This is a genomic window from Streptomyces zhihengii (assembly GCF_016919245.1).
GTDB classification, from domain to species: domain Bacteria; phylum Actinomycetota; class Actinomycetes; order Streptomycetales; family Streptomycetaceae; genus Streptomyces; species Streptomyces zhihengii.
Map to the genome: position 1 here is coordinate 1,426,483 of NZ_JAFEJA010000001.1, position 113,746 is coordinate 1,540,228.

A 113,746-nucleotide genomic window follows, 5' to 3' on the forward strand; every position below is an offset into this window, starting at 1 on the left:
GGTCTCGACGTCGAGCCGGGTGCGCTGCTCGCCGTCGACTGGGTCCCGGGGGTGGGCCGTCCGCCGATCGCCGCGTACGTGTACGACGGGGGCGTGCTCACCGGGGAGCAGCTCGCCCGGATCAGGATCCAGGAGGCGGAGCTGCTGTCCTGGCGGCTTGTGGAGCGCGAGGAGCTGCCCGGTCATCTGCTGGGGCAGCTCGGCGACCGGGTGCTGTCGGCGCTGGCCGCGCTGGACGCCGGCACGGGGGCGGTCGAGCTGGAGAACGGTCTGCCGCCCCGCTGACGGGCCTCCCGCCCGTGCCGCGGCCCGGTCGGGGCCCCGCCTGTCGCGGCCCGGGAGAAACCCGCTCGCCCGCCGCTGGGGCGCTGCGTAGGCTCCCGCCATGACCCTCGTCGCCATCCTCAGCGGGGCCGGTGTGTCCACCGACTCCGGCATCCCCGACTACCGCGGCCCCCAGGGGCTGTGGCGGCGGGACCCCGAGGCCGAGAAACTCGTCACCTACGACTGCTACATGGCCGATCCGGACATCCGGCGCCGGTCCTGGCTGATGCGCCGCGACGCCGAGACCCTGAACGCCGAGCCCAACGCCGCCCACCGGGCCGTCGCCGCCCTGGACCGCCGGCCGGGCGTCGCCGTCCGCGTCATCACCCAGAACGTGGACGGTCTCCACCAGCTCGGCGGCATGCCCGCCCGCAAGGTGCTCGAACTGCACGGGACCGCCCGCGCCGTGACCTGCACCCGCTGCCACGCCCGCTCCACGATGGAGGAGGCGCTGGCCCGTGTCGCGGCGGGCGAGGACGACCCGGCGTGCCGGGTGTGCGGCGGCATCCTCAAGTCGGCGACGGTGATGTTCGGGGAGCGCCTCGACCCGGCGGTGCTCGGCGAGGCGATGGCCGTGGCCAAGGCCTGCGAGGTGTTCGTGGCCGTCGGCACCACGCTCCAGGTGCAGCCGGCGGCCTCGCTGGCGGGCATGGCCGCCGACCACGGTGCCCGGCTGATCGTGGTGAACGCCGAGCCCACGCCGTACGACGAGCTCGCCGACGAGGTGGTGCGGGAGCCGATCGGCGACTCGCTGCCGCCGCTGCTGGAACGGCTGGCCCGGGAGTCCCGGGCCGCGTGACCGGCAGCCGGGCGGCGCTCAGAAGAGGGTCTCCTCCGGAGCGCCGCTCTCGAAGGCCAGCAGCCGCTGCTTGCGGCCGAGGCCGCCGCCGTACCCGACCAGGGAGCCGGACGAACCGATCACCCGGTGGCACGGGACGATGATGCCGATCGGGTTCCGGCCGTTGGCGAGGCCGACCGCCCGTGAGGCGTTCGGGTTGCCGAGGGCCTCCGCGAGCTCCCCGTAGGTGCGGGTCCGACCGTACGGGATGCGGCGGAGCTGCTCCCACACCCGGAGCTGGAACGGTGTGCCGTCGAAGCGCATCGGCAGGTCGAAGTCGGTCAGCTCGCGCGCGAAGTACGCGTCGAGCTGGCGGGCGGCCTCGGTGAACGGGGACGCGTCCCGATCGCCGAAGGTCTCCTCGGCGGGGCGGTGGCGCTGGCCGCTCATGTAGAGGCCGCTGAGGACCCCCTCGGTGGCGACGAGGGTCAGCGGCCCGTAGGGGCTGTCGACGACGGTGTGCCGCCGGTCCCGGCTCCCGGGCGTCCGCGCCGCGCGCGCCGCCGTCCCGTGTGCTGTGCTCACATGCGCTCCGGTCTCGTGCGGTGCCCTCACGCGGGCAGATGGTTGATCGGGTGGTCGTCGGTGGCCCACAGGTACTGGACGGCGTAGGCGCGCCAGGGCCGCCAGGCCGCGGCGTGCGCGGTGAGCGCGCCGGGTGTGGCGGGCAGGTCCAGGGCCGCCGCGGCACGCCGGATGCCGAGGTCGGTGGGGAGGAAGGCGTCCGGGTCGCCCAGGGCGCGCATCGCGATCACCTCGACCGTCCACGGCCCGAAGCCGGGCATCGCGCCGAGCCGCTCGCGGGCCCGGTCCCAGTCGCTGCCCGGGTCGAGGGCGAGCCCGCCGCCGGCCAGCGCGGCCACCAGTCCGGTGAGGGTGGCCCGGCGGCTGCGGGGCAGCGCCAGCTTCTCCGGATCGAGGGCGGCCAGCGCCTCCGGGGTGGGGAACAGATGGGTGAGCCCGCCCTCGGGGTCCTCCACGGGCACACCGTGGGCGGTCACCAGCCGGGCGGCGTGGGTGCGGGCGGCCGCGGTGGACACCTGCTGGCCCAGCACGGCGCGCACCGCGAACTCGGCGGCGTCGACGGTACGGGGGACGCGGCGGCCGGGCGCCTTGCCGACCAGCGGGGCGAGACCGGGGTCGGCGCGCAGCCGTTCGTCGACGGCCTCCGGGTCGGCGTCGAGGTCGAGCAGCCACCGGCAGCGGCTGATGGCGATCGTGAGGTCCCGCGGATCGGTCAGGGACAGCCGGCAGGCGATGTGGTCGGGCCGCGGGGCGAGGGAGACGATGCCGTGGCCGTACGGGAGGGCGAGGGTGCGCCGGTAGGCGCCGTCGCGCCACTCCTCGACGCCGGGGACGCCGGTCGCCGCGAGGTGGCCGAAGAGGTTGCCCGGTTCGAGCGGGGCCCGGTACGGGAGCCGCAGCGAGATCGCCCCGGGGGCCGGCCGGGGCCGGCCGCGCGCGCCGGCCGCCCGGGTGCGCAGCTCGCCGGGGGCGAGGGCGAACACCTCGCGCACGGTGTCGTTGAAGGTGCGCACGGACGAGAAGCCCGCCGCGAAGGCGACGTCGGCCATGGGCAGCGGCGTGGTCTCGATGAGCAGGCGTGCGGTCTGCGCCCGTTGGGCGCGGGCGAGGGCGAGGGGGCCCGCGCCGAGTTCGGCGAGGAGCTGGCGTTCGATCTGGCGGGTCGAGTAGCCGAGGCGCGCGGCGAGCCCGGGCACGCCCTCGCGGTCGACGACCCCGTCGCCGATGAGGCGCATGGCGCGGGCGACGACGTCCGCACGGACGTTCCAGGCGGGCGACCCGGGGCTGCTGTCGGGCCGGCAGCGCTTGCAGGCCCGGAAGCCGGCCTGCTGGCAGGCGGCGGCGCTCGGGTAGAAGGTCATGTTCGCGACCTTCGGCGGCACGGCGGGGCAGCTCGGCCGGCAGTAGATCCCGGTGGTCAGCACAGCGGTGAAGAACCATCCGTCGAAACGGGCGTCCTTGGACCGGACGGCCCGCACGCAGCGCTCGGTGTCGGTGTGCATGGGTCAAGGATGGGCCACCCGGCGTCACCGTCGCTGGCGAGAATCCGACATGGACGTCGCGCTGCCTGCGGACGCCGTGGGCCCCCAGGTCAGTCGAGGTGGGTGGCGAAGGCCGCGTACGCCTGTTCGTCGAAGAGGACGAAGCTCACCCGGGTGACGGAGGTGTCCGCCGCCCGTACGGTGCCGATCGCGATGCGCGCCGCGTCGTCCATCGGCCAGCCGTAGATCCCGGCGGAGACGGCGGGGAAGGCGACCGTGCGGGCGCCGACCTCGTCGGCGACGCGCAGCGATTCGCGGTAGCAGGAGGCGAGCAGCTCCGAGCGGTCCTCCTCGCGGGAGAAGACCGGGCCCACGGTGTGGATGACGTGCTCCGCGTGCAGCCGGCCCGCCGTGGTGGCGACGGCCCGGCCGGTCGCCAGGCCCTTGCCGTAGTGGGAGGCGCGCAGCGCGCGGCAGGCGGCGAGGATCTCGGGCCCGCCCCTGCGGTGGATGGCCCCGTCGACCCCGCCGCCGCCCAGCAGCGAGGAGTTGGCCGCGTTGACGATCGCGTCGGCGTGCTGGTCGGTGATGTCACCGCGGACGAGGACGATGTCGGGGGTGCCCATGGCATCCATGATGCCGCCTGCCGCCCGGTCACGGGCGGGGAATTGCCCGGCCGGAGCTTCCGGGCCGACCCGGCCGGCCGGGTCGGCCACCGGCGTGCCGTCCGAGGGCGGCGGCCGGTGGCAGCAGGCCGGGCCCCTCCGGCACGGCGGCAGCAGGCCGGGCGTCGCCCGACCACAGCGGCAGCAGGCCGGGCCTCGCCCGACCCCAGCGGCCCGCTGCGGCCAGTCGACGGCCGCAACCGGTGGGCGGACCCGGCCGCCAGTAGGCGGCTGGCGGCCCGGATTCCCGGCACGGCGGCAGCAGGCCGACGTCGCCCGACCACAGCGGCCCGCTGCGGGCAGTCGACGGCCGCAACCGGTGGGCGGACCCGGCCGCCAGTAGGCGGCTGGCGGCCCGGATTCCCGGCACGGCGGCAGCAGGCCGGGCCTCGCCCGACCACAGCGGCCCGCTGCGGGCAGTCGACGGCCGCAACCGGTGGGCGGACCCGGCCGCCAGTAGGCGGCTGGCGGCCCGGATTCCCGGCACGGCGGCAGCAGGCCGACGTCGCCCGGGCGGTCGGCCCGCCTGAGCGGCCCCCGCCCCGGCACCGGCAGGCGCCGCTCAGGCGGCGCGCAGGGCGCGCCAGACGGCCTTCGCCGCGTGGTGGCCGGACATGCCGTGCACGCCCGGGCCGGGCGGGGTCGCCGAGGAGCAGATGAAGACGGCGGGGTGGGAGGTCGCGTAGGGCACCCGGGCGAGGCGGGGGCGGATCACGGTCTGGAGCCCGGCGAAGGCGCCGCAGGCGATGTCGCCGGCGACGTAGTTGGCGTTCCGGGCCGCCAGTTGGGGCGGTCCGGCGACGGCGCGCGCGAGGACCAGGTCGCGGAAGCCGGGCGCGAAGCGCTCGATCTGCCGTTCGACGACATCGGTCGCGTCGCCCTCCCAGCCCGCGGGCACGTGCCCGTAGGCCCACAGGACGTGCCGGCCCTCGGGGGCCCTGCCCGGGTCGACGATGCTGGGCTGGGCGGTGATCAGGAACGGGACGCTCGGCTCGCGCCCCTCGGCTGCGGCCCGCAGCGCCGCGTCGATCTCGCCCGCGGTCGGGCCGATGTGCACCGTGCCGGCCGTCCTCGCCTGGGGCGACGTCCAGGGGACCGGTCCCGACAGCGCGTAGTCGATCTTGAAGGCGGCGGCCCCGTAGCGGTAGCGCCAGTACGCGTTGCCGAGTCCGGCGATCCGGGCGAGCGCGGTCGGCGAGGTGTCGAAGACGTACGCGCGGGCCGGCGGGAGTTCGTCCAGCCGCTTGACCTCGGTGCCGGTGTGGATGGTCCCGCCGAGTTCGCGCAGGTAGGAGGCGAGCGCGTCGGAGATGGCCTGGGAGCCGCCGCGCGGCACGGGCCAGCCCACCTCGTGCGCGGCGAGCGCGAACATCAGGGCGATCCCGCCGGTGGCGATGCCGCTGGTCGGCGCGATGGCATGGGCGGCGAGCCCGGCGAGCAGGGCCCTGCCCTTGTCCCCCTCGAAGCGGCGGGCCAGCCAGGAGGCGGGCCGGATCGCGTCCAGGCCGAAGCGGGCGAAGCGCAGCGGATCGCGCGGCAGACCGTCCCAGGGGGTGCGCAGGAAGTCCGCGGCGATGGTGTCCCAGCGGCCCAGATAGGGCGCGAGCAGCCGCCGGTAGGCGCCGGCGTCGGACGCGCCGAGCGACAGCGCGGTCTCGGCGACGGACCGGCTGAGCACGGCGGCGGTGCCGTCCGGGAAGGGGTGGGCGAGCGGCAGTTCGGGGTGCAGCCAGGTGAGCCCGTGGCGCTCCAGCGGCATCCGCCCGAAGGCGGGCGACCCGATGCCGAGCGGGTGGACCGCGGAGCAGGGATCGTGCCGGAAGCCGGGAAGCGTCAGCTCCTCGGTCCTGGCGCCCCCGCCCACGGTGTCCAGGGCTTCGAACACGGCGACCGAGAAGCCGCGGCGGGCCAGTTCGGCCGCGGCCGTCAGCCCGTTGGGGCCCGCTCCCACGACGACGGCATCGAGCATCGACGGCACCTTCGGACTCCTTTGTCAGCCGACGGCCATGAACACCCAGGATATTCACAGGCGTCGGCGGCCAGGGGCCGGGTACCGTCCCGTCGCGATGAACGAGATGGACGAAACGATCCGGCGCATGGCCGGACGGCTGCTGACCGTGCCCGGTGTGCGCGCCGTCGCCCTCGGCGGGAGCCGGGCGCGCGGCGCCCACCGGCCGGATTCCGACTGGGACCTGGGCGTGTACTACCGGGGCGGCGTCGACACCCGGGCGCTGGCACGCCTCGCCTCGGAGGTCACGGGCGAGGAGGTCGACGTGGCCGGCCCGGGCGGCTGGGGCCCCTGGGTCGACGGCGGCGCCTGGCTGCGGGTGGACGGGGTGCCCGTCGACTGGATCCTGCGGGACCTGGACCGCGTCCGGCGGGTGTGGTCCGACTGCCGCGAGGGGCGCTACGAGGTGGGGGTGCAGCCCGGCCACCCGCTGGGCTTCTGGTCCCCCGCCTACCCGGGCGAGGTGTCCCTGTGCCGCGTACTCGCCGACAGTGAAGGGGAGTTGGGCGCGCTGCGGGAGGAGACCCGGCACTATCCGGAGCCGCTGCGCGCGGCGCTGGCCGGGGCGTCCTGGGAGGCGGAGTTCTCGGTCGCGGCGGCGCGCAAGTCGGTGGGTGCCGGGGACACGCTCCATGTGGCACTGTGCCTGTCCCGGGCGTTCGGTGTGCTGGCCCAGTCGCTGCACGCCTGGCACCGGGTCTGGTGCCTGAACGAGAAGGGCGCGCTGGCGGCGGCCGCCGCCCTGCCGGGGGCGCCCCGCGATCTGGTGGCGCGCGTGTCGGACATCCTCACCGCGCTGGACGCGCCCGCGGTGGACGCCGCGGACGCCCTCGTCCGCGAGACCCGCGCCCTGCTGACCTGACCACGAGCGACACCCGGGCGCGGGCGGGGAGTCCCGGCGCGGGCGGGGAGTCCCGGCGCGGGCGGGGAGTCCCGGCGCGGGCGCGGAGTCCCGGCGCGGAGTCCCGGCGCGGGCGGGGAGTCCCGGCGCGGGCGGGGAGTCCCGGCCGGGCTTCCCGCCACAAGGTCCACGTCACCCGCCCGTGCCCGTGCCGGGCTTCCCGCCGGGGGTCCACCTCACGCGCCCGTGCCCGGCCGGCTCGGGGCCGGTCCGGGCACGGCGCGGTGGGCACCGGCCCCGGCGTCAGCTCAGCAGGGCGAGCAGGCCGCGGGCCGTCGGCTCGTCGCGGGCCGCGGTGAACGGCAGGGTGTTGCCGCCCGCCACGCTGAACGGCCGCCCGGCGACGGTGAGCTGGCAGCCGCCCGCCTCGGTCACGAGCAGCAGCCCCGCCGCGTGGTCCCAGGCGTACTCCCAGCTGAACACCGTCGCGTCCAGCTCGCCGCGGGCCACCCGGAGGTACTCCAGGCCGGCCGAGCCGCACGGCTTCGGCAGCACGCCCGGCACGGAGAGGCCGAGCAGCAGGCGCTTCTCCTCGGGCGAGGAGTAGTCCGGGTTGGAGATGGCGACGCGCAGGGCGGCCCCGGGCTCGGGCGAACCGGCGAGCAGGGGCCGGCCGTCCAGCCGGGCTCCCCCGCCGCGGACGGCGAAGGCGAGCTCGTCGGGCACCGGCGCGTACGTCCAGGAGGCGAGGAGCTCGCCGCGGTGGGCGAGGGCGACCAGGGTGCAGAAGCCGGGGTCGCCCTCCACGAACTGGCGCGTGCCGTCGACCGGGTCGACGATCCACACCGGCGTGTCGCCGCGCAGCGCGTCGTAGACGGCCGGGTCGGCGTGCACCGATTCCTCGCCGACGACCACCGACCCCGGCAGCAGGGCGGTCAGGGAGGCGGTCAGGTGCTCCTCCGCCAGCCGGTCCGCCGCGGTGACGAGGTCGTGCGGCCCGCGCTTCTGGTCGATCTCGTGGTCGGCCAGCCGGCGGAACCGGGGTGTGATCTCGGTGGCGACCGCCTTGCGTATCGCCTCCTCGACGTCGGACAGGTCACCGCTGAGGAAGTCATCGATCATGCCCCCAGCCAATCATGGGCGGCCGACATCCCGGGAGCCGGTCAGCGCCCCACCGCGTAACCCTGCATTCCCCTCGGGTTCGCCGCCGCCGACAGCACCCCGGTGCGCGGGTCGCGGGCCACCGCGCACAGCCGCCCCTCGGACCAGGCGCCGCCGACGGTGACGTCGTGGCCGCGTCCGCGCAGGTCGGCGACGGTCTCCGGGGCCGTGCGGGATTCGACGGTGAGGCTGCCCGGGCGCATCCCGCGCGGATGGAAGGAGCCGGGGAAGGACTCGTTGTGCCAGTTCGGCGCGTCGACGGCGCCCTGGAGGTCCCAGCCGCCGCGGACGTGCGGGAGCTGCTCCAGGGCGAGCAGGAAGTGGAGCTGCCACTGGTCCTGCTGGTCGCCGCCGGGGGTGCCGAAGGCGAGCACCGGCTCGCCGTCGCGGAGCGCGATCGAGGGGGTGAGGGTGGTGCGGGGGCGGCGGCCGGGGGTGAGGGTGTTCGGCAGGCCCGGCTCCAGCCAGGTCATCTGGAGCCGGGTGCCCAGCGGGAAGCCCAGCTCGGGGACGACCGGGTTGGACTGGAGCCAGCCGCCGCTCGGGGTGGCGGCGACCATGTTGCCCCAGCGGTCGACGACGTCGACGTGGCAGGTGTCCCCCCGGGTGGCGCCGTCGCGGGACACGGTCGGCTCGCCGGCGCCCGGGGCCCCGGCGGTGTCGCCGAGGACGGTGAGGGCGTGCGGGCTGAGCAGCGGCGGACGGCCGCCGGGCGCACCGGGCCGCAGCTCGTAGGAGGCCTTCTCGCCGATCAGGGCCCGGCGGGCGGCGTTGTACGGCTCGGAGAGGAGTTCGGCCAGGGGCACCGGAGCGGCGTCGCCGTACCAGGCCTCCCGGTCGGCCATCGCCAGCTTGCAGCCCTCCACGAGCAGATGGACGTACTCCCCCGAGCCGTGGGCGGGCAGTTCCGGCGGCAGCAGGGCGAGCTGCTGGAGCAGGACCGGCCCCTGGCTCCAGGGTCCCGCCTTGCACACGGTCCAGCCCCGCCACTCGTGGCTCACGGGCGCCTCGCAGGAGGCAGACCAGGAGGCCAGGTCGGCGGCGGCGAGGGTGCCGGCGTGCCGTTCGCCGCTGGTGTCCAGGGTGGGGCGGGCGGCCTGGCGGACGAGGGCGTCGGCGACGAATCCGGTGCGCCACACCTCGCGGGCGGCGTCGATCCGGCCCTCCCGGTCCGGGGCCGCCGCCTCGGCCTCGGCGACGAGGCGGCGCCAGGTGGCGGCGAGGGCGGGGTTGCGGAACAGCTCGCCGGGGCGGGGCGGCCTGCCGCCCGGGAGGTACACCTCCGCTGAGGTGGTCCACTCCGTCTCGAAGAGGCGGCGGACGCTCTCCACCGTCTCGCCGACCCGCTCGACCGGGGCGTGGCCGTGCTCGGCGTAGCCGATCGCGTAGCCCAGCACGTCGGCGAGGGACAGGGTGCCCCAGTCGCGCAGCAGCAGCATCCAGGCGTCGAAGGCGCCCGGGACGGCGGCGGCCAGCGGTCCGGTGCCGGGGACGACGTCGAGCCCGAGGCCGCGGTAGTGCGCGGGGGTCGCGCCGGCCGGGGCGACGCCCTGGCCGCACAGCACCCGCACCTCGCCCCCGGCGGGTGCGAGCAGCACCGGCACCTCGCCCGCCGGGCCGCACAGGTGCGGTTCGACGACATGGAGCACGAACCCGGCGGCGACGGCCGCGTCGTAGGCGTTGCCGCCGCGTTCCAGCACGGCCATGGCGGACTGCGAGGCGAGCCAGTGCGTGGACGACACCATGCCGAAGGTGCCCTGGAGGGTGGGGCGGGTGGTGAACGGCATCCGGCGACCTCGTTCCTCGGGTGCGCCGTCCGGCGGGCCGGTGCCCGGTCCGCCGGGCGGGCCGGAGGTCCCGTCCGGACTCCGCGCGTGCCTCGCCGGCCCGCGGCAGCGGGGCCGGCCGGATGCCCCAGGCTACGGACTTTCCGCTCCCCGTCCAGCCCCCTCCGGCGCCGCGTGCGCGGGGAGTTCGCCGCCGTCGCCCCTGAGGGCGGCCCCGGCGGCCAGGGGCGGGGCCGCCCCCGCAAGAGATCGAGCGCGGTGCCGACCCGGCGGGGTCGCCGCAGGCGGTGCGCCGGCGGAGACCCCGCCGGGTCGGCACCGCCGGCGGATCGCGGGCGGCGCCCACCGGGCGGGTTGCCCCGCCGCAGGCTCCCCCGGGCGGTGGGCGCACGGCGCGTCCCCGGGTGCCGGCGGTGGGGCCGGCACCCGGGGACGGAGTCCTCCGGGGCCCGGTGCGGCGCCGTCCGGCCCCCGCCGGACGGCGGCGCCTCAGGCCAGGTCCTCCTTCTTCGTGACGCACAGCGCCCAGATGACGAACCCGGAGATGGCGATCATCACGACCGACCACACCGGGTAGTACGGCAGCGAGAGGAAGTTGGCGATGATCACGAACCCGGCGATGACGACGCCGGCGATGCGTGCCCAGAGCGACGCCGAGAAGAGGCCGACGCCGACGAGGACGGCCGCGATCCCCAGGAAGAGGTGGACCCAGCCCCAGCCGGTGAGGTCGAACTGGAAGACGTAGTTCGGCGTGGTGACGAAGACGTCGTCCTCGGCGATCGCCATGATGCCCCGGAAGATGTCGAGGACACCGACGAGCATCAGCATCACGGCGCCGAAGACCGTCAGGCCTGATGCCCATTCCTGCTTGGCGGAGTGTGCGTGGCCCTGCTCGGCCGAGTGCATGCGGGGGGTGTGTGCCGTGGTCATGGTGCTGCCTGCCTTTCTGCCCTGTGGTCAGCCGCGGGCGGCACCGTCGCCGGTGCCGGTGGCCGTGGACGCGGTCTTCGGGGCCTGGCCGCCGAGGACCAGTTCCTTGGCCCGGCGGTACTCGTCCTCCGAGATGTCCCCGCGGGCGCGGATCTCGGAGAGCCGGGCGAGTTCGTCGACGCTGCTGCGGGCCGGACCGCCGCCCGCCGTCTCCTTGATGTAGTCGTCGAACGCCCGCTGCCGCGCCCGGGCGTGCGCCGTCTCGCGCGCGCCCATGGTCCGGCCGCGGGCGATGACGTAGACGAACACGCCGACGAACGGCAGCAGGACCACGAAGACGAGCCAGCCCGTCTTCCCCCAGCCGCCCAGGCTGTCGTCACGGAAGATGTCGCCGATGATCCGGATCAGCAGGATGAACCACATGATCCACAGGAAGAACCACAGCATGGTCCAGAACATGCTCAGCAGGGGGAAGTCGTAGGCGAGGTGGGTGCTCATCGTGCTCCTCCGTTCCGGCGGGAGCCGGACGTCCGGTGTCTCCTGTTCTCAGCGTGCGCACGCCAGGCGGGCCGGGCCTCACCCGGGAGGGGTGAGGCCCGGGGCACGCCCGGGGCGTCGCCGTACGCACCCGGCCGCTGCCCCGCCGTCACGGACCCGCCCGCCCCGGTCCGCCCGCCGGCACGGCGGGCGACGGGCCCCGGGCCGCCGCGAACACGGCCAGCAGCGCGAGGACAGCCAGCATCAGGCAGAGGACCAGCGCGACGGCGCCGACGGTGGGGTGGTTCCACAGCAGCAGGACGAGCACGCCGGCCGCGACGACGGCCCCGGTGGTCCACGACCGGTGGGCGTCCAGCCACCGCCCGGCCGTGCCGGTGCGCAGCCCGCCGCGCTCCAGGGCGCGTCCGGCGGCGCCGGTGGCGCGGGCCGCCGCCCGCCGCACCGCGCGCGCGGCCCGCCCGGGCCCGTACAGGCAGGCGGCGAGGGCGGTGACCGCGGCGACGACCAGCAGGGTGCGGGTGCTGTCCCGCAGGAAGCGGACGAAGGTGTCGTAGATCGCCGCGGCGGCGTCCGGCGGCAGCGTCGACGCGGGCACGGCGTCCAGGTAGACCCGGCGCACCACGGCCAGCGCGATCAGCAGGACCACCATCGCCAGGCCGACGCCGACGGCCGTGACGAGCAGCATCGTGCGGTGGGCCGGGGCCGTCCACACGGCGAGGGCCGCGAGCGCGACGGTGATCACGGGGAGCCAGGTGCCGACGACGTCGAGCACCCGCATGACGCCCTGCGCCTCGGAGAGCTTGTCGGTCTGGAAGAGGGTGATCTGCCGGTCGGCGGCCGGAATGGCGTCGGCCTTCTCGAATCCGGCGTCGACCAGCCGCTGCTTGACCACGTCGACCACGGTGCCGAGGTCCAGTGTCACCGTGTCGCCCTGGGCGCGCAGGGCGCCGCTGTCACCACCGGTGAGCATGTCGACGACGGCCGCGTGGGCGCGGCGGTTGGCCGTCTCCCAGGCCTGCTCGAAGGCGTCACCGGTGACGACGCGGTTCACGACGCCGTGCACCACGTTCGTCACCGCGGCGTTCAGCGGTCCGGCGAGCGCCTCGGACCGGTCGACGACGGCCGGGGGCGCCCCGGCGTCGGCGAGCGCCGCGCTCAGTGACGCGGTCACCGCCGTGATGTCCATGTTGTCCACGACGCGGTGGGTCAGCCGGTCGGTGACGACCTGCTGCACCGCGGGGTCGCCGGCGAGCGGCGCGACGGTCGCCACGTAGCGGTCGGTGTCGGAGACCTGGCTGTCCACCCAGGCGGCGACGACGGCGAGCGGCGCCAGCAGCAGGGCGACGAGCAGCAGCACACTGGCGCCGGTCCAGCGGGCCCTGCGGTGGCGTACGGCGGCGGCCCGGCGGAGCCTGCGGTACTCGGCGTGCTCCTCGGAGGTGAGCGCGGTGCGCTCGCCGCCGCCGTCGGGGGCGGCGGGGCCGGGGTGCCGGTTCGGGAGCATGGCGTCTCCTCGGTCGTTCCCGTGCTTCGGCCGGTGTCACCCGGCGCGCGGTGCCGCCCGGCCCGTCCTGCGTTCCGCCGCGCGCCAGGCGAAGGCGAGGCCCAGCTCCACCAGGCCGAGGAGCACCAGCCACAGCCCCAGCAGCCGGATGAGGAAGAGCGCCGACTCGGCGGGCAGCACCAGCACCACGACTCCGGCGACGATGCCGAGCGCGCCGGCGCCGACGACGAAGCCCCGGTGGGGAAGCCGGGTCGCGGCGAGGGCCGTGTAGAGGGTGAGCATGCCGGTGGCCAGCCAGACGAGTCCGACGATCAGCGAGAGCGCGGTGACCGTCTGGAGCGGGTGCCGCAGGCACAGGACGCCGGCCAGTACGTACAGCACGGCCACCAGCAGTCCCGGTGTCCGCTGGCCGCGTTCCTGGGCGAAGGCGGCGACGAAGCGGAAGCCGCCGGCCACCAGCAGGTAGAGGCCGGTCACGACACCGAGGACGTGCAGGGTGCCGTCCGGCCAGGCGAGGATCATGACGCCGGGGATCAGCGAGGCGAGCGCCGAGCCCAGCAGCCATGTCCAGGACGCGCCGACCCTGCCCAGCAGTTCGCCGGGCGGGATGTCCGCGACCGTCCCGCCGGCCCGGGTCCCGTGCCCGGCCGGCGGCTCGTGATCACGCGATACGGTCATGGCTCCTCCTCGCGCGATGTTCGCCCGGGTCCCGGTGGGACCGCCGGCGGGACGGTGCGGGGACCACCCGCTCCGAGCGTGCCCCGGGCCGGACGGGACCGGATCACCCCCGGCGGGTGACCTCCGCCCGCGGGTTTCCCGGCGGGGCGGAGGCACGGTTCACGACGGCACCCCGGCGGACGCGGGATCGGTCGGCGGCCGGGGTCCGGCGGGCTCCCGGCGGGTGACCCCCGCCCCGCGGGCTCCCCCGGCGGGGCGGAGGCGCGGTTCACGACGGCTCCCCGGCGGGCGCGGGCCCGGTGCGCGGGGGCGCCCCCGCGCACCGGGCCCGCGTACGGCGGCTCCCCCGCGGGTGGCGGCGGGGGCCGTTCACTCCGGCAGCCTGCGCATCTCGGCGAGACGCAGCCCCAGCGCCTGGAAGCGGGCGAGCAGCCCGTAGACATGGGCCTCGTCGACGACGTGCCCGTAGAGGACGGTCTGTCCGGACATGACGACGTGCTCCAGTTCCGGAAAGCCTTTGGCCAGGGTCTCCGAGATGTCCCCGTCGATGCGGAACTCGTAGCGCATGGGGCCGTTCCCTCTCCCCGCGGCCCTCCCGCCGGGCCGGCAGTGTCCACCCCCCGATCGTCCGCCCCGGTCACGCCCGCCGCCTCACCCCGCACAGGTGAGCCGCCGCACGGGCCGCGCGGCGGCTCACGGCTTCTCCGCCGCGCTCCCGCCCCGCGCGGACCGGCCGGCCGGGAGGTTGCCGGTGACCAGGAAACTCGCCAGCGTGATGCCGCCGGCCGCCAGGATGCCCGCGCGCAGCCCCGCGAGCTGGGCGGACGCGTAGGAGTCGGCGACGGCCTCGACCTCGGCGGGCGGCAGTCCGGCGCGTTCGGCCGCCGCGCGCACCTGGTCGGTGGGCACGAAGGAGATCCCGGCCTCCAGGGCGATGCCGGTCTCCTGCCGGGCCTGGTCCGAGATCCTCGGGTCGTCCTCGACCCGTGCGGCGAACGCGGTGGCCAGCGCGCCGACGAGGAGGGAGCCGATGAAGGCCGTGCCGAGGGCGGAGCCCAGGTTCTGCGCGGTGAACTGCAGCCCGCCGACCTCGCTCCGCTCGTCCTCCCCCGCGCCCGACTGCACCACGTCGCCGAGCTGCGAGGCCAGCAGCCCCATCCCGACCCCGAGCAGGGCCATGGCGCCGAGGAAGGGGCCGTCGTCGATCACCGGGTCGATGGCGGCCAGCAGCCACACCACGGACGCGAGCAGCGTCAGGAGGGCGACGCGGACCACCCGGCGGGGCCCGGCCCGCCGCCCGAGCCGGGCGCCGGCCAGGGAGGCCGCGAGCATGGTGACGGAGACGGGCAGCAGGCGCAGCCCGGTCTCGAAGGCGTCGAACCCCTGCACGACCTGGAGGTAGAGGGGTATGGCGAAGAACAGCCCCAGCAGGATGAGGTTCTGGCTCAGCAGCGCCAGCAGCCCCGAGCGCAGCGGCGGCCTGCCCAGCAGGGAGAGGTGCACCAGGGGGTCCTCGTCGCGGGTCTCGCGGCGGCGCTCCCAGGCCCGGAAGAGGGCCAGGACGACGCCTCCGGAGGCGATCACGAAGAGCGTGGGGGCGAAGCCCAGCACGGTGAACGGGGCGTTCCTGGGCTCGACCCAGCCCCAGGTGCCGCTCTGGAGCACACCGAGCACGCCCAGTCCGAGCCCGGCCGCCGACAGCACGGCCCCCACCCCGTCCAGCCGGGGAAGGCGGCCGGCCGGCGGCCGTTCGGGGATCGCCCGGCGGCACAGGAGCACGGCCAGCACGACGACGACCTCGCCGGCGAAGACCAGCCGCCAGGTCAGGTAGGTCGTCGTCCAGCCGCCGAGCAGGGGGCCCACCGCGATGCCGGCGCCGGCCAGCCCGCCGATGACCCCGTAGGCCACCGTGCGGTCCCGGCCCCGGTAGGACTCGGCCACCAGCGCGGCCATGTTCGGCAGCACCAGGGCCGCGCCGATGCCCTCGACGACGGACCAGCCCAGGGCCAGGACCCCGAGGGTGGGGGCGACGGCCGTGACCGCGGAACCCGTGCCGTAGACGGCCATGCCGACGAGGAAGACACGGCGGCGGCCGTAGATGTCCCCGAGCCTGCCGCCGGTGATCATGAACGCGGCCATGACCAGGGCGTACAGGGTGATGACCGCCTGGATGGCGGTGACCTCGGTGTCGAAGTCCTCGACCAGCCGGCTGATGGACACGTTCATCACGGAGGTGTCCAGCACCATCAGGAACTGGGCCGTCCCGAGGACGATCAGCGCGCGCCACTGCCTCACCGTGTCCACCTCACCGTGCCGGACGGTGTCCGCGCCGCCGCACCTGCGGCGACGCCCTGCTGCCGATGTCAGCAGCTCCCGCGTCCGGCCGCCTCACCCGCCGGGGGCGAGAAGTGTGGCGGCGCCCCTCGCGGCGGGGAGACGTGCGCCTGCCTCCCGGGGCGGGTGCCTCACGTCGCGGCGGGAGTGCCTCACGTCGCGGCGGGTCGGGTCGGGTCGGGTCGGGTCGGGTCACAGCAGGCCGAGTTCGCGGGCCCGGCGGACCGCCTCGGTGCGGCGGCCCACGCCCAGCTTGCGGTAGAGGCTCTTGAGGTGGGTCTTCACCGTGTTCACCGAGACATGGAGGTCGGCGGCGATCTCCTGGGTGGACATCATCCGGGCCAGCCTGCCCAGCACCTCGCGTTCGCGGCCGCTGAGCTTCTCCGGGACGAGCGGTACGGGCTCCCGGGCCGCGGGGCGGGTCACCGCCTTCCCGCCGGTGCCGGGGGCGGTGGTCAGCCAGCCCTCGGCGAGCCGGTGGAGCCGGGGGCTGTTCCTGAGCAGCGGGCGGATCCAGGGGCCGGCCTCCAGGAAGGGCCGCCGGAGCTGCTCGCGCCGGGCGTCGAGGAGTGCCTGGGCCACCAGCCGCCGGGCGGTGGCGTCCTCTCCGGCCCGGTGGGCGGCCTGCGCGCGCACCAGGGTCACCCGCACGGTCACCGCCGGGCCCTGGCGGTCCGGGCGGGGCAGGTGCCCGATCAGCTCCCGCGCCTCCTCGGCACGGCCCGCCGCGAGCAGGGCCCGCGCCGTCTCGACCGCGCAGGCCGTCCGCTCGCGCGGGGCGCCCCGGAGCACCTCGACGGCCTCCGCGGCCCTGCCCCGGGCGAGGTGGGCGGCGGAGGCGACGACGGCGGCGTGCTCCTCGGCCCAGGGCGAGGGCACGGCGGCGCCGACGGCCGGCACCCGGACGCCGTGGAGGTCGCCCCTCGCGAGCCGCAGCCGGGCCCGGACGACGGCCAGGAAGGCGGCCGTCACGGGGTCGCCGGCGAGGGCCGCCTCGTCGCCGGTGCCGTCGAGGAGGTCCTCGGCCCGGTCGAGTTCGTCGCGTTCCACACTGACGGCGGCGAGGACCAGCCTGCCGAGGAGGGAGCCGGAGCGCTCGGACAGCCCCTGGCGCTCCGCCTCCTCGGCCGCCGCCAGGGCCTTGTGCCGGGCGCGGTCGTTCCAGCCGGTCAGATGGTCGATCAGGGCGAGCCGGCCCAGGGCCTCCAGCCGCGGCAGCGCGGTCGACGCCGCGGGCGGGGACGCGGCGACGGGCGACAGGGCCGCGCGCGCAGCGTCGAAGTGCCCGGCCCACAGGCGGGCGGAGCCCAGGTGGGTCAGCAGCAGGGCGGTCAGTTCCGGATGCGCCTCCAGCGACTGCGCCGGCACCTCCTGCCACGCGTCGTCGGCGACCCGCGCCGCCTGCTCCGCGTCGGCGGGCGAGCCGGTCAGCCGTGCGGCCAGGGCCTCCAGCAGGGCGCGGCTCAGCAGGGCGGCCGGTGCCGCCGTGCCCTCCTCGCGCAGGGCCTCCTCGGCGCGGCGCAGATGGGCCAGGCCGTGGGCGGTGTCGCGGCGGGACAGGTCGAGGGCGGCCCGGACGAGGTCCGGCGCCGGGCCGGTGGCCTCGGGCCCCATGCCGGCGAAGAGCCCGCACAGGTGCTCGGCGCGCAGGCCGGTGAAGAGCTGTCCGATCGCCAGGTCGTCGACGAGGGCGCCCGCGGTGAAGTCCCAGTCCCCGGCGGCGGCGCCCTGGGCGAGCGCCTCGAAGAGCGCTCCGGACCGGCGCAGCCAGCGTGCCGCCCGGCGCCGCAGCTCCGGTTCCAGGCCGGGGCGGCGCTCCCGGAGGTGGACGCGGAGGATCTCGGCGAACAGGGGGTGGAGGCTGTACCAGGAGTGGCCGAGGTGCTGGACGAAGGCGTTCTCCCGGTGCAGGGCGGCCAGCGCGGCCTCCGCGTCGCCGCGCAGCGTCAGCGCGTTCACCAGCTCGGGGCTGAACCGGTCCAGGATGCTGACCCGCAGGAGCAGTTCCTGCCGTGCGGGGGTCTGTCCGTCGAGCACCTCGGCGAGCAGGAAGTCGGCGACCGTGCTGCGGCCCGCCTCGAACTCCTTCAGGTAGGACTCGGCGTCGGGGCGCTGCCGGGCGGCCAGGGCGCACAGCCTGATGCCGGCGGCCCATCCCTGCATCCGCCGCACCAGGCCCCCGACCGTGCTGCCGGGCAGGGACAGGCCGTGCAGGGCGAGGAGTTCGCCGGCCTCCTCGGGGGTGAAGGCGAGGTCCGCGTTGCGGATCTCGGCCATCTCGCCGGAGGCCCGGTAGCGGTGCATCGGCAGCAGCGGTTCGCTGCGGGTGACCAGGACCAGCCGCAGGCCGGTGCCGGCGTTGTGCAGCACGAAGCGGAGCTGCTCGGCGATCTCCGGGGCGGTCACCCGGTCGAACTCGTCGAGCACGAGGACCACGGGGCGGTCCCGGTCGGCGAGGGCGATCGCGAGGCGGGCGAGCAGGCGGCGGTCCACCCGGCCGGCCTCCGCCGGGCAGCGCACCCCGGCCATCGCCGCCTCGTCGGCGCCGCGCAGCGCCTCGCGCACGTACGCCCAGAACATCCCGGGGGCCCGGTCGGCCGGGTCGCAGGTCATCCAGGCGACGGGGCCGTCGAGCCCGGCGGCCCAGTCGGCGACGAGCAGTGTCTTGCCGGCGCCCGCCGAGCCGTTCACCACGGTCAGCGGGGCGCGGGCGGCCCGGTCGAGGGCGGCGGACAGGCGCTCGCGGCGCAGGAAGGTCCCGGGCCGGGTCGGCAGGGAGAGGCGGGCGCGCAGGAACGGTGCGCCGGAGGGGTCCACGCCCGGACCGGCACGCCCTGGATCGACGAGGTCTTCACGCACCGTCACGGCGGTCACCACCATTGATCGTCCCGGTGGCCTGGGCGGCCCGTGCCGCCCACCCGGATGCCATTATCCGTCCGGACGGGGCCCGGTGCCCGGTCACACAGCGTGCGGATGGACGGGAGCCGCCGGCGCGGGCCGCGCGGCTCAGGTGCCGTCCGACGAGAAGTGCTGGTAGTCGGGGGGCGACCAGGCGCCGCCCCATTCCCAGCCGGCCGCCTCGATCGCCCTCGTGACGGCGTCCCCCGCCACGAGCATCCCCTCGGCCGGCGGCTCACGGTCGAGCGCGGCGCGGGAGCCGGGCGGGTGGACCGTGCCGGAGCGGTCGACGTAGGGGTTCTCCAGCGGGTTGATGTCGACGGCGTCGCCGTACGAGTGGCGCGAGAGGTGGTCCTCGTCGCCGGTGACCCTGCGGCAGTTGAAGGCGGACGTGTTGTCGTCGGCCATGGCCCGGCGGTCGTCGCCGTCGTAGTGGGACATCGCCCGCATCCGGCGGATCGGGAAGCGGTCGTCGAAGGCGGCCCCGAAGACGGCGAGCACCGGGCGGACGGCGTCCTCGTGGACGACCAGCTCGCCCCGGTGGACGCGCCCGTCGAACCCCCAGTGGTTCATGGTGATCAGCCGCAGCCGCCCGGGCGGGACGGGGCAGCCGGCACGGTGGCTGGCGCCGAGGAGGGCGGACGGCACCTCGCCGACGGTGGCCGCGAGACGGGGCCGCTCCCCCGCGGCGGCGCCGAGGGGCAGCAGGCCGATCAGCAGCCCCAGGGCCAGACCGGGCACGAGGCGCCGGCGAGCGCTCTGCACCCGTTCAGGCTAGGTCCGGGCCCGTGGGGCGGCAACGCGACCCGGCGGCGGTGCGCTCGCGCCGCGGGCGAGCAGGAGCAGGGCGTCGACCAGGTCCTCCTCGGGGCTGCCGGTGGCGAGGCGGCGCAGGTGCAGGCCCATGACCAGGGCGACGGCGGCGGTCGCGTGGCGTGCGGGGTCGGGGACGCCGAGGCCGGCGAGTATCCGTGCCGCGAGCCGGTCGTACGCGGCGAACGCCTCGGCGGCCGCCGGCCGCAGCCGGTCGTCGCGCCCGGCCTCGACGTACAGCGCGAAGGTGGCGATGTCCCCGCAGGCGGGAGCGTCGCCGTCGGCCGGGCCGGCCGGCGCGGCGCCGGTCAGCACGTCGGCTCCGGTGCCGGTGTACGCCTCGGACAGTTCGGTGAAGCGCCGGCTCTCGTCCCGGGTGAAGTGCAGCAGCGCCTCGCGGAGCAGTTCGTGCCGGGAGGCGAAGTGGTACGTCACGGATCCGAGGGCGACACCGGCCTCCTGGGCGATCAGCCGGTTGGTGAGCGCCGCGACGCCGTCCCGGCCGATGATGCGCAGCACGGCCTCGATGATGCGCTGCCGGACGGAAGCGGACCGGGTGGCGGTGGGCATGCGGTCAGTCTTCCACCGGCCCCGCCCCGCCCGGCCGCGCCCGTGGCACACGCGCCACCGGTCCGCCCCGATACGGCGCAAAGTCGACGGTCGGCGCCGGGGCCCGGGGGACCCTCCGGGTGCCCCCGGGGCCGGGCCGGCCCGGCTCGCACCGCGGCCGGGCTGGGCCTTTGCCGTGAGCGGCAACAGCGTCGACGGGCGTGGCGGCCCCGGGCGACGATGACACGCGGCGGGTCGGCCGCCGTGCGGCACACCCCGGTCGGCGGCTTTCGCACGGTCGGCGGCACAGCGCGCCGGGCCGCCGGTGACACCCGGAACCCACCACCGAGAGGACACCTCCATGCGCATCACGCACACCGCACTGGCGGCCTTGGCCGTCCTGCTGCTCTCCGCCGGGGCGGCGGCTCCGGCGGGCGCGGCGGCCGCCGCCCCGGAGCGCGCCGCGGCGGCGGCCGCCTGCGGCGAGCTCAGGAGTCACCCGGAGATCCGGCGCGGCGACACCGGCACCGCCGTGCGTCACGCGCAGTGCCTGCTGCGGCACGGTGCGGGCTACGTCAACGTCGAGATCGACGGGATCTTCGGCCGTATCACCGAGATCGCGACGGAGGACGCCCAGAGCCGGTGCGGCGCGGGTGTCGACGGCATCATCGGTCCGAGGACATGGGAGTGCCTGCACGCCTTCCCCGGATGACCGCACCGGCGGTGGCGGGAGGCCCCGGCCGTGGGGCGGGGCCTCCCGGTGCTCACCCGCTCACGCGGCGGGCGCGGGACGCGCGCGCCGCGGCATCAGGGCCAGGTAGAGGAGCAGCGAGGCCGCGAGGCCCACCGCCCAGCCGTAGTCGGCGAGCGGGCGCAGGAAGGGGATGAGGCCGTCCTCGGGGAAGGGGCCCTTGCCCGGTGCCGAGTGGGAGCCGCCGACGGCGAGGACCCCTCCGACGGCGAAGGCGGCGACGGCACGGAGGTTCCAGCCGGCGGTGTACCAGTAGGGCCCGCCGGGGGTGTAGAGCCCGGGCAGGTCGAGGACGGTGCGGCGGACGAGCCAGTAGTCGGCGATGAGGATGCCCGCGACCGTCCCGAGGAGCCCGCCGACGACGCCGAGCCAGGTGAAGATGTACAGCTCGGGTGTCTCGGTGAGCTTCCACGGCATGATGACGACGCCGACCACGCCGGTGATCAGCGCGCCGGTGCGGAAGGTGATCAGCTTCGGCGCCAGGTTGGCCAGGTCGTAGGCGGGCGAGACGACGTTCGCCGCGATGTTCACCGAGATCGTGGCGACGAGCACCGTCACCAGGGCGAAGAGCAGGCCGAAGACGTTGTCGGTCTTGGCGGCGAGTTCGACCGGGTCCCAGACCGCCGCCCCGTACACCGCCTGGGAGCCGGAGGTGACGAAGACCGAGAGCAGCGCGAAGAGGGTCATCGTCGTCGGCAGCCCCAGCGTCTGGCCCCAGACCTGTGCCCGCTGGCCCGCGCCGAAGCGGGTGAAGTCCGGGATGTTGAGCGACAGGGTGGACCAGAAGGCGATCATGCCCATCAGGGAGGGGAAGAAGACGGGCCAGAAGTCGGCGCCCCAGCCCAGCTCGGAGGGCTGGTCGAGCAGCGGGCCGAAGCCGCCCGCCTTGACGGCGATCCAGACGAGCAGCACCAGCGCGCCGACGATGACGAACGGGGCGGCCCAGTTCTCGAAGCGGCGCAGCGCCTCCATCCCCCGGTAGATGATGGCGAGTTCGAGCACCCAGAACAGGACGAAGCAGAGCCAGAGCGTCCAGGGCTGGCCGCCGATCTCGGAGGCATCGGCCCAGCCGCCGAAGATCTTGCCGAGCAGCACGAAGATGCCCTGGCCGCCGATCCAGGTCTGGATGCCGAACCAGGCGCAGGCCACCCCGGCCCGGATCATCGCGGGCAGGTTGGCGCCGCGCAGACCGAAGGAGGCCCGCGCGAGGACGGGGAACGGGATGCCGTAGCGGGGGCCCGCGTGGCCGGTCAGCAGCATCGGCGCCAGCACGATGACGTTGGCCAGCGCGATGGTGAACACGGCCTGTTTCCAGTCCATGCCGAGGGCGACGAGCCCGGACGCCAGCAGCCAGGAGGGGATGTTGTGCGCCATGCCCACCCAGAGCGCGGCGAAGTTGTACGTGGTCCAGCGGCGTTCGGCGACGGGGACGGGCAGCAGGTCGTCGTTGACGAAGCGGCTGTCCGGCGGGCGGGTGCCCGGCGGGAGTTCGACGCGTCCCGCCGGGTCGGGTATCGGTCCTTCGGGGGGCACGGGCGGGACGGTCGTCGTCATACGGGGTCCCTTCGGCGGAGTGTCATCTGGTGAGGGCGGGGATGATCTGCGCGCCGTAGGCGTCGATCGTCGCTTCCTTCGCGTCGTGCATGTCGTAGACGGCGAACTGGTCGACGCCCAGCTCGCGCAGGGCCCGGAGCTTCTCGATGTGCGCCTCGGCCGGGCCGAGGAGGCAGAAGCGGTCGACGATCTCGTCGGGGACGAAGTCCGTCGACGGGTTCCCCGCGCGCCCGTGGTGGCTGTAGTCGTAGCCGTGCCGTTCCTTGATGTACGCGGTGAGCGCCTCGGGGACCATCTCCGAGTGCTCCCCGTAGCGGGAGACGAGGTCGGCGACATGGTTGCCGACCATCCCGCCGAACCAGCGGCACTGGTCCCGGGCGTGCGCGAGGTCGTCGCCGACGTACGCGGGGGCGGCGACGCAGATCGTGACGGACGCCGGGTCGCGGCCGGCGTCGGACGCCGCGGTCCGCACGGCCTTGACCATCCACTCCGTCAGATAGGGGTCGGCGAGCTGGAGGATGAAGCCGTCCGCCTTCTGCCCGGCGAGCGCGAGCGCCTTCGGCCCGTACGCCGCCATCCACACCGGCAGCTTCCCGTCGCGCACCCACGGCAGCCGCAGCGCCTGGCCGTCCACCTCGGCCTCGCGCCCCTCGGCGAGGTCCCGGATGACGCCGATGGCCTCGCCGAGCCGGGCGAGGGTGTTGGGCTTGCGGCCGGCGACCCGCATGGCCGAGTCGCCGCGCCCGATGCCGCACACCGTCCGGTTGCCGTACATCGAGTTGAGGGTGGCGAAGGTGGAGGCGGTCACCTCCCAGGTGCGGGTGCCGGGATTGGTGACCATGGGGCCGACCGTCAGCTTCTCGGTGTGCTCCAGGATGCGGCTGTAGATGACGAACGGTTCCTGCCACAGCACGGCGGAGTCGAAGGTCCAGCCGTAGCGGAAGCCGTTGCGCTCGGCGCGCCGCATCAGTCCGACGACCTCGGACGCGGGCGGGTCGGTCTGCAGGACGAGTCCGAAGTCCACGCGGATGCCTCCTAGTTCAGGTACTGACAGGTGGAGCGGGGGGTGTAGAGGCCGTGCCCGGCGCGGCCCGTCCAGGTGCGCCGGTCGACGACGACCTCGCCGCGCGAGAGCACGGTCTCGACCTGCCCGGTGACGGTGCGGCCCTCGTACGCCGAGTAGTCCACGTTCATGTGGTGGGTGTCGGCGGAGATGGTCTGGACGGCGTGCGGGTCGTAGACGACCACGTCGGCGTCGGCGCCGGGCGCGATGGTGCCCTTCTTCGGGTACAGGCCGAACATCCGGGCCGGCGCGGCGCAGGCGATGTCGATCCAGCGGCGCCGGGAGATGTGTCCGTCGACGACCGCCTGGTGGAGGAGGTCCATCCGGTTCTCCACGCCCGGCAGGCCGTTGGGGATCTTGGAGAAGTCGCCGCGGCCGAGGTCCTTCTGCCCGGTGAAGCAGAACGGGCAGTGGTCGGTGGAGACCACCTGGAGGTCGTCGGTGCGCAGGCCGCGCCAGAGCGCCGCCTGGTGCTCCCGGGGCCGCAGCGGGGTGGAGCAGACGTACTTGGCCCCTTCGAAGTCCGGCTCGGCCAGGTTGTCGGTCGACAGGAACAGGTACTGGGGGCAGGTCTCGCCGAAGACGGGCAGGCCCTTGTCGCGGGCCGCGGCCAGTTCGGCGACGGCCTCCTCGGCGGAGACGTGCACCACGTAGAGCGGCGCGCCGGCGACCCGGGCGAGCTGGATCGCGCGGTGGGTGGCCTCCGCCTCCAGCAGCACCTTGCGGACCTCGCCGTGGTACCGGGGGTCGGTCTCGCCGCGGGCCAGGGCCTGTTCGACGAGGACGTCGATGGCGATGCCGTTCTCCGCGTGCATCATGATCAGTCCGCCGTTGGAGGCGGACCGCTGCATGGCGCGCAGGATCTGCCCGTCGTCGCTGTAGAAGACGCCGGGGTAGGCCATGAACAGCTTGAAGGAGGTGACGCCCTCCTCCACCAGCAGGTCCATCTCCTTCAGGGAGGACTCGTTGACGTCGGAGAGGATCATGTGGAACGCGTAGTCGATCGCGCACTTGCCGTCGGCCTTCGCGTACCAGGCGTCCAGGCCCTCGCGCAGCGCGCGTCCCCGGGTCTGCACGGCGAAGTCGACGATGGTGGTGGTGCCTCCCCAGGCGGCCGCCCTGGTGCCGGTCTCGAAGGTGTCGGAGGCGAAGGTGCCGCCGAACGGCAGCTCCATGTGGGTGTGGGCGTCGACGCCGCCCGGGAGGACGTACTTGCCGGTGGCGTCGATGACGCGGTCGGCCGTCCACCCCTCGGCGACGGTGGTGCCGTGGGCGGCGAGCGCGGCGATCCGGCCGTCGTCGACGAGGACGTCGGCGTGGACCTCGTCGGCGGCCGTGACGACGAGGCCGCCGCGGATCAGGGTGCGGGTGCTCATGGTCTCCCCCTAGATGGAGCGCAGGGCGTGTTCCAGGAGGGACGCGCCCTCCTCCGCCTCGGCGACGGTCAGGGACAGCGGCGGGGCGACGCGCAGCACGCTGGTGTCGTGGCCGCCGCCCTTGCCGATCAGCAGGCCGCTCTCGCGGGCGGCTTCCAGGACCTTGGCGGCCGCCTTGGGGTCGGCCTCGTCGGTGCCGGGCTTCACGAGCTCGACGCCGATCATCAGACCGCGCCCGCGCACCTCGCGCACGGCGGGGACGGCCGCGCCGATGGCGCGCAGCCGCTCGATGAGCAGACCGCCGACCCGGCGGGCGTTGCCCTGGAGGTCGTGCTCCAGCAGGTACCCGAGGTTGGCGAGTCCTGCGGCCATGGTGACGGGCGAACCGCCGAAGGTGGAGATGGAGTTGGCGTCCAGGCAGTTCATCACCTCGGCGCGGGCGACGACCCCGCCGACCGACATGCCGTTGCCGATGCCCTTGGCGAAGGTGAGCATGTCCGGCGGGCCGTTCTCGGCGTGCGCCTGCCAGCCCCAGAAGTGGTCGCCTGTGCGGCCCCAGCCGGTCTGCACCTCGTCGGAGATCCACAGGATGCCGTGGCGGTCCAGGACCTCCCGGAAGGCCGCGTAGAGCCCGTCCGGCGGTGCGGTGAACCCGCCGACGCCCTGCACCGGTTCGGCGATCAGCGCGGCGACGTCCCGGGTGTGGCCGAGCAGGTCCTCCAGGTCCGCCACGCACGCCTCGGTGAAGGCGGCGTCGCTCAGGCCGGCGAACGGGCCCCGGGTGCGCACGGCGCCGTGCACGTACAGCGTCTGGAGCGGGGACAGGCCGGTCGGCGACCACGCCCGGTTGCCGGTGACGGAGACGGTGGAGAAGGAGCGCCCGTGGTAGCTGTTGCGCATCGCCAGGATCTGCTGCGAGCGGCGGTACGCGGTGGCGAGCAGCAGGGCCGTGTCGTTGGCCTCGGTGCCGGAGGTGGTGAAGAAGACGCGGGCGTCGGGGATGCCGGAGAGGGTGGCGATCCGTTCGGCGAGCTCCACCATGGGGCGGTTCAGGTAGAGGGTCGAGGAGTGGATGATCCGTCCGGCCTGTTCGGCGACCGCCTTGGTCACCTCGGGCAGGGCGTGGGCGGTCATGGTGGTGAGGATGCCGCCGAAGAAGTCCAGGTAGCGGTTGCCGTCGGCGTCCCAGACGTGGCGGCCCTCGCCGTGGGTGATCTCGATCGGACGGCCGTAGTAGAGCGCCAGCCACTCGGGCAGGACGGCCCGGTGCCGGGCGTGGAGGTCGTTCACGGCTGGACGAGCCCTTCGTAGGCGTCGGGACGGCGGTCGCGGTAGAAGGCCCACTGCTGGCGCACGGTCTCGATCAGGTCGAAGTCGAGGTCGCGGACGAGCAGTTCCTCCTCCTTGTCGCTGGCGACGTCGCCGACGAACTGGCCGCGCGGGTCGACGAAGTAGCTGGTGCCGTAGAAGTCGTTGTCGCCGTACTCCTCGATGCCGACGCGGTTGATCGCCGCCACGTAGTACTCGTTGGCGACGGCCGCCGCCGGCTGTTCGAGCTGCCACAGGTAGGAGGAGAGACCGCGGTGGGTGGCGGACGGGTTGTAGACGAGCTGCGCCCCGCCGAGGCCGAGCTGGCGCCAGCCCTCGGGGAAGTGCCGGTCGTAGCAGATGTAGACGCCGACCCGGCCGACGGCCGTCTCGAAGACCGGCCAGCCGGCGTTGCCCGGCCTGAAGTAGTACTTCTCCCAGAATCCCTTGACCTGCGGGATGTGGTGCTTGCGGTACTTGCCGAGGTAGCTGCCGTCGGCGTCGATCACGGCGGCGGTGTTGTAGTAGAACCCGGCGCCCTCGACCTCGAAGACCGGGACCACGATCACCATGCCGGTCTCGCGGGCGAGTTCCTGCATCCTGCGGACGGTGGGCCCGTCCGGGACGGGCTCGGCCCAGCGGTAGTGCTCCGGGTCCTGCACCTGGCAGAAGTACGGGGCGTTGAAGACCTCCTGGAACCCGATGACCTCGGCTCCTTGGCGGGCGGCCTCCCGGGCGTGCTCCTCATGCTTGGCGATCATGGATTCGGTGTCGCCGGTCCAGGTGGCCTGGACCAGGGCGGCGCGGACGACATGGGCCATGAGCTGCTCCTTCGACGGGACGTCAGAGAGCCTCTACGCACGTAGACGCAATACGTAGGAGGAGAACGTAAGCCTCGTCACACACGGGGGCAAGACCATCGCCGTCAACCCGCAGAGTCGATCATGTTTCGCACTCGCGCGGTCGATGTCGAAACGATTTCCACACGATGCGGGTGCCGGCGGGGCCGGCAGGGGGTGGGGCGCCCCGGCACGGGGCGCCCCCCCGCGGGTGACGGGCCCCGGGCGGGGCGGGGTTGGGCGCGCGCCGCGGGGCGCGCGGAGCGCGGCGGGGGCGTCCCGGCACGGGTGACGCCCCTGCGGCCGGGGCGCGGTTGGGGGCGCGGGGAGCGCGGCGGGGGCGTCCCGGCACGGGGAGCGTCCCGGCGCCGGGTCAGGCGGCGAGGTGGCCGGCGACGCGGAGGGCGTGGATCAGGTCGCGTTCACGGGACGGGGAGACGGCACGGGCCGCCGCCAGTAGGCGCGGGACGAGGCGGAAGGGGTCGCGTTCGGCGACCCGGGCGGTGTCCTCGGCGCTGCGGACCTCGACGTAGGCCGCGAGCAGCGCCCCGGCGCGGGGGGCCATGCCCTCGTCCTCCAGCGCCATCACGGTGTCCGCGATCTCACCGGCGGGACGCGCGACGCCCTGCCGCAGCAGCAGCCGCCCGTCGTCGCCGCGGCCCGCCAGGGCGAGCGCGTCCGCGGCGGCGGCCACCCGCGCGGCGGGCTGCGAGGCGACCTCCCACAGCAGGGTGGTCCAGTCGGCGCCGAGCCCGGCACGCTCCAGCTCGGTGCGGAGCGCGGGCAGCCACGCGCCGGGGCGCGCCGCGGCCTCGCAGAGCACGACGTGGGCCTCTCCCCCGCGTCCCTCGGCCCGCAGGCGGCCCAGGGCCGCGACGGTCCCGCGGGCCGCCAGGACGGCCTCCTCGGGGTCCGGCGCGGGCTCGGCGACGGTCACCGGGGCCGGGGAGGCCCCGCCGTAGCGGGCGCCCCGGGGGATGTCACCGGCCACCGGGAGCACGGGCACGGCGACGGCCCCGTCACCGTCCTCCTCGACCCCCGCGAACCGCGCACTGCCTCTGCGCCGCCGCGCCTTGGCGGGTTTGGCGGGGGCTGCGGGCGCCCCTGCCGTGGCGGCTTGCCCCGCCGTGGCGGGGGAAGCCACCACGGCGGGGTGCGGGGCACCGGCGGGGCGCGGTGCGTCGGTGGTCGGCGACGGGGCGCCGACGGCGTGCGGAGGCCCTCCGGGCCCCGGCCCAGCGGCAGCGCCCACGGCGGACGCCGGCGTGGCGGCGCCGCTCGACGGTCCGAGGGGATGCGGTGCGGCGTCCGAGCCGGACGCACCGACGGCACCCCGCCCCTCGCCAGGGTCCGGCACCGGGTGGCCACCGGCGTACCCCGGGGCACCGGCACTGCTCACCGCAGCCGCGGCGGACGCCGGGCCACCCGCGCCGCTCGACGGTCCCAAGGGATGGGGCGGGAGCGGTTCACCTGCGGTGGGCGCCGGGTCGCCGCCGGCGTACGGCGACGCACCGGCGGTGCTCGGCCGGCCCGGACGACGCGGCGCGTCGGCGGGACCGGACGCACCGACGGCAGGCCACCCCTCGCCAGGGTCCGGCACCGGGTGGCCGCCGGCGTGCGGCGACCCGCCCGCCGCACCCACCCCCGCCGCGCCGCTCGGCGGTCCCAGGGGATGGGGCGGGTCGAGGCGGGAGAGGCGGGTTGTCAGTTCGGCGATGCGGGCCATCGCCCGGGCGTGGTCGTCGCGGGTCCAGGCCAGTTCGACGGTGAGGCGTTCGGCCTCGGGGCCGCGCCCGGGCTCCGCGGACAGCAGGCGGAGCAGCTCGCCCGCCCGGTGCTTCGCGTACACCTCCTCGCGGCGCATCAGCTCCAGCCGCTCCAGCAGCGCCGCACGGCCCCCGGGGCGCCGGTCGTGTGCCGTCGCCGCGGCGGTGTGCAGGGCGCGGGCACGGGCCGTCTCCTGCTCCGCGTAGACGGCCCCGGTCACCGCGGCGAGGTCGTGGAGGAGGGATCCGACCACGTCCCAGGGCGGGATCTCGACCCCGTCGAGACACGCGCGCATGCCCTCGGGATCACGCTGCCAGAAGATCGCGCACCAGCCGTCCCTGCGGTCGGTCCGGCCGCACAGATCCGTCAGGTACCGGGCGAACTCCCCTGCCTCGTACGGAAGTCGGTGCATCGTCGTCGCCACCTGCCAGTCGGGGGAACAACCGGAAGGCATTCGACCGCACGCGTGTTACGGCACGGCTACGCGCCGTTTTCAGAAGGTGACGACGATGCCGGTGTGCGGCCGCTTGCCCAGCCGGGCGACGGTGGCGGGCCAGTCCACCAGCCAGAACTGCCAGGTGTACTTGCGGGACAGCAGCCTGCGCACCCCGCGCAGCCCGTCCGCGCCGATCAGGCGGGCCGTGCCCTCCGCGGTGGGCGCGCCCTCCGCGACGTTGCCGCGCGCGTCGCACACGGTGACCCGCACCCGGCTGTCGTTGCGCAGGCGCTTGACCTTCCAGGAGTCGGACCGGGTCCAGACGAACAACTCGCCCCCGTCCACGGCGAACCAGACCGGTGTCGCCACCGCCGTGCCGTTCCTGCGGTAGGTGGTGAGGCTGATGTACCGGGCCGCGGCGAAGATCTCTGCGCTCATGCCGCAGAGGCTACGCCGCCCGCTCCCCCGCCCCGAGCGCGGGCACCAGGGCGCAGCGCTGGATCAGGTCGTCCATCGACAGCCCGAGCGTGCCCGCGAGGGCGGCGACGGTGAAGAACGCGGGCGTCGGCGCGCGGCCCGTCTCGATCTTGCGCAGGGTCTCGGCGGAGAGGCCGGCGGCGGCGGCGACGTCCGTCATGCTGCGGCCGCCGCGCGCCTCGCGCAGCAGCCGGCCGAGACGCTCGCCGCGTTCGTGCTCTTCGGGGGTGAGGGGGGTGCGCACCATGCCGTTATTCTAATCCCGGACGGAGCGGTATTTGAATACCGGTGCGACCGGTATAGTAATTGGCATGGTGGAGATCAAGACTGACGCGTCCATGGACGCGATGCGTGAAGCGGGCCGTGTCGTGGCCCAGGCTCTGGCGGCGGCCCGGGAGACGGCCGCGGTGGGGGTGTCGCTGCGGGATCTGGACGCGGCCGCCCGGGAGGTGCTCGACAAGGCGGGCGCCGGATCCCCGTTCCTCGGGTACCACCCCGACTGGGCGCCCGTCCCCTTCCCCGCGGTCGTCTGCGCGTCCGTCAACGACGAGATCGTGCACGGGATCCCGGGCGACCGGCGGCTGCGGGACGGCGACGTGGTGAGCGTCGACTGCGGGGCGCTCCTGGACGGCTGGGCCGGCGACGCGGCCGTCACGTTCACGGTGGGCCGGGCGCGCCCCGCCGACACCCGGCTGATCCGGACGGCGGAGGAGGCCCTCGCCGCCGGGATCGGGGCCGCCGTGGTCGGCAACCGGATCGGGGACATCGCCCACGCCGTCGGCAGCGTGTGCCGCGCGGCGGGCTACGGCATCCCCGACGGCTTCGGCGGCCACGGCATCGGGCGGCAGATGCACGAGGACCCGGGCGTGCCCAACGAGGGCCGCCCGGGCCGGGGCATGCGGCTGCGGCACGGGATGGTCCTCGCCATCGAGCCGATGGTCATCGCCGGGGGCGGCGACGACTTCCACACGGCCCGCGACGGCTGGACGCTGCGCACCAACGACGGCAGCCGCGCCGCCCACGCCGAGCACACCGTCGCCGTCACCGCGGACGGCCCGCGCATCCTGACCGCCCTCTGAGGCCCTCGGGGGCCCCGGCCGCACGCCACCCGGGCACGGGGCGTCAGCCTCCCGCCGCGGCGGCCCCGGCGACGAGACGGGCCGCGTGCGCCTCGCCGAGGGAGACCGCGGCGGCGTGGCTCTCGATCGGCTGCGCGCGGGCCCCGGTGAACAGGATGTACGTGACGCCCGACGGGGCGCCGCCCGTCGTCGGGTGCGGGTCGATGCCGAGCGCCCGCGCCGCCGCGTAGGACGCCTCGCCGATGATGTCGGCGGGGCCGGTGTCGCCGACGACCCCGTAGACGACCCGGTCCCCGTACACCAGGGCCGCGACGGTCCCGCCCCGGATGCCGGAGGCCCGGTAGTTCCAGACGCCGCTCGCCCCCGGCACCACGACGAACGGCAGTTCCTCCGCGTTGAGATGCCGTCCGTCGGACTGCTGGAAGGCCGTGGTCGGCTGGAAGTACCGGTCGGTGCGGCTGTTGCAGTGGGTCGTGGGCACCCCGTCGCAGTCGATGTCGAGGTCGGCCTTCCAGTGCACGACCCCGCCCCGCTCGCAGACGGGGACGTTCGCCGGGGCACCGCGGTCGGTGCGGTACCTGCTTTGGGAGATCTGGTCGCAGCCGCCGAGCGCGGCCAGCAGGCGGTCGGCCGGGACCGCGGCCCCGGACAAGGCCGCGGCCGTCGCCGGGCCCGTGTCAGCCGGGGCGGCCGCGGTGTCCGCGGCGGCGGGCAGCGCGGCCGCCGCGATCAGGGCACATCCGGCGACCGTGGCCAGTACGGAGTTTCGCTTGCGCACAGGGGAGCCTTTCTGTCGCAGGGCTCCCTACCCCCGACCGCCCCGGCCCCCTCCGCGCCGCCCGCCGGACGGGTGAACTCCGCGGGCGGCGGGCGCCGGTGACGCCCCGCCACCGGTGCCCGCGCCGGGGGCCGGGGCGCCCGGGCCCGTCAGCGCTCCGGGTGCACCACCATCGCCGAGCCGCCGCCGCGGCGGACCTTCTCGGCCGCCGCGAGCAGCCGGCCGTCGGGGAGGCGCTGGATGCCGGTGGCCGCGCCGATCTCCGGGTTCAGACGGAAGGCGTGCCCGATGGCCTCCAGCCGTGCGCGCAGCGCCGTGTCCTCCCACAGACCCGGTTCCACCTCGGTGGTGGTCTGGTTGCGCTGGCTGGCGCGCGGGGCCGCGATGGCGTCGACGAGCGGCAGGCCGCGGTCGAGGTGGCCGGTGAGGGTCTGGAGCACGGTGGTGATGATCGTCGCGCCGCCGGGCGAACCGAGCGCCAGCACGGGGCGGTCGTGGCGGTCCAGGACGATCGTCGGCGCCATGGAGGACCGCGGGCGCTTGCCGGGACCGGGCAGGTTCGGGTCGTGGACGGCCGGGTCCGCGGGGGCGAACGAGAAGTCGGTCAGCTCGTTGTTGAGCAGGAAGCCCCGCCCCGGCACGGTGATCCCGCTGCCGCCGGTCGACTCGATGGTCAGCGTGTAGGCGACGACGTTGCCCCACTTGTCGGCGGTCGTCAGATGCGTGGTGTTCTCGCCCTCGTACGTGGTGGGCGCCGCGCGTCCGCCGGTGCCGCAGGCCGTGGGCCGGCGCGGGTCGCCGGGGGCGAGGGGGCTGGTGAGGACCGCGTCGTCCTTGATCAGGCAGCCGCGCGCGTCCGCGAACCGCTGGGACAGCAGCCCCCGCACGGGCACGTCCTCGAAGGCGGGGTCGCCCACCCAGCGGCCCCGGTCCGCGAAGGTGATCCGGCTCGCCTCGATGAAGCGGTGGAGGTAGCCGGCCTCGTCCGCGCGGGACAGGTCGTGACGCTCAAGGATGTTGAGCGCCTCGCCGACACTGGTGCCGCCCGACGAGGAGGGCGCCATGCCGTAGACGTCCAGGCCCCGGTAGGAGACCTTGGTGGGCGCGCGGCGGATCGTCCCGTACGCCCTCAGGTCGCGGCCGGTGAGGTCGCCGGAGCGGACCACCCGGGTCGCCCCGGGGCCGACGGGCGGTTCCTGGACGGTGCGGACGATGTCGTCGGCGATCGGGCCCCGGTAGAGGGCGCCGGCGCCGTGGCGGCCGATCTCCCGGTAGGTGCGGGCCAGATCGGGGTTGCGGAAGGTGGCGCCGACCTCGGGCAGCCGCCCGCCGGGCAGGAAGAGTTCGGCGCTGGCGGGGAAGTCCGCGAAGCGCTCCTGGTTGGACTGGGTCTGGGAGCGGAAGGTGGCGTCGACGGTGAAGCCGCGGTCGGCCAGGCGCTCCGCGGGCTCCAGCAGCCGTCCGAGGGGCCTGCTGCCCCAGGCGTCGAGGACGGTCTCCCAGGTCGCCGGTGTGCCGGGGGTGCCGACCGATCGTCCGGACGTCATCGCCTCGGCGAACGGGATGGGCTTGCCGTCCTCCAGGAAGAGCGAGGAGTCCGCCGAACGGGGCGCCGTCTCACGGCCGTCGACGGTGTGCACGGTGCGGGACCGGGCGTCGTAGTAGACGAAGTAGCCGCCTCCGCCGATGCCGGCGGAGTACGGCTCGGTGACCCCGAGGGCGGCCGCCGTGGCGACGGCGGCGTCCACCGCGTTCCCGCCGCGGCGCAACACCTCGATGCCCGCGGCGGAGGCGTCCCGGTCGACGCTGGCGACCGCGCCGCCGTGGCCGACGGCGACGGGCGTCTTCGCCGGCGCCGCAGCCCCCGCCCCGGCCGCCGGGGCGGGCGCGTGGGTCGGCGGCGCCGCGGCCCCGATCGAGAGAACGGCCGCGAGAACGGCCGGTACCGCCACATTCCGTACGGCGGGACGGCGCATGCGTACCTCCAGTGTGGATGGGTCCGCGCAGCGTAACGTCGCCGCGGTCCGGGCGTCAGGACCGCCTCGGGCGGGTGTGGCGGGGCCCCGCTACCATGCGCCCCCATGACTGACGACGTACGCAACATCGTGCTCGGCGTGGTGGCCGCGGGCATCAGTGCCGCGATCGGCTGGCTCGCGCGCACCCATCTGTGGCGGCGCAGACTCCGCCGCAAGCAGGCGTTCTTCGGGATGCCGGGGAACTCGGAGTGTGTGCTGGTCGTCAACCGCGAGGCGGGCCGGGACGGTTCGGTGCACCGGTTCGACGTGTTCGCGCTGCTGGAGCTGTCGGCGCTGATCAAGGACTGCGGCGCGCACGCGCAGATCATCTGGCACGACATAGCCCAGCAGGGCTTCGGCGAACGCACGGAGTTCTGCGTGGGCGGGCCGGTGTCCAACCGGCGGATGGCGGCGCATCTGCACTCGATGCTGCCCGGGGTGACGATGAACACGGACGCCGAACCGGGGCCCGACCAGGGCTCGTTCCAGATCGGCTCCGAGCGGTACCGGATGGAGCCGGGCACGACCGAGTACGTGCTGCTGGCGCGGCTGACGAGCGGTCAGGAGAGCCGTCCGGTCTTCCTCTTCTGCGGCCAGCGCGCCATCACCAACCAGGCGGCGACCCGTTATCTGGCCCGCCACCACGAGAAGCTGGCGCGCAAGCACGGGAACGGCTCGTTCGTGCTGCTGCTGAAGGTCGTCAACTCGCAGGCGTACGGGCCCGACGTGGTCGAACTGGTGGCGGACGTGACCCGGCAGGCGCAGGCGGCGCAGCCGGGACCGCGGGCCTCGCACCGCGCCGCCTCCTCCTGACCGGGGACGCGCGCCCTGTGTGCGCGGCGCCCGGGAGTCCCTGCGCGCCGCGGGGTCGGTGCGGGCCCGGGTGTCCGTGTGCCCGGGAGTCCGTTGACGCCGCAGGGTCCGTGCGCGCCCGGGAGTCCGGCGTCCGCCGAGGGTCCGTGCGCGCCCGGGAGTCCGGCGTCCGCCGAGGGGTCGTGTACGCGGAGGGGTCGCTGCGCGCCGGGGGTCCGCTTGCGCCAAGGAGAGCGGCACCCCGCGCCGCCCGCAACGGCGGCGCGGGGCCCGCTCGGCCTCGGCGAGCCGGCCGGTGGTGCGCCGTGTGCCGGCCCGCATCGAGCACAACCCGTCCGGTGGGCAGCTGACCTTCTCCTCGCCGGCGGGCGGACCGTCGGTCGGACGGGTCCGCCGCACGGGGAGTGATCACCGGCTGCCACCGGTCCCTGCTCCGGGCAGGGAAGGGCGATGCCCCATGAGCTGCTGCCCCCTGTGTCCCCTTGTCCGGGAAGCCGGGGGCGGCCGCACCATCACCATGGGGATGAACGGCACATCGTAGTCCGCTTCGCGCACGGCAGGCGGGCGTACGGTAACGGACACCTCGTGAGCGGCATGGACGTCCCCCTCAGTGCTTGAGGATCTTGGAGAGGAAATCCTTGGCCCGTTCGCTCTCCGGGTGGGTGAAGAAGTCGTCCGGGGCGCGGTCCTCGACGATCCGGCCGTCCGCCATGAACACCACGCGGTTGGCCGCCGAACGCGCGAAGCCCATCTCGTGGGTGACCACGATCATCGTCATGCCCTCGGCGGCGAGGCCCCGCATCACTTCCAGCACCTCGTTGATCATCTCAGGGTCGAGGGCGGACGTCGGCTCGTCGAAGAGCATGGCCTTCGGGTCCATGGCGAGGGCGCGGGCGATGGCCACCCGCTGCTGCTGTCCGCCGGAGAGCTGGGCGGGATACTTGTCGGCCTGGTCGGCGAGGCCGACCCGGCCGAGGAGTTCGCGGGCCCGGCGCTCGGCGTCCTCCTTCTTGCGGCCGCGGACCTTGACCGGGCCGAGGGCGACGTTCGCGAGCACCGTCCGGTGCGCGAAGAGGTTGAACGACTGGAAGACCATGCCGACGTCGGCGCGGAGCCGGGCGAGTTCACGGCCCTCGGGAGGCAGCGGCACGCCGTCGATGACGATGGTGCCGGACTCGACGTCCTCCAGGCCGTTGACGGCCCGGCACAGCGTCGACTTGCCGGAACCGGACGGTCCGATGACCACCACGACCTCACCGCGGCCGACCGTGAGATCGATGTCCTTGAGGACATGGAGCTGTCCGAAGTGCTTGTTGACGTCACGCAGCTCGATCAACGGATCGACGGCCATACACTGCCCTGCCCCTGGTCGCTGTGTCGCGGTGATCGCAAACTATCCAGCCGGGAAAGGCACTTCGCACCGACACGCATAAGCGGCGGATAAGGCGTATGAGGCGAGAATCATCCCGCCCAGCGTCCGGCCCCGCGCGGGACCGGACGCTCACGCCTCGGCGGCCTCCGCGTAGACGTGGGACAGCTCGGGCGCGCCGTTGACCGCCCAGTCCAGGCCGGCCTCCACCACACCGATCTCGCGCCCCGAGGCCAGCCGGACGACGGGGTGGCCGCCCGGCCAGATGTGCCAGGCCGCCCCCGGGACGGTGCGCACGATCACGGTGCCCAGGTAGAGGCCCGCGTCGTTGCCCAGCCAGGGGAGCTCCTCCGGGTCGTCGCGCCAGCGCGGCGGGAGCTGGTCCAGCGCGGACAACGACCCCGGGGAGTCGTCCAGTTCGAGCCCGGCCTGGGCCACCCGGGCCCGCAGCAGCTCGCACTCGGACAGCAGCTCGGTGATGGCCTCGGCGCGCTCCGGATCACGGTCCTGCGCCACGACGGACGCCTCGTGCTCCCCGTCGTCGGCGTGGCGCCTGAGCCAGTTGTCCAAGAAAGGGATGTTCATACCGTTCAGCCTCGCATCCCGGCCGCCCGGTGCACCACTGGGCGCGCTCCGGTGAACTCTACGTATCCAGGTCGACAACGACCGGTGCGTGGTCGGACGCGCCCTTGCCCTTGCGCTCCTCGCGGTCGACGTAGCCGTCCTTGACCGCACCGGCGAACGCCGCGTTGCCGTAGACGAGGTCGATCCGCATGCCGCGGTTCTTGGGGAAGCAGAGCTGGCGGTAGTCCCAGTACGTGAAGGGGTGGTCGTACTTCAGGGGGCGCGGGACGACGTCGCTCAGGCCGCGTTCGCGCAGTGCCGCGAGCGCGGCGCGCTCGGGGGCGGTGACATGGGTGAGGCCCTCGAAGGCGGCGGTGTCCCAGACGTCGTCGTCGGTGGGGGCGATGTTGTAGTCGCCCATCACCGCGAACGGCCGGTCGCCCGCGGCGTCCTCGGCGACGGCCTCGGACAGGGCCTCCAGCCACCGCAGCTTGTAGGCGTAGTGGTCGTGCGCGACCTCCCGCCCGTTGGGCACGTACACGGACCAGACGCGGGCGGCGCCGCAGGTCGCCGAGATCGACCTGGGCTCCTGGACGCCCTCGTACGCGGGCCCGCCGGGCAGGCCCTTGACCACGTCGTCGAGCCCGACCCTGGACAGGATCGCCACGCCGTTCCACCGGCCGGTCGCATGGACGGCGGACTCGTAGCCCAGCTCACGCAGGGCGTCGGCCGGGAACTGCTCCTCGGTGCACTTGGTCTCCTGGACGCACAGCACGTCCGTGCCGCTGCTCTCCAGCCAGGCCAGCAGCCGCGGCAGCCGGGCGGTGATCGAGTTGACGTTCCATGTGGCGATACGCATGCCGCAAGCCTACTGGCGGGGTACGACAGTCCGGCGTACGACGGCCGGGGCGCCCCCGGCGCGCGGGGGCGCCGGGCCCGGTCAGGCGGGGGCCGCGAGCTCCCGGGACTCCCCCGGGGCGAGGCGGCCGTGCTCGGCGCCCCCGAGCTCGCCGATCTGCCGGTCGTAGACGGGCCGCGCCAGGTCGGTGAGCAGGGCGTCGTGGATGTCGATGGCCCGGCGGGGCGCGACCTCGCGCACGTAGTCGATGACCTCGGAGATCTTGTTCCAGGGCGCGTGCACCGGCAGCATCAGGGTGTCGACGGGCCGGCCGGGGACGGTGAGCGCGTCGCCGGGGTGGAAGACGGAACCGTCCACGAGATAGCCGACGTTCGTGATCCGGGGGATGTCCGGGTGGATCACGGCGTGCAGCTCGCCGTGCACCTCGACCGCGAAGCCCGCGGCGTCGAAGGTGTCGCCGTCGCCGACGGTGTGCACCCGGCCGACGAAGGCGGGCGACAGGCGTTCGGCGACGCTGCGCAGCGTCCACAGCGCCGCCTCCGGATTCGCCTCCAGCGCCGCCCTCAGCCGCCCCTCGTCGAAGTGGTCGGGGTGCTCGTGGGTGACGAGAAGGGCGTCGGCCCCGGCGGCGGCGTCCGGTTCGCTGAAGCCGCCGGGGTCGATGACGAGCGTGCGCCCGTCCTTCTCCAGCCGGACACAGGAATGGGTCTTCTTGACGATCCTCATCCCTCCATCCTGCTACGCGCGGGGGGTGGTCTCCTCCCGGATCACGGCCTGGGCGACGCGGAAGGCCGCGTTCGCCGCCGGGACCCCGCAGTAGACCGCGGCGTGCAGGAACACCTCGCGGATCTCGGCCGGCGTCAGCCCGTTGCGCAGGGCGGCGCGGGTGTGGACGGCGAGGTCGTCGAGGTGGCCGCCGGCCAGCAGGGCGGTCAGGGTGACACAGCTCCGGGCGCGCCGGTCGAGCCCTTCCCGGGACCAGACCTCGCCCCAGGCGTAGCGGGTGACGAGTTCCTGGAAGTCGCCGGTGAACGCGTCGGCGGCGTCCGTCGCGGCGTCCACGTGGGCGTCGCCGAGCACCTCGCGGCGGATCTTGATGCCGGCGTCGTACGGGTCGGGGCGGCCGGTGAGGGCCTGCGGCGGCTGCTCGGGCGCGGCGGACTCGATCTCGGCGACGGGCAGCACGGGCGCGGAGGTGGCCGGGGCGGCGCTCTGGACGACGGGCACCGCGGTCTGGGTGTCGTGCCAGGAGGTGGCGAAGTGGTGGCCGAGGAGGTCGGTGACGGCGGCCGGCTGCTCGACGGGGGCGAGGTGGGAGGCGCCGGGGACGAGGGCGAGACGGGCGTCGGGTATGCCGGCGACGAGCGTGCGGGCCTCGGCGGGGCCGGTCACCTGGTCCTCGGAGCCGACGAGGACCAGGGTGGGCACGCCGACGCGGCCGAGTTCGGCCCGGACGTCGAAGGCGGCCAGCGCCTCGCAGGCGGCGATGTAGCAGCCGGGGTCGGTGGTGCGCACCATCTGGACGGCCCACTCGACGATCGCGGGCTGCGCGGCGGCGAAGCCGGCGGTGAACCAGCGCTCCGGGGCGCTGCGGGCCATGGGGTCGAGGCCGTTGGTGCGGACCACGACGCCGCGCTGGCGGAACTCGTCGGCGGTGCCGAAGCGGGGCGAGGCGGCGACCAGGGCGAGGGAGGCGACCCGGTGGGGCCTGCGCAGGGCGAGTTCGAGCCCGATCGCGCCGCCGATGGAGCAGCCCGCGTAGCCGAAGCGCTGCACACCGAGACCGTCGAGGGTCGCGAGCACCCGCTCGGCGAGGTCGGTCACGGAGCCGGCCGGGTGGGCGGGGGCGCCGCCGTGGCCGGGCAGGTCGAACCGGACCAGCCGCCACCGTTCGGCGAGTTCCGCGATCTGTCGGTCCCACATGTGCCATGTGGTGCCCAGAGAAGGGCCGAGGACCAGCGTCGGGGCATCTTCGGGCCCGTCGACGCGGTATTGCAGGGTGTTCGGTGGTATCTCGCTCACCCGTCAGACCCTCTCATCTCCCACGAGATCGCATATGGCCGGTGCCAACCTAACGGCTTGCCGCGCACAGCACCGCCACCGATCGGCCCCGCCCGGGCGCCGCGCGCACGGCCGGAACAGCAGGCACGTCGGCCCGGACCTGCTGTTCCGGCACTCCGCCGTGCGGGCCGCCCCACAGTGTGGCGGCATCGCGAAGATCTTCGGCATCCGGCTTCACACACCACTGTTCGGTGGTTTCGCACGGGTATGTCCGGCCGGCTCGGGGCGCGGTGAGCACGATGCCGCCGCTCGCGCCGCCCCTCGTCAGAACACCTGCTTGAAGGCCCCCCAGCCGTGGCCGATCTTCACCGGACTGCCCAGGCCGTTGCCGCTGTGCGGGTAGTACCAGAGGCTCCCCGACCCGTCGACACCGAGGACGTCCGCCTTGCCGTCACCGCTGAAGTCGGAGGCGAACACCTGCTGGAAGGCGCCCCAGCCGTGGCCGATCTTCACCGGACCGCCCAGGCCGTTGCCGCTGTGCGGGTAGTACCAGAGGCTCCCCGACCCGTCGACGCCCAGGACGTCCGCCTTGCCGTCACCGCTGAAGTCGGAGGCGAACACCTGCTGGAAGGCGCCCCAGCCGTGGCCGATCTTCACCGGACCGCCGAAGCCGTTGCCGCTGTGCGGGTAGTACCAGAGGCTCCCCGACCCGTCGACGCCCAGGACGTCCGCCTTGCCGTCACCGCTCCAGTCCGCGGCCGTCACGTGCTCGAACGCGCCCCAGCCCTGCCCGATCCGGGTGGAGGCCGACAGCTTGAAGCCGTTGTTCGGGTAGTACAGCAGGCTGCCCGACGCGTCCACGCCCAGGACGTCGGCGGCTCCGTCACCGCTCCAGTCGGCGGCCATGACGTGCTTGAACGCGCCCCAGCCCTGCCCGATCCGGGTGGGAGCCGACAGCTTGAAGCCGTTGTTCGGGTAGTACAGCAGGCTGCCCGACGCGTCCACGCCCAGGACGTCGGCGGCTCCGTCACCGCTGAAGTCGGACACCCGCTCGCCGTCGGGCCGCAGCGTCTGTCCGCCGTTCTGGCTCACCGGCGCGTAGCCGGTGGGGTAACTGGTGCCGGTCTCCACCGTGTTGGGGATGGCGCGGCTGCGCCAGGAGTCGCAGTGGACGAGATTCCAGTGCAGGTGCGGGCCGGTCGCGTTGCCGGTGGCTCCGGATGTGCCGATCCGCTGCCCCTGCGCCACTCGGCCCCCGGCATTGACGACGGTGGAACTGAGGTGGGCGTACTGACTGCACAGGTTGTCGCCGTGGTCGATCAGCGCCATGATGCCGCCGCCGGTCGACCAGCCCTCGAAGTGCACGGTGCCGGCCGCGGAGGCGACGATCGGCGTGCCGGTGGGCATGGCGAAGTCGACGGCGTGGCGGTTGTAGTCGTCGTTGTGCGAGTAGCCGCTGCCGGGGGTCTGCGTGATCGTGTACGCCGACCCGGCGGGGTACGGCAGTTTGAAGGGGGCTCCGGGAGCCGCCTGTGCCGAGCCGAGCGGAATCCCCAGACAGGCGAGGAGCAAGGTGCAGGTGACGGCAAGGCCGCGTTTCCTCACGGGCGTCTCCTTCTTCACGAGGTGTGTCCTGGTCGATGGAGCGACTGAAGCCCCGCCACGAGTCGGCCCCCGTCGCGCGACCGTCAACTCCCTTGTGCACAGCAGGACTTGACCACTCGGGGCGGCGCGGAGCCACGGTAGCCTACGCGCATAGATTTCTCCCGCGCGCACACGGGCCGCCGCCCGGCACGCACGACGGGACCGGCACGCACGACGAGACCGGCACGCGCGACGAGGCCGTCACACACGACGGGACCGGCGCGGGCGACGCGGCGGCACGGGCGACGCGGCGGGCCGGAGTCCGTACGGACCGGCGGCGGCGCCCCCGACAAGGGTCCGCACCGCAGACGCGGACCAGGTTCGGCGCACAGGCCCCGCCCCGCCCGAACCGCTCCCCCGGCGGGCCCAGTTGGCCCGATCCCGGCGGGCCCGGCTGGCCCGATCCCGGCGATTGACAGCGACCCGAAGATCATAGTTAGGTTTGCCTTACCTAAGTTGAACGCGGCTTCCGGTCGCGTCGCAGGTTCCCCAGGAGAGGTCTCCCTCATGAGAGTCACCGCCCGCACCGCCGCCCGCACCGGTCTCGCCCTCGCCGCGTCGGCCGCCCTGACCCTGGGCCTGGCCGGCTCCGCCTCCGCCGCCACCTCGACCCGCACGGTCGTCGACGGCGGCACCACGTACAGCCTGTCCGTGACCGCCCCGGGCACGGCGTCCGCCGCCGGGCAGGTCATCACGGTCACCGGTGCGGGCTTCAACCCCGGCCAGGGCGTCTACGTCGGCCTCTGCGTGGTCGACGGCGCGGCCGGCACCAACAAGCCGACCCCGTGCCTCGGCGGCCAGGACGAGAGCGGCTCCACCGGCGCCTCGCACTGGGTCAACAACACCTTCGGCGGGCTGTTCGCCAACAGCTCGAAGTTCGGCGCCGGCGGCACCTTCGACGTCGACATCTACGTCAAGGCCACCCTCGACGACGGCAGCGTCTGCGGCCAGGACGTCGAGTGCGCCGTGGTGACCCGCGCCGACCACTTCGACAGCGGCGACCGGAAGTACGACGTGCACGTCCCCGTCACCTTCCAGTAGCCGCCCGCCGGCCGGGCCCCACTCCGGCGGGGCCCGGCTCCCGCCCACCGCGGTACCGGGCGCACCGGACCGATGAGGAACCCATGACGACGACGAACGACAACCCGGCCGGCGCCCGGCGACGGCACAGACGGACGCCCGCGCTGCTCGGCGCCGCGGCCCTGGTGACCGCCGCCGCGACGGCGGTCACCGCGGGCCCCGCGGCACAGGCCGCCGGCAACCCGCGGACGGCGCCGGGCCCGGCCGAGCGGAAACCCGCCGTCTCCGCCTCCGCCGGTCTCGCCCCCGGCGGCCGCGCGGAGCGCGTGGCCGGCGCCCACGACGACACCGGGGGCGTCGACGTCGCGGACCGGGACCCGGGTCACGGCGACGACGGCGGGGAGGGCGTCGACGTGCCGCCCGGCACCGTCGGCTACGTCCGGGCCCCGGCGTCCGCGTTCGCCACCGGCAACGCCGGCCGGCCGCTCGACCTGCTGCTGCACCCCGACTCCGGGAAGCTGTACGTCGGTGCCGACAACATCCCCGACACCTCGGCGGTGGCCGAGCAGGGGCTCTACGCCCTGGACGCGGGCAGCGGCGCGGTCCTCGGCCACATCGCCCGCGCCCCCGGCGCGGGCGGCGCGACGGCCGCCCGGGTGGTGCGCCGGATCGTCGCACCGCTCCCCGGCGACGGCGTGGTCTTCCACTACCCGCTGCGCGGGCTGGGCAGCGCCCGGCACGGCGACACCGAGGCCCGGGGCGTCTGGGCCGACGGCGCCTCGTACACCGGCGTCGGCCAGGACGCCGACACCTCCTCCGTGCTGGTCGCCGCGGGCGGCGAGTTGCGCCGTGTGGACCTCGCCACCGGAGCCGTCGGGCGGACCGCGGCCCTGGAGGGCGCCGGCGACCTCGCCGTGGACGCGGTCCGCGGCGCCGCCTGGTCCCTGGGCACCGCCGACGGCGCCCCGGTGCTGCGGCGCGTCGACACCGCCGCCTTCGGCGTCACCGCCACGGCCCCGCTGCCGGCCGACTTCATGACCTTCGTGGAGGCGGACCCGGCCACCGGCAACGTGTGGGTGGGCAACGGCACCTCGGTGCTGGTCTTCGACGCGGACGCCCGGCCGCTGGCCACCCTCACGGGCACGGACCGGCCGATGGCGGTCGCGTTCGACGGAGCGACCGGGCGGGCCTTCCTGCTGCGGGAGGACCTCTCCGACGGCACCACGGACGACACCGGGTCGCTGGAGGTTCTCGACGCCTCCTCCCTGGAGCCGGCCGCGCCCGCCGTACCCCTGCCGGGCAGCGTCCGGGTGGGCGGCTACGCGGGCGTCGCCGTCGCCCCCGGGGCCACGTCCGTCTTCGTCACCATGGCCGCGGAGAGCAAGGTCCTCCGCTTCGACCTGCGGACGTCCCCCAGGGTCCTCGGGTCCCCCGCCGACCGGACCGCCGCACCCGGCGACGAGGTCACCCTGACCGCGGCGGCCGAGGGCACCCCGGAGCCGGCCGTGCGGTGGCAGGTCAGCACGGACGGCGGCGGGACCTGGTCCGCGGTCGAGGGCGCGACGGCGGACACGTACACCTTCACCGCCGCCGCCGGTCAGAACGGCCACCGGTTCCGTGCCGAGTTCCACAACGAGGCCGGCACGACCCGGACCGCGCCGATGACACTCACCGTCAAGGCCCCCGGCGGCGACGGAGGCGGCAGCGGGGGCGGGGAGACCGAACCGCCCGGCGGTGACGCGACGGGCGGCGGCAGCGGCTCGGGCGGCACCTCCGGCTCGGCGGGCGGCGGCGACTCCGGCGGCACGGGCTCCGGCGGCGGCGACTCCGGCGGCTCGTCGGGCGGAACCGCGGCCGGCGGCAGCGGCGGCGGTGTCGTCGGCGGCACGGGAGGGGGCACGGGCTCGGTGACGGAGGGCGGCACGGCCGGCGCGGGCGGCAGCCTCGCCTCCACCGGTGTCGCCGCCGGCGCGGCAGCCGGTGGGGCCCTGCTGCTCACGGCCGCCGGCTGGTACCTCCACCGGCGCACCCGGACGGCCCGCGAGGGCTGACGGCCGCGGGGGAAACGACGAGGGGCCGCCCGGTGGGCGGCCCCTCGTCACGGCCCGTCCGGCACGCGCCCCGGGATCAGGGGCTGGCGGTCGAGACGACGTACACCCAGGGCTTCTCCGGCTCCGTCAGATCGACGGTGATGTCCTGGCTGGGGCGCGGATCCTTGTTCCTGTGGGTCGTGCCCGCCCAGTCCCGGCCCTGGAGGCCGAAGTTCCAGCCGACCGTCGCGGAGTCCCGCTCGGCGATGGTGACCTCGCCGTCGCGCAGCGCGTCGCGGTCGGTGCCGACGCCCTTCAGGAACCGGTCGAGGCCCTTGGGCGTGGTGCGGAACTGGACGTAGAAGCGGCTGGTCTTCCAGTTGCTGGTCTCGTAGTAGCCGACCCGCCAGGAGCCCTCGGGGATCGGCACCTCGAAGATGCGGCGCTTCATCTTCGACGGCCACTTGTCGCGCAGGCCGTCCGCCGAGGACTCGGCCTCCTTGTCGCGTCCGCTGTCCCGGCTCTGCTCGGCCGAGATGACCAGATACCCGGCGGGGATTCCGATGAGGAGCACGATCGTGATCGCGGTGAGCCAGCGGCGCACCAGCATGTGCCGCCGGTTCTCCGGCGGCTTCGGCGGGCTGGGCTGTCGGGTCAGCGTGGTCATGAGGGGGGATCCTGGGTGGGACGGACGGAACTCGGACTGCGCAGGGCCTGCGCGTAGCGCTCGTAGCGTTCGTGGCGCTCCACCCGGCGGCGGTTCGCGCGGCGGAAGCGCCGTGCGACCAGCCGGGCGAGGTCGGCCGCTCCGACCATACCGGCCTCGGGGCCGAGCTGGGCCTTGGCGATCCGCGCCTCGGGCCGGTAGCCGCGGCCGGTGAGATGGCGGCGGAAGGCGTCCCGGGCGGGGCCGATGAGCAGGTCGTCGGCCGCGCTGACGCCGCCGCCGATGACGAAGCAGGAGGGGTCGAGCGCGGCGGCGAGATTGGCGATGCCGACGCCCAGCCACTGGCCGATGTCCTGGAGCAGTTCGACGCACATCGCGTCGCCCTCGCGCGCCAGTTCGGTGATCAGCGGGCCGGTGATGTCGCGGACGTTCCCGCCGACCCGGTCGATGATGTTGTAGGCCACCGGCGAGTCGGCCGCGGCCAGCTCCCGGGCCTCGCGCACCAGCGCGTTGCCGGAGCTGTACTGCTCCCAGCAGCCCCGGTTGCCGCACGGGCAGCGGTGGCCGCCGGGCACGACCTGCATATGGCCGAACTCACCCGCGACCCCGTACTTGCCCCGCTTGACCTGGCCGTCCTCCAGGATCGCGCCGCCGATGCCGGTGCCGAGCGTGATCATGACGAGGTGGTCCTCGCCGCGGCCGGCGCCGAAGCGCCACTCGGCCCAGGCGGCGGTGTTCGCGTCGTTGTCGACGAGGACGGGGACGGCGAGCCGGGCCGAGAGCGCGTCGCGCAGCGGCTCGTTGCGCCACGCCAGGTGGGGCGCGAAGAGGACCTTGGAGCGGTCGGCGTCGACCCAGCCGGCCGCCCCGATGCCGACGGCGTGCACGTCGTGGCGGTCGGAGAGGTCGAGCACCAGCTCGCAGATGGTGTCCTCGACGACCTTGGGGCTCTTGGACTTGTCCGGCGTCTCGGTGCGCACCTTCTCAAGGATGACGCCGTCGGCGTCGACGACGCCGGCCATCACCTTGGTGCCGCCGATGTCGATCCCGACGGTGGGGACCCGCGGCGCGGTGAGGTGGGAACGCCGCTCGCGGGTGCCGACGGTCTTGAGGACGGTCGCACGCGCGGCGCCTCGGTGCGTGAAGTCGCGGTACGTGCTCACGTCGTCCCTGCGCTCGTGGGGGGGCTGCTCCGGGTCAGCGGGCGGACGGCGCCCGCCGGGATCCGATGCTAGTCGTTCCGGTCCGGCCCGGGGGCGGGGCCCGCCCGCCCCCGGGCCGGGAGGCGTCAGTCCGTGCCGGGGCCGGGCTTCGCGGGGTGGCCGCCCAGGTGGGTGGGGACCGGTGCGCGCTCCAGTTCGTGGCGCAGGTCCTCCAGCTCGCTGCCGCCCGCCATCTGCCGGGTGAGCTCGTCGAGGGTGACCGTCTCCCGGGTGTGGCTCGCGGCCATGACACCGCGCTTGAGCAGCACGAACCGGTCGCCGACGAGGTAGGCGTGGTGGGGGTTGTGGGTGATCAGCACCACGCCGAGACCGGCGTCGCGCGCCGCGGCCACGTACTTGAGGACCACACCGGACTGCTTCACGCCGAGCGCGGCGGTGGGTTCGTCGAGGACGAGCACCTTGGCGCCGAAGTACACGGCGCGGGCGATGGCCACGCACTGGCGCTCGCCGCCGGACAGGGTGCCGATGGGCTGGTCGACGTCCCGCAGGTCGATGCCCATGCGCAGCAGCTCGGAGCGGGTGGTGGCGCGCATCGTCTCGACGTCGAGGCGCCTGAAGGGGCCCTTGCCCTTCACGGGCTCGGAGCCGAGGAAGAAGTTCCGCCAGACCGGCATCAGCGGCACGACGGCCAGGTCCTGGTAGACGGTGGCGATACCGCGGCCGAGGGCCTCGCGCGGGTTGCCGAGCGAGACCTCCTCGCCCTCGATGCGGAAGGTGCCGGCGTCGTGCCGGTGCAGCCCCGCGATGATCTTGATGAGGGTCGACTTGCCGGCGCCGTTGTCGCCGAGGACGCAGGTGATCTCCCCCGCGCCGACCTCCAGCGAGACGCCTTCGAGGGCACGGATGTTGCCGTAGTACTTGCTGACGTCGTCCAGTGCGACGAGGGGCCCCGCGGGCTGGGTGCCGGTCACCGTGTCGCCTCCGCGCGCTTGCGTACCCATGCGTTGAGCAGGGTGGCCAGAAGGAGCATCGCTCCGAGGAAGAACTTGAACCAGTCCGGGTTCCACTCGGCGTAGACGATGCCCTTGCTCGTCATGCCGAAGATGAACGCGCCGACCGCCGAGCCGATGGCGGATCCGTAGCCGCCGGTGATCAGACAGCCGCCGATCACGGCCGCGATGATGTAGGTCAGCTCGTTGCCGACGCCTTCGCCGGACTGCACCACGTCGAACGAGAACAGCAGGTGCTGGCCGGACACCCAGGCGGCGAACGCGACGCCCATGTAGAGGAAGATCTTGGTCCGCTTGACCGGGACGCCCACCGCGCGGGCGGCGTCGGCGCCGCCGCCGACGGCGAAGATCCAGTTGCCGAAGCGGGTGCGCAGCAGGATCCAGGTGGCCAGGGCGACGAGCACGGCCCACCACAGGATCGTCGACTTGACCGTGGCGCCGAGGAGCGGGGTCTCGGCGAACACCGCGCGGGCGGATGCGAATCCCTCCATGTCCGCGATGGACTTGGTGGACACGGTGCCGCTGATCAGCTTGGTGAAGCCGAGGTTGAGGCCGGTCAGCATCAGGAAGGTGCCGAGCGTGATGATGAAGCTGGGCAGCTTCGTGCGGGTGAGCATGAAGCCGTTGAAGGCGCCGATCGCCAGGGTGACCAGCAGGGACACCCCGACGCCGACCCAGACGTTGGCGGTCATCTGGTAGCTGAACATCGACGAGATCAGCGCCGAGCTGGTGACCATCACACCGGCGGACAGGTCGAACTCGCCGCCGATCATCAGCAGCGCGACCGGCACGGCCATCACCCCGAGGGTGGAGGCCGCGTAGAGGACGGTGTTGAGGCTGGAGGGCTGGAGGAAGGAGTCGGCCACGATCGAGAAGAAGACGAACACGGCGACGGCGCCGACCACCGAGCCCAGCTCGGGGCGGCCCATGAGCCGGCGCGTCAGCGAGGTGCGCAGCAGGCGTTCGTCCTGCGCCGGCTCGGCGCTGCCGGGTACGGCGGGTGGCGCGGCCTGGCTCATCGGGTCCCCCGTTCCGTGTACTCCCTGAGCTGGGCGGCGTCCTTCTCGGTGATGATCTGCGGGCCGGTCAGCACGGGCCGGCCGCCGCCGAGGACGTCGGCGTTGTACTTGTACAGCCACAGCAGGTCGACGGCCTCGTAGCCCTGGAGGTAGGGCTGCTGGTCGACGGCGAAGCCGAGGGTGCCCTGTTCGAGGCCGGCGGCGACCTTGGCGTTGAGGTCGAAGGTGTCGATCTCGGCGTCGGACCCGGCCGTCTTCTTCGCCTGCACCGCGGCGTCGGCGAACGGCGCGCCGAGGGTGACGACGGCGTCCACGGACCGGTCGGCCTGGAGCTTGGCCTCGATGGACGCCTGGACGTCGGGCATGTTGGTGCCGTCGACGTAGAGGTTCTGCACCTGGCCGCCGAAGGTCTTCTTCACCCCGGCGCAGCGCTGCTCGTGGCCGACGTTGCCCTGCTCGTGCAGGACGCAGAGGGCCTTCTTGCGCCCGCGTTCGGTCAGCTCCTCGCCGACGGCCTCGCCGGCCACCGACTCGTCCTGGCCGATGTGGGTCAGCGCCCCGTACTCCTCGGACTGCGCGGAGCCCGAGTTGACGGTGATCACGGGGATGCCGGCCGCGGTGGCCTTGGCGACGACGGCCTTCATGGCGTCGGGCTTGGCGAGGGTGACGATCAGCGCGTCGACCTTCTTGGAGATGTAGGAGTCGACGAGCTGCGCCTGCTGCTGGCCCTCGTCGCTGTGGGCGTAGAGGAAGTTGATGTTGTCCTTGGCCGCGGCCTCCTTGGCGCCCTTCTGGACGATGTCCCAGAAGGTGTCGCCGTCCCCGGAGTGGGTGACCATGGCGAAGGTCCAGCGCGGGGTGGTGACCGCGGCCTTGCCCCGGGCGTTCTCGGCGGCCCTGCGCGCGTCCTCGGCCCGCTTGCCGCCCGTGCTGCTGCACCCCGCGAGGGCGGTGACCCCGAGTACCGCCGCCAGCACCGCGCCGAGCGCGCGTACCCCTGTCCTTGCCCGTGCCACGAAGCCGTGCCCTTCTCGCCGTGTCGTTCCGTACCGCCGGGGGTCGTCCCGCCCGTACCGCCGGGGGGCCTGCTGACCCGGCCCGGCCGCCCAAGTATCCGTCACGCCGGACGGCCGGACCGGCAGCGGGTGCGGCCGGGCCCGCGGGGGCCGGGCCGCCCGGGGTCCGGCGGCCCGGTGTCCCCGGGGCTCCCGGGACCGCTCCCGGTGGTGCCGCGGGCGGCTCACCGGGTGCCGGCGGCCGTGAGCTTCTCCAGCGCCGGGACGTCCTCGGCGGTGACGAGCGCGGGGCCGGTGAGGACCGGCTTGCCGCCGCCGGTGACGTTGCCGTTGACCTTGTGCAGCCACAGTCCGTCCACGGCGAGATAGCCCTGGAGGTAGGGCTGCTGGTCCACGGCGAAGGTGATCTCCTTCGCCTTCAGGCTCGCCACCACGGCCGCGTTGAGGTCGAAGGTGGAGATCTCGGCCTTCGACCCGGCGCCCTGGCGGGCCTTGACCGACGCCGCGGCGAAGGGCGCGCCGAGGGTGACCACGGCGTCGATGTCCCGGCCGCTCTGGAGCCGGGCCTCGATGGAGGAGGTGGTGGCGGGCATGTTGGTGCCCTCGACGTTCAGGTTCTCCACCTCGCCGCCGAAGGTCTTGCGGACCCCGTCGCAGCGCGCCTCCAGGGAGACGTTGCCCTGCTCGTGGATGACGCAGAGGGCCTTCTTGCGCCCGCGTTCGTTCAGCTCCTCGCCGACGGCCTCGCCGGCCACCGACTCGTCCTGGCCGATGTGGCCGAGCGCGCCGAGGTCCTTCGAGAACTCCCCGCCCGAGTTGACGGTGACGACGGGGATGCCGGCCGCGACGGCCTTGCGGACGACGTCGCCGACCGCCTCCGGCTTGGCGAGGGTGACCACGATGCCGTCGACCTTCTGGTCGATGTAGGTCTGCACGAGCTGGGCCTGCTCCTTGCCCTCGGGGGCGGCCGCGTACAGGAAGCGCACGTTGTCCTTGCGGGCGGCGGCCGCGGCCCCCTTCTGGACGATGTCCCAGAAGGTGTCGCCCTGCCCGGAGTGGGTGACCATCGCGATCTTCATCGCCGGGGTGCCGGCCGCGGGGGCGGCGTCCTCGGCGGCGGGCTTCTCGTTGCCCTCCTTGCCCCCGGAACCGCTGCATCCGGCGGCCAGGGCGCAGACGGCGAGCACCGCCGCCGCCGTGCGGATGATGCGCATGGTGTCGCCTCCTGTCCCGGGCCGCCCCGTTGCGGCTGGGGGAGTTTCTACGACGGGCGCGCGACCCCGTCAAGGCTTTGTCCGAACATTCTGACGGGGAACGGGGAACAGGCAACGGGCAACGGGCAACGGGCAACGGGCAACGGGCAACAGGTAACGGGCGCCGGGCGGCTGCGGGACGGGCCCGGCGGCGTCAGGGCCGTACCAGGAGCTGGAACTCGAAGGAGTAGCGCGACGCCCGGTAGACATGGGCGCCGAACTCGACGGCCCGGCCGGTGTCGTCGAAGGTGGTGCGTTCCATGGTCAGCAGCGGCGCGCCGGCCTCCTCGCCGAGCAGTTCCGCGTCGGCGGGGCCGGCCGCGCGGGCGCCGACCGACTGCCGGGCGCTGTGCAGGGTGATGCCCGCCGCCCGCATCAGCCGGTACAGCCCGGTGGATTCCAGCCGCTCGGTGTCGCAGTCGAGCAAGCGGGCCGGCAGATGGTTGCGCAGCCGGGCCATCGGTTCCCCGTGGGCGTAGCGCAGCCGCTCGATCATCCGGACGTCGCTGCCCTCGGCGATCCCGAGGGCGGCCGCGACCCGGGCGTCGGCCGGTTCGACGGCATGGGCCAGCACCTTGGTCGCCGGGTGCTGGCCGGCGGCCTCCAGGTCGTCGTAGAGGCTGCTGAGCTCCAGCGGGCGGCGGACCTGGCTGTGCACGACCTGGGTGCCCACGCCTCTGCGGCGCACCAGCAGGCCCTTGTCCACGAGGGACTGGATGGCCTGGCGGACGGTGGGCCGGGAGAGCCCGAGGCGGGCGGCGAGTTCTATCTCGTTGCCGAGCAGGCTGCCGGGTGTGAGCGCCCCTCGCTCGATGGCCGATTCCAGCTGCTGGGCAAGCTGGAAGTAGAGCGGGACCGGGCTGTTGCGGTCCACGCTCAGCGGGAGCGACCGGGACGTGTCCGTCTCGTGTCTGGGCTGCTTGGGCACGTGGGGGAGCGTAGTCGCACGCCATGTTGACGGGAAGTCGTGAGGTTCGATTGTCAGGACAAAGTCTTGACAGCCGGCCCGGCCCGCCTCCACCTTTGGGCCATGCGCATCGGACTGATCGGAACGGGACGTATCGGCAGCTTTCACGCGGGGGTGCTCAGCCGTCACCGGGAGGTGGGTTCCCTGGTGGTGGCGGACACCGACGCGGCGCGGGCCGTGGAGACGGCCGACCGGTGCGGCGCCACCGCGGCACCGAGCGCGAACGAGGTCTTCGCCTGGGGCGTGGACGCGGTGGTGATCGCCTCCGCGACCGCCGCGCACGCGGAACTCATCGGCCGGGCCGCCCGGGCCGGCCTCCCGGCGTTCTGCGAGAAGCCGATCGCGCTCGACCTGCCGGGCACGCTGGCGGCGCTCCGCGCGGTCGACGAGGCGGGCACGCCGCTCCAGCTCGGCTTCATGCGCCGCTTCGACGCCGGCTACACGGCCGCCCGCGAACGGGTGCGCTCCGGCAGGCTCGGCCGGCTGCACACCGTGCGGGCCGTCACCTCCGACCCGGCGCCGCCGCCGGCCGACTACCTGCCGCTGTCCGGCGGGCTGTTCCGGGACTGCCTGGTGCACGACTTCGACATGGTGCGCTGGGTGACCGGCCGGGAGATCACCGAGGTGTACGCCACCGGCTCGGACGGCGGCCACCCGATGTTCCGCGAGGCCGGCGACGTCGACACGGCGGCCGCGCTGCTCACCCTGGACGACGGGACGCTGGCGACGGCGACCGCCACCCGCTGCAACGGCGCGGGCTACGACGTGCGGATGGAACTGGCCGGCGAGCTGGACCAGGTGGCCGTCGGCCTCGACGACCGCACCCCGATCAGCTCCACCGAACCGAAGGGCCTGCCGCCCGTGGAGAACCCGTGGCCGGGCTTCCTGGAGCGCTTCGCCCCGGCCTACGAGGCGGAACTGGACGCGTTCATCCGCCTGGTGCGCGGCGAGGCGGAGAACGCCTGCGACGGCCGGGAGGCCCTCACCGCGCTGCGGGTCGCCGAGGCCTGCGAACTCTCCCGCCGCGAACGGCGTCCGGTCCGGCTGGAGGAGATCCCCGCGGACTAGCCGTGCCCCCGCTCACGCCCCCGGGGAGCCGATACGCCTCCGCTCGTCGCGCAAGGAGGGCCGCATGGGGGCCGGGGGCGGCGACCCCGGCCCGCACACACGGGTCAGGCCACGGCGCCGGCGACTCCGGTGCGGCCGTCCGGGACTCCGGCGATCGTCACGACGACCTGTCGGCGGATGTCCTCGCCGAGGACGTCGGCCAGCGCGTCGGTGGTCGCGGCGACCAGCCGGGCGGGCGCGTCCGGGATCTCCGGAAGGTGATACGCCGCCTCGCGCATACTGAGGGTGACGAGCGGTGAGTCGATGTCGGCGGTGACACCGCCGATGCCCCGGCGGTTTGCGGGAAGGCCGATCAGGTCCACCCCGACGAGGCGGCCGAACTCCTCGCCGTAGACGGCGCGGACCGCGTCCGTCAGGGCGCTGATCAGCTTCGGTTCGACCGCCCCGTCAAGGGCTTCCTCGCGGATGTGCACGGTGAAGTGCGGCATGGTGGAATCTCCGTTCGTGCCGGTGGGTACCGTGACGACATTTCGCTTTGCGAGCAAAGCTAAATATCTTTGAAGACAAAGGTAAACGAGGAGGCGTGTCCGATGTCAACACCCGGGGCGCACCATGCCGACGGTGGCGGAGTCGACGACGCTGTCAGGGCCCTGCTGCTGCTCATGCCCCGGATGGTGGGCAGGGCCAAGAAGATCCCCGTGCCCGAGGCGCTCCAGGCCTTCTCGCTGGCGCCGCGCCACCTCTCCCTGCTCGCCTACCTCCTTTTCGACGGGCCGATGACCGTGAACGAGCTGGCGGCTCGCCTTCAGGTCGCCCCCACCACCGTGAGCCTGCTGGTCGGCGACCTGAGTCGGCAGGGAATCCTCGAACGCCGGGCGGACGACGCGGACCGGCGCCGGCGGATCATCGGCATCGCGGCCGCCCATCAGCCCGCGATCACCTCCTGGCTCGCTCCGGGCGCGGCCGCGTGGCGTAAGGCGCTGGCCCCCCTGACACCGGAGCAGCGACAGGTCTTCGTCGACACCTTGCTCGCCTACGAGGCCGCGGTCGCCGACGAGGTGTGAACCGGGGGCGTCTCCCCGCCGCACGGCCGTGGACAGCGGCGACGACGGCCTCCGCGCCGCTCACGCCAGGTGGGTCCCGATAGCCCAGCCGCCGGCCGAGGCCCCCGCTCGGGCGGCTCACCAGCGCAGGGGCAGCCGCTCCGGTCCCCTGATCAGCAGTCCGCCGCGCCAGGGCAGCGCGGCCGGATGCGCGTCGAGCGCCAGGTCGGGGCAGCGTTCCAGCAGGCTCCGGATCGCGATGCGGGCCTCCAGCCGGGCCAGCGGCGCCCCGAGGCAGAAGTGGATGCCGTGGCCGAAGGCCAGATGCCCCCGGGTGTCGCGGCGGATGTCGAAGCGGTCCGGGTCGGGGAAGCGTGCCGGGTCCCGGTTGGCGTCCGACATGGCGACGAGCACCAGTTGCCCGCCGCCCGGCACGGTGGTGCCCCCGACCTCGTAGGGCTCGGTGGTGAAGCGGTACGTCGGGGTCTCCACCGGCCCGTCGTAGCGCAGCATCTCCTCCACCGCGTCGTCGATCAGGCCGGGATCGGCGCGCAGCAGGGCGAGTTGGTCCGGGTGGGTCAGCAGGGCCAGGACACCGCTGGAGATCAGGTTGACGGTGGTCTCGTGCCCGGCGACCAGCAGCAGCCAGGCCATGCCGATCAGTTCCTCGCGCGTGAGCCGGTCGTGCCCTTCGGTGTCCGCGGCGTGGATGAGACCGCTCATCAGATCGTCCCCGGGCTGCTCGCGCTTCTGGGCCAGCATGCCCACCAGGTACTCCGTCAGCCGGCCGGCGGCCTCCTCCCGCACCGCCTGGTCGGGCGAGGAGAGCGCGGTGTTGGACCAGTCCCGGAAGGACTCCCGGGCGAGGAAGGGCACCCCGAGCAGTTCGCAGATGACCGCTATCGGCAGCGGGAAGGAGAAGGCGTCCACGAGGTCGGCGGCGCCGCGCGGCACCATCGCGTCGAGCAGGTCGTCGGTGATCTGCCGCACCCTGGGCGCGAGCCGCTCCACCCGCCGCATGGTGAACTCCCCCGCGATCAGCTTCCGCAGCCGGGAGTGGACCGGCGGGTCCGTGCTGAGCATGCTGACGCCGGACGAGATCCGGAAGATGCCAAGATCGGGCGAGATGTTGCGCCAGTCCTTCGACAGCGCCGGGTCGGCGAGCGCGGCCCTGCCCGCCTCGTGCCCGACGACCAGCCACGCGGTGTGGCCCTCGGGCAGCCGGACGTGGTGCACGGGGCCGCGGGCGCGTAACGCGGCGTAGACGGGGAACGGGTCGCGGGTGAAGTCGTCGCCGAGGGCGGCGAGATCGACGAGTGGGGCGTCCGTGGTCACGGTGGTCCTCTCGGTGGTCCGGGGCGGCTCCCGGTGCGGGTGGTGCGGGTGACACCCGTCCCGTCAGCCTACGGAGGCCGGAGCCGCCGGATAAGAGGCCCGGGAGCCGGCCCGGCCGCCCCGGGACCGCTACGGCTCCCCGTGCCCGGTGCCGTCGTCGAGGAGGCCGGCGTCGTGGGCCAGCAGGGCGATCTGCACCCGGTTGTTGAGGCCGAGCTTGGCCAGGATGCGCGACACATGGGTCTTCACGGTGGGCAGGCTCATGTAGAGCGCGGAGGCGATCTCCGCGTTGGAGCGGCCCTGTCCGACGGCGACGGCCACCTCGCGCTCGCGCTCGGCGAGCGTGCCCAGCCGGCGGACGGCGTCCGCGCCGCGGACGTCCGCGCCGCTGCCCGCGGCGTGCGTCATGAGCTGGCGGGTCACGGCCGGGGAGAGGACCGGGTCGCCGGAGGCCACCCGGCGCACGGCGGCGACGATCTCGGCGGGCGGGGTGTCCTTGAGGACGAACCCGGCGGCCCCGGCCCGCATCGCCCGCAGCACCTGCTCGTCGGCGTGGAAGGTGGTCAGCACGACGACGTCGGGCGCGCCGGGCCGGGCGCGCAGGGCCTCGGTCGCGGCGAGGCCGTCCATCACGGGCATCCGGATGTCCATCAGCACCACGTCGGGCGTGTGCCGGCCGACGAGGTCGATCGCCTGGGCGCCGTCCGCGGCCTCGGCGACGATCTCGATGTCGTCGGCGCCTCCGAGCATGAGGGCGAGGCCGGCGCGGACGAGCGGGTCGTCGTCGACGACGATCAGACGGATGGTCATGAAGGCCACGGTAGCCAAGCGGCCACGCGGAAGCCCCCGTCGCGGGTGACCCCGTGCTCCAGCCGTCCGCCGGCCAGCGTGGCGCGTTCGGTCAGCCCGATGAGCCCCTGTCCGGATCCGGGGACCTTGCCGACGCGGCCGGTCGGGGCCGGATTGACCACCTCGACGCTGAGTCCTTCACCGGGCCCGCCGGTCACGGCGACGGTGACCTCGGTGTCCGGGGCGTGCTTGCGGGCGTTGGTCAGGCCCTCCTGGGCGATCCGGTAGGCGGTGCGCCCGGTGGCGGCCGGCACCGCGGCCGGGTCGGCGACGGCGCTGTCGAAGGCGACGGTCATCCCGGCCTGCCGGGACTCGGCGACCAGGGCGTCCAGGGTCACCAGGGTCGGCTGCGGCCGGTCCGGGCCGTCGCCGTCACCGGGCGCGCGCAGCACGCCGATGATCTCGCGCAGGTCCTGGAGCGCCTCGTGGGCGCTGTCGCGGATGACGCCGGCGGCCCGGGCGACCTCGGCGGGCGGCGCGTCGGGCCGGAACTCCAGCGCGCCCGCGTGCACGGAGAGCAGGGTCAGGCGGTGGGCGAGCACGTCGTGCATCTCGCGGGCGATGGCCTCGCGGGCCAGCCGCTGGGCCTGCTCGGCGCGGAGCCCGGCCTCCGTCTCGGCACGGTGGGCGCGTTCGCGCAGGGCGGCGACGAGCTGTCGGCGGGCGCGCACCAGCATGCCCCAGCCGACCATCAGCAGCACCAGGACGACGCCGGCGGCGGCGGAGACGAGGTAGGAGGCCGAGGGGTCGGGGCGCACCGCGGGCTGGGCGACGTTCGTCACGACCGCGAGGCCGCCGACGAGTGCCACCGGCTTGAACGGCCGGTGCACGGCCAGGCTGAAGAGGGCCGCCATCGCCGCGCCGCTGGCGACCGGCGCGACGACCGCGACGATCAGCAGCACGACCGCGAGCCCGGTCGGGAAGCGGCGGCGCACCCACAGCGCACAGCAGGCGGCGGCGCCCACGACCTGGTCGACGACGACGACGGCCTCGGCGTTGCCCGCCTGTTCCACGGCCTGCCCGGCGAGCACGCCCACCCCGGCGGCGGCCAGGAAGACGAGCGTGTCGACGACCCAGTCGCGGACGGTGCGCCGGGGGTGCTGACGTGGCTCGCCCGCGGGGGTGAGGTCGGGGCCGGGGGGATCGGCCATGGCGGAGGGCAGCAGCCACGGGTAGTCCGTACGCGTCATGTCGACAAAACTAGGCGCCCGCGGGCCGGTGGCGGGGCCGCGCGGCCGTACGCGCTACCGAAGTCGCGCGGTCCGAGACTTTCGGCGGCCGGAGAGCTGCCGTCGGCCGATGCGGCCGGACCTCCGCCGCCGGGACGCTGCTGCCATGAAGAAGCTCTGCGAAATCGCCGGATTCCTGTTGTTCCTGTGGGGCGCGGCGGGGGTGGTCCACGAGCTCACCGGCTGGTTCAAGCTGTGGGGCGTCGTCCGGAAGCTGGACTTCCTGGACGGGTACGAGATGTACGCGAGCATCGTCATGGCCGTCACGGGCCTGGTCCTGATGGTGGCGTCGGACCGGCTGGGCCGCCGGACCTGACGCGCGCCCCTCAGCTCCGGGTCCGCTCCGCGGCCGGTGCGGCCCCGGGGGCGGCCGGCCCGGTCCGGGGCGGCTCGCCGGTGCCGGCCGCGCGCCGGCCCCAGGCCGTTCCGGCGAGGACGAGGCCGGCGCCGAGCAGCCCCCAGGCGCCCAGGTGCTCGCCGCCGATCGCGATGCCGGCGGCGGCGGCCCACAGCGGCTCGGTGCCGAGCAGCAGACTGACCCGGGAGGGCGAGCTGCGGCGCACGGCCCACATCTGCACGAAGAACGCGAACAGCGTGCAGAACACGGAGAGGAAGGCCAGCCCGGCCCACTCGCGGGGGCCGAAGGCGGCGGCCGCCGCCCAGGGGGACGCCCCGGAGCCGGGGATCAGCGCGAGCGCGGCGAACACGGCGACGGCGCCGCCGAGCTGGACGGTGGTGAGCGACAGCGAGTCCGCGCCCGCGACCGACTTCGTGCGCGCCATCACCAGGACGTGGACGGTGCGGACCAGGGCGGCCAGCAGCATCAGCAGGTCGCCGGTGGACGGGGCGGTGAAGCCGCCGCCCTGGGTCAGCAGCACCACGCCGGCGACGGAGACGGCCGCGGCGGCGAGGAAGGCCCGGGAGGGCATGCGCCGGGTGACGGCCGCCTCCGCGAGCGGGGTGAAGATCATGGTGAGGCTGATGATCAGGCCGGCGTTGGTGGCGGAGGTGTGGACGATGCCGTAGGTCTCCAGCAGGAACACGCAGGCGAGCACCAGGCCGAGCAGGCCCGCCCCGCGCCACTGCGCCGCGGTGAGGGCCCGCAGCCTGCGGTGGCCGGCGACGACGAGCACCGGCAGCACCAGCGCGAACCGCAGCACGAGCACGGCGAGGACGGTGTGGGTGGTCGTGATGCCCTTGGCGGCCAGATAGCTGGCGCCCCAGACGACGGCCACCAGCAGCACGGGCAGATCGGTGAGCCACGCCGGGCGGGGGGCGGGCAGCGGTGCGGGTACGGCGATCGACGACACCTGGTCTCCGGTCTCCAGTGGTGACGGGCACGGTGGAGACGTCGGCGGCTCTCACACGGTGGGGTGGGGCGATCACCGTACCGGGCGGGACGGGTGCGGGCTACATCTTTCTCCCCGGCGGCGGTCGCCCGGGGCGCCGTGGTGCGCGGTGCCCAGTACGGCCGGGGCGCCGTGGTGCGCGGTGCCCAGTACGGCCGGGGCGCCGCGCTACGCGTAGCTGCCGTAGGCGGGGCGGCCGGCGAACTCGTAGGTGTGGATGGCCACGCCGCTGCCGGTCGTGCGCGCCGCCGTGTGCCGGAAGGCGCTGGCCGTCGCGCCGCGGGCGAACAGGCGCATGCCCTTGCCGAGGACGACCGGGAAGACGAGCAGGTGGAGGACGTCGACGAGGTCGTGCGCCATCAGCGACTGGGCCAGCGCGCCGCTGCCGTGCATCTGGATCTCCCCCTCGGTGCCGCGCTTCAGCTCCGCCACCTCCTCGGCGACGTCCTCGCGGCCGATGACGGTGGTGCCCGCCCAGTCGGCCGCTTCGAGCGTGGTGGAGGCGACGTACTTGGGGAGCCCGTTGAGCTTGGCGGCGACGGGGTCGGCCGGGTCGGTCTGCCGGGGCCAGTAGCTCGCGAAGATCTCGTAGGTGCGGCGGCCGAGGAGGAAGGCGACGGGGGTGCGGAAGACCTCGTTCATGAAGGCCCCGAAGTCGTCGTCGCCGTAGGGCACGGACCAACCGCCGAGGTCGAACCCGCCGCTGGGGTCCTCCTCGGGCCCGCCTGGCGCCTGGTAGACGCCGTCGAGGGTGAGGAACTGGGTGAGGCTGAGCTGCGCCATGGCGGGGCCTTTCGTCGCGCGGTCCGGCTCGTCGTGCGGTCCGGTTCCACCGTGCCCCGGGTTCCGCCGGCGCGCCGATCACGACGTCCGTTTGCCGCCAGCCTCCGGTGCGCGCCTCGGCTGTGATTGAAGCCGCAACCAACACAGGCACACGGAGGCACACATGGACGGCAAGGTGGCACTGGTGACCGGCGCGAGCCGCGGCATCGGCGCGGCGACGGCGGTACGGCTGGCGCGCGCCGGCGCGGACGTGGCGATCACCTACGCGACGGACAAGGACGCCGCGGAGGAGGTCGTCCGCACGGTGCGGGGCATGGGCCGGCGGGCGCTCGCCCTGCGCGCCGACGCGGGCGACGCCCGCGAGGCCGCGCAGGCGGTGGCGGACGCGGCGGACCTGCTGGGCGGACTGGACGTGCTGGTCAACAACGCGGGCGTGGGGCTGCTCGGCCCGCTGGGGACGATCACCCCGGCCGACGTCGACCGGGTGCTCGCCGTGAACGTCCGGGGCGTGTACCTCGCCTCGCAGGCGGCCGCGGCTCGGATGCCGGACGGCTCGCGCATCATCACCGTCGGAAGCTGCATGACCCAGCGGGTGCCGGGCCCCGGCGGCACGCTCTACGCGATGAGCAAGTCGGCGCTGACCGGCCTGACGAAGGCCCTGGCGCGGGAGCTGGGCGGGCGGGGCATCACGGCCAACATCATCCACCCGGGGCCGGTCGACACCGCCATGAACCCGGCGGACGGCCCGCACGCCGACGCGCAGCGGGCGGGCACGGCGCTGGGCCGCTTCGGGCACCCGGACGAGATCGCCGACGCCGTCGTCTACCTGGCCGGGAGCTCGGGCGCCTACGTCACGGGCGCGGAGCTGTCGGTCGACGGCGGGCACGCGGCCTGAGGGCCCGGCGGCCGGGACGGCCCGGGGTCGCCAGGGCGGCGGCCGGGGACGGCCCGGGGTCGCCAGGGCCGCGGCCGCGACGGCCCGGGTTCTCGCACCCGGCCGCCGCGTCGCGCGCAGCCGTCCGCCGGGGCGGCCGGGGCATGCGCGTGGGGCGCACCGTTGCCGTCGGCCGGTGCGCCCCACGGGTACGGAGGGGAGGGTGTCGTGGCCTCCCCCCGCACGGCGGCGGGAATCAGCCGCCGAGCTCCTGGTGACGGGCGGTCAGGCGGGCGGCGCCCTGCTCGGTGAGCGAGCCGAAGAGGCGCAGCCGGGAGATGCCGCCGTCGGGGTAGATGTCGATGCGGACGTCGGAGCCCACGGCGGGGGCGTCCAGCACGAACCGGTGGTTGGTGTCGGGCTGGAGGCGGGTGCGCGGCAGCACCTCGCGCCATTCCCCCGCGTCGCCGTCGCGCACGGACAGGGCGGCCCAGCCCGCGCTGTTGCCCTTCAGGTAGGCGGTGTCGATCTCGACGGCGCGGATCTCGGCCTGCTCGACCAGCCGGTAGGAGATCCAGTCGTTGCCCTTGTCCCGGCGGCGGCGGGTCTCCCAGCCGTCGTCCATCTTGCGGGAACGGCCGGGCTGGACGGTGTTGGTGGCCGGCGAGTAGAAGCGGTCGGAGGCGTCCTCGACCCGGCCGCCGTTCTCCAGGGCGACGAGGTCGAAGGTGCCGAGCGCGGTGAGCCAGCGCGGGTCCGGGGCGACCTCGCCGTACACCCGCAGCCGGGCGATGCCGCCGTCGGGGTGCTGCTTGAGGCGCAGGTGGGTGAAGCGCTGCTCGGTGTCGACGGCGAAGCCGTTGGCCGCGTGCCCGCCGACGGCGGTGCGCGGGACGAGCGTCGTCCACTTCACGTCGTCGCCGAGGAGCTCCTCCGGGGAGGGGGAGCCTGCCACGGAGGTGCCCTCGACGGAGACGGCCTGCGGGTAGTTGCCGCGGAAGTGGGCGGTGTCGACGACGATGCCGCGGATCACGCCGGGGGCGCCGAGGCGTACCAGGGCCCAGTCGTGGTCCTCGTCCTCGGGGTGCGGGCGGTCGGCCGACACACCGCGGCGGCGGCGGGTCTCCCAGCCGTCCATGATCTTGCCCTTGTGGCCGAAGTGCTCGGGGTCGAACTCGGCCGCTCCGGGCTTGAGGAGGTTCTCGCGCTCGGCGAAGAACTCGTCGTTGGCGGCGATCACACCGGCGCCGAGGCGGCGGTCGGCGAGGTCGGCGTGCTGGGCGAACGGGAACTCGGCCGTGCGGTAGTCGCCGTACGGGTCGCCGCCGCCGTAGGGGCGGGCGTCACCGGTGAAGGAGGGGATGGAGGAAGCGGACACGGTTCAGTTGTTCCTTTCGAGCAGTCGGCCCGTCGGCTCGGCCAGGTTGCCGTTCTCCGCGATCCGTTCGCCGCGCAGCCAGGTGGAGCGGACGACGCCGTGCAGCGTGCGGCCGGCGTAGGCGGTGACCTGGTTGCGGTGGTACAGGTTCGCGGGGTCGACGGTGAAGGTCTCGTCCGGGGCGAGGACCGCGAAGTCGGCGTCCCGGCCCGCCTCGATGGCGCCCTTGCGGTCGAGGCCCGCGAGACGTGCGGGGGCCTCGGACATCCAGCGGACGACGTCGTCGAGGGTGTGGCCGCGACGGCGGGCCTCGGTCCAGATCGCGGGCAGCCCGAGCTGGAGCGAGGAGATCCCGCCCCAGGCGGAGGCGAAGTCCGGGGTCTTGAGGTCGGTGGTGCACGGGGAGTGGTCGGAGACGATGCAGTCGATCGTGCCGTCGGCGAGCCCCTGCCAGAGCAGGTCCTGGTTGGCCGACTCGCGGATCGGCGGGCAGCACTTGAACTCGGTCGCCCCGTCCGGCACTTCCTCGGCGGTGAGCGTGAGGAAGTGGGGGCACGACTCGACGGTGACGGCCACGCCGCGCCGCTTGGCGGCGGCGATCAGCGGCAGCGCGTCGCTGGACGACAGGTGCAGCACGTGCACCCGGGCGCCGAGGCGTTCGGCGTGCGCGATCAGGCTCTCGACGGCGGTGTTCTCCGCGTCCCGGGGCCGGGAGGCGAGGAAGTCCGCGTAGCGGGGGCCGGGGCGCTGGGGCGCCGCGGCGAGGTGGTGCGGGTCCTCGGCATGGACGATGAGCAGGCCGCCGAAGCCGGCGATCTCGGCCAGGGAGCGGGCGAGCTGCTCCTGGTCCAGCTCGGGGAACTCCTCGACGCCGGACGGCGAGAGGAAGCACTTGAAGCCGAAGACCCCGGCGTCGTGCAGCGGGCGCAGGTCCTTGACGTTGTCGGGGAGCGCGCCGCCCCAGAAGCCGGTGTCGACGTGCGCCTTGGGCCGGGCGACGTCCTGCTTGGTGCGCAGGTGGCCGACGGTGGTCGTCGGCGGGAGGGAGTTGAGCGGCATGTCGAGCAGGGTGGTGATGCCGCCGGCGGCAGCGGCGCGGGTGGCCGTCCAGAAGCCCTCCCACGCGGTGCGGCCGGGGTCGTTCACATGGACATGGGTGTCGACGAGCCCCGGGAGCAGGACGTCGTCACCGAGGTCCTCCAGCCGGGCGCCCTCGGGCACCTCCGCGTCGTGGGCCCCCACGGCGGCGATCCGCCCGCCGGCGACGGCGACCGTCGCGGCCCGCGTGCCGTCGGGGGTGACCACCCGGGTCGAGCGCAGCACCAGACGCACGGGCGCGTCCTGGCCGTCGCCGGGGGCCGGGGTCGTCTCCCGGTTCACGTGTGCGGCACCGTCCACGTCGGACACCCGCTCACCTGCCTTCTCTCGTGTCGGGGGCGACCGTCGTGGGCGACGCGTCGCCTCGGTGCCGCGACCGCGGCACCCGGAGAAATTCAACGAACTGTTGAAGTAATCAGGAGTCTTCCCCTCCGCGGACCCTCCGTCAAGACCCACCCCCGGGGGCGGTGCTCCGCGGCACCGGAATTGGATGTTTCCACAAAGTGGAAGTAGAATTCCGTTCTGCGGTCGGGGCGTTCACCCGACGAGCAGGACCCGCCACCACGACCAGGGTGGCAGAGACCGGGACAAACAGCCCCTGACCGGCCACGACGGCAGGACGGCCGCGCGGTGCGCGCGGGGTGCGCCCGGTACGCTGCTGCCTTGCCCCGCCTGCCCGAAAGGACCGCCGACGTGCCGACGTCCGACGCCAGCGCCACCGACGCCGCCAAGCCCGCCGCGAGCGGCGGTGTGCAGTCCCTGGAGCGCGCCTTCGACCTGCTGGAGCGGATGGCCGACGCGGGCGGCGAGGTGGGGCTCAGCGAGCTCTCGGCGAGCAGCGGACTGCCGCTGCCGACCATCCACCGCCTGATGCGCACCCTGGTCGCCTGCGGATACGTGCGCCAGCAGCCCAACCGCCGCTACGCGCTCGGCCCGCGGCTGATCCGGCTCGGCGAGTCGGCGTCCCGGCTGCTCGGCACCTGGGCCCGCCCCTATCTCGCGCGCCTCGTCGAGGAGACCGGCGAGACCGCCAACATGGCCCTCCTCGACGGCGACGAGATCGTCTACGTGGCACAGGTGCCCTCCAAGCACTCCATGCGGATGTTCACCGAGGTCGGCCGCCGGGTGCTGCCCCACTCGACGGGCGTGGGCAAGGCCCTGCTCGCCCACACGCCCCCGGACGAGGTGCGCGCGCTGCTCGCCCGCACCGGGATGCCGGCGGCGACGGAGAAGACCATCACCACGCCCGACGGTTTCCTCGACGCCCTGGAGCAGGTGCGCCGGGCCGGGTACGCGGTGGACGACAACGAGCAGGAGATAGGGGTCCGCTGCCTCGCCGTCCCCGTGCCCGAGTCCCCCACCGCCGCGGCCATCTCGATCTCCGGGCCCGCGGGCCGGGTGACGGAGGCCGCGACGGGCCGCATCGTCCCGATCCTCCAGGAGGTCGCCCGCGACCTGTCGGCGGCGCTGGCGAGCACGGGGCCGCAGGCGTAGGCCGGACCGGCGAGAAGCAACGCCGCGGCGGGCGCACCGGATTCCGGTGCGCCCGCCGCGGCGTTGCCGCGCGCACCCCGCCCCTCCGCCCCGGGCGCGCCCCCGCGATCGCCGCCGTCGTCCCCGTTGACAGTGAAGGGCCGCCCGGTATGGTCTAGACCAAGCAGCTGCGGACAGGAACTCCCGTGCCGGCGGCCGGTACCCCACCACCGGCCGCGGCCCATGCACGCGCCCCGCCGCCGCGTCGCACCACGCCCGTGGAGCACGCGGCGGCCTGCGCCCCCACGCAGAAGGAGTCGTCATGCCGGTTACTCCGAGGCCCGTTTCGCGCTTACGGCCCCCGTCCCGCACCTCCGCCGTCCTCCGGCAGCCTGGACCCGCCCGGCGGCGGACCACCAGGATCGTGGACGACACGGCCGTGCGGCTCGCCCGGCACGGTCCGGTGCTGCTCCGGTGGTCGGTGGGCCTGGTCTTCCTGTGGTTCGGCGTGCTGAAGCTCTTCCCCGGCACCAGCCCTGCGGAGGCGGTCGCGGTCAGGGCGGCGACCAGGATGACCTTCGGCGTCCTGCCCGCGGACGCCGTGGCACCGCTGCTGGCCCTGATGGAGACGGCCGTCGGCGTCGGCCTCCTCACGGGCCTGCTGCTGCGCCTGACCCTCGCCGTCTTCTTCTGCCACATGGCGGGCGTGTTCCTCGCCCTGGTGCTGCTCGCCGACGAGATGTGGCAGGACGGATTCCTCGTCCCGACGATGGAGGGTCAGTACATCGTCAAGAACGTGGTCCTGGTCGCCGCCGGCCTCGTCGTCGCCGCCGGCGAACGGAACCGCGCGGCACGGTCCCGGCGGCACCGGCCCCACCCCTGCCCGGGGCCGTAACGGGGGCGGCGCTTCCGCTGCCCACGCGAGCGGTGCGCGGCTACCCTGGACGCATCCGCGCGGCCGACCGCCGCCGGGTCGGCCGGGGGGCCGCGCACCGGAGCTGGGGGGCACACGGTGGACTGGCTGCTGACCGACGGCGACGGGATCTTCACCTTCTGGATGCTGGTCTTCGCCGGGTGCAACGTGCTGCGCGGCGCGTACTGCCTGGTGATCCGCGACAGGCGCGACCGGAGGGCCGTCGGCGAGGTGATCACGGGAGGCCTCCACCCGGTGCGGGCCTCCTTCCTTCTGGGCGGCACGGACAGTGCGGCCATGACCGCCGTCTGCGCACTGGCCGACGACGGGGTGCTGCGCGTCTCCGCGGACGGCGGCCTGCGGCACACCCACCGGGGACGCCCGCAGTCGAGCCCGGCCCTGAAGGAGCTGTCCGAGGAGATGCGGCGCACGCCACGGGGCGAGACGACCAAGCTGTACGAGATCCGGGAGTCCTTCCGTTTCGACCGGTTCCGGATGCTCGTCGCCGCGGAGTCGCCCTCGGTGCGCACCAAGGCGTCGGGGCGGAGCCAGACACTGATGATGGTCGCCGCGACGGTGATCGCGCTCGGCATGGGGTTCCACGCCGGCCCGGCCAACGCGTCGGTCCCGTTCCTTCCCGAGGCCGACCGGACGGTGTGGCTGTACGTCTGCATGGGGTTCTGGTTCGCGGGGTCGGGGGTGGCCGCGCTCTGGCCGTCGGAGCGCCGGCGTCGCTGGAAGGCGCTCGACGCGTACTGCCGCGGGCGGCAGGCCGTGCCACGCTCCGCCCTGCCCGCGACCACGTACGAGGCGATCGTCCGGTCCGGGGTGCGGCCTCCGCCGCCCCCGCCCCCGGCCCCGCCGACCCGCACGCCGGGCCGCACCCGCAATCCGGACGGCTCCTGGTCCGACGGCGTCGAGGTGGACTCCTCCTGCGGCAGCTGCGGCGGGTGCGGCGGCGACTGAGCCCCGCGCGGACGCGACGGCGGTCGGTCCGTAGCCTGGCGCCATGAGCGGCGAGAGCGATCTGCGGACCCTGCTGAGCGGGATGCGGCCCCTGCTGCGGCCCGGCCGGTACGTCTTCACGACCGTGGACGGGGGCGTGCCGGAGGGCACGGCCCCCGTGGTCACGGTCACGGAGGAGGAGGGCCTGACCCTGGTCGTCACCCAGGAGGAGGCCGACGCGGCCGGGCTCGCCTACGACTACGTGGCCGGTTGGATCACCCTGCGCGTGCACTCCGCGCTCGACGCCGTCGGGCTGACCGCCGAGGTCTCCCGCGCCCTCGCCGGCGCCGGCCTGAGCTGCAACGTCGTGGCGGGCTTCCACCACGACCACCTCTTCGTCCCGCACGAGCACGCGGAACGCGCGGTGGAGGTGCTGGGCGAGCTGTCGCGGGGCGCGGCACGGGGCGACGACTGAGCGTCGGACCGCCGGGCGCCCGGAGTTCCGGCCCGGCGGGCCGCGCGGCGCGGATGCTGTCGGCAGGCGCCCGGGAAACCCCCGGGCGCGCCCGGCCTCCGCCCGTCAGGCGCCCGGGAAGCCGCCGGGTGCGGAGGGCTCCGGCCCGGTGGGGCCGAGCGGCCCCGAGCCCGTGGGGCGGGGTGCGTCGGAGAAGAGGTCGACCGCGGCGCGTACCTGCATCAGCGCGGGCGACAGGGCGCTCACCGAGCCGACCGCGCCCGCGATCAGCAGCAGCGACCTGCGCATCCGGCGGACCTCGGGATCGCCCGCGGCGACCATCGCCGCCAGCACGGCGAGCTCGTCCTCGGCGATTCCCCGGTCACCGAACTCGGCCGGATGGCCGGCCAGTTCCCGGCGGAGCCGGGAGACGGCGGCGCGTAACTCCGCCGCCCTCGGGTCCTCGCCGCTCCGTGTCACCCGCGTCTGCCCCACGCTCCGCAACAAAGCCCAGCCCCTCGCACGTCATCGTGCCCCCGTCCCGTACCCCCGGGGCGGGTGACCCGCCCGAGGGGTGCGGGCAAGTTAACGCCATCCGTGCCGGGGCGCGCCACAGTGCGGACGGAATTGGACATCGACGACGGCGTGGAATCGACTGTGTGCGCGACGTGTTCGCCGGGCGTTCGGCCGCGGCGACCGCCACATCACCACAGACCACCGGAAACACCCCGAGGAGTACGCGTGGACGACCGGACCGACGACACCCTCCCCGCACCCCCCGGCGCGGGCGGCGACGGCTCCGCGGCGGCGCCCGTGGTGGCCGGGCTGCTGCTCGCGGCGGGCGGCGGACGGCGGCTCGGCGGGCGGCCCAAGGCGCTCCTCCGGCACCGCGGCAGGCCCCTGGTGGAGCATGCCGTGCGGACGCTGCGCGACGGCGGCTGCGGCCCGGTGCACGTGGTGCTCGGCGCCGAGGCGGCGCGGGTGCGCCGGGAGGCACGGCTGTCCGGGTGCGCCGTGACGGTCAACCCGGAGTGGGAGTCGGGGATGGGCTCCTCGCTGCGGGCGGGGCTGGCGTCCCTGGCGGCGTCGGGGGCGGACGCGGTGGTGGTGCTGCTGGTGGACCAGCCGGGCATCGGGGCCGCCGCGGTGGCCCGGGTGGTGGGGGCGTACGGGGCACGGTCGTCGCTGGTGACGGCGGCGTACGGGGGCCGGCGCGGCCATCCGGTGCTGTTCGGCGCCGACCGCTGGGAGGCGGTGGCGGCGAGTGCGTCCGGCGACCGCGGGGCACGCGCCTACCTGAGGGAGCACGAGGCGGCGATCACCCCGGTCGAGTGCGGCGACGTGGCGGAGGAGTACGACATCGACACGCCCGAGGATCTGCGCCACCTTGAGTGAGCGGCGTGGCACGGTGCGCCACGATCCCTCGACCCGGAGAATCTCGACATCAACAAACCATTGAACTTCCACCATGCGGTAACTACTATCCACTGTTCAGAAGCGCCTGATCCCCCGGACGGCGCCCGCGGCCGTACCTCGGAGCCCTGGCACTGAGTGCCGTCGGGCGACCCGGCGACCGCCAGGCACCGCCCGTGACGTCCGCGAAGCCCGTGTAGTTCCTGGAAGTTCGCTGAAGGAAGTGACAGCTCATGTCCGCACCAGCGCCGTCCCCGCTGGCCATCGTCGAAGCCGAGCCCCTGCCCCGCCAGGAAGAGGTCCTGACCGACGCGGCCCTCGCGTTCGTGGCCGAGCTGCACCGGCGGTTCACGCCCCGGCGTGACGAGCTGCTCGCCCGCCGCGCGGAGCGGCGCGCCGAGATCGCCCGCACCTCCACACTGGACTTCCTCCCGGAGACCGCCGCCGTCCGCGCGGACGACTCCTGGAAGGTCGCCCCGGCTCCCGCAGCGCTCGACGACCGCCGCGTGGAGATCACCGGTCCGACCGACCGCAAGATGACCATCAACGCGCTCAACTCCGGCGCGAAGGTCTGGCTCGCCGACTTCGAGGACGCCTCGGCCCCCACCTGGGAGAACGTCGTCCTCGGCCAGCTCAATCTGATCGACGCCTACGAGCGCCGCATCGACTTCACCGACCCCCGGTCGGGCAAGTCCTACGCCCTGCGCCCTGCCGGGGAACTCGCCACCGTGGTGATGCGCCCGCGCGGCTGGCACCTGGGCGAGCGCCACCTGACCGTGGACGGCACCCCCGTGCCGGGCGCGCTCGTCGACTTCGGCCTGTACTTCTTCCACAACGCCCGGCGGCTGCTGGACCTCGGCAAGGGACCGTACTTCTACCTCCCGAAGACCGAGTCCCACCTGGAGGCCCGGCTGTGGAACGACGTCTTCGTCTTCGCCCAGGATTACGTGGGCGTCCCCCAGGGTTCCGTCCGCGCGACCGTCCTGATCGAGACGATCACCGCCGCGTACGAGATGGAGGAGATCCTCTACGAGCTCCGCGACCACGCCTCGGGGCTCAACGCGGGCCGCTGGGACTACCTGTTCTCCATCGTCAAGAACTTCCGTGACGGCGGCGAGAAGTTCGTCCTCCCCGACCGCAACGCGGTCACCATGACGGCCCCGTTCATGCGCGCCTACACCGAACTCCTCGTGCGCACCTGCCACAAGCGCGGCGCCCACGCCATCGGCGGCATGGCGGCCTTCATCCCCTCGCGCCGCGACGCCGAGGTCAACAAGGTCGCCTTCGAGAAGGTGAAGGCCGACAAGGACCGCGAGGCCGGGGACGGCTTCGACGGCTCCTGGGTCGCCCACCCCGACCTCGTCCCGATCGCCATGGCCTCCTTCGACGCCGTCCTCGGCGACCGCCCCAACCAGAAGGACCGCCTGCGCGAGGACGTCTCCGTCGCGGCCGGCGACCTGATCGCCGTCGACTCGCTCGACGCCCGGCCCACCTACGACGGCCTGCGCAACGCCGTCCAGGTCGGCATCCGCTACATCGAGGCGTGGCTGCGCGGTCTCGGCGCCGTCGCCATCTTCAACCTCATGGAGGACGCCGCCACCGCGGAGATCTCCCGCTCCCAGATCTGGCAGTGGATCAACGCGGGCGTCGTCTTCGAGAACGGCGAGCGGGCGACCCCCGAGCTGGCGCGCAAGGTCGCCGCCGAGGAACTCGCCGCGATCCGCGAGGAGACCGGCGAGGAGGCGTTCGCCGCCGGCCACTGGCAGCAGGCCCACGACCTGCTGCTGAAGGTCGCCCTCGACGAGAACTACGAGGACTTCCTCACCGTCCCCGCGTACGAGCAGCTCAACGGCTGACGACACGTCACCTCGGCCTGCGAGCAGCCCGACGGCTGACGGTACGTCACCTCGCGTCCGCCGCCCCCGGTTTCCGTACGGTGCCGGGGGCGGCGGCCGTCCGGCCTTGCACCCGCTCGCGCCGCCCTGACAGGGTCGGGGGCATGCACACCTTCCCCGCGCCCGACGGCACCGTCCTCGCCTACCACGAATCCGGGGCCGGTGAGCCCCTCGTCTGCCTTCCGGGCGGCCCGATGCGGGCGTCCGCGTACCTGGGCGACCTCGGCGGACTGGCGGACGCGGGGCACCGGGTGGTCCGGCTGGACCTGCGCGGCACCGGCGCGTCCGGGGTGCCCGCCGACCCGGCCTCCTACCGCGTCGACCGCCTGGTCGACGACGTGGAGGCGCTGCGCGAGCACCTCGGGCTGGAGCGGCTGCGGCTGTTCGGCCACTCCGCGGGCGCCGCGCTCGCGACCCTGTACACCGCCCGCCTGCCCGAGCGGGTCTCCGAGCTGGTGCTGGTCACCCCGGGCGTCGAGACCACCGGCGGCCGTGTGACGCCCCAGGACCGGCTGGAGGTCGCGCGGCTGCGCGCGGACGAGCCCTGGTTCCCGCAGGCGTACGCCGCGATGGAGGCCATCGCCGCGGGCCGCGCCACCGAGGCGGACTGGGCGGCCGCCGCGCCGCTCTCCCACGGCCGCTGGGACGACGCGGCCCGGGAGCACCGGGCGTCGGGCCCCGCCCAGCGCAACCCCGATGCGGCGGCCGGCTACGACACCCCGGGCGCCTACGACCCCGCCGAGGTCCGCGCCGCCCTGTCCGCCTTCGGCGGCCGGACGCTGGTCGTCGCCGCGGAGTACGACGTGGCCGCCCCGCCCGTCCCCGTCACGGCCGCCGCCCGCGCCTACCCCGGAGCCACCACCGTGGTCCTCCCCCGCGCCGGCCACTTCCCCTGGCACGACGCCCCCGGGGAGTTCACCACCGCCGTCACGGACTTCCTGACCGGCGCCTGACCCTCGCCCGGCCGGATCACGGGGACGGTCGTCCCCGGGCTCCGTCCGCGGCCGGCCGTCGCCGACCGCCAGGACCTCCACGGGGTGCGGGGCGCACGGGAGTTTGAGACTGCCGTGCGACCATCCGCGCACCGGCCTCCCGGTAGCTTCCGATCCGCCCGACGACGGGCAGACCGTGCCCGCGCAGGCGCCGGGCACCGACCGAGAGGAACCACCGTGAAGCTGGCTCGCTGGCCGGTCATGCTGGCCGCTGCCGCCCTGGCTGCCGTATCCGTGTTCACCGGCACGTCGTCCGCCGCCGCGGCCCCGGGCCCCGCCGAGACGGCGCGGGCCGGGACCGCCGCCGTCGCGGCGGCCGCCGAACCCACCGAGCCCAAGTACTTCCTCGGCAGCGGGTACGGCCCGTACAACATCGCCCTGGACGCCGCGTACGGCACCGCCTACGCGGCGGCCGCCAACGAGGGCTACCCCAGCTCCTCGTGCCGGCTGTCGGCGGGACCGGTGCCCAACGAGCTGAGCCCCGGCTACTTCCAGATCCTGCTGGAGATCCACTGCGTGCCGCCGGCCCCGGCCGGCGCGGGCCGGATCGTGGGCGTGCACTCGGGCAAGTGTCTGGACGTGAAGGCGGGAGGCACCGCCAACGGGACCCCGGTGCAGATCTACTCGTGCAACAACGGCTCGAACCAGTCGTGGAAGCTGTACCCGGACGGCACGCTGCGGTCGCTGGGCAGATGCCTGGACGTCCAGTACGCCAGGACGGAGAACGGCTCGCTGCTCGGCATGAACAGCTGCCACGGCGCGCCCAACCAGCAGTGGCAGCTCCTGGAGGGCGGTCTGCTGCGCAGCGCCCACTCCGGCAAGTGCCTGGACGCCCTCGGCTGGGGCACGGGCAACGGCACCCGCGTCGGGATCTGGGACTGCGCCCCGCACCACACCAACCAGCAGTGGCAGGGCCCGGGCCTCGGCACCTGAGCCCCGGCACACCGGCCCCGGCGCTTCCCCGGCGCCGGGGCCGGGGTGTGCCGCCGTCCGCCCGCGCGGGCTGCCGGTGTGCGGTCAGCCGCCGGGGCCGGTGTGCCGTCAGCCGCCCGCGCGCAGCCGGGCGGCGAGGGCGAGCAGGCCGCGCCGGTGGCGGCGGAAGTAGGTGGCGCGGCCCAGATGGAGCCGCCCGGCCACCTGATGGTGGGTGACGGGCGAACGGCCCAGGTAGTAGGCGCAGAGCACGGCACCGGCCTCGGCGTCGGCCGCGTCGTCGCCCGTCGCCAGGTCGTGGGCGGCGTCGCGCAGCCAGCGGCGCAGCGCGGCGGGCGTCGGGGTCGGGAGGTAGGCGAGCAGGGCGCTGTCCACCGGCCCGGCGGGGTCCCCCAGCCGGGCCAGGGCACGGGCGACCTCGGGCACCAGGCGTTCGTCCGCCGCTTGCGCGTGCGCCGCCGCGGCCGGGCCGAGCCGGTCGAGCCACGGGCCGAGCGCCGCCGGGGTGAAGACGTTGCTGGACACCTCGGGCGGCCGGCCGCACCGGAACACGTCGTCGCGCACGGCGCCGTGCACCTGGAAGCCGAGGACGCGGACGAGCCGCTGGTAGTCGTCGGTCGCCGTCGACACCACCAGCCGCCCGGCGTGCACCGAGCGCTCCAGGATGTCCCCGAGGACCCGGGAGTGCGCCACCGGGTCGGGCGCGTACGCCGCCCCGAGGAACAGGCCGCCCGTGCGCCGGCCGGTGACGAACTGCTCGGCGTGCTGCTGGAGCAGTTGGTCGACGCCGCCGGACGTGCCGTCGCCGACGGGCAGCAGGGAGGCGAGGCCGATCGCCCGGCCGTCGCCGTCGCGCGCCAGCCGGAACGCCGAGGGGCCGTGGGCCAGCCAGCGTTCGGTGATCCGGTCGGCCCTCGTGCGGTCGAATCCGCCGCGCTCGGCCCACCGCCGCATGAGGACGCAGATGGCGTCGGTGTCGTCCGGTGTCGCCGCGCCGACGGTCACGGACGACTCCGCGGGCGGGAAGAGCGCCGAGCGCAGTGCCGGGTCGCCCGTCAGGAACAGCCCCTGCCGCACCAGTTCGGCGCGCCCGGAGGGCTCCTCCGACCGCTGGAGCAGGGTGTGCCGGTAGGCGGCCGCGCGTGACCGGACGGTGTGGTGGGCGAGCGGGCGGCGCCAGTGGTAGGCGGTCTCCAGCACCGTGCGGAAGGGCTCCGCGAGGGTGAGGCCGAGCGCGGTGCCCCGCACCACGCTGAGCCTGCCGAGGCGGGTGATCAGGCCGGGGCCCGCGGAGAGCAGGTGCTCGTCGCCCGCGCCCACCGTCGCCAGCAGCCGCAGGGCGTGCAGCGTGCGGGCGCCGGGCCGTTCCCGCGCGAGCCGGTCCGTCAGCTCGTCGGCCATCCGGTCCGCGACGGCTCCGGGGTCCGCCGCCGTCGCGCCCGCGTGCAGGGCCCGGCAGGCGGCGTGCGCGAGGGCCGGGACGCCGCCGGCCAGGCGGACGACGAGGGCGCGGGCCCCCGGGTCGCCGATGCCCGCCGCCCCGGCCAGCCGGTCGACGTCCTCGTCCGGGAGCGGCGGCAGCCGCACGGTGTGGACGCCGTGTCCCGTCCAGCCGTCCTGGGCGGGCAGGGGCCGCCGGCTGATCAGCAGCAGCCGCCGCGGCCGGGCGCGGCCGAGCAGGGCGCTCAGGGCGGCGGCCCGGCCGGGGCCGTCCACACCGTCGACCACCACGCCGTCGACCACCACACCGTCGTCGGCGCACGCCGCGGGGTCCGGCCCGGCGCCCCCGGCGCCCTGGGGGCCGCCGAGGTCCACGTCGCCGAGGTCCGGGGCGCCGAGGTCCGGGGCGAGGTGCTCCGGACCGAGCTGCTTCAGGTCGAGGTGCTCCAGGTCGACGTGTTTCCACCCCAGTTCACCGGCCAGGGCGGACTTGCCGGCACCCGGGGGGCCGGTCAGATTGACCAGCCCATGGATGTCCAGCGCCCTGCGCAGCCGTTCGGTCTCCGCCGTGCGCGGGACGTGTCCGTGCCCGGTCACCCTCACGATCCGCCGCCCCCCTGACCCGCCGAACCCGGTCCCCACCGGGCGCGCCCGAAGATACGGCGGGCCTCCCGGAGCCTCCAGCGGGAGGGACGACAACCGGCCACGGGGAAGCACGGACTCCGCTCCGACCCCGCCCGGCGGCCCGCCCCTCAACCGGCCCGCGCCCGCCCCGTCGGCGGCCCCGCCTCACCCCGCCGGGCCGGGCGGCGTGGCCGGATCGGCCAGGCGGGGGAAGAGCGGGACGGGGGCCGGGAGCACGCCGTCCACCGGTGTGCACTGCGCGGTGATGCGGGCGGCGGCGTCCGGGAGGAAGGGCGTCAGCAGTTCGGCGAGGACGAGGCAGCTCGCCAGCAGGGCGCCGAGCACCTCGTCGAGCCGCTCGCCCGACGCGTGGTCGCCGTCCTTCTCCGCACGGGCGTGCACCCACGGCCGGGTGGCGTCGACACAGCGGTTGGCCTCCTCCAGGACGCTCCACACGGCGGACGCCGCCTGCCGGAAGTCGTAGGCCTCCAGGGCCGAGTCGACCCGTCCGGCGCTCTCGGCCACGGCGCGCGCGAGCCACTCGGAGACGGGGGCGACGGCCTGGACCCCCGGCACGGTGCCGGGGGCGGTCCCGCGGAGGGCCGGGGGCCTGCCAGCCCGGTAGCGGTGGACCATGGTGACGACCCGGTTGACCAGGTTGCCGATGCCGCCCGCGAGATCGCCGTCGTGCCGCCGCACCAGGCTCTCGGCCGTGAAGTCGGCGTCCCCCACCCGCGGTACGTCGCGCAGCAGCCACCAGCGCACCGCGTCGGTCCCGTACCGGGCGACGAGGTCCGCCGGGTCCACGACGGTGCCGGCCGACTTGCTGATCTTGTGTCCGTCGACGGTGAGGTAGTCGTGGACGAGGATGTCGGTGGGCAGCGGCAGCCCCGCCGACAGCAGCATGGCCGGCCAGTAGACGGCGTGGAAGCGGATGACGCCCTTGCCGAGCAGATGGACCCGCCGTCCGCCGCCCGCCCACCAGCGGTCGAACTCCCCGTCGCCGGTACCGAATCCGAGGCTGGTGACGTAGTTGCCGAGGGCGTCCCACCACACGTAGACGACCTGGTCCGCGTCGCCCGGCACCGGGATGCCCCAGCCGCGGGCGCGGGTGCGGGAGCGGGAGACCGAGAAGTCGTGGAGTCCGCCGTCGATCAGGCTCAGCACCTCGTTGCGGCGCGAGGCGGGCTCGATGCGCAGGGTGCCGTCCTCGATGAGGCCGCGCAGGGTGTCCGCGTACCGGGACAGGCGGAAGAACCAGTTCTCCTCGGCGACGGGGCGCGGGGGCGTGCCGTGTTCGGGACAGCGTCCGCCGTCGAGGTCCCCGGGTGCCCAGAACTGCTCGCAGCCGACGCAGTAGAGGCCCTCGTAGTGCTTGCGGTAGAGGTCGCCCGCCCGGGCGACCCGGTGCCACAGCCGCTCGACGCCGACCCGGTGGCGCGGGTCGCTGCTGGTGCGGATGAAGTCGTCGAAGGAGAGGGACAGCGGTGCGCGCAGCCCCTCGAAGGCCACCGCGTTGCGGTCGACGAACTCCTGCACCCCGACGCCGGCGGCCTCGGCGGCGACGACGTTCTTCAGGGAGTTGTCGTCGGTGCCGGTCAGCAGCCGGACGTCGTCGCCGCGCCGGCGCCGGTGGCGTGCCAGCACGTCGGCCTGCACCAGCTCCAGGGCGAAGCCCAGGTGCGGGCGGGCGTTGACGTACGGGATGGTCGTGGTGATGTAGGTGCGTGGCGCGTCGGTCATGGGGAGTTCCTTCTCCGTCGACCGGGCCGGAGCTCCGAGCGCGCACAGCGACGAGGCCCCTCCCGGGGCCTCGGTACGTCACACGTCCGTCTCAGCAGCCCCTGCGGCGGGGCATCATCCGGAACGTGTGCGTGGTCATGGGCCGAAGGTAGCGGCGGAACACGGGCGAGGGCCACGGGTTTTCGGCCGGGACCACCGGACTCCGCCCCGAACACGGATACGGTCGGCGGCATTTCGCCCGGGACGCGGCGCGCGGTGGCGGCCCTCCCGAAAGCCGCCACACATCCGACACCCGTCGTTCACACCCAGATTCACATGCACATGTCACCCTCCGACTACCGGCTCATTCAACCCGCGTAGACCGGAGGTCCCCCCATGCCTGCGCCCCACGCCCGACGCTGGAAATCCCCCGCCCTCGGCGGTCTGGTGGCCTTCACCGCCGTGGCCGCGCTGACCCTGCCGGCGGCCGCCGCCACCCCGGCTCCCCCGGCCGGTTCCGCCGCCGGCGCCACCCTCGCCACGGCGTACGACGACACCTACTACGCCGACGCCCTCGGCAAGTCCGGCGCGGCGCTGAAGGACTCGCTCCACACGATCATCAGCGACCAGACCAAGCTGTCCTACTCGGCCGTCTGGAACGCCCTCAAGGCCACCGACCAGGACCCGAACAACAGCGCCAACGTGAGACTGCTCTACTCCGGCGGCTCCCGCAGCAAGTCGCTCAACGGCGGCAACGTCGGCGACTGGAACCGGGAGCACGTCTGGGCCAAGTCGCACGGCGACTTCGGCACGGCCACCGGACCGGGCACCGACATCCACCATCTGCGCCCGACCGACGTCCAGGTCAACAGCATCCGCGGCAACAAGGACTTCGACACCGGCGGCAGCACCGTCTCCGGCGGCGGGGGCAGCCTCACCGACTCGGACTCCTTCGAGCCCCGCAACGCCGACAAGGGCGACGTGGCCCGCATGATCTTCTACATGGCGGTCCGGTACGAGGGCGGTGACGGCTGGGCGGACCTGGAGGTCAACGGGAACGTGAACAACGGCAGCGCCCCGTACATGGGCAGGCTGAGCGTCCTCAAGCAGTGGAACGTCCAGGACCCGCCCGACGCGTTCGAGCAGCGCCGCAACGAGGTCATATACGCCTCCTACCAGGGCAACCGGAACCCGTTCATCGACCACCCGGAGTGGGTCGAGTCGATCTGGTAGCGCGCCCGCGCACCTTCTGACGCCGAGGGGTGCGCGCCCCACGGGGCCCGACGCGGTGGTGGCGGCCATGAGGCCGCCGCCACCGCGTTCGCGTGCGCGGCCCCGGGGGCGATCCGGGGCGGGCCCGGGGGGGTCCGGCGCGGGGGGCCGGGGGCCGATGCGGGGCGGGGCCCGGGGGGGGCCGGCGGGGGGCCGGCGCGGGGCGGTGTGATCACCGTCACCCGAACGGTTCGGCCCCGTTGTCGACCGTCCGCCCCTCGGCGGGCGTATGCCCGGTGAAGCAAGAGATCCGGGAGTGCCTGTTGACCGTCGAGGAGTTCGAAGATTTCTACGCCCAGAAGGTGGCCGCCCTCACGGGCCAGCTCTACGTCATGCTCGGCGACCTCCACGAGGCCCAGGACGTCGTCCAGGAGGCGTTCGTCAAGGGGTGGACCCGCCGCCGGCAGCTCGACCGCGACGGCCACCCCGAGGCGTGGATCCGCACGGTGGCGTGGCGCCTCGCGGTGAGCCGCTGGCGCGGGCGGCGGCGTTCGGCGGAGGCGTGGAAGCGCGGGGGCGCCCCGCCGCCCCATGTGGAGGCGCCCGGCCCGGAGCAGGTGGTGCTCGTCGGGGCGCTGCGCGAACTCCCGGCCCAGCAGCGGCGGACGCTGACCCTCCACTACCTGTGCGACCTCACCGTGGAGCAGATCTCCGGTGAGACGGGCATGTCCCCCAGCACCGTCAAGACCCATCTGGTCCGCGGACGGGCGGCGCTCGCCGACCGCCTGCACGACCCTCGTACCGAGGAGGGCCCGCATGTCTGAACCGCAGGATCCGTTGCGGTCCCTGTTCCGGCAGGCCGGGGAGTTCGGGCAGAGCCGGGCCACGTCGGCCCCCGTCGCGCACATCGCCGACCGGGGGCGGCGGGCGTACCGGCGCCGGCTCGCCGCGGTGGCCGCGGGCACCTGCCTGGTCATCGGCGGCAGCAGCGCGGCGGCGGTGGCGCTTCTGGCGAACGGGCACGTGCCCGCTCCCCCGGCCGTCAGCCCCTCGCCCGCCCACCCGTCACCCGTGCGGTCCGACGGAACGCGGCCGGACGCACCGACCGGCGCGCCGACCCGGCTCCCGTCCGAGAGCCTCGCCCCGTCGGGCTCCACGGCATCCTCCGGCACGTCGTCACCCCCGTCGCCCCCGTCGCGCACGGCCACCACGCCACCGCCGACCGGCACCCCGCCGACGACGACGCCACCCGCCTTCTCGGCCCCTCCGGGCTGACCCGCGAGGGGACGCCGCCCCCGCGGGCCCGCTGTCTCCCACCCCTCCCGTCCCCGCCGACCCCCGTCTCCGCCGACCACCGCCGCACCGGCCGGTCGCGCGCCGCGGCATGCCCTCGCACGCCCTCCGCCGCCCTCCCCTCATCCTCCAGCAGCCCGAAAGATCACCACATGTCCCTGATGCCGCCCCCGCTGCGCCGCGCCCGCCCCGAGCCGTCCCCGGTGTCGCGCGCCGCTCCGCCGCCTCCGCCGGCGGCCCCCCGCGGCTCGCCGCTCGGGCGGGTGGCGGCCCTGCTGAGCCCCGCCGACCGCGAGGTGCTGTGGCTCTACCTCCTCACCCGGGCATCCCTGTGGGTCACCGCGTACTGCACCCGTCTGCTGTTCCCGTCCCGCTCCGACGCCCGGACGCCCGAGCCGCCGCTCTCGCCGTTCGAGCAGTGGGACTGGCACCACTACCTGCACATAGCCCGGGACGGCTACTTCCCCGACGGCGCGGCCGGCGGGCCGGACGGCGAGGGGGACAACCGCGAGGCGTTCTTCCCCGGATTCCCGCTGGCGCTGCGCGCCGTGCACACCGTCGTGCCGGACTGGACGGCGGCGGGCCTGCTGATCTCCTTCGTCGCCGGGGGCGTGGCCGTCCTCGCGCTGGCGCGGCTGGCCCGGTGGTACGTACCCGAGCCCGGGGCCGGCCGGCGCGCCGTCCTGATCCTGCTGCTGTCGCCGTGCGCGGTGTTCCTCGCCGCCGGCTACACCGAGGCGCTCTTCCTCGCCTTCGCCCTGCCCGCCTGGCTGGCGGCGCTGCGGCACCAGTGGCCGCAGGCGGCCGTGCTGACCGCGCTGGCCACGGGGGTGCGGGTGAGCGGCCTCTTCCTCGCCGCGGCCGTCGCCCTCCACTTCCTGCTCGCCGCCCAGCGCGGCGGCACCCGGTGGCGTTCCCTGCCCTGGCTCGCGCTGCCCGCCGTGCCCGCGCTGCTGTACGCGTGGTTCCTGTACGGGCACACCGGCGACTGGATGGCGTGGAACCACGCCCAGGAGCGCGGCTGGTACCGCACGTTCCATCTCCCCTGGGAGAGCTGGGCGGTGACCTGGAACTCGGCCTTCGGCGAGCGGCACCCCACCGGCTACGGGTTCATGTTCCAGGCCGAACTCGTCGCGATGGTGGTGGGTTCGGTGCTCTGCGCCGTCCTGCTGCGCCGGCGCCGCTGGGCGGAGGCGCTGTACATCGCCCTCACCCTGGCCGCGCTCGGCACCTCCTACTGGTACATGTCCGTGCCCCGTTCGATGCTGCTGTGGTGGCCGCTCCACATCGGTCTGGCCGCGTGGAGCCTGCGCAGGCCCCGGGTGCTGATCGTGTACCTCTGCCTGGTCGCCCCGCTGTCGGCGGTCTACGCGGTGACGTTCCTGTCGGGACGGTGGGCGGGGTAGCGGCCCCCGTCGGCACCGCTGCCGGGCGCACCGGCGTCGGCACCGCTGCCGGCGGGGGCGCACCCGGCGGGGGCGCTCCTCACGAGGGCGTCCCGGCAGGGGCGCACCCCGTGGCGGCGAGGCTCACGAGGGCGTTCCCACGCGCTTGCGGAACACGTCGATCATCACCGAGTACTCGTCGCCGCCGTGGCCCGCGGCGACGGCCCGCTCGGCCAGCTCCCGCACGAGGCGCGGCAGTTCGGTGTCGACACCGAGCGCCTCGCTCTCGTGGACGAGGTGGTTCATGGTGGCGAGATGGGTCTCGACGGTCGCCTCCGGTGACCCGTGGTCGCCGGCGTCCGCCCGCCGGGCGTAGTCGTCCAGCCACCCGGCCACCGTCGCGACCCCCTGCTTCGCGACCGGGGCGAACGCCTCGGCCCGGACGCCCGCGGCACCCAGCAGCGCGGCCCCGTGGAGGAAGCCGTTGAGGATGCCCCACATCAGGCCGAGCACGCCCATCTCGTACAGGGCGGCGAGGCCGTGGTCGTCGCCGATGTGGTCGGTTCGCCCGCCGAGGAGGCGCAGGGTCTTCTCGTGCCGGGTCCAGGCGCCGAAGTCGCCGCTGAGGAGGACGGTGGCGTCGGCGGTGCCGATGCCGTCCGGGGTCGCCATGACGGCGCCGTCGAGACAGACGCCGCCGGCCTCGGCCACCCGTGCGGCCGTCTCGCGGGCCACCGTGGACGTCCCCGAGGTCAGATTGACGAGCACCCGTCCGTCGAGCAGTCCGCCGAGCGGGTCGAGGACCTCGCGGACCGCGTCGTAGTCCGTGAGGCACACGACCACGAGCCCGTCGGGCCCGGCGGCCTCCACCGCCTCACGGACGGACCCGGCGCGCCGCGCGCCCCCGGCGACGAGGTCGTCGGCCCGGGACGCGGTGCGGTTCCACACCGTCACATCGAGCCCTCCGCGCACGAAGGCCCCGGCCAGCGCCCGTCCCATCAGCCCGAGTCCGACCACCGTGACCTGGGTGTTCCGCTTGTTCCGATGCTGCGTCATACCTGTTCCGCTCCTTGCCCGTTCGGACTTCGTGGCAGAATCCTCGACATTGAGACCGGTATGAAAGTCAAGGGGGAACGGGTCGTGCTGATCGGGGACTTGAGCCGGCGCACGGGGGTGCGCACCCATCAACTGCGCTACTACGAGGCGCAGGGGCTGCTCCGGCCGGAGCGCCGGGCCAGCGGATACCGGGAGTACACGGAGGACGCGGTCCTGACGGTGCACCAGATCAGGAAGCTGCTCGACGCGGGCCTCTCCACCGAGGACATCGCCTATCTGCTGCCGTGCGTCACGGGCCCGGAGCCGGAACTCGCCCCTTGTGCGGAGCTCGTCGACACCATGCGCCAGCGGCTCACCACCATCGACGAGCAGATCGACACCCTCACGCGTTCACGCCGGGCTCTGCACCACTACATCGAGACCACGGAACGGCACGCACGGGAGACCGCCACAGCCGACGCCTGAGCGGGGCTCCCCGGCTCACGCCCCGGTGCGCCCGCGGTACCGCCAGTGCTCGCGCAGCTCCCCCGCCACCACGCGCGCGAAGGCGACGACACCCCACACCAGGAGCGCGTTCACCACCGCGCCGAGCACGAACGGCAGCATCTGGCCGAACACCCCGGGCTGCGCGTCGGAGGTGGACGGCGCGACGTCGAGGAGCGCGGCGAGGACGAAGGCGCCGATCCCCACGACGACGGACCCGGGGAACGTCGCCAGATGCAGGTACGCGGTGCCCTGGTCCGGGTGGCCCATGGCCCCGACCGCCAGCGCGCCGGCCCCGGCCAGGGCCGCGTAGCCGAGCACGGCCGCCCGCGCGCGACGGCCGAGGCGGCAGGCGGGGTGTGTGAGGGCCATGTCGACTCCGATGCCGGTGCGTTCGCGCGGGGCCGCGCGAAGGGGTGTGGGAACGCGGTGCATTCTTGAACGCGTTCAAAGCATACGCGACGCCCCCGGAACATCCAGGACTCACCCTCGGCCGGACCACCCGGACCACCCGGACAGCCCTGATCACCCGGACCGTCCGTACGGCCCGCCCGGACAGCCCGCCCGGCGGCTGCGGCTATGCTCTACGGCGACATCGCGTGCCGGTCACCGACCGGGTGAGGCATGGAGGTGTCAGGAGATGCCCTCGGAGGCATTCCTTGTCAGTCGATCTGAACCACACCATCGTCCACGCCCGGGACAACCGGGAATCCGCGGAGTTCTTCACCCGCCTGCTCGGCCTGGAGATCACCGGTGAATGGGGCCCGTTCATCGCCGTCGCCCTCGGCAACGGCGTGACCCTGGACTTCGCGACCATCCCCGCGGACAGCATCACCCCGCAGCACTACGCCTTCCTCGTCTCCGAGGAGGAGTTCACCGCGGCCTACGCCCGGATCACGGACCGCGGCATCGAGCACTACGCCGACCCCCAGCGCAAGCAGCCCGGCACCGTCAACCACAACGACGGCGGCCGCGGCGTGTACTTCATGGACCCGTCGGGCCACGCGATGGAACTCATCACCGTGCCGTACGGCGGCTGGGACGCGTAGCGCCACCCCCGGGGGCCGCACCCGCGACGGGGTGCGGCCCCCCGGGCTACGCGGTCCCGTCCGTCCCGGCGAACCCGACGAAGACACGCCAGGCACGGGCGGGGACGGTGAGCGCGGACACGGTGACGTCCTTGGAGTCCCGCACATGCACGGCACCGGAAGCCACGGCGACCTCGACGCACTCGCCCCCGTTGCCCGCGCTGTAACTGCTCTTGAACCAGGCCAGTTGCGGCATCTCCGGCTGTGTGCCCCGCGCGCTCATCTCTCTCCCAACAACCTCTCGACCAGTGCCAGGGAGTCCGACGGTGTCAGCGCCTGGGCTCGGACGATCCCGTAGACGACTTCCAGCTCACGAACCCTGGTCCGTTCCGTGTGCAGGCGGCTGTCGCCCTGCACCTCTGTATACGCGATCCTCCGCCCATCCCTCATCTCCATCAAGGTGAAGGGGCCACCGAGCCCCGCATGCTCACCGCGGCTCATCGGCATGACCTGGATCTCGACGTTGCGCATCTGGCCGACCAGCAGCACCTGCTCCAGCTGTCCGCGCCAGACGGCCTCGCCGCCGACGCGCTTGTGCAGCACCGCCTCCTCGACGACGAAGCTCAGCGTCGGAGCGGGACGGCTGCTGAAGACCTCCTGCCGGGCGATCCGCGCGGTGACCCGCTCCTCGACGACATCCTCGTCCAGCAGAGGTCTCCACAACTCGCAGGTGGCGCGGGCGTACTCCGCGCTCTGAAGCAGCCCCGGCACGGCCAGGCTCGCGAAGACATGGACCTCGACGGCCTGCCGCTCCAGCCTCGCCGCGTCGCGGAAGAACGGCGGGAACTGCGCCCGCGCCACCTCCTCCTTCATCTCCGTCAGCACGCCCCGCGCGCCCAGCAGCTCGTCCGCCAGCTCGATGAACCTCGGCGGAGGCACCCGCCGCCCCTGCTCGTAGCTCGCGATCGTCGACGCCGAGTAGCCCGTCATCGCCCCGAACGCCGCCCGGTCGTGCTCCGCCCACTCCCGGAACCGCTTCAACTGCCGCCCGAACACCCCGAGAATGCCCGCACCCTGCTCACCCGGCCCCGACGGCGACTCCCCGTCCCCGTACCGCTGCCCGTCCTCGACGGTCATCCGCACACCACCTCCCGTGCGCCAACACCTCCCACCGGCGATCCGTCACGCGTCACCCCTCGTACAAGCCACCCGGTCTCGCGTACATCGAAGCGGCGTGCGCGCGTCCGCCCTGGTCACAGCCATGCTCCGGGTATGAACGTGGGGGGCATGAACCGATCCGTCCCCCGGCCCGCCGACCCGGCGCCGCTCCGGGAGTTCGCCATGCAGTTCACCTCCACACCGCGCGGGGCGCGCCTCGCCCGGCGGCTCGTGTCGCACCGCATGCACGAGTGGGGACACCCCTACGAGGGGCACGGCAACGAGGCCGTGACCCTGGTGGCGGCCGAACTGGTCGCGAATGCCGTGACGCACGGGCACGTCCCCGGACGGGACTTCCACCTGCGGCTCACGGCCACACGCGAGGCGGCGCGCGTCGAAGTCACCGACACCCGCTCGGACCGGCAACCGGCCGCGGGGCCCCGCCCTGCCGCGCCGGACGGCGAGTCGGGCCGCGGACTGCTGCTCGTCGAGGCGCTGGCCTGCGACTGGGGTGTGACCCCGCGGGCCACCGCGCCGGGCAAGGCGGTGTGGGCGGTGGTACCACTCCCGCCGGACGCCGGTCCCGCCGGCGGCGGGCGGCCGGCGCTCCGCCGGGAGGCATGACGTGCGCGGTCCGCCGCTCGGGTCGCGTCAGTCGCGCAACAGCGCCCGGGGCGGCCCGTACGGGCCGCTCGGTGGGGGCCGGCTGGCGCTGCGGGGATGCTCGGCCGAGTAGTCGGGCGCACCGCGGTCACCCCGCGACGCCTCCGGCCAGCGCCTTTGCGCTCAGCCGCAAGAGCCTGTCGGAGCCGGCGTCCGCCTTGTCAGGATGAGCGCACCGTATTCGGCGGGCAGGTCCTGATCAGGGCCGCGACACCACACTCACGCACGGGGGTCCCTCGCCATGCTCAGGCGTACCGCAACGATGCTCGGCACCGCGGCCGCGGCGTTTCTGCTCACCACGACCGCGGCCCTCGCCGCCGACGACGAACTCATCTCGGCGGGTGAGGACAACGTCAAGTACCGGAGAAGCTGCGACACCGTGTACTTCGGCGCGGTCGGCACCACATACGCGCTCACCAGGAAGGACAAGGGTGGGACGTGCAAGGGCCACGCCTGGGTGCGTGCCTACACCTACAGCGGCTGGACGTCGTGGCAGAACGGCTCCACCGACGTGGAGATCTCCAGCTCGGGCGGCCACATCACCCGCGCCCAGCACAAGGGCTGCGCCGACTGCCAGGTGCACTCCACGGAGCTGCGGTGGCTGGACTGAGCGCGCCGGCAGGACAACGCAGGACGACGGACGACAACAGATCGGAAGGGACAGCAGTCATGCGCATCAAGTCCGCGGTTCTCCCACTCGGCATCGCCGCCGTGTGCACCGCACTGGCCGTCACCCCGGCCGCCGCCTACAACGACGCCGACCTCACGCAGCACACGTGGACCCGGGACACCGGGCAGTGCCTGAACACCTGTGTGGTCGAAAGCTGGGAGTACGACCTCGACGGCACGTTCTTCCAGCGTGACATCGGTGGCAAGGCCCTCAAGATGCACATCCGCGAGCACGGCAAGACCATCGCCCAGGTCGAGTTCCACCCCTACGACGAGGTACTGCACGTCTACGACGGCGCCAACGACGGCGACACGGTCTACGTCCGGCTGAAGTGGGACGAGGGCCCCTTCACGGACCCCGTCGACGCGACGTACTGGGCACCGGGCACTTCGGCGGTCATCGACCACAACTCGGTCCAGCTCGCGCCCGACGACGACATCGACGAGGGCACCGAGGTCCAGCTCCGCGTCTACGACGACAAGGCGCTGACCGACCCGATCACCGGCTGGTACGAGGTCCGCGCCTGACGCTCCGGCAGGTGGCATCGGCCGGGGGGACGCGGGCGGGCGGGGCGGGGGACGCGGGCGGGGGACGCGTCCGCCGGCCGCCCGGTCGTCGGGTCCGCCCCTGCGCGTGGGACACCGCGCCGCCGGATCCGGTCACCCACAGGTACACCGTCGCCGCCCGGCCGGCCGCCGGCCCGGGGGCGTGACGTCCGCGCCGGTCACCCCCAGCGACGGACGGCGGGGGCGCCGGGCGCGGGCGGCGGGTGCCGATGGCCGGGCGGGCGTGGGCGGTCGGCGGTCGCCGTGATCGTCGGGCACGCGGCCGGTCACGGAGCTCGTGACGATCCGTGACCAGCCGCCGGGGCCATGGGTGTCGGCGGTGCCGCGCGGCCGGAGACTCTGCGTGAGGACGGCCCGCGCGGCCCCGTCGAGCGGCGTCGTCCACGCTTGCGGATGCGGGAAGAGCGCGTGATTCTGGAAGAGAGATTTGTTCTGGTCCTGTGGACCACGTCGAACGGCGACAGGCGGATTCGAGTCCGCGGCCCCGCCATGAGCGCGGAGGAAGCCGCCCTCGGCTGCTGCCGACGACCCGTCACATCACGTATTGGCTAAACGGATGCCCGTGCGCGCGGCGCGGCAGGCCGTGCCCCGGCGCGGTCGCGACCGCGGCCGTGCCGGTGGACCCGGCAGGCGCCGGGGCGGTCGGGGCCGGAGCACCCGGTGAGGCGAGAAGGCAAGTGAGTCGGCATGGCTCTCGAAGACGGCGACGCGCTCTGGCACTGGGACGGCAGGGTCTCCCGCACGCAGAACATCCCGCAGGGCGAGTGGTTCGGAACGACCGGGCATCTGGACTACGGGGGCAACGGCTGGGCCATCTCCAACTTCGTCGTCTATCCGGGCGAGGTGCTGGAGGGCAAGCCGCACATGGTCGGGGGTGACGGCAGCTTCTCCTGGCTGAACAACAATCCCGGGAACATCACCTACGGAGGCGGCTACTTCGGCGCCTATCCGGGGAAGACCAACTGGCACAACTTCCTGATCTTCCCGACGTGGGACGCCGGGTTCGACGCGATCCGTCAGCTCATGCGCAACGGGACCTACTCCTCCCTCTCGATCCTCGACGCGTTCAAGCGCTACGCCCCGGCGTCCGACGGAAACGACCCGGTGCGGTACGCCAACGAGGTCGCGGCGGCGCTGGGTTGCGACGTCTCCACGATCGTCGGGGACCTGAGCGACTCCGACATGGTGGCGCTCCAGAACGCGATCATGGAGATGGAGGGTGCCGTCGGCGGGTGGAGCTACGCGCGGGACGACGCAGCGCTGCCGCAGGCGGTCTACGACGCGATCTGGGCGTAGGCGGCGGTCCGCGATGACGACCGCCTTCCGGCAGGAGACGTCGGTGGCCGCGGACGCCACCCTCTGGGACGTCGGCGGCCACCGCCTGCGGCAGAGCACCGAGCCGGGTGTGCTGCTGTACTCGCGGCGGGCGCTGCGGTTCGCGGCCGACTCGCGGGGCCGCCCGCTGGCCACGATCACCCGGAGTCTGGAGCACCGCGGCGGGCGTCCGGCGGTGACGGGCGGCGCGGCGTCGCTCGGCTTTCTCGGGGTGGAGCCGGACGAGCCGGCGGCCCTGCTGTCGCTCCAGGACTCCTGGACGCGGGTGGTCCGGGACAGCGGGTACGAGGCGCGGGGAGCGAGCGCCGGGGAGGGCGCGGATCCGCGCTATCTGCCGCTGCCGCTGCGCGATCCCGTGCTGTCGGCGGAGGTGGACCCCGCGCAGGCCGAGGTCGTGTCCGGCCCCTCCCCCACCGTGCTGCGGCTGGACCTCACCGCCGCCGGCGCGGAGGCATGGGCCGCCGCGGCCGGTACCGGTGCTCCCGTCAGCGGCACGGTGCGGCTCGCGTACTCCTATCCCCGCTTCCTGCCGCGGGCGACCGCCGTCCTGCGCCTGCACGGTGTGCGGGTCTTCGAGGAGCTGCGTGCCGCGCTCGGTGTCACCCCGGACGGTGCGCCGTCGGGCACCCAGGCGGAGCTCCGGGCCGCGTGGCAGGGCCTGACCAGGACCGGGGCCGTCGAGGTGTCGATGTCGGGCGGCGGCACGGTGGACGGCGGCACGGTGGACGGCGGCGCGGTGGACGGCGGCGCGGTGGGCGGGGAGGGATCGGCCGGCGCGGTAGGAGCAGGCGGCACCGACGGTCCGGGCGGCGGGACCGGCGGGCTGCTCGGCGCGCTCGTCGAGCAGGCGTTCCAGAGCCTGCTGGAGACCATGTTCGTGCCCCTGCCGGCGGCGGGCGCCGGACCGCCGGCGTACGCGCTGCTGTGGACGCGGGCGCGGGACATGCCCGATCTGCCGCTGAGCGTGTCCGTCGAGGGGCAGACCTGGCTGACCGAGACCCTGGAGGCCGGGGTCGGGGAGCTGCTGTCCGCGCTCGGCCCGGGGGCGGTGCACGACGTGTTCCCGGATGTCTCGGTGCCGGTGACGGTGACGGTGGAGGGGTGCGAGGCGGTCTCGTCGGTGGCGGTGTCCCTGGACTTCGGTGACGCCCGGGCGCCCGAGGCGTTCACCTTCGACCGCGCGGGCGGCCGCCGGGCGGTCACGGTCACCACCGGACAGCCCGGACTGCTCTCCGTGCGCCACCGCACGCGCGCGGTCTTCCGCGACCCCGCGTGGCCCGTCGTCACCGACGAGGGCGTGCTCACGGCCGCCGGTCCGGACCTGGCCGTCGCCCCCTCGGCGTGGCGGCGTGAACTCCGGCTCCACGCCTTCGTCGTCGAGGACGGCCGGGTCGCCGACGGCGCCTGGGGGCGGGGCGATCTGCTCGTGGCGGACCTGCGCTGGACGCATCCCGCGCTGCCGGACATGATCACCCGCTCGGCCGGCCTGGTCCCGGGCTCCGCTCCACTGCTCGTCGCGTTCCCCGCGCCCCCGTCCGCCGCCCCGGGCCGGCTGACGGTCGGCGCGAAGGGGTCGGCGGACGGCAGGGTCCTGACGGGCTCCGGCGAGGTGCCGCCCGGCAACGGCGATGTCTTCCTGCTGCTGGAGCGCGGGGCGGTGCGGGTGGTCACCGACCCCTCGGCGCTGCCGGCGGGCCCGCTCGCCGAGCGGCTGCGCACGGCCGCCGGCCGGTCCCCGGTACGGCAGGAGGAGGGGCGGGTGGCCGAGGACCGGCGCGGCACCGACGTGTCGTTCGGCGTCGCCCTGGTGCCGCAGCCGACGACGGTGTCCGCCTGGGCCGCGGCGATGGCGATGGTCCTCGCGGCCCGCGACCGTGTGCCGCAGCGGCCCGCCGAGGTGGCCGCCCGGGCGGGCATCCCCCTCGGCACCGCCCCCGCCTGGCCGCGGATACGCGCGGCGGCGGCCGGGCGGGGCCTGTCCGAGGAGCGCGGGCGCCGCACCCGGCCCGCTCAGTGGGCCGAACTGCTGCGCGCCCGCGGCCCGGTGTGGATCGCGCGGGAGGAGATGCCCTCGCACACCGCCGTCGTCTGCGGCATCACCGGCGACGGCACCCCGCACGGCACCCGGGTGCGCCTGTGCAGCCCGTGGCCGCCGGGTGTCGGGAGCGAGGGGACGAAGACCTTCCGGGAGTTCGACGAGGAGTTCGGTCTCGCGACGTCCGGGGCCGTGCTGGTCCACGGCTGAACGCCGCCATCCGGCGAGGAGACGAAGCAGCAGAGGAGACGAAGCATCATGGGAACGTTTCTCACCGAGAGCGTGCCGGTCAGCCTGTCCGGCGCCCTCGGCACGGCCGGCAACTACAACCTCTTCAACTGCGACCAGTCGAACGTGGTCCTCTACGTCGCCCGGCAGCCCCGGGTCATGCTGGACGAGCGGGGCAAGCCCGGCGTCGCGGTGACCACGTACACGACCCAGCAGCCCGACGGCAGCGTCAAGATCACCGGGGGCGCCGCGACCATCGGCATCAACACCACGCCGATGATGGACGGGGCCACCGTCGACCAGGCCAAGGCGCTCGTCGCCCAGCAAGGAGTGGCCGACCCCGCCCAGGTCAGGTTCCTGCCGCTGACCACGCAGAAGGGCAAGGCCCTGCTCAACCTGCCGACGATGGCCGGCGCGTCGGACCAGGCCCACAACGAACGGGACGTCGGCACACCGGGCGGCTCGCTGTCCTTCATGGCCAACCTCACCGAGGTCGGCGCGCTGGAGTGGGCCCAGGGCATCCGCACCGGCAAGAACATCAACGGCGACATCACCATCGGCTACGAGTACCTGCGGCGCATGCCGGACGTGGGCGCCGAGGTGCGGGTGCACGGCAACCGGGTGTTCGACCACCTCTCCTCGGCGCTCGACGTCAGCTACAACAACTTCTTCTACGGCGGCAGCGCGAAGCTGGAGGCCGCCTGGGACGAGATGACCCGCAACGGGGACGTGGAGGTCGTGTTCCTCGGGCAGGGCCTGCCCCCGGACCTGGAGGCGCTGCGCCAGGAGATGGTGAAGACCTTCTCCCAGCAGGCGCAGAAGATGCTGTTCGAGCAGATCTTCGCCCCCATGCCGCAGGTGGCCCCGGCGCAGGCCGAGGAGGGCGGCGGCGGCTTCTTCGGCGGTGCGGGCTTCGCCCTGAAGTGGAAGCACGCGTCCGACTCGATCGACCTGACGCAGCGGATCGAGTTCCGCGGCACGACCTGGCTCACCCAGTCGATGGACATCTCGCTCGCCGCGCTGTTCTCCGGACTGGACCCGGCGTGCCTGACCGAGGTCCCGGCGCAGCAGGCGTTCGACTCCGTGGTGCTGGTCGACGCGGACGCCGAACTGGCCAGCGCCTCGGTGTCGATGAACTGGAGCGAGGGCCGGTCGCCGACGGCCCCGGTGTTCGGCAAGGAGGGCGGCAACGAGCGCTTCACCGTGGTGAGCATGAACCCGGGCGACGTGGTCGTGGACTGCGTCACCAAGCTCAACTACGAGGCGCCCAAGTGGCCCGTGGTGACGTCCGCGCAGAAGGCGACCGTGCGCGAGGGCGGCAACCAGATGGTGATCAAGTCGTCGGCGTCGGTGGGCCGCACGGAGCTCTGGCTGTTCGTCGTCGAGAACGGCAGGATCGTGATGAACCCGGCGACGCCGGTGGAGGACTTCCTCGTGCTCAACGTCAGCTACGAGGGTCCGCATCTGGCCGCGCCGCTGCGCGACTCGGCGCGTCTGGATCCGGCGTCGCCGGTGACGTTCGCCTACCCGCTGGACCTGGACGGGCGGCAGGGGACGGCCAGGTTCAGCGCCTTCGGCCAGATCGGCGGCAAGCTGCGGCGGGCGGCCGAGAAGGTGATCCCGCCGACCGACACCGCGGTGTTCATCCTGGTCGACACCGCCTCCGGTGATGTGCAACTGGTCACCAGCCAGGACCAGTTGCCGGAATCGGGGGATGTGGCCGACCTGGTGCGCGGGCAGGGCAGGCCGCTGGTCACCGACCTGACACCGCCCCGGGCCGTGGCGGAGTCCGCGCCCCGGCGCAGGCCCGTCGCGCTCGCCCGTCCGGAGGCCAGGAGGCGGGCCGGCGGCGAGTCCCGGCGGCGCCCGGCCGCCGCGGCCGTGGCGGAGAGCGACCGCCCGGCCCGGCCGAACGGCTACGCGGGAGCCTCCCGCCCGGGTGAGGTGATCTGCGGCTGGACGGTCGGTGTGGAGTACGGCGCGGGCGACACCTCCCTGTGGGTGCGGACGGCCGACGGCGCCTCGCGGCAGGTGCGCCTCAGCCCGACCGAGGACTGGAGCGCCTTCGAGAAGGAGAGCCGCGACGTGGAGATCCGGCTCGACGCGAGCGGCGACTACGCCGAGACCATCCGCATCGCGCTGACCGTGTGATGCACCCGCCGGGCCCGGGGGCACCGGGCCCGGCCCCCCCGACCCGGAGGACGTCATGCCCAGTGCCTTCCTGGTGCCCGCGGACGCGGCCGGCGCCCGGCCCGCGGGACGTGTCCGCCATGTCTACGCGAACGGCGCCGCCGTGGTGGAGTCGCCCGCCGCCGGGCGGGCGGGCACGGCCCTTCCCGAGCCCGGTCTGCGTCTGCCGGACCCCGGCGCGGGCCCGTCGGCCCGCGCGGAGGCCGAGCGCTCGATCCGGGAGGCGGCCGGCCGGCCGGACTCCGAGGACGAGGCCGACACCGGCGCCTACGTCGAGTTCGTGGCGCCGCCGGACCCGCGCTGGCTCGCCGAGCTGGGCCGGCAGGGGATCCGGATCCTCGCCTACCAGCCGGAGAACAGCTATCTGGTGCGCGGCCGCCGCGGTGACCTCGCCCGGCTGGCCGGTGCCGTGCGCACCAGCGAGGGCGACAGCGCCGTCCGGACGGTCACGGAGCTGACCCCGGCGCTGAAGCCCGCACCGCGGACCCTGGCGGAGGCGGGCGAGACGGCGGTGGTGGTCCTCGCGGCGACGGACGGGGAGCGGCAGGCGCTCACGCGGGCGCTGGGGGACGTGTCCGGGGTGGAGCTGCTGCCCGGTGCGGGCAACGACGTCCTCGACGGGCAGCGGACCCGGGTGCGGGTGCGCGTGGACGAGCAGGGGCTCGGGGCGCTGCTGGCGCTGCCGCACGTGCTGTCGGTGGAGTCGTTCGCGGCGGCCGTGCCGGAGGACGAGGTCGCGGGGCTGGTGATCGCCGGCCGGCTCGACACCGCCGGCCGTCCGTCCGGCTCCTACGACCGCTGGCTGGCGGACCACCAGGTGGACGGCGCGGGCGCGGTGATCGGCATCGTCGACGCCGGGGTCGACGTGGACCATCCGGCGTTCGCCGGGCGCATCAGGGATCTCGCCGCGGGCCGCAGGGACTGGCACGGCACCATGGTCGCCGGTCACGCGGCGGGCGCCTACCGTCCCGAACGCGACCGGGACGGCTTCGTCTACGGTCTCGGCACCGCGCCCGCGGCGCGGCTGCTGTCCCAGGACCGCGACCGCGCCGCGAGCGAGGTGTGCGGGCAGACCGTCGCCGAGGCGGGCGGGGACGCGGCCATCCAGAACAACTCGTGGGGGCGGGGCTACGCCCACCCGATGGACTACGGCTCCGAGGAGGCGCTCTACGACGCGCTGGCCCGCGACGCCCGCGGAGGCGGCGGCCCGGCGGCGCCGCTCACGCTGTGCTTCTCCTCCGGCAACGGCGGGGCGAACGGGCTGACCCGTCCGAAGGCGGCGAAGAACGTCATCGTCACCGGCAACTCCGAGAACCACCGGCCCTTCGACGGGCAGGCCGCGGCCGACGACATCCGCGAGGTGTACACCGGCGACGGTCCGTCCAGCCAGGGCAACTGCGCGGACGGGCGGATCCGGCCGCATGTGGTCGCCCCCGGGGAGTGGACGTCGTCGGCGAACTTCGACACGGCTCCCGGCCAGCTCGACTACGTCAGCCCCATGATCGCCTGGGGCGGCGGGTCGTCGGGGGCGAGCCCGAAGACCGCCGGGGTCTGCGCGCTGCTGGCGCAGTGGTGGCGCCGCTGGCACGCCGGGCGGAACCCGTCGCCGGCGATGCTGCGGGCCCTGGTCGTCAACGGCGCGGAGCCCATCGCCTCGGGCGGCCCGGTCCCGAACCAGCTCCAGGGCTGGGGCAGGCTGTCGCTGCGGGAGCTGCTCGACCCGGAGGTGGCCCGGCTCGCCCTCGACCAGGCCGACCTGCTCGTGGGGCCCGGGGACACCCGGCAGTGGCCGGTGCGGGTGGCGGATCCCCGGCGCCCGGTCAAGGTCACCCTCGCGTGGACGGATCCGCCGGGTGCGGTGGGCACCGGGACGGCGGCGTCGAACCCCGTGGTCAACCGGCTGGCGCTGCGGGTGACGGACGGCTCGCGGACGTGGCGGGGCGTCGCGGACCGGTTCCGCGGCGGCTGGACGGCGGACGACGCCGCCCTGGCCGGGGCGGCCGGTCCGCGGGGCGAGGGCACCGACAACCTGCAGTGCGTCTTCCTCCCGCCGGGTACGGCGCAGTCCCTGGTGATCTCCGTCACCGCGCTGTCCGTCACCACCGACGCGCTGACCGGCGCGTACGACACCCCCCGGCAGGACTGTGCCCTGGTCGTCACCAACGCGGACGTCGACCGCGCCGTCACCCCGACCGGTGTCGTCACCGCCGTGGCCACCGCCGGCGCCGGTGACAGGGCCGGTGACGGTGACGCGCGCGCCCCGGACGAGGCGGCCTGGTGGGCCGGCGGCGAGGCGGACCCCGGCGGCGGCGATGCCCCGGCCGCGGAAGAGGCCCTGCGCGGGGCGGCCGTCGCCCTGGACGCGACCGGCAACGGGTGCACGGTGCTCCCCGCCGTGCCGGGCCTCGCGGAGGCGGCCGAGGCCCTGCGCCGCCGTCTCCCGGAACGGGCCCGGGACGCCGCGGTGGTGCTGGGGCTGCCGGACGGCGCCCCGGTCACCCCGGCGGCGGCGGACGCGCTGCGGTCGCTGGCGGGTCTGACGGACGTCCATCTCGTCGCCGCCGGAGCCGGACCGCTGGCCGACGCCGCGGCGGCGCTGGGCCCGCACCCCCGCTTCGCCTACCACCTGGCGGACGGTCCGGCCGGCCTCGCCGCCGCGCTCGCCGGCACGGCGCGGGAAGCGGCGGGTCTCCAGCGGATCGTGCTCGGGCGGCCGTCCCTCGACGGCACGGCGATGACGCTGCGCTTCGGCGTCGTCGGCGCCGACCGGACCCTGGTGCTGACGCTCCCCCCGGGCACCCGTGACATCGCCGTCCTGCGGCCCGGGCGGCCCGCCGCCGCACCGGGAGCGGACGGCGACGGGGACCGGGACGTGCGGACGGTGCGGCGCGGGGAGGCGGTGGAACTGGTCGTCGACGACGCCGGTGCCACGCCCGGGTCCTGGACGGTGAAGGCGTCGCTCCCCGCTCCCGCCACCGCGCCTGCGGTCGACGCCTGGGTGGGCGGCGGGACGGAACTCACCGTCGCCGTCCCGGAGGTGGCCCCGGGGAAGCGGCTGCTGCGCGTCGGCGCCGGCCCGGGCGCCCTGCTGCGGCAGCTGTCCGTCCCGCGCGGCCGGCTGGACGCCGCGCCCGGACGACCGGCCGCCGCCGAGTCCGGCCGGCCGCTGGTCGTCCGGGCACGCGCCTCACGGCTCGGGCAGCTCCGGCGCGCCACCGGCGCGGAGGACGCCGCCGAGGTGGCCGTGCCGGCGCTCGGCACCGTCGTCGCCGTGCCCGGGGACGGCCGCACGGTCCTGGACGTGCCCGTCGACGTGATCGGCGTCGACGCGGACGGCACGGCCTTCGCCCGCCGAACCCGCGCGACCGTGGTCGCGGCGGCCGGGCGCTCCGTCCGGGAGGCCGGCGGACGGTCCGGCGGCGGCCCGCCGCTGCGGGTCACGGGCCGGATCACCGGGGTGCGCCGGCGCGGCGGCGCCGTCGTCGGCGTGCGGGTGACCGACGGGCGGCACACCCGCGAACTGACCGTGCGCAGCCCCCGGCTGGGGGCCGCGGCGGCGGCGCTGGAGCGCGGCGACACGCTGGTGCTCTCCGTGCGGGGCACCGAACTGCACGCGGTGTACCGGCCGTTCGCGGCGGTGCCCGGCGCAGGCCCCTGACCTCCTCGTCCCGTACCGGAGCAGCCATGCCCGAACGCATACTCGCCCCCCAGGCGCTCGACAGGCTCGGCGCCTACCCGGCCGGCACGCGCCTCGACGGCCCGGACGGCCTGCCGCGTCCGGACGGCCTCGACGCCACCGTGGTCCCGAAGTGGACGTCGCAGGAGATCCCGCAGCGCTCCTGCATGCCCCTCTACGACCGCGTCGGCCCGCTGGTGATCGACGGTGTGACGCCCGAGGTCACCGTGTGCCCGGACGTCACCGCGGACATCGTCTGGTTCGCGCCCACCGCGCCCGTGCTCACCGACTTCACCCTGACGGTGCGCCGGGAGGTCCGCCCCGGCGGCGGGGTCGCCGTCAGCGGCGGGACGGCCGTGCTCTCCGTCAGCGTCCACGGCACCCCGCGGGGCCCTGCGGTGCCGTCCCTTCTCCCGGGGGACCTGCGGAACCTTCTGGAAGGGCAGGCGCCGGCCCTGGCGTTCGTCGACCCCGCGTCGGCGTTCGCGCTGCTGCCGGCGCCGCTGAGCGGTCTCGACGTCGTACTGCAGCTGCCCGCGGGGGTCGCCACGGAGCCGCCGTCGGTCACCGTGTCACCGCTGGCGGGCTCCGCCACGATCGCCGTCGAGCTGTCCGAACCGGCGGTGCTGGACTGGGTGTCGGCGCTGGAGACGGGTACCGTCCGGGCCCTGGCGGGCGTGGTCCGGGCCACCGCGTCGGTCCCGACGGCGGATCCGGACAACTGGTTCCCCGGGGTCGACACCCAGGTGCTGGAAGCCGCTCTCGGCAGCCTGCTGGCGGGACGCGGCGCCGCGGACATCCGGTGGATCGACCCGCAGCAGACGGTGTCGGCGACCGTGGTGGTGGTCGGCAGCCGGCTCGTGGACCGGACCACCGTCGCCCTGCGCCCCACCGACGGCCAGGCGCCGCGGTCGGCGGTGCTGGGACCCCCGGGCGGGCGGGGCGACATCACCGTCGTGACCCGGGACCCGCGCTCCGCGGCCGTGGACTGGCGCGCCGAGGTGGCGTTCACCCCGCCCCGCTGGCCCGTGGTGCCCGCCGCCGGACGGCTGGACTCCGTGCGGGGCTGGATCACCATGCTGAAACCGGAGTCGTGGTGCGCCGGATACGTGCTGACCGTCGTGCCGGTCGACACCGCGGGCCGGCCGGTGGCCGCGGCGACCCGGGCCGGCGACCGGGTGCAGGGCGTGCTGAACTTCACGGCGCCCTATGTCGGCGGCGGTCTGCTGTCGACCGCTTTCGAGGTCGAGTACGGCCGCCCGACGAGTCTGGTGCTCCCCCGCTACCCGGACGAGGCGTTCGGGGACCTCGTCGTGACGCTCTTCGCCGACTGCGGCGGCACGCCGGGGCAGTCGTCCCGCCGGCTGGGCGAGCAGGACGCGGTGGTGACCGCGCTCGTCCGTCCGGACGGAGCCGTGGAGCTGCACACCGCGGCCGACTCGCTTCCCGAGGCGTCCTCGGGGCTGAGCGCGCTGCTCGCCCGGCTCGGCTCGCTCACCGGGCGGCGGTAGCCCCCGCCGGGGTCAGGGGCGGAGCGGCGGCACGTCCGTCGGGCGGCGGAACGGGCGGTCCGCCTCCAGGGCGAAGGCGACGTCGAGCAGGGTGCGTTCGTGGCCGGGGCGGGCGGAGAACATGACGCCGACGGGCAGGCCGTCCGGCGTCGCGGTGGGGGCGGGCAGGGAGAGGGACGGGGTGCCGACCACGTTGTTCACCGGGGTGAAGGCGACGTAGGCGAGGATCCGTTCGAGCAGCGTCTCGTAGGGGACGGCCGGGCTCAGGTGGCCGAGCGGGGGCGTGGTGTGGGCGAGCACCGGGGACAGGACGAGGTCCAGTCCGCGGAAGGCCGCCGCGTAGGCCACCCGGGTGCGCCGGAGCCGGCGGACGACGCCCGGGGTGGTCCGCCACTTCGCGGTGTACGTCTCGCGCAGTCCCCGGCTGAGCCCGTCCATCCGGTGACGGTCGAAGTCGGAGCCGAGCGTGCGGCCCGTGACGCCCAGCAGGAACGACAGCAGGCCCCAGTAGGTGAGGAAGTCCTCGGTGAAGCGCGGGTCCATCGCCAGCTCCACCGGCTGCACCGTGTGACCGAGCCCTTCGAGCACGGTCGCGGTCGCGGTGACGGCCTCGCGGGTCGGGCCGTCGGTGGTGACGCCGCCCGGCGAGTCCAGCAGCAGACCGATGCGCAGCCGGCGGCCCGAGGGGCCCTCGGCCGGGGGGCCGACGGGCGGCAGCTTCGGGTTGCGCCAGTGCGCCTCGGCCGCCGCGAGGAACGCGGCGCTGTCGCGCACGGTGCGGCTCACGATGCCGTCCGAGACGATGTCGAGCGGCAGTTGGCGGCCCTGGGCGTTCGGCACGACCCGCCCCCGGGTGGGCTTCAGCCCGACGAGGCCGCAGCAGGCGGCGGGGATGCGGATCGATCCGCCGCCGTCGTTGGCGTGCGCGAAGGGGACGGCCCCGGCGGCGACGAGTGCCGCGCTGCCGCCCGACGAGCCGCCCGCCGAGTGGCCGGTGTGCCACGGGTTGCGCACGGGCTCGGCGCCCTCGTACTCCGTGGTGGGGCTGAAACCGAACTCGGGCAGCCGGGTCTTGCCCAGCACCGTCACACCAGTGCTCAGGAACTGGCGGGTGAACGGGGCGTGCCGGCGCGCGGCACGCGGGGTGAAGGCGGCACTGCCGTGACCGGTGGGGAGCCCGGCGTAGTCGGTGTTGTCCTTGACGAAGGTCGGCACTCCGGCGAAGGCGCCACCGGCGGCCGGTGCGGGCGCGGGGGCGTCGACGTGCGTCTGGACGGCGTGGAGCAGCGCGTCCGCGTCCCGGACCCGTGCCGCCGCGGCCCTGGCCGCCTCGGCGGCGGAGACCTCGCCCCGCCGGATCGCCTCGGCGAGACCGACGGCGTCGTGCTCGCCGAGCGCGTCGTCCCGGAAGACGTGCACCGTGGTCTGTTCCTCGAAAGTCGTCACCGCTGACTCCGCCCGGGCCGCATGGAAGATTCCCCGCCATCATTGCTTACCAACGAGTAACACGCGAGGGTTTGCCGCCCTCCGTTCCCGTGCGCGCGCCGTCCGGACCGGCGGCGCGGGGGCGGAGGCGCGTCGGGCGGGGCGGGGTCGGGGGTGGTCGGGCGAGGGGCGGGCGGTGGCCGCGGGCGGGGCGGTCAGGCGGTGGCCCGTCGGCCGGGGGCCGGGCGGGGCCGGGCGGTCAGGCGGGGCCGGGCGGTCAGGCGGTGGCGGCCAGGGCGTGGTCGATGCGGCGGCGTAGATGCCGGTCGGCGATCCTGCGGCGCAGGTCGTCCAGTTCGCGGCGGGCGGCGTCCCCGCCCGTGCGGGACAGGGCGGTGACGGCGGCCTCGGCGACCCCGGCCGGACGGCGGGTGAGGGCGGGCAGCCCCAGATGGACCGTCCGGACCAGCCCGGCGAGGACGTCGCAGGTCTCCTCGGAGGGCGGGAGCAGCGACAGGAACCACGCCTGGGCACGCAGCGCCTGGGCGTTGTACGGGTCGCAGTCGTGGCTGCCGTACCCGCCCGCCAGCGGCACGCTCCGCTCCCGGCCCACCAGGTCGAACCAGCGCGGGACGTACCGGCGGACCTGCTCGGGGCCCGCGGCCGCCAGCAGATCCCGCGCGGTGCGCAGCCAGGCCGCGGACGGGCCCGCGGCGGAGGGGGAGGCGCGATGGGCGAGCAGCCGCTCCAGGGGCCGGCCGGCGCGCGCCGCGTCGTCGAGCGCCTGATCGGCCCACGGCTCCCCGGGGTTGAGCACGGGGCCGGGGAAGCGGGCGAGCGTCTCGCGCAGGGCGGGCTCACCGGGCTGGTCGAGCGCGGTGCGCCGGAAGGCGGCGAGCACGGCGGGACCGGGCGGCCGCCCCGCCGCGATCTCGGCGTCGGCGAGCTCCCACTCGCGGTGCCCCTGGAGGGCGTACTCCCCCGCGATCCAGGCGAGTCTCGCCCGGCGGGCGTCGGCGAGGAGGGCGGGGTCGAGCCCCCGGGCGACACCCGAGGCCACGACGAGCAGCTCCGCGCGGAAGTAGGAGACGTCCCGCAGGGCGATGTCGCCCTCCCGCTCGGGCTCCGGATCGGTGTGCCAGCGCGCCCAGATGCGGGCCAGCTCCATCCGGTCGCCGTCCGGCAGCCCGCGCAGCCAGTCCATGGCCTGCGCCCCGGGCCCGGTGAGGGAGCCGTTGCGGCAGGCGGCGTCCATCACCGCCCGGGCCACCCCGGGCAGGTCGCCCCGCTCCGCACACGCCCGCCGGCGCGCGTCCTGTGCCGCGAGCACCTCGGTGTCCGTCTGCCGTCCGCTCATGATCGGGAGCGTAGAGGGCACCACCGACAGCGGGGCGCGGGTGCGGGCGGGGTCAGCCGAGCGCCTCGTAGGCCGGGGGAGGTCCGGCCAGGTCGGGGTGGGTGCGGGTGTAGTCGTCGCCGTGGAGGACGCGCATCGCCCAGTGCCAGGCCTCGTCGTGGAACACCAGCCCCCGGAAGGGCGTGCCGGGCGGCTCGTACGGGTACCAGGCCATCGCCTCGGCCCCGGCACGGGACGCCGTCAGCCCGCCATAGGTGCGCATCACCCAGGCGTAGCGCCGCCGTTCACCGGCGAGGTACGCGACGTAGTCGTCCTCGGTCCACTCCACCGCGCCGAGGCTACCGCCGGGGCGGGCCCCTCAGGCGCGCAGGGCGCCGAGGAGCCGCTCCAGCGCGGCGCGGGTGGGGGCGAGGTCGTCGGGGCCGGCGGTGGTGGCGAGCCAGAGGGCGGCCTCGTTCATCGCGCCGGAGAGCAGGTGGGCCAGCGGGGCCACCGGCTGCCGGGGGATGACGCCCGCGTCGACGAGCGCGGTGAGCGCCTCGGCCAGATGGCGCGCGGAGGCGGCCTCGTCCAGGGCCCGCCAGGTGCTCCAGCCGAGAACGGCGGGACCGTCGACGAGCATCACGCGCTGCACCCCGGGGTCGGTGGCGGCGGTGAGGAACTCCTGGCAGCCGGCCAGCAGTTGGTCCCAGAGGTCGTCGTGCGCGCCCGCCGCCGTCTCGACCCGCCGGGCGACCTCCTGCTGGGCCTCCTCCAGCACGGCCCGGAAGAGCTCGGTCTTGCCCTCGAAGTGGTGGTAGAGGGCGCCCTTGGTCACGCCGGCGGCGGCGACGATCTCGGCGAGGCCCACATCGGCGTAGCCGCGTTCGGAGAAGAGGCGCCGCCCCTCCCCGAGCAGGGCCTGCCGGGTCTGCTCGCGCTGCCGGGCGCGGACGCCGTCCTGCCGCATGGGGAACCCCTTCATTGACATACCGGTGGTACGTGAATACCGTTGTTGACATACCGATGGTATGCGAAAGGGACCGCCATGAGAACGACCAGCTTCTACCCGGTGATCGGCACCGCCGCCCTCGCCCCGTCGCGGGACTTCTACACCCGGCTGCTCGGCTTCGGGATCACCTTCGAGGCCGACTGGTACATCAGCCTGCGCCAGCCCGGCGACGCGGGCGGCGAGCTCGCCCTCCTCGACCACACCCACCCGACGATCCCCGAGGGCCACCGCACCCCCGTCCAGGGGCTGCTGCTCAACTTCGAAGTGCCGGACGTGGACGCGGAGTGGGAGCGGCTCGTGGTCCGCGAGGGGCTCCGTCCCGTACTCCCCCTGCGCAGCGAGGACTTCGGGCAGCGCCACTTCATCGTCAGCGACCCGAACGGCGTGCTGATCGACGTCATCACACCGATCGAGCCCACGGAGGAGTTCGCCGCGCAGTACACCTGAGCACTGCGGACGCGCTGCGGACGCACTGCGGACCCGAGGGAAGGGGACCGGAGGCCACCGCCGTCCGCGCCGCCACGGGGGTCGGCGCGGACGGCGGACGCACGGTCACCGGATCCGGGTGACGCGGCTCACACCGGACGGGCGATGACTCCGCGCCGCGACGGGCGTCTCCCCTGCGACGCACCCGGAACGCCGGGCACTTCGCGCACCGAAGGGACACACCACGCCATGACCGCACCCGTGAAGGGCCCCGCGAGCTACTTCCCCTCCATCGAGAAGAAGTACGGCCACCCGGTCGCCCACTGGCAGGAGCTCATCCGCTCCTCGCCGCTCACCCGGCACATGGAACTGGTCGCCTGGCTCAAGACCGACCACGGCCTGGGCCACGGCCATGCCAACGCCCTGGTCGCCCACACCCTCGCCGAGCGCGGCACGCGGTGACACCGCGCCCGGCGGGGCCGGCCGGCCCCGCCGCAGCGGACACGGCCCGCGCGCCGGATGCGGCCGGTACGGCTCGCACGTCCGGCACGGCTGGCACGGCTGGTACGGCTGGTACGGCTGTGACGCCTAGTACGGCTTCGCGAGGACGTGCGCGGCGCCGGGGATGCCGATCTTGAGGAGCTCGTCCTCCTCGGGTGTGGTCGGCGAGCCCGTCTCCTGGCGCAGCACGGCCCGGGACATCGACTGGACCCACAGGGCGCGCGGGCGGCGGCGGGCCTCCCAGGCCACCAGCGCGGCCGGCACGTCCGGCTCGGCGTCGAGGGACTCGGCCAGTACGACGGCGTCCTCCACGGCCATCGCCGCGCCCTGCGCGATGTGCGGGGTGGAGGCGTGGGCCGCGTCGCCGGCCAGCACGACCCGGCCCACGTGCCAGGGCGCGTCGACCGTCACCTGGGAGATCCGCGAGTACACCACCCCGGAGGGGTCGGTCACGGTGGCGAGGGCCTCGGCCACCGGGCCGGAGAACATCGCGAGCCGCGCCGCCAATTGCTCGTGGGCACGCTCCGGGTCCGGCCGGAAGTCCGCCTCCTCGGCGAACACGGCGCCCAGGTACATCAGTTCACCGGTGATCGGGGTGAGGAGCGCCTTCGCCTGCTGCCCCGCCGTGCTCATCACCACGCCCTCCACCTCGGGCAGCCGGGGCACGGTGACCCGCCAGTTGGCGAAGCCGGTGTACTCGGGGGTGTAGCGGTCGCCGTGGAGACGGGTGCGCAGCGGGGAGCCGATCCCGTCGAATCCGGCCACCAGGTCCCAGCGGCCGGCCGAGCCGTCGGAGAGGGTGACGTCGACGCCGTCGCCGTCGTCCGTGAGGTCGGTGACGGTGGCGGAGTACCGGATCTTCGCGCCGGCCGTCACAGCCGCGTCCGCCAGCACCCGGGCGAGCGCGGGCCGCGGGATGCCGTTGTTCGAGGGCGCGTCGCCCATCCGGGGCTGCGGGATGCGGGCGAGGGGGTTGCCCGCCGGGTCCGCGATGGTCAGGATCTCCCACTCGAAGCCGGCCGCGAGGCAGGCGTCGAGCACACCGATCTCACGCATCACGTGCAGCGCGTTGGACGGCTGGATGATGCCGACGCCGAGCGCCTCCGGTCCGGGGCGGACCTCGGCGACCTCGACCGAGTGACCGCGGCGGGCCAGCGCGGTGGCGAGGGTGAGGCCGCCGATGCCGCCGCCGTGGATCAGGACGCGCAGGGGTGATGCCATCAGGTGTCTCCAGGGGTGGGCTGCGGGGGGTACGGGGAGGAGCGGGGCGTCAGCCGGCCACGGGCAGGCTCATCAGGTGGTCGACCAGGGCGAGCAGCACGTCCCGGTCGAAGTCGCGCAGCCGGACGTCGCCGACGAGCAGCGGGACGTGCGGGTCGAGGTCGAGCGCCGTCCTGATCTCCTCCGGCGTACGGGTGTTGTGGCCGTGGAAGCAGTTGATGGCGACCACGAAGGGGATCTCGCGGCTCTCGAAGAAGTCGATCGAGGCGAAGGAGGTCTCCAGACGTCGGGTGTCGGCGATGACCACACCGCCGAGCGCGCCGTTGACCAGGTCGTTCCACATGAACCAGAAACGTTCCTGGCCCGGTGTGCCGAAGAGGTAGACGACGAGTTCGTCGCTGACCGTGATGCGGCCGAAGTCCAGGGCGACGGTCGTCGTGTCCTTGGCCCCGATGCCGTCGAGGTCGTCGACGCCGACACTGGCCTTGGTGAGGTATTCCTCGGTCCGCAGCGGTGCGACCTCGCTGACCGCGCCGACCAGGGTCGTCTTGCCGACGCCGAAGCCGCCGGCGATGAGGATCTTGACGGCGGCGGGGGCCGCCTGACTGTTGGTCATGGTGGTTTCAGAGTCTCCGGAGTCCGTCACGAACGGCGGCGAGCGTGCTCCTGTCGGCGCCGCCCGCCGCGCGGGCCACCGTCAGCGGCGCGCGGGCGGTGAGAAGGCCCTGGCCGACGAGATCGGCCAGAAGGATCTTGGTCACCGAGACCGGGAGGTCGAGGCCGGCCGCGACCTCGGCGACCGCGGAGGGCCGCCGGCAGCGGGCGAGGATCGCCCGGTGCTCGGGCTGGAGCCTGCCGGGGCGCAGCGGCACCCCGCGCTCGTCGAGCGGTTCCTCACGCGTCGTCAGCACCGTGATCAGCGTGAAGTCGTCCCGCTCGGGAGCGGTCCGGCCGCGGGTGATGGTGTACGGGCGGACCATGCTGCCCGCGCCGTCCTCCGCGTACCCCTCGTCCTCCCAGTACGGGTTCACGCGCGTGGTCCGTCCCCGGTGCCGAACGCGTCGAACTCGCCGCGCACCGGGGTGCCGAGCTTCTGGCCGACCTGCTGGACGAGGTTGTGCATCGCCAGGGACATCACCTCGGCGTCGACCTCCTGGGACGCCACCACGGCCAGGTGGGTGCCCTGACCGGCGGAGATGATGAAGAGCCACAGGTCGGACAGCTCGACGATCACCTGGTGCACCACACCGCCGCCGAAGAGCTGGCCGACGCCCCGGGCGAGGCTCTGCTGGCCGGTGCAGATGGCGGCCAGACGCTCGGCGTCGGCGCGGTCGATGCTCCGCGAGTGGCTCACCACCAGGCCGTCGTCGGAGAGCAGGACGGCGTTCCGGGTCTCGGCCACCGAGTCCACCAGGCCGTCGAGCAGCCAGTCGAGGTCCTGGTGGGTGGCGGTTGTGCGTGTCATGACCGTTCTTCTCTCGTGGGATGGGGAGGTTCGGGCGGCGCGGTGGGTTCAGGCCGGTCCGCCGTGGGCGCCTCGTCGGTGGCGCGAGCGGCGCGCGAGCGGCGCTGGAACGCGCCGATCGTGGCACCGGCGCGGCGCGGGACGGGGCGCAGCAGCGGGTCGTCCTGCCACCGCGGTGGCTTGGGCGTGGCCGGCCGGGGGGTCACCGGGCCGACGCGCAGTTCGTCGACGAGGCTTGCCTGGCGCACCCGCCGCGGGAGCGGCGGTTCGGCGCCGGGCGGCGGGAGTTCGGATCCGGCCGGCGGGACGTCGGCCCCGGCGGCGGGGAGACCGGCTCCGCGCGCGGGCGATCCGGCCGTCTGCGGCGGCAGTTCGGTCCGCGGCCGGGGAAAGGCCACCGGGCCGCCGGCCGCCGGGGGCTCGGCCCCGGGGAGCTGCGGCGCGGGGGCGCCGTACGCCGCCGGGTCGCCCCCACCGGGCCCGTGGCCCGCTGCGGGAGGCAGCGCCGGGAACCGGTTGCCGCCGCCCGCGTAGGCCGGGGAGTTCGGGTCCGTGTAGGGCTGGAGACCGGTGATGTACTGCTCGTCGCCGAGCGGGGGGTGCGGGGCGCCCGCGGCGGAGCCGTGCGCGGGAAGCGCGGCCCCGAAGCCCGGGGCGGCGAAGACGTCGTCCTCGGGGTCGTAGGGGTGCCGCGGCTCGTAGCCCGCACCCCCGGCGCTCCCGTGCCCCACGGCCGAGTAGGACCCGGCGGACGTCTCCGGCGCGCCGGACGGGTAGGTCCCGGCGGGCGTCTCCGGACCGCCGGACGGGTAGGGCAGCGCGCCCGGGTCCTGGGCACCGGACTCCGCGTAGGGCTGGGCGCCGGGGCCCGGCGCGGGTGCGGGGTAGGGCGCCGTGCCGGGGCCCTGCGCGGGAGGCGACCAGGACCCGGCGGGCGTCTGCGGTGCATCGGCCGGGTAGGGCAGCGCGCCCGGGTCCTGGGCACCGGACTCCGCGTAGGGCTGGGCGCCGGGGGTCGACCAGGGGCCGGGGGCCTCCTGCGGACCGGGCGGGTAGAGCTGCGCGGGGTCGGCCGCGGGAAGGGAGCCGGGGGCCGCGAGGGGAGCCTGCGGATCCGCCGGGTGGGGCTCGGCTCCCGCCGGGTACGGCGCGGGGTCCTGCGTCGCGCCCGCCTGGGCGCCCGCCCCGGGGGCGCGGCCGCCGGAGTACGGGGCGGGCGGCTGGTCCGCCGCGGCGAAGGCGTCGAAGGGCCGGTCCGCACCGTCACCGGTGCGCGCGTGGGCGCCGCCGAGTGCCGTGACCTCGGCCAGTGCCCTGCCCTGCACCCGGCTGGGCAGCGCGCCGGGCTCGGCCGGCGCGGCGGGCGCGGCGGGCTGCGCGGGGACGGCCGCGAGGGGCGCCTGCTCCTGCTCCGGGCCGCCGACGGTGAGCTCGTGCGGGACGAGCACGACGACGCGGGTCCCGCCGTACGCCGAGGAACGGAACTCGACGCGCAGCCCGTACTGCGAGGCGAGCCGGGCGATCACCTGGAGGCCGAGGCGGATGTCGTCGGAGTGGGCGAGGAGGTCGAGCCGGGGCGGGCGGAGCATCAGTTCGTTGGCCTCGGCGAGCTGGGCCTCCTCCATGCCGAGGCCGCGGTCCTCCACCTCGATGGCCAGGCCGCGGCTGACGCCGGCCGCCCTGACCTCCACCGGGCTGGGCGGGCGCGAGAAGCTGAGCGCGTTCTCGATCAGCTCGGCCAGCACATGGGAGACGGGGCCGACGGCGCGCGCCGCGAGCCAGGGGCTGCCGTCGAGGTCGAGCACGACGCGCTGGTAGTCCTGCACCTCGCCCTGGGCGGAGCGCATCACGTCGAGCAGGGCGACCGGCTTGCGCCAGCGCCGGTGCGGGGTGCCGCCCGCGAGGATGACGAGGTTCTCCTCGTAGCGCCGCAGCCGGGCGGTGAGGTGGTCGAGGTCGAAGAGTCCGTCGAGCACCTCGGGGTCCTCGTGGCGGCGCTCCAGTTCGTCGAGCCTCTTGAGCTGCTGGCCGATGAGCTGCTGGGTGCGGCGGGCGATCCGCTGGAGGAGGCGCTCGAAGCCGCGGTGCTGGTCGGCCTGTCTGACGGCGGCCGTCAGGGCACTGGTACGGGCGAGGTTGAGGGACTTGCCGAGCTGGGCCAGTTCGTCGGACGACGCGTCCGTGCCGCTGTCCTCGATGGCGCGGGCCTCGGCCTCGACGTCGATGCGCTCGCCCTTGGCGAGGCGTTCGACGACGTCGGGGAGCGCCTTCTCCAGCGCCTCGGCCTGCGCCTGGAGGCTGCTGATGCGCCGGCGGAGGCTGCGGGTCAGCCGCCAGGTGGTCCAGATGACGGCGATGACGGCGAGCAGGCCGACGACGGTGGTGAGGACCATCTCGAGGAGCAGCGAGATGACACTGTTCTTGCCGTTCTCGACGACGAGCGCGGTGCGGTGTTCGAGCAGCTTCTCCAGCTCGGGGGTGAGCGCGTCCATCGCGGCGCGCCAGGTCCCGCGGTCGGCCGAGAGCGTGACCCGGCCGTCGCGTCCGGCGGCGGCGGGACGCAGCACGGTGGCCTCCACCTGCGTCTTCGTCTTCCACGCCGGGCTGCCGGTGATCTCCTGCCACATGGCCCGTTCGTCGTCGGGCAGGAAGGGCACGACCTTGGTGCCGTGCACGAAGGACTGGGCGGAGACGGACTGCCGGACCTCCTGGAGGTCCTCGGCGCCGAGCTTCCCCGTGCCCCAGCCGCGGGCGAGCAGCGCGTCGGTGCGGGAGATCATCTCCTTGGCCCAGAACAGGTCGACGAGGGGCTGGGAGAGGGTGGTGATCCTGCCGTTGTCGACATGGCTGAGGGCGGTGAACAGCCGGAGGTCCACGGCGATCAGGTCGGTGTAGTAGCGGTAGACCGCCTCCTGCTGGTCGCTGTCGCCGCCGTCCACCAGGGAGCGCTGGGCAGCGAGCTGCCCGATGGCCTCCCGGGCCTCGGCCACCGCGTCCAGGACCTCGGCGGGCGCGTCGTCGGCCGAGACGTCGGAGGCGGACCGGAAGGTCTCGACGGCCTCGTCGGTCTTCTCGCGCTGCTCGGCGAGCGCCTCCGCGGCGCCGCGCTGCCGGGCGAGGACCTCGGCACTGAGCCTCCGCTCCTCCTGGAGGTTGTAGTACACGAGGTTGGACGGCTGCCCCGCCTTCTCGGCCAACTGCCCCTGGGCTGCCTGCCGTTGGAAGTCGAGGAAGGTCTGTCCGCTGGTGACGGCCCACAGGGCGACCAGCGCGATGCCGGGGACGAAGGCCAGGACCAGCAGGGCTGTCCGCAACGACATGGACGTCGTGCCGGTCCGCCGTGACGCGCGCGTGCGCAGAGCGATCTCCTTGAGGAGGGTCAGCCTGACGGCTGATCAGATCCGTGCAGAACTACGACGCGTGAATACTAGTCACACCACGAATACAACAAGGAACCGACCTCACACGAGCAACACCGTTCACACGCAAGCCTGTTACACGAATTGCCGGGTCAACTCCTTTACCGCACAGGTCAGTCGTGCCCGCGCCCCGACGGCACGGGCCGCAAAGTCCAAGCGTTCACGACGAAGCATCCATGGACTCCCCCACCTCCGCCCGAGAGGGTCGAAACCGCCCCTCGCGGCCCCCCGGCGCCTCCACCCCGCACCGGGCGCCCCGCCCTGCTCGCGTTCGCTTGCGCCAAGCGGAGCGAAGGGATCGATCGACTCCGGCCCGCGCACGACCCTTGAGGCGTACCCGCGACAGCGGTAGCTTGGAGAGCAGTTGCGTGGTCTAGACCACTCTGGAGGTCTGATGAGGAACCGCAGAGCTGCCCTCGGAGTCCACTTCGCTCTCGCAAGCGCGCTTGCCATGGGGCTGCTGACCCACTCCCCCACCGCCGAGGCCGCCCCCGCTCCACTGCCACCGGTGACGCCCACTCCCCAGTCGATCGCCCGCTCCGGCGGCGACGCGGTGGTCACCGGCCGGGTCCTGGTGGTGGCCGACGGGGACACCGACACCGCCGCCCGCACACGGCTCGTCACCGAACTGCGCTCCCACGGCGCCGACCGGGTGGACGTCGTCGCCCCCGGCGCCGTACCGGCCGCCGCCCGCGGCCTGCTCACCGTGCGCCTGGGCCCGGCCGGCCGGCCCGACATCGCCGGCGCCCTCGCCGGCACCGCCGTCCCCGACACCGCCGAGGGGTACGCCGTGCGGGTCGAGGGCGGGCGCGACCGGCGGATCACCCTGGCCGGGCACGACGCGGCGGGCCAGTTCTACGCCGTCCAGACGCTGCGCCAGCTCTTCGTGCCCGCGGACGGCGACGACCGGCGGCCGGCGGCCACACCCCGGGCTCCCGGACCGGACCGCGAGTGGCGGGTCGCCGGAGCCGCCGTCTCCGACCACCCCGACATGCCCCTGCGCGGCACCATCGAGGGCTTCTACGGGGCGCCCTGGACACACGCCGAACGCCTGGACCAGATGGACTTCTACGGCGACGTCAAGGCGAACACCTACATCTACGCGCCCAAGGACGACCCCTACCACCGCGGCAAGTGGCGTGAGCCCTACCCGGCCGACAAGCTCGCCGAACTGGGCGAACTCGTGCGGCGGGCCACCGACAACCATGTGCGGTTCACCTTCGCCGTCTCGCCCGGCGAGTCGGTCTGCTACTCCGACCCGGCCGACCGCACGGCCCTGAAGGCCAAGCTCCAGGCCCTGTACGACCTGGGCACCCGCGCCTTCTCCGTCCCGCTGGACGACATCAGCTACACCCGGTGGAACTGCCCGGGCGACCAGAGCGCGTACGGCGCCCCCGGCCGGGCGGCGGCCGCCCGGGCGCAGGTCGACCTGCTCAACGACGTCCAGCGCGACTTCGTCGCCAGCCACCCGGGCACCGCGCCGCTCCAGACCGTCCCCACCGAGTACGGGGACCTGACCGACACCGCCTACAAGCAGACCCTGCGGGCCGGCCTGGACCCGGCCGTGGTGATGATGTGGACCGGCACCGACGTCGTGCCGCCGAAGATCACCGTGGACGAGGCGGACCGGGCGTCCGCGCTCTTCGGGCGGAAGGTGTTCGTCTGGGACAACTACCCGGTCAACGACTTCGGCAACACCAGCGGCCGGCTGCTGCTCGCCCCCTACGCCCAGCGCGAGGCGGGCCTGTCCCGGCATCTGTCGGGCATCGTGGCGAACCCGATGAACCAGCCCTACGCCTCCAAGGTCGCGGTCTTCGGGGTCGCCGACTTCACCTGGAACGACACCGCCTACGACCCGGCGGCCAATCTGCGCCGCGCCATGGCCCATCTGGCCGGCGGCGACCGGAGCGCCACCGAGGCGCTGCTGGTCTTCGGCGACCTCCAGCACCTGGCGCCGACCTTCGGCGCGACCCCGTGGCAGCCGCAGGCGCCCGCGCTCGCGGCGCGGGTGGAACGCTTCTGGTCGCAGTGGGACACCGGCGACCGGGCCGCGGCGGTCACGGAACTGCGCGCCTACGCGGAGGCGATCCGCCGGGCGCCCGAAGTGGTGCGCGGCGGCCGGGTCGAGGCCGGCTTCACCACCGACGCCGCGCCCTGGCTCGACGCGACCGCGCTCTGGGGCGAGGCGGCGGTGCGGATGCTGGACGCGCTCGACGCCCGGCTGGAGGGGGACGCGGCACGCGCGGACGAACTGCTGGCCGTGTCGCACGACCTCCAGCGGCGGGCGCGGGACGTCCGGATCGTGCCGGCGCGCAACACCTGGGGAAGCGTGCAGCCCAAGGTGGGCGACGGCGTCCTCGACGTCTTCCTCGTCCAGGCCGATGTCCGGCTGCGGCTGTGGGACGCCGCCGGCGGCGGGCGGAACCTGGCGGTGAAGGGCACCGCGAGCGCCTCCGGGGTGGAGCAGAACCTCGACCGGCTGGCCGCCCGGCACGTCAACGACGGCCAGATGGGCACCCGTTGGGCCTCCGACTACACGGACGCCGCATGGGTGCAGATCGCCCTCGCCGAACCGGCCCGGGTCGCCGCGGTGACCCTCGCCTGGGAAGGGGCGTGCGCGGCCGAGTACGCGGTGCAGACCTCGGTGAACGGCACCGACTGGACGACGGTGTCCACCCAGCGCCCCGGGAACTGCGGGACGGACGTGGTGCGCCTGACGGCCGGCGAGCCGGTGACCCATGTGCGGATGCAGGGCATCCGGCGGAAGACGACCTGGGGGTACTCGCTGTACGAGATGGGCGTGTACGGGGCGCCCGCGTCCTGACCCCGCGTCCCGAGGGCGGCGCGGGGCGGCCGGCGTGGCCGCCCCGCGCGATCCCGCGCCCCCGCGGCCTTACACCGCAGCGCGGAGTCGCGGGGTCGCGGGGTCGCGGGGTCGTGGGGTCGTGGGGTGCGGAGGCTCGGCGCGGCTCAGGCGATCCGGGTGCCGGTGCCGCTGACGCGGACCCGGGCGTCGCCCTCGCGCAGCTCCACCGTCAGCACACCAGGCCGCCCCATGTCGGCGCCCTGGTGCAGGGTGAGCACGGACGACGCGGGGACGAGGCCGAACTCCCGCGCGTAGGCGCCGAAGGCACCGGCCGCCGCGCCCGTCGCCGGATCCTCCACGACGCCGCCCACCGGGAACGGGTCGCGGACGTGGAAGACGGTGCGGGACTCCCGCCACACCAGTTGCACGGTGGTCAGCTCCAGCCGGTGCATCAGCGCTTCGAGGCGGGCGAAGTCGTAGGAGAGGTCCGCCAGCCGCTCCCTGGTGGCCGCCCCGAGCACGAGATGGCGGGCGCCCGCGAAGGCGATGCGCGGCGGCAGGGTCGGGTCGAGGTCGCCCGCGGGCCAGTCGAGGGCGGCGAGCGCCTCGGCGAGGTCGGCGTCACCGATCTGCTCGGTGTGCGGCTCGACGGTGGTGAGCGTGGCCCGCAGCACGCCGTCGTCCTCGGTCACGCTCACCGGCACCGTGCCGGCGGGCGTGGCGAACAACAGGTCGCCGGGGCCGATGCGTTCGGCGAGCGCGACGGACGCCGCCACGGTGGCGTGACCGCAGAACGGGACCTCCGCCTTCGGGCTGAAGAAGCGGAGCGTGAAGGCGCGCCCGGGCGTGCCGCCGAGGTCCTCGGGCGGGTCGGTGAGGAAGGCGGACTCGCTGTAGCCGAGGCGGGCGGCGACGGCGAGCATGGCGTCGTCGTCGAGCCCCGCCGCGTCCAGCACCACGCCGGCTCGGTTGCCGCCGGCGGGGTCGGCGGAGAAGGCGGTGTAGTGCAGGACCTCGGGCTCTGTCGTCATGATCGCTGCAACCGGGCGCTCCACCGGATTGTTCCCCCCGCCCCCGCCGAGGGCCTCCGGAGCGGCCGGCGGGGGTGACGGGAGGTGGCCGGCGGGGGCGGCGGGCGGGTGTCAGCCGGGGACCACCACCGTGCGCTGGGCCGAGAAGTCGCCCCAGGTGCCGTCGGGGAGGCGGGCGCGGAGCTTGATGCTGTACCGGGTGCCCGGGGGGTCGGTGACCGTCATCGTGTACGAGACGCGGGGGCCGGCCGGCTGGGCTCCCCACACGATGGTCGTCGCCATCTTCCCGTTGAGGAAGAGCTGGTGCTCCTTGACCGGCGCTCCGGTGTCGGGCGGGGTCCAGGAGAGGTCGATGCGCCCCTCGGCCGCCGTCGCCTCCAGACCGGCCGGTGCGGTGCCCGGTCCGTCGCCGGGGGCCGGGGCCGTGGTCAGGTCGACGGCGGGGCTGTCCGGGGAGGAGTTCTCGGAGGCGTCCCGGGCCCGCACGGTGAAGGTGTAGACGGTGCCGGGGCGCAGGTTGGTGACCTTGGCCGTGGTCTCGCCGCCGGGGACGCTGTGGACGCGGGCGTCCTCCTGGTAGATGTCGTACGCGGTGACCGCGGTGTCGTCCCGGGACGCGCCCCAGGTGAGCGTGACGGCGCGGCTGCCGTCCACGGTGCCGCGCGGCCGGAGCGGCGCGGTGGGGGCCGTGCGGTCGTCGGGCGCGGCCTCGGGGGTGGTCACGGCGACGGCGGCGCTCGGTGCGGACAGGTTGCCCGCGGCGTCCCGGGCCCGGACGGTGAAGCGGTACGCGGTCTTCGGGGTGAGGCCCTCGACGTCGGTCATGTGCTTGGCGCCGGGGAGGGTCTTCACCCGCTTGCCCTGCTCGTAGACCTCGTAGCCGGTGACGGCGGTGTCGTCGGTGGAGTGGTCCCACATGACGTGGACGGAGGTGGCGCTGCCGGCCTGGGCGCTGAGGCCGGCGGGCGTGGTGGGGGGATCGGTGTCCTTGTCCTCGCCACCGCAGGCGGCGAGGAGGAAGAGGGCGGTGCAGGCCAACACGGCCGGTGTGGGGGGACGTTGCACGGTCGGTCCTCCGCGGGCGACGGGCAGGTGTGGTGACAGGCTGCCAGTCGTCGGCGGATTGGTCCAGACCTATGCGCGGGTGCGATCACCCGGATCCGGGGCGGGCGCCCGCCCCGGATCCGGGTGACGCGGCCCGGACCGGCGGACGCGGTCACCGGGCCGCCGGCGGGCGCCCGCCCGGCTCAGACGCCCCGGCGGCGGAAGAACCCCCGCCCGCGGCCCGCGCGTTCGGCCGCCTCGATCCGCTCGCGCAGCCCCTGCGGGCCGGCCTCGGTGTGCACCGGGCTCCCCGGGCCGCGCGCGGCGAGCTGACGCAGCAGCTCCAGCGCCTCGGCCGGCTCCCCGCACGCCAGCAGCGCCTCGGAGAGCAGCAGGGCGCTGCGGACGGTCTCGGCGTCGTCCGCGCCGAGCACCTGCGCGCGGCCGGTGACCACCCGCCGCAGCACCGTCGCGGCCTCGGCGGCACGGCCGCACTTGAGCAGGCAGTCCGCCCAGTGGTGCTCGGCGGTGAAGGTGACCGGGGAGTCGCCCCGGGTCTCGGCCCGCGCGCGGGCGATCCGCTCCAGGTACTCCAGCGCCTCGGCGTGCCGCCCGTTCACCCCGAGCCGGAAGGCCAGCGCCTGGAGCGTGGCGATCGCGTCCGCGCCCGTGTCGCCGAAGGTGCGGGCCCAGTCGGCGGCGATCTCGCGGCACAGCCGGATCGACCCCTCGGCGTCGTTCATGGCCCACAGGCAGTCGGCCATCGCCTGCCGGGCCCGCAGGGTGCTGTCGTCGTCCGGGCCCTGGAGCAGGGTGCGCCGCCGCACGATGGTGCGGTACTCCCGCCGCGCCTCCTCCAGGCTGCCCGACCTGCGCAGGCCGTCGGCCGCCGCCGCCTGCCGGTCGCTCTCGGCGGCGTACTCGCGCATCCGCGCCGCGGCCGCCGACTCGCCGAGGGCGCGCAGCGGCGGCACCTCCAGCACGGCGGCCGTGAAGTCGGCCGAGGGGCGGTCCTCCGGATGCTTGGCGAGCAGCGCCTCCACCAGCCGCTGGAGCGCGTGCGGGAGATCGCTCCGCAGGGTGTGCAGCGGGCGCGGCCTCGCCTGCGCGTGCAGCTCCCGCAGGTCGCCCTGGGACCGTTCACGCGCGAACACATGCTGTCCGGCGAGCAGTTCGTAGGCGACGCAGCCCAGTGCGTACATGTCGCTGAGGGTGGTGTCCACGGCGCCGGGCGCCCAGCGCTCGGGGGCGAGATAGGCGGGGGTGCCCACGACGCCCGCCCCGGTGAGGTCGGTGGCGCTGTGGTCGCCCAGGAGCTTCGCGATCCCGAAGTCGCAGAGCTTGGCCTCCTTCTCGGCCACCACCATGATGTTCCCCGGTTTGACGTCCCGGTGGAGGATGTCGTGCCGGTGGGCGTGGGCCAGCCCCTTGGCGAGCTGCCACAGCATCAGGACGGTCTCGGGCACCGACCAGGAGCGCCCGTCGGCGAGCAGCCGGTCGAGGCTGCGGCCGTCGACGTACTCCATGACCAGGTACGCGGTGTCCCCGTGGGTGCCCGAGTCCAGCAGGCCCACCACATAGCGGCTGTTGGCCCGTTGCATCGCCTCCATCTCGCGGGCGAAGCGCCGGGCGCCCTCCGCGTCGTCGACCCGGGGCAGCATGGTCTTCACCGCGACGGTGGCGCCGGTCAGCCCGTCGGCCGCCTCCCGCACCTCGCCCATGCCGCCGTTGCCCAGGAGGCGCCCGAGCGTGTAACGGCCGCCCAGCACCGTGCCCTGCTGCATCCCCGCTTCTCCCCTTCCCGTCCCGGCCCCGCCCCGCTCCTCAGCCCCGCGCGGTGTGCACCCACGCCCGTACGTGCACGGCCCGCCCGGCGACCTGGTACGCCGGGGCGACGGCGTGGCTCACCGGCAGACCGGGGTCGGACTTGTGCCACAGGTCGTACGCCTCCGGGTCGTACGGCCGGCCCGCCGGGACCTCGAAGTCCCACCGGTGCACACCGCCGAGCCGGCCGATCCGGAACCGCAGGGCGGACACCTCCTGCCACGCCCGGCCCACGTCGGGCAGGGCGTCCGGGTCGCCCGTGACGCCCTCGGCCGCCCGCCGCCAGTCCGCGGGCGACGACGGCTGGGCGGCGAAGGCCAGCCGGCACAGGGCCGTCGTGATCCGGGCGTGCGCCTCGTGGCGCTCGGGCGCGGCCCGGTCCCCGTACGCCGCCCGCGCGGCGCTCCCCGCGAGGTCGTCGATCCTGCGGCGCACGTCGGTGTACCAGGCGGCGGTCTCGTGGTGGGCCGCGTCCTTCTCCGTGGTGGTGTCCTGGCGCACCCGCTGGAGCGCCTGGCGCATCAGGTCGAGCTGCTCGTCCTGCCGGGCGATGCGCTCCTCCTGGCGGGCGACCCTGCCCCGCAGGCGTTCCAGCTCCTCGCGCATCTTGCGCACCGGGCCGATCAGGTCGAGGACCGACCGGCGCAGCTCGGCGTCCTCGGGGCGGCCGGGCCCCGGGGGGCCGCTCGGGGGCGGCGGGCTCCCGGGCGGGAGGGCGGGCGACTGTGACATCTCTTCCCCTTCGTTGGTCCGCGTCACGGGGTGCGGGGGCTGCCGGCCGCCGTCCGCGCGGGACGGCGGGCGGGCGTGCTCAGCGTCCGGGGAGGCGGTCGGCCGCCGGACCGGGCGGGGCGTCCGCGGGCTGCTCGGGTTCCGGCTCGGAGCGGAAGTTCAGCACGGTGCTGTACACCCCGCCGGCCGGGTTCCGGGCGCTCACCTCGATCTCGGTGCCGCCGAACCGGAAGGTGACCTCGACGACGGGGTCCTCGTCCCGTTCTCCGAGCGGACCGGACAGGTCGACGACGACCTCCCCCGTCCACTGGGCACCCGGGCTGTTGACGGTCTTCAGCCCGGCGTCGGGCGACGAGTAGACCGCCACCAGCAGACGGGTGTCCGCCGCGTCGACGGGCCGCAGGGCGAGCCGCCACTCCGACCCCACCCGCACCGAGTCCCCGGCCCGGACGAACACCTGCAGGTGGCCCAGCCGGAAGGCCCGGCCGTTCGCGCCCCGCTGGACGGGGAGGCCCGCCACCTCGCCGCGGTCG

At 74.8% G+C, this 113,746-nt stretch carries 104 protein-coding genes (2 of these 104 running past the window's edge); 37 read left to right on the forward strand and 67 right to left on the reverse strand.

What is annotated here, in order from left to right; genetic code table 11:
* On the forward strand, positions 1–285 hold the 3' portion of the coding sequence (locus JE024_RS06000) for an NUDIX domain-containing protein (protein WP_205372590.1). It extends 207 nt beyond the left edge of the window; 285 of the gene's 492 nt are visible here — the last part of the coding sequence; the start codon falls outside the window, past its left edge; it ends in the stop codon at positions 283–285.
* A 100-nt stretch (positions 286–385) separates the two neighbouring features.
* Positions 386–1,123 carry an SIR2 family NAD-dependent protein deacylase gene (locus JE024_RS06005; RefSeq protein ID WP_205372591.1) on the forward strand — a complete coding sequence of 246 codons (738 nt, stop codon included), beginning with the start codon at positions 386–388 and terminating at the stop codon, positions 1,121–1,123.
* A gap of 18 nt (positions 1,124–1,141) precedes the next feature.
* On the opposite strand, the gene JE024_RS06010 is transcribed toward JE024_RS06005, so the two are convergent.
* The 4 genes from JE024_RS06010 to JE024_RS06025 form a co-directional block, all read right to left on the reverse strand.
* A complete protein-coding gene (locus tag JE024_RS06010) occupies positions 1,142–1,687 on the reverse strand; it encodes a methylated-DNA--[protein]-cysteine S-methyltransferase (protein ID WP_205372592.1) in 546 nt (181 codons plus the stop codon).
* Between the two features lie 26 nt (positions 1,688–1,713).
* Positions 1,714–3,189 (reverse strand): AlkA N-terminal domain-containing protein, encoded by a 1,476-nt coding sequence (locus JE024_RS06015; protein ID WP_205372593.1) that lies wholly within the window; start codon positions 3,187–3,189, stop codon positions 1,714–1,716.
* Positions 3,190–3,278: 89 nt separating this feature from the next.
* The gene (locus tag JE024_RS06020) at positions 3,279–3,794 is read right to left on the reverse strand and encodes an O-acetyl-ADP-ribose deacetylase (protein ID WP_205372594.1); all 516 of its coding nucleotides are present in this window, start codon (positions 3,792–3,794) and stop codon (positions 3,279–3,281) included.
* A 601-nt stretch (positions 3,795–4,395) separates the two neighbouring features.
* Complete coding sequence (locus tag JE024_RS06025) at positions 4,396–5,811, reverse strand: phytoene desaturase family protein (RefSeq protein ID WP_205372595.1); 1,416 nt, start codon at positions 5,809–5,811, stop codon at positions 4,396–4,398.
* Between the two features lie 97 nt (positions 5,812–5,908).
* Between JE024_RS06025 and JE024_RS06030 the strand changes: the two genes are divergently transcribed.
* Positions 5,909–6,703: a nucleotidyltransferase family protein gene (locus tag JE024_RS06030; protein WP_205376397.1), complete on the forward strand. Its 795-nt coding sequence runs from the start codon at positions 5,909–5,911 to the stop codon at positions 6,701–6,703.
* A gap of 282 nt (positions 6,704–6,985) precedes the next feature.
* On the opposite strand, the gene JE024_RS06035 is transcribed toward JE024_RS06030, so the two are convergent.
* The 11 genes from JE024_RS06035 to JE024_RS06085 all read right to left on the reverse strand — a co-directional run bounded on the left by JE024_RS06035 (position 6,986) and on the right by JE024_RS06085 (position 19,855).
* Positions 6,986–7,804 carry an inositol monophosphatase family protein gene (locus tag JE024_RS06035; RefSeq protein WP_205372596.1) on the reverse strand — a complete coding sequence of 273 codons (819 nt, stop codon included), beginning with the start codon at positions 7,802–7,804 and terminating at the stop codon, positions 6,986–6,988.
* Positions 7,805–7,845: 41 nt separating this feature from the next.
* Complete coding sequence (locus tag JE024_RS06040) at positions 7,846–9,630, reverse strand: gamma-glutamyltransferase family protein (RefSeq protein ID WP_205372597.1); 1,785 nt, start codon at positions 9,628–9,630, stop codon at positions 7,846–7,848.
* Between the two features lie 489 nt (positions 9,631–10,119).
* A complete protein-coding gene (locus JE024_RS06045) occupies positions 10,120–10,560 on the reverse strand; it encodes a DUF7144 family membrane protein (RefSeq protein ID WP_244882613.1) in 441 nt (146 codons plus the stop codon).
* 27 nt (positions 10,561–10,587) lie between these two features.
* The gene (locus JE024_RS06050) at positions 10,588–11,058 is read right to left on the reverse strand and encodes an SHOCT domain-containing protein (RefSeq protein WP_205372598.1); all 471 of its coding nucleotides are present in this window, start codon (positions 11,056–11,058) and stop codon (positions 10,588–10,590) included.
* Positions 11,059–11,206: 148 nt separating this feature from the next.
* A complete protein-coding gene (locus JE024_RS06055) occupies positions 11,207–12,562 on the reverse strand; it encodes a hypothetical protein (RefSeq protein WP_205372599.1) in 1,356 nt (451 codons plus the stop codon).
* 36 nt (positions 12,563–12,598) lie between these two features.
* Positions 12,599–13,240: an HdeD family acid-resistance protein gene (locus JE024_RS06060; protein ID WP_205372600.1), complete on the reverse strand. Its 642-nt coding sequence runs from the start codon at positions 13,238–13,240 to the stop codon at positions 12,599–12,601.
* A 369-nt stretch (positions 13,241–13,609) separates the two neighbouring features.
* On the reverse strand, positions 13,610–13,807 hold the full coding sequence (locus JE024_RS06065; protein ID WP_205372601.1) for a DUF8691 family protein: 198 nt from the start codon (positions 13,805–13,807) through the stop codon (positions 13,610–13,612).
* A 126-nt stretch (positions 13,808–13,933) separates the two neighbouring features.
* Positions 13,934–15,535, reverse strand: coding sequence for an MFS transporter (locus JE024_RS06070; protein ID WP_205372602.1), 1,602 nt, complete (start codon positions 15,533–15,535; stop codon positions 13,934–13,936).
* Positions 15,536–15,766: 231 nt separating this feature from the next.
* On the reverse strand, positions 15,767–18,454 hold the full coding sequence (locus JE024_RS06075) for a winged helix-turn-helix domain-containing protein (protein ID WP_205372603.1): 2,688 nt from the start codon (positions 18,452–18,454) through the stop codon (positions 15,767–15,769).
* A gap of 126 nt (positions 18,455–18,580) precedes the next feature.
* Positions 18,581–19,237 (reverse strand): M15 family metallopeptidase, encoded by a 657-nt coding sequence (locus JE024_RS06080; RefSeq protein WP_244882614.1) that lies wholly within the window; start codon positions 19,235–19,237, stop codon positions 18,581–18,583.
* A gap of 9 nt (positions 19,238–19,246) precedes the next feature.
* A complete protein-coding gene (locus JE024_RS06085) occupies positions 19,247–19,855 on the reverse strand; it encodes a TetR/AcrR family transcriptional regulator (protein ID WP_205372604.1) in 609 nt (202 codons plus the stop codon).
* Positions 19,856–20,195: 340 nt separating this feature from the next.
* Here JE024_RS06085 and JE024_RS06090 point away from each other — a divergent pair, with 340 nt between their 5' ends.
* The gene (locus JE024_RS06090) at positions 20,196–20,546 is read left to right on the forward strand and encodes a peptidoglycan-binding domain-containing protein (protein WP_205372605.1); all 351 of its coding nucleotides are present in this window, start codon (positions 20,196–20,198) and stop codon (positions 20,544–20,546) included.
* Positions 20,547–20,606: 60 nt separating this feature from the next.
* On the opposite strand, the gene JE024_RS06095 is transcribed toward JE024_RS06090, so the two are convergent.
* The 8 genes from JE024_RS06095 to JE024_RS06130 form a co-directional block, all read right to left on the reverse strand.
* Positions 20,607–22,139 (reverse strand): NCS1 family nucleobase:cation symporter-1, encoded by a 1,533-nt coding sequence (locus JE024_RS06095; protein ID WP_205372606.1) that lies wholly within the window; start codon positions 22,137–22,139, stop codon positions 20,607–20,609.
* Between the two features lie 22 nt (positions 22,140–22,161).
* Positions 22,162–23,163: a TIGR03842 family LLM class F420-dependent oxidoreductase gene (locus JE024_RS06100; protein ID WP_205372607.1), complete on the reverse strand. Its 1,002-nt coding sequence runs from the start codon at positions 23,161–23,163 to the stop codon at positions 22,162–22,164.
* Positions 23,164–23,174: 11 nt separating this feature from the next.
* Entirely contained in the window at positions 23,175–24,578 is a 1,404-nt protein-coding gene (gene hydA / locus JE024_RS06105; protein ID WP_205372608.1) for a dihydropyrimidinase, read from the reverse strand.
* A gap of 9 nt (positions 24,579–24,587) precedes the next feature.
* Entirely contained in the window at positions 24,588–25,868 is a 1,281-nt protein-coding gene (locus JE024_RS06110; protein WP_205372609.1) for an aspartate aminotransferase family protein, read from the reverse strand.
* Positions 25,865–26,707 (reverse strand): nitrilase-related carbon-nitrogen hydrolase, encoded by an 843-nt coding sequence (locus tag JE024_RS06115; RefSeq protein ID WP_205372610.1) that lies wholly within the window; start codon positions 26,705–26,707, stop codon positions 25,865–25,867. Before JE024_RS06115 ends, JE024_RS06110 begins: the two co-directional genes overlap by 4 nt.
* A gap of 391 nt (positions 26,708–27,098) precedes the next feature.
* Positions 27,099–28,904 (reverse strand): hypothetical protein, encoded by a 1,806-nt coding sequence (locus tag JE024_RS06120; protein WP_205372611.1) that lies wholly within the window; start codon positions 28,902–28,904, stop codon positions 27,099–27,101.
* Between the two features lie 81 nt (positions 28,905–28,985).
* Positions 28,986–29,366 (reverse strand): PPOX class F420-dependent oxidoreductase, encoded by a 381-nt coding sequence (locus JE024_RS06125; RefSeq protein WP_205372612.1) that lies wholly within the window; start codon positions 29,364–29,366, stop codon positions 28,986–28,988.
* 10 nt (positions 29,367–29,376) lie between these two features.
* Positions 29,377–29,652 carry a helix-turn-helix domain-containing protein gene (locus tag JE024_RS06130; RefSeq protein ID WP_205372613.1) on the reverse strand — a complete coding sequence of 92 codons (276 nt, stop codon included), beginning with the start codon at positions 29,650–29,652 and terminating at the stop codon, positions 29,377–29,379.
* A gap of 64 nt (positions 29,653–29,716) precedes the next feature.
* Between JE024_RS06130 and map the strand changes: the two genes are divergently transcribed.
* Positions 29,717–30,484, forward strand: coding sequence for a type I methionyl aminopeptidase (map, locus tag JE024_RS06135; protein ID WP_205372614.1), 768 nt, complete (start codon positions 29,717–29,719; stop codon positions 30,482–30,484).
* A gap of 43 nt (positions 30,485–30,527) precedes the next feature.
* Here the strand turns inward: map and JE024_RS06140 are convergent, their stop codons facing one another.
* A complete protein-coding gene (locus JE024_RS06140) occupies positions 30,528–31,262 on the reverse strand; it encodes a glycoside hydrolase family 75 protein (protein WP_205372615.1) in 735 nt (244 codons plus the stop codon).
* 149 nt (positions 31,263–31,411) lie between these two features.
* Entirely contained in the window at positions 31,412–33,238 is a 1,827-nt protein-coding gene (gene ggt, locus JE024_RS06145) for a gamma-glutamyltransferase (RefSeq protein ID WP_205372616.1), read from the reverse strand.
* 105 nt (positions 33,239–33,343) lie between these two features.
* Here ggt and JE024_RS06150 point away from each other — a divergent pair, with 105 nt between their 5' ends.
* Positions 33,344–34,090 (forward strand): hypothetical protein, encoded by a 747-nt coding sequence (locus tag JE024_RS06150; protein WP_205372617.1) that lies wholly within the window; start codon positions 33,344–33,346, stop codon positions 34,088–34,090.
* Positions 34,091–34,697: 607 nt separating this feature from the next.
* Here JE024_RS06150 and JE024_RS06155 read toward each other — a convergent pair.
* The 6 genes from JE024_RS06155 to JE024_RS06180 all read right to left on the reverse strand — a co-directional run bounded on the left by JE024_RS06155 (position 34,698) and on the right by JE024_RS06180 (position 40,488).
* The gene (locus tag JE024_RS06155) at positions 34,698–35,441 is read right to left on the reverse strand and encodes an amino acid ABC transporter ATP-binding protein (RefSeq protein ID WP_205372618.1); all 744 of its coding nucleotides are present in this window, start codon (positions 35,439–35,441) and stop codon (positions 34,698–34,700) included.
* Positions 35,442–35,591: 150 nt separating this feature from the next.
* Entirely contained in the window at positions 35,592–36,044 is a 453-nt protein-coding gene (locus JE024_RS06160) for a DUF6278 family protein (RefSeq protein WP_205372619.1), read from the reverse strand.
* A 58-nt stretch (positions 36,045–36,102) separates the two neighbouring features.
* Positions 36,103–36,882: an exodeoxyribonuclease III gene (locus JE024_RS06165; RefSeq protein ID WP_205372620.1), complete on the reverse strand. Its 780-nt coding sequence runs from the start codon at positions 36,880–36,882 to the stop codon at positions 36,103–36,105.
* Between the two features lie 81 nt (positions 36,883–36,963).
* Positions 36,964–37,608, reverse strand: a complete 645-nt coding sequence (locus JE024_RS06170) for an MBL fold metallo-hydrolase (RefSeq protein WP_205372621.1) — start codon at positions 37,606–37,608, stop codon at positions 36,964–36,966.
* Between the two features lie 12 nt (positions 37,609–37,620).
* Positions 37,621–38,904: a bifunctional 3-oxoadipate enol-lactonase/4-carboxymuconolactone decarboxylase PcaDC gene (gene pcaDC, locus JE024_RS06175; protein ID WP_205372622.1), complete on the reverse strand. Its 1,284-nt coding sequence runs from the start codon at positions 38,902–38,904 to the stop codon at positions 37,621–37,623.
* A 303-nt stretch (positions 38,905–39,207) separates the two neighbouring features.
* Positions 39,208–40,488 (reverse strand): FG-GAP-like repeat-containing protein, encoded by a 1,281-nt coding sequence (locus JE024_RS06180; RefSeq protein ID WP_244882615.1) that lies wholly within the window; start codon positions 40,486–40,488, stop codon positions 39,208–39,210.
* 546 nt (positions 40,489–41,034) lie between these two features.
* Here JE024_RS06180 and JE024_RS06185 point away from each other — a divergent pair.
* Together JE024_RS06185 and JE024_RS06190 are read left to right on the forward strand one after the other, a co-directional pair.
* Positions 41,035–41,568 (forward strand): hypothetical protein, encoded by a 534-nt coding sequence (locus JE024_RS06185; protein ID WP_205372624.1) that lies wholly within the window; start codon positions 41,035–41,037, stop codon positions 41,566–41,568.
* 83 nt (positions 41,569–41,651) lie between these two features.
* Positions 41,652–43,598, forward strand: coding sequence for a DUF8696 domain-containing protein (locus JE024_RS06190; protein WP_205372625.1), 1,947 nt, complete (start codon positions 41,652–41,654; stop codon positions 43,596–43,598).
* Positions 43,599–43,674: 76 nt separating this feature from the next.
* On the opposite strand, the gene JE024_RS06195 is transcribed toward JE024_RS06190, so the two are convergent.
* The 7 genes from JE024_RS06195 to JE024_RS06225 all read right to left on the reverse strand — a co-directional run bounded on the left by JE024_RS06195 (position 43,675) and on the right by JE024_RS06225 (position 50,579).
* Positions 43,675–44,244 (reverse strand): hypothetical protein, encoded by a 570-nt coding sequence (locus JE024_RS06195; protein WP_205372626.1) that lies wholly within the window; start codon positions 44,242–44,244, stop codon positions 43,675–43,677.
* Positions 44,241–45,407, reverse strand: coding sequence for an ROK family glucokinase (locus tag JE024_RS06200; RefSeq protein ID WP_205372627.1), 1,167 nt, complete (start codon positions 45,405–45,407; stop codon positions 44,241–44,243). The genes JE024_RS06195 and JE024_RS06200 overlap by 4 nt, the downstream gene beginning before the upstream one ends.
* 125 nt (positions 45,408–45,532) lie before the next feature.
* Positions 45,533–46,408: an ATP-binding cassette domain-containing protein gene (locus JE024_RS06205; RefSeq protein ID WP_205372628.1), complete on the reverse strand. Its 876-nt coding sequence runs from the start codon at positions 46,406–46,408 to the stop codon at positions 45,533–45,535.
* Positions 46,375–47,436: an ABC transporter permease gene (locus JE024_RS06210; RefSeq protein WP_205372629.1), complete on the reverse strand. Its 1,062-nt coding sequence runs from the start codon at positions 47,434–47,436 to the stop codon at positions 46,375–46,377. Before JE024_RS06210 ends, JE024_RS06205 begins: the two co-directional genes overlap by 34 nt.
* Complete coding sequence (locus JE024_RS06215) at positions 47,433–48,452, reverse strand: sugar ABC transporter substrate-binding protein (RefSeq protein ID WP_205372630.1); 1,020 nt, start codon at positions 48,450–48,452, stop codon at positions 47,433–47,435. The genes JE024_RS06210 and JE024_RS06215 overlap by 4 nt, the downstream gene beginning before the upstream one ends.
* A gap of 224 nt (positions 48,453–48,676) precedes the next feature.
* The gene (locus tag JE024_RS06220) at positions 48,677–49,666 is read right to left on the reverse strand and encodes a sugar ABC transporter substrate-binding protein (protein WP_205372631.1); all 990 of its coding nucleotides are present in this window, start codon (positions 49,664–49,666) and stop codon (positions 48,677–48,679) included.
* 193 nt (positions 49,667–49,859) lie between these two features.
* A complete protein-coding gene (locus tag JE024_RS06225; RefSeq protein WP_205376400.1) occupies positions 49,860–50,579 on the reverse strand; it encodes a GntR family transcriptional regulator in 720 nt (239 codons plus the stop codon).
* A 156-nt stretch (positions 50,580–50,735) separates the two neighbouring features.
* Between JE024_RS06225 and JE024_RS06230 the strand changes: the two genes are divergently transcribed.
* Complete coding sequence (locus JE024_RS06230) at positions 50,736–51,740, forward strand: Gfo/Idh/MocA family protein (RefSeq protein WP_205372632.1); 1,005 nt, start codon at positions 50,736–50,738, stop codon at positions 51,738–51,740.
* A 104-nt stretch (positions 51,741–51,844) separates the two neighbouring features.
* Here JE024_RS06230 and JE024_RS06235 read toward each other — a convergent pair whose 3' ends face one another.
* A complete protein-coding gene (locus tag JE024_RS06235; RefSeq protein ID WP_205372633.1) occupies positions 51,845–52,228 on the reverse strand; it encodes a tautomerase family protein in 384 nt (127 codons plus the stop codon).
* A gap of 102 nt (positions 52,229–52,330) precedes the next feature.
* Between JE024_RS06235 and JE024_RS06240 the strand changes: the two genes are divergently transcribed.
* On the forward strand, positions 52,331–52,804 hold the full coding sequence (locus JE024_RS06240) for a MarR family transcriptional regulator (protein ID WP_205372634.1): 474 nt from the start codon (positions 52,331–52,333) through the stop codon (positions 52,802–52,804).
* A gap of 117 nt (positions 52,805–52,921) precedes the next feature.
* On the opposite strand, the gene JE024_RS06245 is transcribed toward JE024_RS06240, so the two are convergent.
* The 3 genes from JE024_RS06245 to JE024_RS06255 form a co-directional block, all read right to left on the reverse strand.
* Positions 52,922–54,118: a cytochrome P450 family protein gene (locus JE024_RS06245; RefSeq protein ID WP_205372635.1), complete on the reverse strand. Its 1,197-nt coding sequence runs from the start codon at positions 54,116–54,118 to the stop codon at positions 52,922–52,924.
* Between the two features lie 129 nt (positions 54,119–54,247).
* Positions 54,248–54,928 carry a response regulator gene (locus tag JE024_RS06250; protein ID WP_205372636.1) on the reverse strand — a complete coding sequence of 227 codons (681 nt, stop codon included), beginning with the start codon at positions 54,926–54,928 and terminating at the stop codon, positions 54,248–54,250.
* On the reverse strand, positions 54,925–56,157 hold the full coding sequence (locus JE024_RS06255; RefSeq protein WP_205372637.1) for a sensor histidine kinase: 1,233 nt from the start codon (positions 56,155–56,157) through the stop codon (positions 54,925–54,927). The genes JE024_RS06250 and JE024_RS06255 overlap by 4 nt, the downstream gene beginning before the upstream one ends.
* A gap of 145 nt (positions 56,158–56,302) precedes the next feature.
* On the opposite strand from JE024_RS06255, the gene JE024_RS06260 reads away from it, so the two are divergent.
* A complete protein-coding gene (locus JE024_RS06260) occupies positions 56,303–56,512 on the forward strand; it encodes a hypothetical protein (RefSeq protein ID WP_205372638.1) in 210 nt (69 codons plus the stop codon).
* Positions 56,513–56,522: 10 nt separating this feature from the next.
* On the opposite strand, the gene JE024_RS06265 is transcribed toward JE024_RS06260, so the two are convergent.
* A complete protein-coding gene (locus tag JE024_RS06265; protein WP_205372639.1) occupies positions 56,523–57,506 on the reverse strand; it encodes a DMT family transporter in 984 nt (327 codons plus the stop codon).
* A 207-nt stretch (positions 57,507–57,713) separates the two neighbouring features.
* Positions 57,714–58,328: a dihydrofolate reductase family protein gene (locus JE024_RS06270; RefSeq protein ID WP_205372640.1), complete on the reverse strand. Its 615-nt coding sequence runs from the start codon at positions 58,326–58,328 to the stop codon at positions 57,714–57,716.
* Positions 58,329–58,491: 163 nt separating this feature from the next.
* Between JE024_RS06270 and JE024_RS06275 the strand changes: the two genes are divergently transcribed.
* Entirely contained in the window at positions 58,492–59,223 is a 732-nt protein-coding gene (locus JE024_RS06275; protein ID WP_205372641.1) for an SDR family oxidoreductase, read from the forward strand.
* A 235-nt stretch (positions 59,224–59,458) separates the two neighbouring features.
* Here the strand turns inward: JE024_RS06275 and alc are convergent, their stop codons facing one another.
* Both alc and allB read right to left on the reverse strand, forming a co-directional pair.
* Positions 59,459–60,580 (reverse strand): allantoicase, encoded by a 1,122-nt coding sequence (gene alc / locus JE024_RS06280; RefSeq protein ID WP_205372642.1) that lies wholly within the window; start codon positions 60,578–60,580, stop codon positions 59,459–59,461.
* A 3-nt stretch (positions 60,581–60,583) separates the two neighbouring features.
* Complete coding sequence (gene allB / locus JE024_RS06285) at positions 60,584–61,912, reverse strand: allantoinase AllB (RefSeq protein ID WP_372449854.1); 1,329 nt, start codon at positions 61,910–61,912, stop codon at positions 60,584–60,586.
* 459 nt (positions 61,913–62,371) lie between these two features.
* Between allB and JE024_RS06290 the strand changes: the two genes are divergently transcribed.
* The 4 genes from JE024_RS06290 (at position 62,372) to JE024_RS06305 (ending at position 65,484) form a co-directional block, all read left to right on the forward strand.
* Positions 62,372–63,172, forward strand: a complete 801-nt coding sequence (locus JE024_RS06290; protein ID WP_205372643.1) for an IclR family transcriptional regulator — start codon at positions 62,372–62,374, stop codon at positions 63,170–63,172.
* A 403-nt stretch (positions 63,173–63,575) separates the two neighbouring features.
* A complete protein-coding gene (locus JE024_RS06295; RefSeq protein WP_244882617.1) occupies positions 63,576–64,046 on the forward strand; it encodes a DoxX family membrane protein in 471 nt (156 codons plus the stop codon).
* A 117-nt stretch (positions 64,047–64,163) separates the two neighbouring features.
* Complete coding sequence (locus tag JE024_RS06300; RefSeq protein ID WP_205372645.1) at positions 64,164–65,030, forward strand: hypothetical protein; 867 nt, start codon at positions 64,164–64,166, stop codon at positions 65,028–65,030.
* Positions 65,031–65,073: 43 nt separating this feature from the next.
* Entirely contained in the window at positions 65,074–65,484 is a 411-nt protein-coding gene (locus tag JE024_RS06305) for an ACT domain-containing protein (RefSeq protein ID WP_205372646.1), read from the forward strand.
* Between the two features lie 105 nt (positions 65,485–65,589).
* On the opposite strand, the gene JE024_RS06310 is transcribed toward JE024_RS06305, so the two are convergent.
* A complete protein-coding gene (locus tag JE024_RS06310; protein WP_372449771.1) occupies positions 65,590–65,958 on the reverse strand; it encodes a DUF5955 family protein in 369 nt (122 codons plus the stop codon).
* A 321-nt stretch (positions 65,959–66,279) separates the two neighbouring features.
* Here JE024_RS06310 and JE024_RS06315 point away from each other — a divergent pair, with 321 nt between their 5' ends.
* The 4 genes from JE024_RS06315 (at position 66,280) to JE024_RS06330 (ending at position 70,696) form a co-directional block, all read left to right on the forward strand.
* The gene (locus JE024_RS06315) at positions 66,280–66,858 is read left to right on the forward strand and encodes a nucleotidyltransferase family protein (RefSeq protein WP_205376402.1); all 579 of its coding nucleotides are present in this window, start codon (positions 66,280–66,282) and stop codon (positions 66,856–66,858) included.
* A gap of 251 nt (positions 66,859–67,109) precedes the next feature.
* Positions 67,110–68,732 carry a malate synthase A gene (aceB, locus tag JE024_RS06320; RefSeq protein ID WP_205372647.1) on the forward strand — a complete coding sequence of 541 codons (1,623 nt, stop codon included), beginning with the start codon at positions 67,110–67,112 and terminating at the stop codon, positions 68,730–68,732.
* Between the two features lie 143 nt (positions 68,733–68,875).
* The gene (locus JE024_RS06325) at positions 68,876–69,724 is read left to right on the forward strand and encodes an alpha/beta fold hydrolase (RefSeq protein WP_205372648.1); all 849 of its coding nucleotides are present in this window, start codon (positions 68,876–68,878) and stop codon (positions 69,722–69,724) included.
* Positions 69,725–69,940: 216 nt separating this feature from the next.
* Positions 69,941–70,696 carry an RICIN domain-containing protein gene (locus JE024_RS06330; protein WP_205372649.1) on the forward strand — a complete coding sequence of 252 codons (756 nt, stop codon included), beginning with the start codon at positions 69,941–69,943 and terminating at the stop codon, positions 70,694–70,696.
* A 108-nt stretch (positions 70,697–70,804) separates the two neighbouring features.
* On the opposite strand, the gene JE024_RS06335 is transcribed toward JE024_RS06330, so the two are convergent.
* Complete coding sequence (locus tag JE024_RS06335; protein WP_205372650.1) at positions 70,805–72,733, reverse strand: hypothetical protein; 1,929 nt, start codon at positions 72,731–72,733, stop codon at positions 70,805–70,807.
* Positions 72,734–72,925: 192 nt separating this feature from the next.
* On the reverse strand, positions 72,926–74,503 hold the full coding sequence (locus JE024_RS06340) for a methionine--tRNA ligase (protein ID WP_205372651.1): 1,578 nt from the start codon (positions 74,501–74,503) through the stop codon (positions 72,926–72,928).
* Positions 74,504–74,878: 375 nt separating this feature from the next.
* Here JE024_RS06340 and JE024_RS06345 point away from each other — a divergent pair, with 375 nt between their 5' ends.
* The 4 genes from JE024_RS06345 (at position 74,879) to JE024_RS06360 (ending at position 78,393) form a co-directional block, all read left to right on the forward strand.
* Positions 74,879–75,715 carry an endonuclease I family protein gene (locus JE024_RS06345; RefSeq protein ID WP_205372652.1) on the forward strand — a complete coding sequence of 279 codons (837 nt, stop codon included), beginning with the start codon at positions 74,879–74,881 and terminating at the stop codon, positions 75,713–75,715.
* Between the two features lie 275 nt (positions 75,716–75,990).
* Entirely contained in the window at positions 75,991–76,518 is a 528-nt protein-coding gene (locus JE024_RS06350; RefSeq protein WP_205372653.1) for a SigE family RNA polymerase sigma factor, read from the forward strand.
* Positions 76,511–76,969 carry a hypothetical protein gene (locus JE024_RS06355; protein ID WP_205372654.1) on the forward strand — a complete coding sequence of 153 codons (459 nt, stop codon included), beginning with the start codon at positions 76,511–76,513 and terminating at the stop codon, positions 76,967–76,969. Before JE024_RS06350 ends, JE024_RS06355 begins: the two co-directional genes overlap by 8 nt.
* 170 nt (positions 76,970–77,139) lie before the next feature.
* Positions 77,140–78,393, forward strand: coding sequence for a mannosyltransferase family protein (locus JE024_RS06360; RefSeq protein ID WP_205372655.1), 1,254 nt, complete (start codon positions 77,140–77,142; stop codon positions 78,391–78,393).
* Positions 78,394–78,516: 123 nt separating this feature from the next.
* Here JE024_RS06360 and JE024_RS06365 read toward each other — a convergent pair whose 3' ends face one another.
* Positions 78,517–79,428 carry an NAD(P)-dependent oxidoreductase gene (locus JE024_RS06365; RefSeq protein WP_205372656.1) on the reverse strand — a complete coding sequence of 304 codons (912 nt, stop codon included), beginning with the start codon at positions 79,426–79,428 and terminating at the stop codon, positions 78,517–78,519.
* Positions 79,429–79,512: 84 nt separating this feature from the next.
* Here JE024_RS06365 and JE024_RS06370 point away from each other — a divergent pair, with 84 nt between their 5' ends.
* Positions 79,513–79,893, forward strand: coding sequence for a MerR family transcriptional regulator (locus tag JE024_RS06370; protein WP_205376403.1), 381 nt, complete (start codon positions 79,513–79,515; stop codon positions 79,891–79,893).
* Between the two features lie 15 nt (positions 79,894–79,908).
* On the opposite strand, the gene JE024_RS06375 is transcribed toward JE024_RS06370, so the two are convergent.
* Positions 79,909–80,283, reverse strand: a complete 375-nt coding sequence (locus tag JE024_RS06375; protein ID WP_205372657.1) for a hypothetical protein — start codon at positions 80,281–80,283, stop codon at positions 79,909–79,911.
* A 287-nt stretch (positions 80,284–80,570) separates the two neighbouring features.
* Between JE024_RS06375 and JE024_RS06380 the strand changes: the two genes are divergently transcribed.
* Positions 80,571–80,960 carry a VOC family protein gene (locus JE024_RS06380; protein WP_205372658.1) on the forward strand — a complete coding sequence of 130 codons (390 nt, stop codon included), beginning with the start codon at positions 80,571–80,573 and terminating at the stop codon, positions 80,958–80,960.
* 46 nt (positions 80,961–81,006) lie between these two features.
* Here the strand turns inward: JE024_RS06380 and JE024_RS06385 are convergent, their stop codons facing one another.
* Both JE024_RS06385 and JE024_RS06390 read right to left on the reverse strand, forming a co-directional pair.
* Positions 81,007–81,222: a DUF397 domain-containing protein gene (locus JE024_RS06385; RefSeq protein WP_205372659.1), complete on the reverse strand. Its 216-nt coding sequence runs from the start codon at positions 81,220–81,222 to the stop codon at positions 81,007–81,009.
* The gene (locus JE024_RS06390; protein ID WP_205372660.1) at positions 81,219–82,076 is read right to left on the reverse strand and encodes a helix-turn-helix domain-containing protein; all 858 of its coding nucleotides are present in this window, start codon (positions 82,074–82,076) and stop codon (positions 81,219–81,221) included. The genes JE024_RS06385 and JE024_RS06390 overlap by 4 nt, the downstream gene beginning before the upstream one ends.
* A 150-nt stretch (positions 82,077–82,226) precedes the next feature.
* Here JE024_RS06390 and JE024_RS06395 point away from each other — a divergent pair, with 150 nt between their 5' ends.
* The 8 genes from JE024_RS06395 (at position 82,227) to JE024_RS06430 (ending at position 94,971) form a co-directional block, all read left to right on the forward strand.
* Positions 82,227–82,721 carry an ATP-binding protein gene (locus JE024_RS06395; protein ID WP_205372661.1) on the forward strand — a complete coding sequence of 165 codons (495 nt, stop codon included), beginning with the start codon at positions 82,227–82,229 and terminating at the stop codon, positions 82,719–82,721.
* A gap of 280 nt (positions 82,722–83,001) precedes the next feature.
* A complete protein-coding gene (locus JE024_RS06400) occupies positions 83,002–83,370 on the forward strand; it encodes a hypothetical protein (RefSeq protein WP_205372662.1) in 369 nt (122 codons plus the stop codon).
* A 59-nt stretch (positions 83,371–83,429) separates the two neighbouring features.
* Positions 83,430–83,957, forward strand: coding sequence for a hypothetical protein (locus tag JE024_RS06405; protein WP_205372663.1), 528 nt, complete (start codon positions 83,430–83,432; stop codon positions 83,955–83,957).
* Between the two features lie 726 nt (positions 83,958–84,683).
* Positions 84,684–85,292, forward strand: coding sequence for a hypothetical protein (locus tag JE024_RS06410; RefSeq protein WP_205372664.1), 609 nt, complete (start codon positions 84,684–84,686; stop codon positions 85,290–85,292).
* 13 nt (positions 85,293–85,305) lie between these two features.
* Entirely contained in the window at positions 85,306–87,576 is a 2,271-nt protein-coding gene (locus tag JE024_RS06415; protein ID WP_205372665.1) for a papain-like cysteine protease family protein, read from the forward strand.
* A 48-nt stretch (positions 87,577–87,624) separates the two neighbouring features.
* Positions 87,625–89,745: a hypothetical protein gene (locus JE024_RS06420; RefSeq protein ID WP_205372666.1), complete on the forward strand. Its 2,121-nt coding sequence runs from the start codon at positions 87,625–87,627 to the stop codon at positions 89,743–89,745.
* A gap of 55 nt (positions 89,746–89,800) precedes the next feature.
* Complete coding sequence (locus JE024_RS06425) at positions 89,801–93,442, forward strand: S8 family serine peptidase (RefSeq protein WP_205372667.1); 3,642 nt, start codon at positions 89,801–89,803, stop codon at positions 93,440–93,442.
* A gap of 26 nt (positions 93,443–93,468) precedes the next feature.
* Complete coding sequence (locus JE024_RS06430; protein WP_205372668.1) at positions 93,469–94,971, forward strand: hypothetical protein; 1,503 nt, start codon at positions 93,469–93,471, stop codon at positions 94,969–94,971.
* A gap of 12 nt (positions 94,972–94,983) precedes the next feature.
* Here the strand turns inward: JE024_RS06430 and JE024_RS06435 are convergent, their stop codons facing one another.
* From JE024_RS06435 to JE024_RS06450, 4 genes are all read right to left on the reverse strand, one after another.
* Positions 94,984–96,417, reverse strand: coding sequence for an amidase (locus tag JE024_RS06435; RefSeq protein WP_205372669.1), 1,434 nt, complete (start codon positions 96,415–96,417; stop codon positions 94,984–94,986).
* A gap of 256 nt (positions 96,418–96,673) precedes the next feature.
* On the reverse strand, positions 96,674–97,753 hold the full coding sequence (locus JE024_RS06440) for a hypothetical protein (RefSeq protein WP_205372670.1): 1,080 nt from the start codon (positions 97,751–97,753) through the stop codon (positions 96,674–96,676).
* Positions 97,754–97,805: 52 nt separating this feature from the next.
* Positions 97,806–98,081 carry a hypothetical protein gene (locus JE024_RS06445; RefSeq protein ID WP_205372671.1) on the reverse strand — a complete coding sequence of 92 codons (276 nt, stop codon included), beginning with the start codon at positions 98,079–98,081 and terminating at the stop codon, positions 97,806–97,808.
* A gap of 30 nt (positions 98,082–98,111) precedes the next feature.
* Positions 98,112–98,702, reverse strand: a complete 591-nt coding sequence (locus JE024_RS06450) for a TetR/AcrR family transcriptional regulator (RefSeq protein ID WP_205372672.1) — start codon at positions 98,700–98,702, stop codon at positions 98,112–98,114.
* A 78-nt stretch (positions 98,703–98,780) separates the two neighbouring features.
* Between JE024_RS06450 and JE024_RS06455 the strand changes: the two genes are divergently transcribed.
* A complete protein-coding gene (locus tag JE024_RS06455) occupies positions 98,781–99,191 on the forward strand; it encodes a VOC family protein (protein WP_205372673.1) in 411 nt (136 codons plus the stop codon).
* Positions 99,192–99,419: 228 nt separating this feature from the next.
* Positions 99,420–99,632 (forward strand): DUF4287 domain-containing protein, encoded by a 213-nt coding sequence (locus JE024_RS06460; RefSeq protein ID WP_205372674.1) that lies wholly within the window; start codon positions 99,420–99,422, stop codon positions 99,630–99,632.
* 126 nt (positions 99,633–99,758) lie between these two features.
* Here the strand turns inward: JE024_RS06460 and JE024_RS06465 are convergent, their stop codons facing one another.
* From JE024_RS06465 to JE024_RS06485, 5 genes are read right to left on the reverse strand one after another with little or no spacing between them, the layout of a single operon-like run.
* Positions 99,759–100,892, reverse strand: a complete 1,134-nt coding sequence (locus JE024_RS06465; protein ID WP_205372675.1) for an FAD-dependent monooxygenase — start codon at positions 100,890–100,892, stop codon at positions 99,759–99,761.
* 49 nt (positions 100,893–100,941) lie between these two features.
* Positions 100,942–101,508, reverse strand: a complete 567-nt coding sequence (locus tag JE024_RS06470) for a GTP-binding protein (protein ID WP_205372676.1) — start codon at positions 101,506–101,508, stop codon at positions 100,942–100,944.
* Between the two features lie 7 nt (positions 101,509–101,515).
* Positions 101,516–101,872 carry a DUF742 domain-containing protein gene (locus JE024_RS06475; RefSeq protein ID WP_205376404.1) on the reverse strand — a complete coding sequence of 119 codons (357 nt, stop codon included), beginning with the start codon at positions 101,870–101,872 and terminating at the stop codon, positions 101,516–101,518.
* A 47-nt stretch (positions 101,873–101,919) separates the two neighbouring features.
* Entirely contained in the window at positions 101,920–102,357 is a 438-nt protein-coding gene (locus JE024_RS06480; RefSeq protein WP_147986222.1) for a roadblock/LC7 domain-containing protein, read from the reverse strand.
* Complete coding sequence (locus JE024_RS06485) at positions 102,354–105,677, reverse strand: sensor histidine kinase (RefSeq protein WP_244882621.1); 3,324 nt, start codon at positions 105,675–105,677, stop codon at positions 102,354–102,356. Before JE024_RS06485 ends, JE024_RS06480 begins: the two co-directional genes overlap by 4 nt.
* 550 nt (positions 105,678–106,227) lie before the next feature.
* Between JE024_RS06485 and JE024_RS06490 the strand changes: the two genes are divergently transcribed.
* The gene (locus JE024_RS06490) at positions 106,228–108,600 is read left to right on the forward strand and encodes a glycoside hydrolase family 84 protein (protein WP_244882623.1); all 2,373 of its coding nucleotides are present in this window, start codon (positions 106,228–106,230) and stop codon (positions 108,598–108,600) included.
* A gap of 146 nt (positions 108,601–108,746) precedes the next feature.
* Here the strand turns inward: JE024_RS06490 and JE024_RS06495 are convergent, their stop codons facing one another.
* The 5 genes from JE024_RS06495 to JE024_RS06515 all read right to left on the reverse strand — a co-directional run.
* Positions 108,747–109,613 (reverse strand): PhzF family phenazine biosynthesis protein, encoded by an 867-nt coding sequence (locus JE024_RS06495; RefSeq protein WP_205372678.1) that lies wholly within the window; start codon positions 109,611–109,613, stop codon positions 108,747–108,749.
* 111 nt (positions 109,614–109,724) lie between these two features.
* A complete protein-coding gene (locus JE024_RS06500; RefSeq protein ID WP_244882626.1) occupies positions 109,725–110,678 on the reverse strand; it encodes a fibronectin type III domain-containing protein in 954 nt (317 codons plus the stop codon).
* A 182-nt stretch (positions 110,679–110,860) separates the two neighbouring features.
* On the reverse strand, positions 110,861–112,441 hold the full coding sequence (locus tag JE024_RS06505; RefSeq protein WP_205372679.1) for a serine/threonine-protein kinase: 1,581 nt from the start codon (positions 112,439–112,441) through the stop codon (positions 110,861–110,863).
* A gap of 40 nt (positions 112,442–112,481) precedes the next feature.
* The gene (locus JE024_RS06510; protein WP_205372680.1) at positions 112,482–113,213 is read right to left on the reverse strand and encodes a hypothetical protein; all 732 of its coding nucleotides are present in this window, start codon (positions 113,211–113,213) and stop codon (positions 112,482–112,484) included.
* A gap of 79 nt (positions 113,214–113,292) precedes the next feature.
* A protein-coding gene (locus JE024_RS06515) for an Hsp70 family protein (RefSeq protein ID WP_205372681.1) crosses the window boundary here: on the reverse strand, positions 113,293–113,746 show its 3' portion. 1,286 nt of this gene lie beyond the right edge of the window; the window shows 454 of its 1,740 coding nt (coding positions 1,287–1,740); its start codon lies off the right edge, out of view; its stop codon occupies positions 113,293–113,295.

Coding starts and splice junctions, on each gene's coding strand:
- JE024_RS06005 (WP_205372591.1), top strand. CDS start 386: ATGACCCTCGTCGCCATCCTCAGCGGGGCCGGTGTGTCCACCGACTCC.
- JE024_RS06015 (WP_205372593.1), bottom strand. CDS start 3,189: ATGCACACCGACACCGAGCGCTGCGTGCGGGCCGTCCGGTCCAAGGAC.
- JE024_RS06020 (WP_205372594.1), bottom strand. CDS start 3,794: ATGGGCACCCCCGACATCGTCCTCGTCCGCGGTGACATCACCGACCAG.
- JE024_RS06030 (WP_205376397.1), top strand. CDS start 5,909: ATGGACGAAACGATCCGGCGCATGGCCGGACGGCTGCTGACCGTGCCC.
- JE024_RS06035 (WP_205372596.1), bottom strand. CDS start 7,804: ATGATCGATGACTTCCTCAGCGGTGACCTGTCCGACGTCGAGGAGGCG.
- JE024_RS06040 (WP_205372597.1), bottom strand. CDS start 9,630: ATGCCGTTCACCACCCGCCCCACCCTCCAGGGCACCTTCGGCATGGTG.
- JE024_RS06045 (WP_244882613.1), bottom strand. CDS start 10,560: ATGACCACGGCACACACCCCCCGCATGCACTCGGCCGAGCAGGGCCAC.
- JE024_RS06050 (WP_205372598.1), bottom strand. CDS start 11,058: ATGAGCACCCACCTCGCCTACGACTTCCCCCTGCTGAGCATGTTCTGG.
- JE024_RS06055 (WP_205372599.1), bottom strand. CDS start 12,562: ATGCTCCCGAACCGGCACCCCGGCCCCGCCGCCCCCGACGGCGGCGGC.
- JE024_RS06060 (WP_205372600.1), bottom strand. CDS start 13,240: ATGACCGTATCGCGTGATCACGAGCCGCCGGCCGGGCACGGGACCCGG.
- JE024_RS06065 (WP_205372601.1), bottom strand. CDS start 13,807: ATGCGCTACGAGTTCCGCATCGACGGGGACATCTCGGAGACCCTGGCC.
- JE024_RS06075 (WP_205372603.1), bottom strand. CDS start 18,454: ATGGTGGTGACCGCCGTGACGGTGCGTGAAGACCTCGTCGATCCAGGG.
- JE024_RS06085 (WP_205372604.1), bottom strand. CDS start 19,855: ATGCCCACCGCCACCCGGTCCGCTTCCGTCCGGCAGCGCATCATCGAG.
- JE024_RS06090 (WP_205372605.1), top strand. CDS start 20,196: ATGCGCATCACGCACACCGCACTGGCGGCCTTGGCCGTCCTGCTGCTC.
- JE024_RS06095 (WP_205372606.1), bottom strand. CDS start 22,139: ATGACGACGACCGTCCCGCCCGTGCCCCCCGAAGGACCGATACCCGAC.
- hydA (WP_205372608.1), bottom strand. CDS start 24,578: ATGAGCACCCGCACCCTGATCCGCGGCGGCCTCGTCGTCACGGCCGCC.
- JE024_RS06115 (WP_205372610.1), bottom strand. CDS start 26,707: ATGGCCCATGTCGTCCGCGCCGCCCTGGTCCAGGCCACCTGGACCGGC.
- JE024_RS06120 (WP_205372611.1), bottom strand. CDS start 28,904: ATGCACCGACTTCCGTACGAGGCAGGGGAGTTCGCCCGGTACCTGACG.
- JE024_RS06125 (WP_205372612.1), bottom strand. CDS start 29,366: ATGAGCGCAGAGATCTTCGCCGCGGCCCGGTACATCAGCCTCACCACC.
- JE024_RS06130 (WP_205372613.1), bottom strand. CDS start 29,652: ATGGTGCGCACCCCCCTCACCCCCGAAGAGCACGAACGCGGCGAGCGT.
- map (WP_205372614.1), top strand. CDS start 29,717: ATGGTGGAGATCAAGACTGACGCGTCCATGGACGCGATGCGTGAAGCG.
- ggt (WP_205372616.1), bottom strand. CDS start 33,238: ATGCGCCGTCCCGCCGTACGGAATGTGGCGGTACCGGCCGTTCTCGCG.
- JE024_RS06150 (WP_205372617.1), top strand. CDS start 33,344: ATGACTGACGACGTACGCAACATCGTGCTCGGCGTGGTGGCCGCGGGC.
- JE024_RS06155 (WP_205372618.1), bottom strand. CDS start 35,441: ATGGCCGTCGATCCGTTGATCGAGCTGCGTGACGTCAACAAGCACTTC.
- JE024_RS06160 (WP_205372619.1), bottom strand. CDS start 36,044: ATGAACATCCCTTTCTTGGACAACTGGCTCAGGCGCCACGCCGACGAC.
- JE024_RS06165 (WP_205372620.1), bottom strand. CDS start 36,882: ATGCGTATCGCCACATGGAACGTCAACTCGATCACCGCCCGGCTGCCG.
- JE024_RS06170 (WP_205372621.1), bottom strand. CDS start 37,608: ATGAGGATCGTCAAGAAGACCCATTCCTGTGTCCGGCTGGAGAAGGAC.
- JE024_RS06185 (WP_205372624.1), top strand. CDS start 41,035: ATGAGAGTCACCGCCCGCACCGCCGCCCGCACCGGTCTCGCCCTCGCC.
- JE024_RS06190 (WP_205372625.1), top strand. CDS start 41,652: ATGACGACGACGAACGACAACCCGGCCGGCGCCCGGCGACGGCACAGA.
- JE024_RS06195 (WP_205372626.1), bottom strand. CDS start 44,244: ATGACCACGCTGACCCGACAGCCCAGCCCGCCGAAGCCGCCGGAGAAC.
- JE024_RS06205 (WP_205372628.1), bottom strand. CDS start 46,408: ATGGGTACGCAAGCGCGCGGAGGCGACACGGTGACCGGCACCCAGCCC.
- JE024_RS06210 (WP_205372629.1), bottom strand. CDS start 47,436: ATGAGCCAGGCCGCGCCACCCGCCGTACCCGGCAGCGCCGAGCCGGCG.
- JE024_RS06220 (WP_205372631.1), bottom strand. CDS start 49,666: ATGCGCATCATCCGCACGGCGGCGGCGGTGCTCGCCGTCTGCGCCCTG.
- JE024_RS06230 (WP_205372632.1), top strand. CDS start 50,736: ATGCGCATCGGACTGATCGGAACGGGACGTATCGGCAGCTTTCACGCG.
- JE024_RS06235 (WP_205372633.1), bottom strand. CDS start 52,228: ATGCCGCACTTCACCGTGCACATCCGCGAGGAAGCCCTTGACGGGGCG.
- JE024_RS06240 (WP_205372634.1), top strand. CDS start 52,331: ATGTCAACACCCGGGGCGCACCATGCCGACGGTGGCGGAGTCGACGAC.
- JE024_RS06250 (WP_205372636.1), bottom strand. CDS start 54,928: ATGACCATCCGTCTGATCGTCGTCGACGACGACCCGCTCGTCCGCGCC.
- JE024_RS06255 (WP_205372637.1), bottom strand. CDS start 56,157: ATGACGCGTACGGACTACCCGTGGCTGCTGCCCTCCGCCATGGCCGAT.
- JE024_RS06260 (WP_205372638.1), top strand. CDS start 56,303: ATGAAGAAGCTCTGCGAAATCGCCGGATTCCTGTTGTTCCTGTGGGGC.
- JE024_RS06270 (WP_205372640.1), bottom strand. CDS start 58,328: ATGGCGCAGCTCAGCCTCACCCAGTTCCTCACCCTCGACGGCGTCTAC.
- JE024_RS06275 (WP_205372641.1), top strand. CDS start 58,492: ATGGACGGCAAGGTGGCACTGGTGACCGGCGCGAGCCGCGGCATCGGC.
- JE024_RS06305 (WP_205372646.1), top strand. CDS start 65,074: ATGAGCGGCGAGAGCGATCTGCGGACCCTGCTGAGCGGGATGCGGCCC.
- aceB (WP_205372647.1), top strand. CDS start 67,110: ATGTCCGCACCAGCGCCGTCCCCGCTGGCCATCGTCGAAGCCGAGCCC.
- JE024_RS06325 (WP_205372648.1), top strand. CDS start 68,876: ATGCACACCTTCCCCGCGCCCGACGGCACCGTCCTCGCCTACCACGAA.
- JE024_RS06340 (WP_205372651.1), bottom strand. CDS start 74,503: ATGACCGACGCGCCACGCACCTACATCACCACGACCATCCCGTACGTC.
- JE024_RS06345 (WP_205372652.1), top strand. CDS start 74,879: ATGCCTGCGCCCCACGCCCGACGCTGGAAATCCCCCGCCCTCGGCGGT.
- JE024_RS06355 (WP_205372654.1), top strand. CDS start 76,511: ATGTCTGAACCGCAGGATCCGTTGCGGTCCCTGTTCCGGCAGGCCGGG.
- JE024_RS06360 (WP_205372655.1), top strand. CDS start 77,140: ATGTCCCTGATGCCGCCCCCGCTGCGCCGCGCCCGCCCCGAGCCGTCC.
- JE024_RS06365 (WP_205372656.1), bottom strand. CDS start 79,428: ATGACGCAGCATCGGAACAAGCGGAACACCCAGGTCACGGTGGTCGGA.
- JE024_RS06375 (WP_205372657.1), bottom strand. CDS start 80,283: ATGGCCCTCACACACCCCGCCTGCCGCCTCGGCCGTCGCGCGCGGGCG.
- JE024_RS06385 (WP_205372659.1), bottom strand. CDS start 81,222: ATGAGCGCGCGGGGCACACAGCCGGAGATGCCGCAACTGGCCTGGTTC.
- JE024_RS06390 (WP_205372660.1), bottom strand. CDS start 82,076: ATGACCGTCGAGGACGGGCAGCGGTACGGGGACGGGGAGTCGCCGTCG.
- JE024_RS06395 (WP_205372661.1), top strand. CDS start 82,227: ATGAACCGATCCGTCCCCCGGCCCGCCGACCCGGCGCCGCTCCGGGAG.
- JE024_RS06400 (WP_205372662.1), top strand. CDS start 83,002: ATGCTCAGGCGTACCGCAACGATGCTCGGCACCGCGGCCGCGGCGTTT.
- JE024_RS06405 (WP_205372663.1), top strand. CDS start 83,430: ATGCGCATCAAGTCCGCGGTTCTCCCACTCGGCATCGCCGCCGTGTGC.
- JE024_RS06410 (WP_205372664.1), top strand. CDS start 84,684: ATGGCTCTCGAAGACGGCGACGCGCTCTGGCACTGGGACGGCAGGGTC.
- JE024_RS06415 (WP_205372665.1), top strand. CDS start 85,306: ATGACGACCGCCTTCCGGCAGGAGACGTCGGTGGCCGCGGACGCCACC.
- JE024_RS06420 (WP_205372666.1), top strand. CDS start 87,625: ATGGGAACGTTTCTCACCGAGAGCGTGCCGGTCAGCCTGTCCGGCGCC.
- JE024_RS06425 (WP_205372667.1), top strand. CDS start 89,801: ATGCCCAGTGCCTTCCTGGTGCCCGCGGACGCGGCCGGCGCCCGGCCC.
- JE024_RS06430 (WP_205372668.1), top strand. CDS start 93,469: ATGCCCGAACGCATACTCGCCCCCCAGGCGCTCGACAGGCTCGGCGCC.
- JE024_RS06440 (WP_205372670.1), bottom strand. CDS start 97,753: ATGAGCGGACGGCAGACGGACACCGAGGTGCTCGCGGCACAGGACGCG.
- JE024_RS06450 (WP_205372672.1), bottom strand. CDS start 98,702: ATGCGGCAGGACGGCGTCCGCGCCCGGCAGCGCGAGCAGACCCGGCAG.
- JE024_RS06455 (WP_205372673.1), top strand. CDS start 98,781: ATGAGAACGACCAGCTTCTACCCGGTGATCGGCACCGCCGCCCTCGCC.
- JE024_RS06460 (WP_205372674.1), top strand. CDS start 99,420: ATGACCGCACCCGTGAAGGGCCCCGCGAGCTACTTCCCCTCCATCGAG.
- JE024_RS06465 (WP_205372675.1), bottom strand. CDS start 100,892: ATGGCATCACCCCTGCGCGTCCTGATCCACGGCGGCGGCATCGGCGGC.
- JE024_RS06470 (WP_205372676.1), bottom strand. CDS start 101,508: ATGACCAACAGTCAGGCGGCCCCCGCCGCCGTCAAGATCCTCATCGCC.
- JE024_RS06475 (WP_205376404.1), bottom strand. CDS start 101,872: ATGGTCCGCCCGTACACCATCACCCGCGGCCGGACCGCTCCCGAGCGG.
- JE024_RS06480 (WP_147986222.1), bottom strand. CDS start 102,357: ATGACACGCACAACCGCCACCCACCAGGACCTCGACTGGCTGCTCGAC.
- JE024_RS06485 (WP_244882621.1), bottom strand. CDS start 105,677: ATGTCGTTGCGGACAGCCCTGCTGGTCCTGGCCTTCGTCCCCGGCATC.
- JE024_RS06490 (WP_244882623.1), top strand. CDS start 106,228: ATGGGGCTGCTGACCCACTCCCCCACCGCCGAGGCCGCCCCCGCTCCA.
- JE024_RS06495 (WP_205372678.1), bottom strand. CDS start 109,613: ATGACGACAGAGCCCGAGGTCCTGCACTACACCGCCTTCTCCGCCGAC.
- JE024_RS06505 (WP_205372679.1), bottom strand. CDS start 112,441: ATGCAGCAGGGCACGGTGCTGGGCGGCCGTTACACGCTCGGGCGCCTC.
- JE024_RS06510 (WP_205372680.1), bottom strand. CDS start 113,213: ATGTCACAGTCGCCCGCCCTCCCGCCCGGGAGCCCGCCGCCCCCGAGC.